General features: G+C 47.7%; 101 protein-coding genes, 1 rRNA gene and 1 riboswitch (1 of these 103 running past the window's edge). Of the genes, 94 read left to right on the forward strand and 8 right to left on the reverse strand.

The window, feature by feature from the left end; genetic code table 11:
- Positions 1-184: 184 nt before the first annotated feature.
- The 86 genes from rrf to argH all read left to right on the forward strand — a co-directional run bounded on the left by rrf (position 185) and on the right by argH (position 93,761).
- Positions 185-301 (forward strand): 5S ribosomal RNA (gene rrf, locus EDM21_RS18495).
- Between the two features lie 219 nt (positions 302-520).
- Positions 521-1,093 (forward strand): manganese efflux pump MntP, encoded by a 573-nt coding sequence (locus tag EDM21_RS18500; RefSeq protein WP_157337938.1) that lies wholly within the window; start codon positions 521-523, stop codon positions 1,091-1,093.
- Between the two features lie 112 nt (positions 1,094-1,205).
- Positions 1,206-1,790, forward strand: coding sequence for a low molecular weight protein arginine phosphatase (locus EDM21_RS18505; protein ID WP_157337940.1), 585 nt, complete (start codon positions 1,206-1,208; stop codon positions 1,788-1,790).
- Positions 1,791-1,962: 172 nt separating this feature from the next.
- Positions 1,963-2,043, forward strand: a riboswitch (ZMP/ZTP riboswitch).
- 152 nt (positions 2,044-2,195) lie between these two features.
- Entirely contained in the window at positions 2,196-2,654 is a 459-nt protein-coding gene (rpiB, locus tag EDM21_RS18510) for a ribose 5-phosphate isomerase B (RefSeq protein WP_157337942.1), read from the forward strand.
- A gap of 18 nt (positions 2,655-2,672) precedes the next feature.
- Positions 2,673-3,323: a TIGR01440 family protein gene (locus EDM21_RS18515; protein ID WP_157337944.1), complete on the forward strand. Its 651-nt coding sequence runs from the start codon at positions 2,673-2,675 to the stop codon at positions 3,321-3,323.
- 84 nt (positions 3,324-3,407) lie between these two features.
- Positions 3,408-4,658, forward strand: coding sequence for a serine hydroxymethyltransferase (locus tag EDM21_RS18520; protein WP_068777395.1), 1,251 nt, complete (start codon positions 3,408-3,410; stop codon positions 4,656-4,658).
- Positions 4,659-4,909: 251 nt separating this feature from the next.
- Entirely contained in the window at positions 4,910-5,539 is a 630-nt protein-coding gene (gene upp / locus EDM21_RS18525) for a uracil phosphoribosyltransferase (protein ID WP_157337946.1), read from the forward strand.
- Positions 5,540-5,561: 22 nt separating this feature from the next.
- Positions 5,562-6,698, forward strand: a complete 1,137-nt coding sequence (gene wecB / locus EDM21_RS18530) for a non-hydrolyzing UDP-N-acetylglucosamine 2-epimerase (protein WP_157337948.1) — start codon at positions 5,562-5,564, stop codon at positions 6,696-6,698.
- 196 nt (positions 6,699-6,894) lie between these two features.
- The gene (locus EDM21_RS18535) at positions 6,895-7,128 is read left to right on the forward strand and encodes an AtpZ/AtpI family protein (RefSeq protein ID WP_068777398.1); all 234 of its coding nucleotides are present in this window, start codon (positions 6,895-6,897) and stop codon (positions 7,126-7,128) included.
- On the forward strand, positions 7,121-7,489 hold the full coding sequence (locus EDM21_RS18540) for an ATP synthase subunit I (RefSeq protein ID WP_157337949.1): 369 nt from the start codon (positions 7,121-7,123) through the stop codon (positions 7,487-7,489). Before EDM21_RS18535 ends, EDM21_RS18540 begins: the two co-directional genes overlap by 8 nt.
- A 26-nt stretch (positions 7,490-7,515) precedes the next feature.
- Entirely contained in the window at positions 7,516-8,292 is a 777-nt protein-coding gene (gene atpB, locus EDM21_RS18545; RefSeq protein ID WP_157337951.1) for a F0F1 ATP synthase subunit A, read from the forward strand.
- Between the two features lie 113 nt (positions 8,293-8,405).
- Positions 8,406-8,618, forward strand: coding sequence for a F0F1 ATP synthase subunit C (atpE, locus tag EDM21_RS18550; RefSeq protein WP_068777401.1), 213 nt, complete (start codon positions 8,406-8,408; stop codon positions 8,616-8,618).
- Between the two features lie 106 nt (positions 8,619-8,724).
- Positions 8,725-9,210, forward strand: coding sequence for a F0F1 ATP synthase subunit B (gene atpF, locus EDM21_RS18555; RefSeq protein ID WP_068777402.1), 486 nt, complete (start codon positions 8,725-8,727; stop codon positions 9,208-9,210).
- Positions 9,207-9,755, forward strand: coding sequence for a F0F1 ATP synthase subunit delta (locus EDM21_RS18560; protein ID WP_157337953.1), 549 nt, complete (start codon positions 9,207-9,209; stop codon positions 9,753-9,755). The genes atpF and EDM21_RS18560 overlap by 4 nt, the downstream gene beginning before the upstream one ends.
- 16 nt (positions 9,756-9,771) lie before the next feature.
- Entirely contained in the window at positions 9,772-11,286 is a 1,515-nt protein-coding gene (atpA, locus tag EDM21_RS18565; RefSeq protein ID WP_157337955.1) for a F0F1 ATP synthase subunit alpha, read from the forward strand.
- A 48-nt stretch (positions 11,287-11,334) separates the two neighbouring features.
- Positions 11,335-12,198 carry an ATP synthase F1 subunit gamma gene (gene atpG, locus EDM21_RS18570; protein WP_068777405.1) on the forward strand — a complete coding sequence of 288 codons (864 nt, stop codon included), beginning with the start codon at positions 11,335-11,337 and terminating at the stop codon, positions 12,196-12,198.
- A gap of 43 nt (positions 12,199-12,241) precedes the next feature.
- On the forward strand, positions 12,242-13,651 hold the full coding sequence (gene atpD / locus EDM21_RS18575) for a F0F1 ATP synthase subunit beta (protein ID WP_068777406.1): 1,410 nt from the start codon (positions 12,242-12,244) through the stop codon (positions 13,649-13,651).
- Between the two features lie 129 nt (positions 13,652-13,780).
- Positions 13,781-14,185, forward strand: a complete 405-nt coding sequence (locus EDM21_RS18580; RefSeq protein WP_166542087.1) for a F0F1 ATP synthase subunit epsilon — start codon at positions 13,781-13,783, stop codon at positions 14,183-14,185.
- Positions 14,186-14,371: 186 nt separating this feature from the next.
- A complete protein-coding gene (locus tag EDM21_RS18585) occupies positions 14,372-14,737 on the forward strand; it encodes an NADH-quinone oxidoreductase subunit A (RefSeq protein ID WP_157337959.1) in 366 nt (121 codons plus the stop codon).
- Positions 14,722-15,240: a NuoB/complex I 20 kDa subunit family protein gene (locus tag EDM21_RS18590; RefSeq protein ID WP_068777409.1), complete on the forward strand. Its 519-nt coding sequence runs from the start codon at positions 14,722-14,724 to the stop codon at positions 15,238-15,240. Before EDM21_RS18585 ends, EDM21_RS18590 begins: the two co-directional genes overlap by 16 nt.
- On the forward strand, positions 15,237-15,962 hold the full coding sequence (locus tag EDM21_RS18595) for an NADH-quinone oxidoreductase subunit C (protein ID WP_157337960.1): 726 nt from the start codon (positions 15,237-15,239) through the stop codon (positions 15,960-15,962). Before EDM21_RS18590 ends, EDM21_RS18595 begins: the two co-directional genes overlap by 4 nt.
- Positions 15,963-15,965: 3 nt before the next feature.
- Positions 15,966-17,063 carry an NADH-quinone oxidoreductase subunit D gene (locus EDM21_RS18600; RefSeq protein WP_157337961.1) on the forward strand — a complete coding sequence of 366 codons (1,098 nt, stop codon included), beginning with the start codon at positions 15,966-15,968 and terminating at the stop codon, positions 17,061-17,063.
- Complete coding sequence (gene nuoH, locus EDM21_RS18605) at positions 17,063-18,070, forward strand: NADH-quinone oxidoreductase subunit NuoH (protein WP_157337962.1); 1,008 nt, start codon at positions 17,063-17,065, stop codon at positions 18,068-18,070. The genes EDM21_RS18600 and nuoH overlap by 1 nt, the downstream gene beginning before the upstream one ends.
- 39 nt (positions 18,071-18,109) lie before the next feature.
- On the forward strand, positions 18,110-18,562 hold the full coding sequence (gene nuoI / locus EDM21_RS18610; protein WP_068777413.1) for an NADH-quinone oxidoreductase subunit NuoI: 453 nt from the start codon (positions 18,110-18,112) through the stop codon (positions 18,560-18,562).
- Positions 18,555-19,079 carry an NADH-quinone oxidoreductase subunit J gene (locus EDM21_RS18615; RefSeq protein ID WP_157337963.1) on the forward strand — a complete coding sequence of 175 codons (525 nt, stop codon included), beginning with the start codon at positions 18,555-18,557 and terminating at the stop codon, positions 19,077-19,079. Before nuoI ends, EDM21_RS18615 begins: the two co-directional genes overlap by 8 nt.
- A 2-nt stretch (positions 19,080-19,081) precedes the next feature.
- A complete protein-coding gene (gene nuoK, locus EDM21_RS18620) occupies positions 19,082-19,393 on the forward strand; it encodes an NADH-quinone oxidoreductase subunit NuoK (RefSeq protein WP_157337964.1) in 312 nt (103 codons plus the stop codon).
- A gap of 79 nt (positions 19,394-19,472) precedes the next feature.
- Positions 19,473-21,356 carry an NADH-quinone oxidoreductase subunit L gene (gene nuoL / locus EDM21_RS18625; RefSeq protein WP_157337965.1) on the forward strand — a complete coding sequence of 628 codons (1,884 nt, stop codon included), beginning with the start codon at positions 19,473-19,475 and terminating at the stop codon, positions 21,354-21,356.
- The gene (locus EDM21_RS18630) at positions 21,346-22,974 is read left to right on the forward strand and encodes a complex I subunit 4 family protein (protein WP_157337966.1); all 1,629 of its coding nucleotides are present in this window, start codon (positions 21,346-21,348) and stop codon (positions 22,972-22,974) included. Before nuoL ends, EDM21_RS18630 begins: the two co-directional genes overlap by 11 nt.
- 3 nt (positions 22,975-22,977) lie before the next feature.
- Positions 22,978-24,492, forward strand: coding sequence for an NADH-quinone oxidoreductase subunit NuoN (locus tag EDM21_RS18635; protein ID WP_166542088.1), 1,515 nt, complete (start codon positions 22,978-22,980; stop codon positions 24,490-24,492).
- Between the two features lie 379 nt (positions 24,493-24,871).
- A complete protein-coding gene (locus tag EDM21_RS18640) occupies positions 24,872-27,424 on the forward strand; it encodes a S8 family peptidase (RefSeq protein ID WP_157337967.1) in 2,553 nt (850 codons plus the stop codon).
- 4 nt (positions 27,425-27,428) lie between these two features.
- Positions 27,429-27,680: a DUF1146 family protein gene (locus tag EDM21_RS18645; protein WP_068777420.1), complete on the forward strand. Its 252-nt coding sequence runs from the start codon at positions 27,429-27,431 to the stop codon at positions 27,678-27,680.
- A gap of 165 nt (positions 27,681-27,845) precedes the next feature.
- Positions 27,846-29,162 (forward strand): UDP-N-acetylglucosamine 1-carboxyvinyltransferase, encoded by a 1,317-nt coding sequence (gene murA, locus EDM21_RS18650; RefSeq protein ID WP_157337968.1) that lies wholly within the window; start codon positions 27,846-27,848, stop codon positions 29,160-29,162.
- Between the two features lie 218 nt (positions 29,163-29,380).
- Positions 29,381-30,424: a stage II sporulation protein D gene (gene spoIID / locus EDM21_RS18655; RefSeq protein WP_157337969.1), complete on the forward strand. Its 1,044-nt coding sequence runs from the start codon at positions 29,381-29,383 to the stop codon at positions 30,422-30,424.
- A gap of 75 nt (positions 30,425-30,499) precedes the next feature.
- On the forward strand, positions 30,500-31,243 hold the full coding sequence (locus EDM21_RS18660) for a M23 family metallopeptidase (protein WP_157337970.1): 744 nt from the start codon (positions 30,500-30,502) through the stop codon (positions 31,241-31,243).
- Positions 31,244-31,457: 214 nt separating this feature from the next.
- Complete coding sequence (gene spoIIID / locus EDM21_RS18665) at positions 31,458-31,748, forward strand: sporulation transcriptional regulator SpoIIID (RefSeq protein ID WP_068777424.1); 291 nt, start codon at positions 31,458-31,460, stop codon at positions 31,746-31,748.
- 168 nt (positions 31,749-31,916) lie between these two features.
- Positions 31,917-32,915: a rod shape-determining protein gene (mreB, locus tag EDM21_RS18670; protein ID WP_157337971.1), complete on the forward strand. Its 999-nt coding sequence runs from the start codon at positions 31,917-31,919 to the stop codon at positions 32,913-32,915.
- Between the two features lie 13 nt (positions 32,916-32,928).
- Positions 32,929-33,744: a flagellar hook-basal body protein gene (locus EDM21_RS18675; RefSeq protein ID WP_157337972.1), complete on the forward strand. Its 816-nt coding sequence runs from the start codon at positions 32,929-32,931 to the stop codon at positions 33,742-33,744.
- A 69-nt stretch (positions 33,745-33,813) separates the two neighbouring features.
- Positions 33,814-34,692 (forward strand): flagellar hook-basal body protein, encoded by an 879-nt coding sequence (locus tag EDM21_RS18680; protein ID WP_157337973.1) that lies wholly within the window; start codon positions 33,814-33,816, stop codon positions 34,690-34,692.
- 21 nt (positions 34,693-34,713) lie between these two features.
- Positions 34,714-34,965 carry a DNA-directed RNA polymerase subunit beta gene (locus EDM21_RS18685; RefSeq protein ID WP_157337974.1) on the forward strand — a complete coding sequence of 84 codons (252 nt, stop codon included), beginning with the start codon at positions 34,714-34,716 and terminating at the stop codon, positions 34,963-34,965.
- Positions 34,966-35,082: 117 nt separating this feature from the next.
- A complete protein-coding gene (locus EDM21_RS18690; protein ID WP_157337975.1) occupies positions 35,083-35,637 on the forward strand; it encodes a CDP-alcohol phosphatidyltransferase family protein in 555 nt (184 codons plus the stop codon).
- A 199-nt stretch (positions 35,638-35,836) separates the two neighbouring features.
- Positions 35,837-36,265 (forward strand): 3-hydroxyacyl-ACP dehydratase FabZ, encoded by a 429-nt coding sequence (gene fabZ, locus EDM21_RS18695; protein WP_157337976.1) that lies wholly within the window; start codon positions 35,837-35,839, stop codon positions 36,263-36,265.
- 49 nt (positions 36,266-36,314) lie between these two features.
- Complete coding sequence (locus EDM21_RS18700; protein ID WP_157337977.1) at positions 36,315-38,009, forward strand: phospho-sugar mutase; 1,695 nt, start codon at positions 36,315-36,317, stop codon at positions 38,007-38,009.
- A 91-nt stretch (positions 38,010-38,100) separates the two neighbouring features.
- Positions 38,101-40,173, forward strand: a complete 2,073-nt coding sequence (locus tag EDM21_RS18705) for a DUF5693 family protein (RefSeq protein ID WP_338044020.1) — start codon at positions 38,101-38,103, stop codon at positions 40,171-40,173.
- Entirely contained in the window at positions 40,137-41,330 is a 1,194-nt protein-coding gene (gene csaB / locus EDM21_RS18710; protein WP_157337978.1) for a polysaccharide pyruvyl transferase CsaB, read from the forward strand. The genes EDM21_RS18705 and csaB overlap by 37 nt, the downstream gene beginning before the upstream one ends.
- 14 nt (positions 41,331-41,344) lie before the next feature.
- Positions 41,345-42,118, forward strand: a complete 774-nt coding sequence (locus EDM21_RS18715) for a WecB/TagA/CpsF family glycosyltransferase (protein WP_157337979.1) — start codon at positions 41,345-41,347, stop codon at positions 42,116-42,118.
- Positions 42,119-42,246: 128 nt separating this feature from the next.
- A complete protein-coding gene (locus tag EDM21_RS18720; RefSeq protein ID WP_157337980.1) occupies positions 42,247-43,362 on the forward strand; it encodes a glycosyltransferase family 4 protein in 1,116 nt (371 codons plus the stop codon).
- 341 nt (positions 43,363-43,703) lie between these two features.
- Positions 43,704-47,567 carry an S-layer homology domain-containing protein gene (locus EDM21_RS18725; RefSeq protein ID WP_235918273.1) on the forward strand — a complete coding sequence of 1,288 codons (3,864 nt, stop codon included), beginning with the start codon at positions 43,704-43,706 and terminating at the stop codon, positions 47,565-47,567.
- A 488-nt stretch (positions 47,568-48,055) separates the two neighbouring features.
- Positions 48,056-50,980: an S-layer homology domain-containing protein gene (locus tag EDM21_RS18730; protein ID WP_235918269.1), complete on the forward strand. Its 2,925-nt coding sequence runs from the start codon at positions 48,056-48,058 to the stop codon at positions 50,978-50,980.
- Between the two features lie 73 nt (positions 50,981-51,053).
- A complete protein-coding gene (locus tag EDM21_RS18735; RefSeq protein ID WP_157337983.1) occupies positions 51,054-51,623 on the forward strand; it encodes a hypothetical protein in 570 nt (189 codons plus the stop codon).
- 164 nt (positions 51,624-51,787) lie between these two features.
- Positions 51,788-52,063: an alpha/beta-type small acid-soluble spore protein gene (locus EDM21_RS18740; RefSeq protein ID WP_157337984.1), complete on the forward strand. Its 276-nt coding sequence runs from the start codon at positions 51,788-51,790 to the stop codon at positions 52,061-52,063.
- A gap of 172 nt (positions 52,064-52,235) precedes the next feature.
- On the forward strand, positions 52,236-53,438 hold the full coding sequence (gene metK / locus EDM21_RS18745) for a methionine adenosyltransferase (RefSeq protein WP_157337985.1): 1,203 nt from the start codon (positions 52,236-52,238) through the stop codon (positions 53,436-53,438).
- A 475-nt stretch (positions 53,439-53,913) separates the two neighbouring features.
- Positions 53,914-56,529 (forward strand): stalk domain-containing protein, encoded by a 2,616-nt coding sequence (locus EDM21_RS18750; RefSeq protein WP_157337986.1) that lies wholly within the window; start codon positions 53,914-53,916, stop codon positions 56,527-56,529.
- A gap of 90 nt (positions 56,530-56,619) precedes the next feature.
- Positions 56,620-57,807, forward strand: coding sequence for a sensor histidine kinase (locus tag EDM21_RS18755; protein WP_068777441.1), 1,188 nt, complete (start codon positions 56,620-56,622; stop codon positions 57,805-57,807).
- A complete protein-coding gene (locus EDM21_RS18760; RefSeq protein WP_068777442.1) occupies positions 57,779-58,504 on the forward strand; it encodes a response regulator in 726 nt (241 codons plus the stop codon). Before EDM21_RS18755 ends, EDM21_RS18760 begins: the two co-directional genes overlap by 29 nt.
- 50 nt (positions 58,505-58,554) lie before the next feature.
- Positions 58,555-58,947: a hypothetical protein gene (locus tag EDM21_RS18765; protein ID WP_157337987.1), complete on the forward strand. Its 393-nt coding sequence runs from the start codon at positions 58,555-58,557 to the stop codon at positions 58,945-58,947.
- Between the two features lie 1,353 nt (positions 58,948-60,300).
- Entirely contained in the window at positions 60,301-61,416 is a 1,116-nt protein-coding gene (locus EDM21_RS18770; RefSeq protein WP_235918270.1) for a helicase-related protein, read from the forward strand.
- A 149-nt stretch (positions 61,417-61,565) separates the two neighbouring features.
- Positions 61,566-61,721, forward strand: a complete 156-nt coding sequence (locus tag EDM21_RS25080; protein ID WP_235918271.1) for a hypothetical protein — start codon at positions 61,566-61,568, stop codon at positions 61,719-61,721.
- A gap of 14 nt (positions 61,722-61,735) precedes the next feature.
- Positions 61,736-62,236 (forward strand): ComF family protein, encoded by a 501-nt coding sequence (locus EDM21_RS25085; RefSeq protein WP_235918272.1) that lies wholly within the window; start codon positions 61,736-61,738, stop codon positions 62,234-62,236.
- Positions 62,237-62,507: 271 nt separating this feature from the next.
- A complete protein-coding gene (locus EDM21_RS18780) occupies positions 62,508-62,924 on the forward strand; it encodes a flagellar protein (protein ID WP_157337989.1) in 417 nt (138 codons plus the stop codon).
- Positions 62,925-63,064: 140 nt separating this feature from the next.
- Complete coding sequence (flgM, locus tag EDM21_RS18785; protein ID WP_157337990.1) at positions 63,065-63,328, forward strand: flagellar biosynthesis anti-sigma factor FlgM; 264 nt, start codon at positions 63,065-63,067, stop codon at positions 63,326-63,328.
- Between the two features lie 24 nt (positions 63,329-63,352).
- Complete coding sequence (locus EDM21_RS18790) at positions 63,353-63,853, forward strand: flagellar protein FlgN (protein ID WP_157337991.1); 501 nt, start codon at positions 63,353-63,355, stop codon at positions 63,851-63,853.
- Positions 63,854-63,906: 53 nt separating this feature from the next.
- Positions 63,907-65,472 carry a flagellar hook-associated protein FlgK gene (flgK, locus tag EDM21_RS18795; protein WP_157337992.1) on the forward strand — a complete coding sequence of 522 codons (1,566 nt, stop codon included), beginning with the start codon at positions 63,907-63,909 and terminating at the stop codon, positions 65,470-65,472.
- A gap of 14 nt (positions 65,473-65,486) precedes the next feature.
- Positions 65,487-66,398 (forward strand): flagellar hook-associated protein FlgL, encoded by a 912-nt coding sequence (gene flgL, locus EDM21_RS18800; RefSeq protein ID WP_157337993.1) that lies wholly within the window; start codon positions 65,487-65,489, stop codon positions 66,396-66,398.
- Between the two features lie 9 nt (positions 66,399-66,407).
- The gene (locus EDM21_RS18805; protein ID WP_157337994.1) at positions 66,408-66,980 is read left to right on the forward strand and encodes a DUF6470 family protein; all 573 of its coding nucleotides are present in this window, start codon (positions 66,408-66,410) and stop codon (positions 66,978-66,980) included.
- 58 nt (positions 66,981-67,038) lie between these two features.
- Entirely contained in the window at positions 67,039-67,470 is a 432-nt protein-coding gene (fliW, locus tag EDM21_RS18810) for a flagellar assembly protein FliW (protein ID WP_157337995.1), read from the forward strand.
- Between the two features lies 1 nt (position 67,471).
- Complete coding sequence (csrA, locus tag EDM21_RS18815; protein WP_157337996.1) at positions 67,472-67,723, forward strand: carbon storage regulator CsrA; 252 nt, start codon at positions 67,472-67,474, stop codon at positions 67,721-67,723.
- Positions 67,724-67,890: 167 nt separating this feature from the next.
- Positions 67,891-68,730 (forward strand): flagellin Hag, encoded by an 840-nt coding sequence (gene hag / locus EDM21_RS18820; RefSeq protein ID WP_157337997.1) that lies wholly within the window; start codon positions 67,891-67,893, stop codon positions 68,728-68,730.
- Positions 68,731-68,796: 66 nt separating this feature from the next.
- Complete coding sequence (locus EDM21_RS18825) at positions 68,797-69,138, forward strand: flagellar protein FlaG (protein WP_157337998.1); 342 nt, start codon at positions 68,797-68,799, stop codon at positions 69,136-69,138.
- A 13-nt stretch (positions 69,139-69,151) separates the two neighbouring features.
- Entirely contained in the window at positions 69,152-70,657 is a 1,506-nt protein-coding gene (gene fliD / locus EDM21_RS18830; protein ID WP_157337999.1) for a flagellar filament capping protein FliD, read from the forward strand.
- A 43-nt stretch (positions 70,658-70,700) separates the two neighbouring features.
- A complete protein-coding gene (fliS, locus tag EDM21_RS18835) occupies positions 70,701-71,093 on the forward strand; it encodes a flagellar export chaperone FliS (protein ID WP_157338000.1) in 393 nt (130 codons plus the stop codon).
- Complete coding sequence (locus EDM21_RS18840; RefSeq protein ID WP_157338001.1) at positions 71,086-71,415, forward strand: hypothetical protein; 330 nt, start codon at positions 71,086-71,088, stop codon at positions 71,413-71,415. The genes fliS and EDM21_RS18840 overlap by 8 nt, the downstream gene beginning before the upstream one ends.
- Positions 71,416-71,433: 18 nt before the next feature.
- Positions 71,434-75,402, forward strand: coding sequence for an IPT/TIG domain-containing protein (locus EDM21_RS18845; RefSeq protein ID WP_157338002.1), 3,969 nt, complete (start codon positions 71,434-71,436; stop codon positions 75,400-75,402).
- Between the two features lie 62 nt (positions 75,403-75,464).
- The gene (locus EDM21_RS18850; RefSeq protein ID WP_157338003.1) at positions 75,465-76,565 is read left to right on the forward strand and encodes a glycosyltransferase; all 1,101 of its coding nucleotides are present in this window, start codon (positions 75,465-75,467) and stop codon (positions 76,563-76,565) included.
- A 10-nt stretch (positions 76,566-76,575) separates the two neighbouring features.
- On the forward strand, positions 76,576-77,814 hold the full coding sequence (gene fliB / locus EDM21_RS18855) for a flagellin lysine-N-methylase (protein WP_157338004.1): 1,239 nt from the start codon (positions 76,576-76,578) through the stop codon (positions 77,812-77,814).
- A 425-nt stretch (positions 77,815-78,239) separates the two neighbouring features.
- Positions 78,240-78,437, forward strand: coding sequence for a cold shock domain-containing protein (locus EDM21_RS18860; protein WP_068777460.1), 198 nt, complete (start codon positions 78,240-78,242; stop codon positions 78,435-78,437).
- A gap of 218 nt (positions 78,438-78,655) precedes the next feature.
- Positions 78,656-79,207, forward strand: coding sequence for a ribosome hibernation-promoting factor, HPF/YfiA family (gene hpf, locus EDM21_RS18865; RefSeq protein ID WP_068777461.1), 552 nt, complete (start codon positions 78,656-78,658; stop codon positions 79,205-79,207).
- A 452-nt stretch (positions 79,208-79,659) separates the two neighbouring features.
- Positions 79,660-82,164, forward strand: coding sequence for a preprotein translocase subunit SecA (gene secA, locus EDM21_RS18870; RefSeq protein WP_157338005.1), 2,505 nt, complete (start codon positions 79,660-79,662; stop codon positions 82,162-82,164).
- 463 nt (positions 82,165-82,627) lie between these two features.
- Positions 82,628-83,741, forward strand: a protein-coding gene (gene prfB, locus EDM21_RS18875) for a peptide chain release factor 2 (RefSeq protein WP_157338006.1) whose coding sequence is annotated in 2 segments (ribosomal slippage) — positions 82,628-82,699 and positions 82,701-83,741 — 1,113 coding nt in all. Because the reading frame shifts where the segments join, the coding sequence is not laid out codon by codon here.
- A 145-nt stretch (positions 83,742-83,886) separates the two neighbouring features.
- The gene (locus tag EDM21_RS18880; RefSeq protein WP_157338007.1) at positions 83,887-84,765 is read left to right on the forward strand and encodes a YitT family protein; all 879 of its coding nucleotides are present in this window, start codon (positions 83,887-83,889) and stop codon (positions 84,763-84,765) included.
- A gap of 326 nt (positions 84,766-85,091) precedes the next feature.
- A complete protein-coding gene (gene argC, locus EDM21_RS18885) occupies positions 85,092-86,141 on the forward strand; it encodes an N-acetyl-gamma-glutamyl-phosphate reductase (protein WP_157338008.1) in 1,050 nt (349 codons plus the stop codon).
- 171 nt (positions 86,142-86,312) lie between these two features.
- On the forward strand, positions 86,313-87,539 hold the full coding sequence (argJ, locus tag EDM21_RS18890; protein WP_157338009.1) for a bifunctional glutamate N-acetyltransferase/amino-acid acetyltransferase ArgJ: 1,227 nt from the start codon (positions 86,313-86,315) through the stop codon (positions 87,537-87,539).
- Positions 87,540-87,582: 43 nt separating this feature from the next.
- Positions 87,583-88,371 (forward strand): acetylglutamate kinase, encoded by a 789-nt coding sequence (argB, locus tag EDM21_RS18895; RefSeq protein ID WP_157338010.1) that lies wholly within the window; start codon positions 87,583-87,585, stop codon positions 88,369-88,371.
- A gap of 107 nt (positions 88,372-88,478) precedes the next feature.
- Positions 88,479-89,669, forward strand: a complete 1,191-nt coding sequence (locus tag EDM21_RS18900; protein WP_157338052.1) for an acetylornithine transaminase — start codon at positions 88,479-88,481, stop codon at positions 89,667-89,669.
- Between the two features lie 198 nt (positions 89,670-89,867).
- Positions 89,868-90,824 carry an ornithine carbamoyltransferase gene (gene argF, locus EDM21_RS18905; protein ID WP_157338011.1) on the forward strand — a complete coding sequence of 319 codons (957 nt, stop codon included), beginning with the start codon at positions 89,868-89,870 and terminating at the stop codon, positions 90,822-90,824.
- Between the two features lie 97 nt (positions 90,825-90,921).
- Entirely contained in the window at positions 90,922-92,157 is a 1,236-nt protein-coding gene (locus EDM21_RS18910; protein ID WP_068777469.1) for an argininosuccinate synthase, read from the forward strand.
- 188 nt (positions 92,158-92,345) lie between these two features.
- Positions 92,346-93,761, forward strand: a complete 1,416-nt coding sequence (gene argH / locus EDM21_RS18915) for an argininosuccinate lyase (protein WP_068777470.1) — start codon at positions 92,346-92,348, stop codon at positions 93,759-93,761.
- Positions 93,762-93,860: 99 nt separating this feature from the next.
- On the opposite strand, the gene EDM21_RS18920 is transcribed toward argH, so the two are convergent.
- On the reverse strand, positions 93,861-95,309 hold the full coding sequence (locus EDM21_RS18920; RefSeq protein WP_157338012.1) for a VanW family protein: 1,449 nt from the start codon (positions 95,307-95,309) through the stop codon (positions 93,861-93,863).
- A 263-nt stretch (positions 95,310-95,572) separates the two neighbouring features.
- On the opposite strand from EDM21_RS18920, the gene ftsE reads away from it, so the two are divergent.
- The 5 genes from ftsE to EDM21_RS18945 all read left to right on the forward strand — a co-directional run bounded on the left by ftsE (position 95,573) and on the right by EDM21_RS18945 (position 101,514).
- Positions 95,573-96,259 (forward strand): cell division ATP-binding protein FtsE, encoded by a 687-nt coding sequence (gene ftsE, locus EDM21_RS18925; protein ID WP_157338013.1) that lies wholly within the window; start codon positions 95,573-95,575, stop codon positions 96,257-96,259.
- A complete protein-coding gene (gene ftsX / locus EDM21_RS18930; protein ID WP_157338014.1) occupies positions 96,249-97,166 on the forward strand; it encodes a permease-like cell division protein FtsX in 918 nt (305 codons plus the stop codon). Before ftsE ends, ftsX begins: the two co-directional genes overlap by 11 nt.
- Before the next feature lie 50 nt (positions 97,167-97,216).
- Positions 97,217-98,491, forward strand: a complete 1,275-nt coding sequence (locus tag EDM21_RS18935) for a murein hydrolase activator EnvC family protein (RefSeq protein WP_157338015.1) — start codon at positions 97,217-97,219, stop codon at positions 98,489-98,491.
- 104 nt (positions 98,492-98,595) lie between these two features.
- Positions 98,596-100,050, forward strand: coding sequence for a S41 family peptidase (locus tag EDM21_RS18940; protein WP_166542090.1), 1,455 nt, complete (start codon positions 98,596-98,598; stop codon positions 100,048-100,050).
- 180 nt (positions 100,051-100,230) lie between these two features.
- On the forward strand, positions 100,231-101,514 hold the full coding sequence (locus EDM21_RS18945; RefSeq protein ID WP_157338016.1) for a PDZ domain-containing protein: 1,284 nt from the start codon (positions 100,231-100,233) through the stop codon (positions 101,512-101,514).
- Between the two features lie 149 nt (positions 101,515-101,663).
- On the opposite strand, the gene EDM21_RS18950 is transcribed toward EDM21_RS18945, so the two are convergent.
- Positions 101,664-102,488 carry a flagellar motor protein MotB gene (locus EDM21_RS18950; protein WP_157338017.1) on the reverse strand — a complete coding sequence of 275 codons (825 nt, stop codon included), beginning with the start codon at positions 102,486-102,488 and terminating at the stop codon, positions 101,664-101,666.
- On the reverse strand, positions 102,472-103,272 hold the full coding sequence (locus tag EDM21_RS18955; protein ID WP_068777478.1) for a flagellar motor protein: 801 nt from the start codon (positions 103,270-103,272) through the stop codon (positions 102,472-102,474). The genes EDM21_RS18950 and EDM21_RS18955 overlap by 17 nt, the downstream gene beginning before the upstream one ends.
- Positions 103,273-103,542: 270 nt before the next feature.
- Between EDM21_RS18955 and uvrB the strand changes: the two genes are divergently transcribed.
- On the forward strand, positions 103,543-105,540 hold the full coding sequence (gene uvrB, locus EDM21_RS18960) for an excinuclease ABC subunit UvrB (RefSeq protein ID WP_157338018.1): 1,998 nt from the start codon (positions 103,543-103,545) through the stop codon (positions 105,538-105,540).
- A 448-nt stretch (positions 105,541-105,988) separates the two neighbouring features.
- Complete coding sequence (gene uvrA, locus EDM21_RS18965) at positions 105,989-108,880, forward strand: excinuclease ABC subunit UvrA (protein WP_166542091.1); 2,892 nt, start codon at positions 105,989-105,991, stop codon at positions 108,878-108,880.
- A gap of 245 nt (positions 108,881-109,125) precedes the next feature.
- Here uvrA and EDM21_RS18970 read toward each other — a convergent pair whose 3' ends face one another.
- On the reverse strand, positions 109,126-110,742 hold the full coding sequence (locus EDM21_RS18970; RefSeq protein ID WP_157338019.1) for a nitrite/sulfite reductase: 1,617 nt from the start codon (positions 110,740-110,742) through the stop codon (positions 109,126-109,128).
- A gap of 302 nt (positions 110,743-111,044) precedes the next feature.
- On the opposite strand from EDM21_RS18970, the gene EDM21_RS18975 reads away from it, so the two are divergent.
- Positions 111,045-111,248, forward strand: a complete 204-nt coding sequence (locus EDM21_RS18975; RefSeq protein ID WP_068777482.1) for a DUF2759 family protein — start codon at positions 111,045-111,047, stop codon at positions 111,246-111,248.
- Positions 111,249-111,424: 176 nt separating this feature from the next.
- Here EDM21_RS18975 and EDM21_RS18980 read toward each other — a convergent pair whose 3' ends face one another.
- From EDM21_RS18980 to EDM21_RS18995, 4 genes are all read right to left on the reverse strand, one after another.
- Positions 111,425-112,393, reverse strand: a complete 969-nt coding sequence (locus EDM21_RS18980; RefSeq protein WP_157338020.1) for a sugar phosphate isomerase/epimerase family protein — start codon at positions 112,391-112,393, stop codon at positions 111,425-111,427.
- A 316-nt stretch (positions 112,394-112,709) separates the two neighbouring features.
- Positions 112,710-113,861, reverse strand: coding sequence for an MBOAT family O-acyltransferase (locus tag EDM21_RS18985; RefSeq protein ID WP_157338021.1), 1,152 nt, complete (start codon positions 113,859-113,861; stop codon positions 112,710-112,712).
- A 203-nt stretch (positions 113,862-114,064) separates the two neighbouring features.
- Complete coding sequence (locus EDM21_RS18990) at positions 114,065-114,970, reverse strand: hypothetical protein (RefSeq protein WP_166542092.1); 906 nt, start codon at positions 114,968-114,970, stop codon at positions 114,065-114,067.
- Between the two features lie 13 nt (positions 114,971-114,983).
- Positions 114,984-115,343, reverse strand: partial view of a class-II aminoacyl-tRNA synthetase family protein gene (locus tag EDM21_RS18995; RefSeq protein ID WP_157338022.1) — the 3' end only. The gene runs 840 nt beyond the window's last position; only the last 360 of its 1,200 coding nucleotides appear in the window; its start codon lies off the right edge, out of view; its stop codon occupies positions 114,984-114,986.

Here is a 115,343-nt window from a genome sequence, read left to right on the forward strand (position 1 = left end):
ATAGGTCTTTACGAGAGTAGAGGCCGTCATCGGAAGCATCGCTTAGGCGGGTGCACCACAAGATCTTTGGATGGATCTTTTACATCTTTCGCTGCTAGTTTTCAGGGTACAACCCTGATCGAAGTGGCATGTCCGCAAGGAGATGCTGCGATTTTCGAAGTCTCTAACACTTCGGAACATCCTGTTTGGTGACGATGGCGGAAGGGAACCACGCGTACCCATCCCGAACACGACCGTTAAGCCTTCCAGCGCCGATGGTACTTGGACCGCAGGGTCCTGGGAGAGTAGGACGTTGCCAAGCAATAAAGTATTTAACAGACTGCTGCATAGTGAACTCACTGTGCAGCAGTCTGTTTCGTTATTTATTGTGTGCTTTTTTATATTTATTTTATGTATAAGCGTAAGGTAAAGGGGTTCTATCAACTTATCCTAAGAATACTCAGGACAGACTGATCTTCAAGCATGATTCAAAGTTTGTCCGCATATCTTGAGAAAGAATATGTGGACAGGGGGAAATTCCATGATGGCGTTGCTGGACGTGTCGCCCATTGCGTGGGGCCAGATGCTGACTATTTTGATTATGGCTGTAGCACTCGGGTTTGATGCGTTTTCTTTAGGAATAGGGATAGGGATGAGAGGCATACGATATCTGCATATTTTAAAAATTAGTATCGTCATCGGGTTGTTCCATATTTTGATGCCTTTGCTGGGAATGTATGCAGGCAGCTATCTGGGCGCTCTTCTTGGACATGTTGCTGTAGCTGCAGGGGGAGGACTACTTATATTACTCGGTTCTCATATGGTATACAGTTCTGTGCGTGGAGAAGATAGTACAGCATTTAACCACAATACCTTTTGGGGAATGATTCTTTTTGCTCTGAGTGTAAGTGTCGATTCCTTCTCGGTTGGAGTATCACTTGGAATTTTTGCGACAGACATAGTCATGACTGTTTTGCTTTTTGGACTTCTGGGTGGAGGTATGTCTATACTAGGGTTAGTACTCGGGCGTCATGTTGGAAGCTGGATCGGGGAATACGGAGAGGCACTGGGCGGTGTGATATTGTTCCTGTTCGGTTTGAAATTTCTTCTCTAAGGCACCCTATTATTTGAAATTTACGTTACAATAATTTGTATGAACCATAAATCTAAGGGGTTACCAATAGATAAGAATCATAACTCATCCATATCAAAGGAGGTTGTTAATCATGAAGCATATTCTGTTTGTATGCACAGGGAATACATGCCGAAGTCCTCTTGCGGAAGGAATGCTAAAACAATTGGCTGGACAGGAAAATCTGGACATTCATATTCGCTCTGCAGGTGTTTACGCCAGCGACGGTACTCCAATATCACAGCAGTCATCCTCGGTTTTACGTGAAAAAGGCTGTGAGGCATCGATAACCAGCAGATTATTGAGAATTCAAGAGGTGCAATGGGCGGATCTCATCCTAACGATGACCAACGATCATAAACGCGGAGTGGTTGGGCGATTTCCAGAGGCAGCAGGTAAGACTTTTTCGCTTAAAGAATATGTAGAGGACGATCCATCGGTATTAGCCGCTGTACAAGAGCATGAGCAGTTAATCGCAGAATTTCAAGTTAAAGTAGCTCTCTCCGAACCTGTTACTCAGGAAGAAAAAAATACACTTCTTCTATTGGAAAAGCAGCTTCCCGATTATGATATTTCAGATCCTTATGGAGGGTCTCTATCTGTGTATCGCAGAACAGCTGCAGAGATTGAAGAAGCGCTGCTCAAACTAATCAGCAGACTGAAGCAGAATACCAGATAGGGAATCGTGTATAGAAAAAGCGAGCCTGCGCTCTTCTCCTTACAGTTATTAATGTAAAATAGCGGACTTTAACCTGGCTTAAATACGAACATTTATGGGCGATTTGTTTAAAATGTTCATGATTTCGGGCTTTACAGCTCTTCGTGGATGCGTTAAGATAAAGGTATCATTTAAGACCCGGTGTAACTGGCGACAAGTGGGTGTAACCACAATGGAGCATCGGGATATACGGCCGGTCGCCTGGGCAAAAGAGCAGTGCATGCGTATTTACGCGTGTCATGCTCTTTTTTTCATACCATTTCCTTGCATCCATTGTCGGATCCTAGCGTATTTTCGCTCCGGCGTGTCGGTTTGGGGTATAATAAAGCCAAACGCATGTTTATTTCCATCTGAGGAGGAATCGTTATGAAAATAGCAATTGGCGCCGATCACGCCGGATACCGGCTTAAAGATGTTATTGTTCCTTATTTAGAAACACTGGGTCATGAAATCACGGATGTGGGCTGTAACTGCGATCAATCTGTGGATTACCCGGATTACGCTGTGCCTGTGTGCGATCTTGTCCTGGCTGGTAAGGCAGACAAGGGCATTTTGATTTGTGGAACGGGAATCGGTATGACGATTGCAGCCAACAAGTTCCCTGGCATCCGCTGCGCGCTTGTACATGATATGTTCTCGGCGAAAGCGACACGCGAACATAATGATACGAATGTGTTAGCGATGGGCGAACGTGTAGTTGGACCGGGGGTTGCTCAGGAAATCGTCAAGATTTGGCTCGAAACTGAGTTTTCAAAAGGCGAACGTCATGAGAACCGTTTAAGTAAGGTAAAGCTTCTTGAAGAAAAATATACGATTCATCCTTAAAGGAAGCGGTGAGATCGTATGAGCACAGAACAACAAAAGATGTTGGATGGGATTGGCCCGGCTGTTGAGACGAATTTCCGCGCATTAATTGAGGCGGGCGGATTGCGTTCGGGTCAGATCGTGGTTATCGGCACTTCGACTAGCGAAGTGCGTGGGGAAAGAATCGGCACTTCCGGTATTCCGGAAGCTGCCGAGCGGATCTACGCGGCAGCAGCCCGCGTGGCCGCCGAGCATGGCCTATGGCTCGCATTCCAATGTTGCGAGCACTTAAACCGCGCTCTCGTTATAGAAGAGGCGCTGCTGGAGAAGCTGCCGTCCCTCGAAGAAGTGAGGGTCGTTCCGGTCCCCAAAGCCGGCGGCTCTATGGCGGCTCATGCCTATCGGCACATGACAAGTCCCTGCGTCGTGGAGGAGATCACTGCGCACGCCGGGATCGATATCGGCGATACGCTTATCGGCATGCATCTTCGCCGGGTCGCTGTACCGCTACGGCCACCTGTGCCCCGGGTTGGCGAAGCCCATGTGACGATGGCTTACACACGCCCTAAGCTGATCGGCGGGCCGCGTGCGGTTTACGAATTATTTTCAGAGGGCAATGACTCGGGAAAAACAGAATCATCCTCTAAGACCTACTCCTATGCTACCAAAGATAGCGATGCCTGTGAGTAATGAAGCTAAGAGTGAATGACCTGATTGAGCAATAAGAAATTGTAATGAATACTGAGATCTTAATCCATGGGAGGTATTTTGGAAATGGTAGAATTCTTACGTAAACAGGACCCTAAAATTGTAGAAGCGATGAACTTGGAGCTTGGACGTCAACGTGACAAAATCGAACTGATTGCATCCGAGAACTTTGTCAGTGAGGCTGTTCTTGAAGCAATGGGAACTGTCTTGACGAACAAATATGCGGAAGGCTATCCAAACAAACGCTACTACGGCGGCTGTGAATACGTAGATATCGTGGAAGATATCGCTCGTGACCGTGCTAAAGAACTTTTTGGTGCTGAGCATGCCAACGTACAGCCTCACTCTGGTGCACAGGCAAACATGGCTGTCTACCTCGCGGCCTTGAAGCCGGGCGATACCGTTCTGGGCATGAACCTTGCGCATGGCGGTCACTTGACTCACGGCAGCCCGGTTAACGCATCTGGTATTCTTTATAATTTCGTTGCTTACGGTGTCAGCGAGAAAGATTCCCGCATTGATTATGAAGACGTACGCAAAGCGGCTTTCAAACATAGACCCCGCATGATCGTTGCGGGTGCAAGTGCATATCCGCGCGTAATCGACTTCGAGAAACTGGCTCAGATCGCTGATGAGGTCGGTGCCTTATTCATGGTCGATATGGCTCATATTGCGGGCCTTGTTGCAGCAGGTCTTCATCCAAATCCGGTGCCTCATGCACATTTCGTTACAACTACAACGCATAAAACACTCCGTGGACCTCGCGGCGGTATGATCTTATGCCGTAAAGCATGGGCAGCTGCGATCGATAAAGCTGTGTTTCCAGGCTCCCAAGGCGGACCTCTGATGCACATTATCGCAGCAAAAGCTGTAGCTCTGGGCGAAGCTCTTCAAGCGGATTTTAAAACATATGGTCAGAACGTAATCGACAACGCGAAGACTCTTGCAGAGGGCTTAGCGGCTGAAGGTATCGACCTCGTTTCCGGCGGAACCGATAACCACCTTATTCTGATCGATCTTCGTAACCTGAATATCACAGGTAAAGATGCTGAGCATCTGCTCGATGAAGTCGGTGTTACAGTGAACAAAAATGCCATTCCTTTTGACCCGACAAGTCCGTTTGTAACAAGTGGTGTCCGCATTGGTACACCTGCAGCGACTTCCCGCGGTATGGGCAGCGATGCAATGAAGAAGATCGCGAAGATTATCGCCCTTACGCTCAAAAATCCGTCCGACACTGCTGTTCATGAGCAGGTTCGCGGTCTGGTTAAAGACGTGACTTCCCAATATCCGCTCTACAAAGGTCTTGAGTATTAATTTCAAATTCATTTGTAACGCAAATAAATACACTCAGTTACTTCTATTTAAATAGAAGCTAATATTAAGTTGCTAAAGGAACCCTATGTGGGTTCCTTTTTTTGGGGAATAAAGCTGCTATGGAGTTTTAAATAGGCAAGGTTATGTAATAGATCGCCGTGCTTTTTGGGGAGGATATCTAAAGAGACATATGATATAATAAACAGGGTTTATGGGAAAGTCAGCGAGATCGAAATTCGGGAGGAAATACTATGAGTAAGGTGTTCATTTGCGATCACCCTTTGATTCAGCACAAACTTACATACATTAGAGACGTAAATACGAAAACCAAAGATTTCCGCGAGCTGGTGGACGAAGTTGCAACTTTAATGGCCTATGAAATTACACGTGACATTCAACTAGAGAATATTGAGGTTAAGACCCCGGTGGCAACTGCTGATTGCCGCATTATTTCCGGCCGCATGCTGGGCATTATTCCGATTCTGCGTGCAGGACTCGGTATGGTGGACGGGATTCTGAACTTGATTCCTGCAGCTAAAGTGGGACACATCGGCCTCTACAGAGATCCCGAAACGCTCCAGCCAGTGGAATACTATGCTAAGCTGCCTACTGATGTACAGGAGCGCGAGTTGATTGTCGTTGATCCGATGCTGGCTACAGGCGGCTCCGCTAATGCGGCGATCACTGCCTTGAAGAACAGAGAGTGCCACCAGATTAAGCTGATGTGTCTGATCGCAGCTCCTGAAGGCATTGAAGCTGTTCAGAAAGCACACCCGGATATCGATATCTATGTTGCTGCAATTGATGATTATTTGGATGACCACGGGTACATTATTCCCGGCCTTGGAGACGCAGGTGACCGGTTATTTGGCACGAAATAAGATGTAGGAGGACTCTAGTCCAATGAAAAAGTTGAAAGTCATTACGATTTTCGGTACAAGGCCGGAAGCCATTAAGATGGCTCCGCTTATTCTCGAACTTCAAAAACATCCCGAATCTATTGAATCACTTGTAGCCGTAACGGCCCAGCACCGTCAAATCCTGGATCAGGTTCTGGAGATTTTTAGAATTCAGCCTGATTTCGACCTTAACGTAATGAAGGATCGCCAGACTCTGAATGAAGTAACGATTCGTGTCCTCCAAGGGTTGGAGCCTGTTTTTAGCGAAGCGAAGCCGGACCTGATCTTAGTGCATGGGGACACGCTGACGACATTCCTTGCAAGTTATGCTGCCTTCTTGCAGCAGATCAAGGTAGGTCATGTAGAGGCAGGGCTCCGTACATGGAATAAGATGTCCCCATATCCGGAGGAAATGAATCGCCAGCTGACCGGGGTTATTGCAGACCTTCACTTTGCTCCAACCGAATGGTCCGCGGGCAATTTACGCAGAGAGAATAAGTCAGAAAGCTCGATTTATGTGACAGGGAATACGGTAACCGATGTATTCCAATATACGATCAAGAAGGACTTCAAACATCCGGTTCTGGATTGGGCGCAAGGTAAACGCCTTATCCTGATGACTGCTCACCGCAGGGAATCGCAAGGTGAGCCTCACCGCCAAATCTTTAACGCGGTCAAGCGGATTGCCGATGAGTTTGAGGATGTGGCTATTGTTTATCCGGTTCATCCAAGCCCGGCTGTGAAGGAGCCTGCATACGAAATTCTTGGAAATCATCCGAGAATCAAACTGATTGAACCGCTGGATGTATTCGAACTGCATAATTTCTATCCGCATACGTATATGATTCTGACTGACTCCGGCGGGCTTCAGGAAGAAGCACCGACTTTTGGCGTTCCGGCCCTGGTACTCCGCGATACGACAGAGCGACCAGAAGGCGTGGAAGCGGGTACTTTGGAGTTAGTTGGTACAGATGGTCAAAAGGTATACGATCGTGCCCGTGCGCTTCTGACGGATGCACAGACCTATGATCGAATGAAGCAAGCTGCCAACCCTTATGGGGACGGACAAGCTTCACGGAGAATTGTGCAGGGAATTCTGCATCATTTTGGATATGAAGCAGACAGACCGGACTCCTTCTGACGTATTTTTTCTAACATTGTGACGATGCTATGACAAAGGTCACAGCGTACAGTTGTACTGTTTGGTTTTATTTGTCTGAAACCCTTGATATACAAGGGTTCTTGCGAATGAGTTCACGAAAATTTTGATTTTGTTCGAATTGACAAACTAGACTTTGCTCCGATACAATATATGAGGATTGATAGGGGTCAAAGCCATGAATAACAAAGGAAATCGCGATAATCCTTGGAAAGCTGCCGGAATGGTAGGAGCCATCGGGATTGATATCGCCTTCTGTATGATTGCCGGTTATGCTATCGCTACTTATCTGGTGAACCGTTTTGGCGGTTCTAAGGCTTGGATCGCGGGCGGTTTGATGATCGGTCTCTTCGTCGGAATCGTATCCGTTGTCATGTTGCTCAAGAAGTTTTTGGAGGAATCCGATGAATGACCTGCTTAGAACCGCATTACGCATAACGCTTTTTGTATTGGCTGCAAGTGTTCTTATCTGGGCTGCATACCCGCCCTTGCGTACAATTACTGCAGGGCTGACTATGGGTGCCGTTGCAAGCGGAATCAATGCGCTGCTGCTTCAACGCAGAGTCGATATGATCGGCAGAACCATTGCAGAGCAAGGTGTTCAGCGTACGAGCCTAGGTTTTATGAGCCGGCTGGCAACTGTGCTACTTGCTGTTATGTTTGCGCTTAAATTTCCACAACACCTCGATATCGTCTCAACCATCATTGGTTGCTTTTTGGTACCATTCTTTATTTTGCTAGTCGGTATTACAAAACGACAACACAAACCGTAATGCATGGAAAGGGGTGAAAATGAAAAATGCATGAGTTTCCCGTGCTACATTTTAACAACGGAATAGATATTGATATTTCCACTTTCTTTGCTATTACCGTTACATGTTTGGTTGTGTTTATTCTCGCCCGCCTGTCCGTACGTAATCTGTCGGTCGATAAACCATCCAGGATGCAGAACTTTATGGAGTGGGTACTTGAGTTTGTCCACAACACGGTTGCCAGCACCATGCCACTGAGCAAAGCTAAGACATACGTTTCGCTCGGAATGACACTGATCATGTTCATCTTCGTTGCCAACCTGCTGGGTCTTCCGTTCGGTATTGTAACGGATCATACAGAAGAGTTCAGTTTGTTTGGCCAAAGCGTTCTATCGGATGCTCGCATTCATGAACTGCATGACCAGGGCAAGCACGCTTCAATCGCTTGGTGGAAATCGCCTACAGCCGATCTTTCCGTAACTTCGGCGCTTGCCATTATGGTGTTTGTAATGACTAATACCCTTGGCTTGACACGTAACACTAAGCACTACCTGAAACACTACATCGAACCGTTCTGGTTCTTCCTGCCGCTGAACATTATTAAAGAGCTTTCCAAGCCGTTGACGCTTGCTCTTCGTTTGTTCGCGAATATTTTCGCCGGCGAGGTTTTGATCTCCACCATCTTAATGCTAGGAGTCGTTGGGGTACCGCTTCTTGCCATCTGGCAGGGCTTCAGTATCTTCGTAGGCGCCATTCAGGCATTCTTGTTCACAATTCTTACCATGGTTTACATTTCCCAAGCCAGTGTTCATGAAGAGCACTAACGATCGGCATACAAGTCTATGCAGGTTGAAGTTCAATTAATTTAGCGCTAGGCGCGGGATCATAATACACACAATAAGGTTAAAAAACCTATTTTCTGAGGAGGAAATTTTTCATGGAATTCCTAGCAGCAGCATTAGCAATTGGTTTGGGCGCACTTGGCGCAGGTATCGGTAACGGTCTGATCGTAAGCAAAACAGTAGAAGGTATCGCTCGTCAACCAGAACTTCGCGGCACGCTTCAAACAACTATGTTTATCGGTGTTGGTATCGTCGAGGTTGTTCCGATTATCGGTGTCGTACTGGGCTTCCTGATTTTCTTCAGCTAATTCATATTGCCTCGGTTGGGCGGGGAAGGCCTGAGCCATCCGCGCCTTCGTTGTGAATTAGGATTGTAGGATCGCCAGCACACAGATACGGAAAGGAGTGACTCGAATGGCTTGGAATTGGGAATCTTTTGTATTCGCGCTTGTCGCCTTCGGGATTTTATATTGGCTGCTAAGCAAGTACGCATTTGGGCCATTAATGGCTACGATGGAAGAGCGCAGAAAGCTGATAGCTGAGCAAATGAACTCGGCTGACGCTAATCGTGCTCAAGCTGAGCAGATGCTCGCAGAGCAGAAGCAGGTTATCCAGGATGCTCGTAAAGAAGCATACCAAATGATCGAGCAAGCTAAACAAACGAGCTCCAAGCAAGCGGAAGAGATCGTTGATAAAGCAAAATCCGAAGCGGATCGTGTGAAAGAAGAAGCAATCCGTGAAATCGATAGTGAGAAGAACAAAGCGGTTGCGGCTCTGCGTGGTCAAGTTAGCGCTATGTCCGTTATGATCGCTTCCAAAATTATTGAAAAGCAAGTAGACGAAAAGTCGCAGGAAGAATTGGTGAACCATTACCTTAATGAGGTAGGGGGACAAAAATGAGTGACATCGTTGTAGCGAAAAGATATGCGAGAGCACTTTTTGAGGCGGCGAAAGAGCAGAATGCGGTCGCTCAAGTCGAAACCGAATTGAACGAAGTTGTTCAGACGGTTCAGAATCATGCGGAGCTCCGCAAAGTACTGGATCATCCGAACATCGACGTACCTGCGAAACGTCAACTCATGTCAAGCATCTTTGCGGGCCGGCTGTCGCCGCTCGTTCAGAATATAATTAATCTCCTGATTGATAGAAGACGTCAATCTTTGCTTCCTATTGTACTTTCCGACTTTGTTCAGATTTCCAACGAGTCGCTTGGCCAAGCTGACGCGACGGTATATACCGCGCTTCCGCTGACGGAAGCACAGGTTAAGGAAATTGCAGAACAGTTTAGCCGGATGACTGGCAAGCAAATTCGTGTACAGACGGTAATCGACCCGAGCCTTCTTGGCGGCATTACCGTTCGGATCGGTGACCGTCTCTACGACGGTAGTTTGGCAGGCAAACTCGAACGTTTGGAAAAATCACTGAAACAAGCTCAAGCAATGTAGATAGGGGTGAGGTTCGTTGAGTATCAGACCTGATGAAATCAGTACGCTGATTAAGCAGCAAATCGAAAATTATACAGCAGATCTGCAGGTCGTGGAAGTGGGTACGGTTATCAGTATTGGTGACGGTATCGCACGCGTTCACGGTTTGGATAACGTCATGGCCGGTGAGCTTCTCGAGTTCGCCAATGGCGTTGTCGGAATGGCGCAGAACCTGGAAGAAAATAATGTAGGTATTATCATCTTGGGACCTTACTCGGATATCCGTGAAGGCGACCAAGTGAAACGTACAGGACGCATCATGCAGGTTCCTGTAGGCGAAGCGCTGCTTGGCCGCGTTGTTAACGCACTAGGCCAACCGGTGGATGGAAGAGGACCGATTGAAGCTGCAAGCTTCCGTCCGATCGAATCCCCGGCACCGGGCGTTATGGCCCGTAAATCCGTACACGAACCAATGCAGACGGGTATCAAGGCAATCGATGCGCTTGTACCAATCGGCCGCGGTCAACGTGAGTTGATCATTGGTGACCGTCAAACAGGTAAAACAGCGATTGCAATGGATACGATTATTAACCAAAAAGGCAACGGAGTAAAATGTATCTATGTTGCAATTGGTCAGAAGCAATCTACTGTTGCTAACGTAGTTGAAACTCTTCGCCGTAACGGCGCACTCGATTACACAATCGTTGTAACGGCAAGTGCTTCCGAACCGGCTCCACTGCTCTTCCTGGCTCCTTATGCAGGCTGCGCAATGGGTGAGTACTTTATGTACAAAGGCGAGCATGTCCTGATCGTTTATGATGATCTGTCCAAGCAAGCCGCTGCTTACCGTGAGTTGTCCCTCTTGCTCCGCCGTCCACCAGGTCGGGAAGCATATCCGGGTGACGTTTTCTACCTTCACTCCCGTTTGCTCGAGCGTGCCGCAAAGCTGAACGACGAACTGGGCGGAGGTTCCATTACGGCGCTTCCATTCATTGAAACTCAAGCGAGTGACGTATCCGCGTACATTCCAACGAACGTTATTTCGATTACCGACGGTCAAATCTTCTTGGAGTCTGACTTGTTCTATTCCGGTCAGCGTCCAGCGATTAACGTAGGTATCTCGGTATCTCGTGTCGGTAGTTCCGCGCAGGTAAAAGCAATGAAGAAAGTTGCCGGTACCCTCAAGACTGACCTTGCACAATATCGTGAATTGGCTGCTTTCTCGCAGTTCGGTTCCGACCTTGATAAAGCAACTGTATCCCGCCTTAACCGCGGTGAGCGTACAATGGAAATCCTTAAGCAGGGTATCAATGAGCCAATGCCGGTTGAAAAACAGGTTATTAGCATTTATGCCGCTACTAAAGGCTTCCTGGATGAACTGCCGGTGAAAGATATCGGCCGCTTCGAGAAAGAGTTCCTTTCCTACCTCGATGCTAACAAGCCTGAAATTCCAGCATCCATCCGTGATTCGAAGGATATTTCCGCCGATACGGAGAAGGCGCTGGTTGCAGCTATCGAGACCTTCCTTAAAGGATTCTCGGTATCCGAATAATTATGAGAATTGTTGATTCCATAATAAAGCTGCAGGGGGTGAAACAGTATGGCTAAAGGTATACGCGAAATTAAACGGCAAATCAAGAGTAAACAAAACACCAGGCAAATCACGAAAGCAATGGAAATGGTTGCCGCTTCCAAGCTTAAGAGAGCGCAGAATAATGCGGAGGCTTCTCGTCCCTATGCGGATAAGATTCGCGAAGTGGCATTCAGTGTAGCCGCAGGTTCAAAGGGGATCCAACACCCGATGCTCCAAGTTCGGGAAGTTAAACGTACGGGTTATTTGGTTCTAACTTCCGATCGAGGACTCGCTGGAGGATTCAACGCGAACGTCTTGCGTAAAGCGCTCACTACTATTCGTGCACGCCATAAATCTACAGATGAGTATGCAGTTTTCGTTGTAGGACGTAAAGGGAAGGATTTCTTCAAGCGTAGAAATATTCCTGTCTTCGATGAAGTGACGGGGTTAAGCGATTCTCCTACCTTTGCCGATATCAAGCAGCTTGCTTCTTCGGCCGTGCAGAATTTCATCGATGGCAGCTATGACGAGCTGTATGTGATCTATAATCAGTTCCATAATGCTCTTACGCAAACACCGATTGAGAAGAAGCTACTGCCTCTTGAGCAGACTGAATCCGGTGGAAATGCCATCTCTTCCTATGAATATGAACCCTCCGCCGAAGGTGTTCTGGAAGTACTGCTTCCGAAATATGCGGAAACGGTCATTTTCAGCGCCGTGCTGGAAAGCAAAGCGAGTGAATTCGGCGCGCGGATGACCGCAATGGGAAGCGCGACGAAGAATGCGTCGAAGATGATTGCAGAGCTTACACTTTCCTACAACCGTGCCCGTCAGGCGGCAATCACCCAAGAAATCTCGGAAATTGTCGCTGGCGCGAACGCATTGAATTAATGCGGAATACGGATCTTAGCATTTGAGTACAGGAGGGAATACAATGAGCAAAGGACGTGTTGTTCAAGTCTTGGGCCCGGTTGTCGACATTGAGTTCGACCGCGGACATCTGCCTGAGATTCTGAACGCCATTAAAATTCAAAAAACTGCTCAAACCGCTGACCAGCAGGACAGCGAAGTGACAGTTGAAGTTGCCGTACACCTTGGTGACAATCAAGTACGTTGTGTAGCTATGGCTTCCACAGACGGACTTGTGCGTGGCATGGAAGCTATTGATACAGGAGCAGCTATTTCCGTACCAGTAGGTCCGGCTACGCTAGGCCGTGTATATAACGTACTTGGTGATCCAATCGACGGTAAAGGCCCAGCAGACCGTACACTGACATCCCCAATTCACAGACAGGCTCCTGAGTATGTCGATCTGACGACTCAAGCTGAAATGCTTGAAACGGGAATTAAAGTAATTGACCTTCTCGCTCCTTACATGAAGGGCGGAAAGATCGGTCTCTTCGGTGGTGCCGGTGTAGGTAAAACCGTAACCATGCAGGAGCTTATTCATAACATCGCACAAGAGCATGGCGGTATTTCCGTTTTTGCTGGTGTAGGTGAAAGAACGCGTGAAGGTAACGACCTTTATCACGAAATGAGTGATTCCGGCGTTATTGCAAAAACAGCGATGGTATTCGGTCAAATGAACGAACCTCCAGGCGCTCGTCTGCGTGTAGCACTGTCCGGCCTGACAATGGCTGAGTACTTCCGTGATGAGGAAGGCCGCGACGTTCTTCTGTTCGTCGATAACATCTTCCGTTTCACACAAGCAGGTTCTGAGGTTTCGGCCCTTCTCGGACGTATGCCGTCCGCAGTAGGTTACCAGCCAACGCTGGCAACTGAAATGGGTCAACTGCAAGAGCGTATTACATCCACGACCAAAGGTTCCGTAACTTCGATTCAAGCAATTTACGTACCGGCGGATGACTATACGGATCCGGCTCCGGCAACTGCTTTTGCTCACTTGGACGCAACGACTAACCTGGAGCGTTCGATTGCGGCAAAAGGTATTTTCCCGGCGGTTGATCCGCTTGCATCTTCTTCCCGTATCCTGACTCCTCAGGTTGTTGGAGAAGAGCACTACGAAGTAGCGCAAGGCGTTAAGCGTCTTCTGCAGCGTTACAAAGAACTTCAGGACATTATCGCGATTCTGGGTATGGATGAGCTTAGTGAGGAAGACAAGATTGCCGTTAACCGTGCAAGACGCGTTGAGCGTTACTTGTCCCAGCCACTGCACGTTGCAGAAGCGTTCAATGGTATGCCTGGACTTTACGTACCTGTTAAAGAAACTGTACGCAGCTTTAAAGAGTTGCTGGAAGGCAAGCATGATGATTTGCCAGAAGGAGCTTTTGTTAACGTGGGCTCGATTGAAGAAGCTGTTGAAAAAGCAAGAACGATGGTATAAGCAATCAGCTTATGCAGACTCTGTCTGCTGATTCTGATTATAAGCCGAGCTCGCAGGGGCTTATCCCCTGCAAGTGAGGTGAAGCTTACGAAGCGAACTTTCTAGCGAAAGTTCTGGGGAGGAATGAGCGTGAGTACTTTCCTTTTGGAAATTGTAACTCCGGAGCGCATCGTATATACCCAGAATGTTCGCATGATCACTGTCGAGGGCGTTGAAGGCCAATTGGGTATTCTTCCGAACCACATTCCGTTTGTGACGCCTTTAAAAATCGCACCTGCCTCAATCAAACTTGAGAACGGCAAGAATGAATCCGTTGCATTAAACGGAGGATTCATGGAAGTGCGTAAGGATAAGGTTGTTATACTTGCGGAGAGTGCGGAACTGCCGAGTGACATTGACATCGAACGTGCTAAAGCAGCGAAGGAACGCGCCGAGAAGCGTTTGAGCGGTAAGAAGGACGAGGCTGATTTCAAGCGCGCCGAGCTTTCACTCAAACGGGCGTTGACCCGGATCGGGGTACACGAGCACAGATAAGAATAAAAGGGCAGAGGACGTTGTATCAACGTTCTCTGTTTTTTTGCATTTAAGAAAACGTTTACATTAAAATCATTTTCATTAGACACAAAATTTTAGCGTATGCTATAATTGGAAGGTGTTGTATTACCATATTTTATGAGATCAATTAGAATATCTTATGAAAATGGAGGCGGTTTCAAGCGGATGTATACGGTGAAATATTTGATCGTTGCCATTTTCGTTGCACTCGGGGTTTTACTCCCCATTGCAGCTTTGACGATCGGCAGATGGCTTAGGCCTAATAAACCTACGGAAGACAAAGCAACCACCTATGAGAGCGGCAACGAGCCAATTGGAGAAGGTCAGATCCGGTTTAATATCCGGTATTACCTTTATGCGTTAATGTTTGTTATTTTTGATGTAGAAACTGTGTTTCTGTATCCGTGGGCAGTAGCATACAATCAACTGGGGCTATTTGCATTGGTTGAAATGTGTATTTTCATTGTGCTTCTTGGTGTCGGACTACTTTACGCTTGGAAGAAGAAGGTGCTGCAATGGACTTCAATTTAGGATCAATTACACCAGAAGAACGCGATGAGCTGAACCGCAATGTATTTATGACAACCCTTGAGCAGGTAAAAGCCTGGGCCCGGAGCAATTCACTGTGGCCGCTTACTTTTGGTCTCGCCTGTTGTGCTATTGAAATGATGGGGACTGGCGCATCTCATTATGACCTCGATCGTTTTGGGGTTATTTTCAGGACTTCCCCCCGTCAGTCTGATGTAATGATTGTGGCTGGTACGGTTACTAAGAAGATGGCTCCTTTATTGAAAAGGTTATACGATCAAATGCCCGAACCGAAATGGGTCATTGCGATGGGTTCCTGTGCGACTGCCGGAGGGCCCTATGTAAAATCGTATGCCGTTGTAAAAGGAGTCGATCAAATTGTACCGGTCGATATATACATACCCGGTTGCCCGCCGAATCCGGCTGCGTTAATCTACGGAATTAATAAACTTCAGGAAAAGATCCGTTACGAAGCTAAGACCGGGAAGCAGGTGACGAATCGTTGAGCGACAAAGATAAGGATAAAGATAACCAAAAACCGCAGATTGTGACAAACTCATCTGAAGTTTTGGAAGTGCATACAATTGAATTAGAGGAAAAAGAAGTAAAATTGTCTGATGCGGCAGAATCCACCGCAGAGGCTGACGCCGACGGCGGCAAAGCGCAGGCAGCCGCTGAAGCGCGAGCCAACCGTGCGAAAGCCCGCAGCGCCAAGGCGGCAGCAGAATCGGCTGCGCCGAAGGAGCCATCTCCTAACCAGCCGCAGCTGGACCGGCTGGTGGAGATCCTTAAGGGAGCGGTGAACGAACAGGCCGTTGAAGAGGCATATATCAACGAGATCGACGGCCATCGCCCCTTTGTGGTGATCCGCAGCGAGGATTGGCTGCAGACTGCTGAGGTCATGCTGCAGCACAAGGAGCTGCAGTGCACTTATTTACGCAATGTAACGGGTCTTGATACGGAGGCGAACCTGGAGGTCGTGTATCACCTTCTTTCAATTCCTCTGCGTAAAGAATACGGCGTTAAAGTTCGGACAGACCGTACGGCTCCAGCTGTCCCCTCTGTAGCGGCAATATGGCCGACGGCAGATTGGAATGAACGCGAAATCTACGATTTGCTGGGCATTGATTTCCCGGGTCATCCGAATATGACCCGCATTATGATGCCGGATGAATGGATCGGACATCCGCTTCGCAAAGATTATGAAGCGTACGACCCGGAGGTGTAGCACTTGTTACGGACTGAAGAACTTCTGTTAAACGTCGGCCCTCAGCATCCGAGTACCCATGGAGTATTTCGGATTATAGTAAAACTCGACGGGGAGATTATCCGGGAAGCTATTCCCGTTATGGGCTACCTGCACCGTGGGACGGAGAAGTTAGCGGAGAACTTAACCTACACACAGATTATTCCTTATACGGATCGAATGGATTATGTGTCCGCCATGACGAACAATTATGTGCTCGTGAACGCTGTTGAGCGAATGATGAACGCACAGATACCAGAGAGAGCGGAGTATTTACGGGTACTTGTCATGGAACTTCAGCGGATTGCCAGCCACCTCGTATGGTGGGGAACTTATTTGCTGGATATTGGAGCGATGAGCCCCTTCTTATATGCGTTCCGTGACAGAGAGATGATCATTGATTTTTTTAATGAACTATGTGGTGCAAGGCTAACCTACAACTATATGCGCGTGGGTGGAGTAAAATGGGACGCGCCGGATGGCTGGCTGGATAAAATCCGCGTATTTATTCCCTATATGAGAAGTAAGCTTGAGGAATATGACCGGCTGGTCAGCGGTAATGAGATTTTCCTGGCCCGTATTAAAGGAGTGGGGAAATACGATGCGGCAACTGCCATTGCATATGGTCTGAGCGGAGCCAATCTCAGGTGTACGGGTGTGAGCTGGGATTTGAGGAAAGACCAGCCTTACAGCATTTACGAACGCTTTGAGTTTGACGTACCGGTGGGCCAGAATGGAGACTGCTACGATCGTTATTTGATCCGGCTGGAGGAGATTGAACAGTCACTCCGGATTATTGAACAAGTCCTGGATCAAATACCCGAGGGCGATACGATGGCGAAAGGATTGCGCGTAATTAGGCCGCCCGAAGGCGATATTTATGCACCGATTGAATCGCCAAGAGGGGAAATCGGGTGCTTTATTATGTCTAAAGGGAAGACCGAGCCTTACCGGTTAAAATTCCGGCGTCCTTCTTTTGTTAATCTGCAAATCCTGCCTAAACTGCTGGTAGGCGAAACCATGACCAACTTGATTACGATTCTGGGAGGAATCGATATCGTTGTCGGGGAGGTGGATTGCTGATGCTGGATTTGGTCGGACAACCGCTGACATGGACTCACACTCTTATATTTGCGGCTTACGGTGTACTGCTCCTTCTAATTATTTTGGGCTTCGTCACCTATGCCATTTATTTTGAACGTAAAGTGATCGGCTGGATGCAGGGCCGCTACGGTCCTAACCGGACGGGTCCTTTCGGACTTCTTCAGACGGTTGCGGACGTGTTCAAGCTCCTGATTAAGGAGGACACAATTCCGCGTAAGGCTGACCGGCCGTTGTTTATTCTGGCTCCCGTAATTACATTTATTCCGTCGTTTGTCGTTGTCGCGACAATTCCGTTCACAGCCAACCTGATTCATGCCGATCTGAATGTGGGTCTCCTGTATTATGTTGCTCTGTCCGGCATATCGACTATCGGAATGATACTCGGAGGCTGGGCCTCGAATAACAAGTATGCACTGCTTGGGGGTATGCGTTCCGCAGCTCAAATGATCAGTTACGAGGTACCGCTGGTCATTTCTGTAATAGGGGTCATTATGATGACGGGCACGCTAAATCTTCACAAGATCGTGGAGGCTCAGGGCGACAATTTCTGGAACTGGAACTTCCTCCCTCAAATCGTCGGATTTATCGTGTTCATGATCGCAGGCGTTTCGGAGCTTAACCGGACCCCTTTCGATCTTCCCGAGGCTGAATCGGAGCTGGTTGCGGGATATCATGTGGAGTACAGCGGTTTCCGTTTTGCTTTCTTCATGCTCGCCGAGTATGTATATGTATTTGCCATTGCATCTTTAACGACCGTCCTTTTTCTGGGAGGATGGCATGCCCCGTTCGCCTTGCTTGCCTTTATACCGGGCATCGTCTGGTTTCTGCTTAAGTTCTCAATCATCGTATTCTTCTTCTTCTGGATCCGGGCGACTATGCCGAGGATCCGCATCGATCAACTGATGGGATTGGGCTGGAAAGTCCTTTTACCGTTAGCACTGCTCAATATTTTTATTACCGCGATCTATATGGGCATTACTGCATAGGGCGTCGGATCATAAAGACACAGAAGGAGGAGAAAGCTCATGAAAGGATTGCTCCAAGGACTAGGCGTGACGCTCAAGACGATGACTCAGAAGAAAGTAACCTATGCGTACCCCGATGTTCCTCTGACCATGCCGGACCGTTTCCGTGGGATCCAGCATTTTGAACCCGATAAATGTATCGTATGCAATATGTGCGTGAAGGTCTGTCCGACCGAATGTATTTCATTGACCGGCAAGGCCAACCCCGATCCCGAGAAGAAGGGGAAAGTGATCGAAACCTACGATATTAACTTTGAAATCTGTATTCTCTGTGATTTATGTACAGAAGTCTGTCCGACGGAAGCCGTCGTAATGACGAATCATTTTGAGCTGAGTACATACAGTCGTGACGATCTGTTTAAGGATATGAAATGGCTGACTGACAACAATACGCTGGTTAGAAAAGAAAATAATTACGCCTTTCCAAGGGGAGGCGCGAAGAAAGATGTTTAGCGGACTGGGCGGTTTCCTGTCAGACGGGCATAACTGGTGGTTCCTGTTATTCGCGATAGGTGCGATTGGCGGAGCGATCTATATGATTAACTTCACGAAAGTGGTTCATATGGTCTTGTCCGTTGCCTTTACTTTTATAAGTCTGGCAGGTTTATACGTACTCCTGGAAGCGGAGTTTGTCGGCTTTGTTCAGATCCTCATTTATGCGGGTGCGATTTCCATTCTTATGATCTTTGGAATCATGATGACGAATCATAGAGGCGAGGAAGCATCGAAGAAAAGACCGGTATATCATGTGCTTTTGACTATAGGGTCTTTGGGATTGTTTTTTATTCTCTTCTATGCGATTCAGAATACATCGTTTCCACCCGGCACTTTCGAAGCCGGGGAAGATAATACGCTTGAGATCGGCAAACTGCTGTACAGCCAGCATGTCATTGCGTTTGAAATTATGTCCGTGCTGCTAACTGTTGCGTTCATCGGGGCCATCGTCATAGCTAAGAGGGAGGAGGATTAACCTTGAATGGTGTTGTTACTCCTTACTTGACGCTGGCGGCAATTCTTTTCTGCATAGGATTATATGGGGCTTTGTCCAAAAAAAGCGGCGTTATCGTGCTTCTCTCCATCGAACTGATGCTCAATGCCGTGAACCTTAATCTTATTGCCTTCGCAAAGCTTGGTGCGCAGCCGGCGCTGACGGGACATATTTTTTCCCTGTTTACCATCACGGTAGCTGCAGCTGAAGCTGCTGTCGGTGTTGCTATCCTGATAGCACTTTATCGTAACCGTGGGACAGGTGACGTTGAGGACATGAATTCGATGAAACATTAGACCGGCTCGGTTTGTGGATCGGTTCAAGTATCCGAATAGTGGTTTAACGTCACTGACTTGAAGGAGGAAGGGAAGAAATATGGTATCCGTCTTTTCACAATATGCCTGGCTCATCCCTCTATTTCCCCTGCTTGCCTTTGTACTACTGGCGGCAGCCGGAAGCAAAGCCCGCAAAGCCGGCCCCTACGCCGGAAATGCTGCTATATTTGCATCCTTTACCATGGCTTTGCTGGTTTGTATCGAAAGGCTTGACAGTGGTGCGCAGAATTATATACGGGATGGTTTCCAATGGCTTCAGGTCGGGGACTTCACACTGAGCATGGGCTTCGAAGTGAGCAACCTGAATGCAGTCATGCTGCTGATTGTTACGTTAGTCAGTCTGCTCGTCCATATATACTCCCTTGGGTATATGAGAACCGATGAACGGATTCATGTATTCTTCAGCTATATCGCGCTCTTCTCGTTCGCTATGCTGGGCCTTGTGCTATCCGTTAATATGGTGCAGTTTTACCTGTTCTGGGAGCTGGTCGGGGTCTGCTCCTTCCTGCTTGTCGGTTTCTGGTACAGCAAACCAGAGGCTAAGGCGGCTGCCAAGAAAGCGTTTCTTGTGACGCGGATCGGGGATTTGGGTCTGTTCATTGGCATTCTGCTGCTGTTCTGGAGCATGCCGGGTCATGCCCTCGATTTCGCCTCGATTCAAGCCGCCTTTGCATCCGGAGGGATTCCGGCGGAGACAACGACCTGGATCGCGGTCTTGCTCTTCATCGGTGCTATCGGCAAATCGGGCCAATTCCCGCTTCATACCTGGCTGCCCGATGCGATGGAAGGGCCTACGCCGATCAGTGCCCTTATCCATGCGGCTACGATGGTGGCAGCCGGCGTGTACCTCGTTGCACGCAACTTTGACATCTTCCTGGCATCGGATACGGCTATGCAGATCGTCGCCTATGTGGGCGGATTTACCGCTATTTTTGCCGCCACTATTGCCATAGCCCAGAGCGACATCAAGCGGATTTTAGCCTATTCCACAATAAGCCAGCTTGGCTATATGATGATGGCGCTTGGAGTCAGCGACACTTACACAGCCGGGATTTTTCACTTGCTGACGCATGCATTCTTTAAGGCATTACTCTTCCTTGGAGCGGGAAGCGTGATTCATGCCATACATACACAGAACATCCATGAGATGGGTGGTCTCGGTAAACGAATGAAGATTACGACATGGACATTCGCTATCGGTGCTTTGGCTCTTGCGGGAATCCCGCCATTCTCGGGGTTCTGGTCCAAAGATGCGATTCTTTCCGCAGCCTACGATAACAATCAGCTGCTATTCTGGATCGGCATTGTTACCGCATTTTTCACGGCCCTGTACATGGCACGTTTGTTCTTTCTGGTCTTCTGGAGAAAGGCGGAGACGGAAGCCGGACAGTCCGCTCACGAATCTCCCTCTACGATGACGGTACCTCTGCTAGTCCTGGCCGTGCCTGCTGCACTCGCGGGTTTCGTGTATACGCCCTGGAACGCAGGGTTCGGAAGCTGGCTGTCCGGAGCCGTTCAGCAGGAGGAAACACACCTGCTTGTGATGCTCCTATCCTCGCTTGCGGGAATTCTGGGTATAGTGGTCGGCTATCTTCTTTATGCGAAGAACGCTAGCGCGAAGGATCCTTTGCAAGCTAAAGTGCCGGTGCTGTATACCCTTCTTGAGCGTAAGTATTATGTCGATGAGCTCTACCATTACCTCATTATCATTCCGTTCTGCGGAATCGGAGCGGTACTGAAGACCATTGATACATACATCGTTGGCGGAGCGGTACGGCTCGTAACGGCTGCCGCTTTCGGATTTGGTCAAACCAGTACGCGGTTGCAGAATGGCCAGGTACAGACCTATGGTCTTATAACGCTGCTCGGCCTTCTGATTCTGATATTTGCGGTGGCTGGAAGGAGGTTCATTGATGTCGGATAATCTGCTTAGTCTGATTGTGTTTTCTCCTCTTATTGGGATTATTGTTCTTCTTTTCCTGCCGCAAGACCGTAAGGCAATCCTGCAAAAAGTCGGAATCGCGGCGACGGTACTCCCGCTTCTTCTAAGCGTCTGGTTATATGCGGCATATGTCACTCTAAATACGGAGATGCAGTTCAAACAGCAATTCGACTGGATTACGATTCCGCTTAATAAGGAAGGTGTAGAGGGTCTCACGAATTTTTACTGGACCATTCAGTATCATCTATCTGTAGATGGCCTGTCGATGCCGCTCGTATTTTTGTCCGCCCTTATATTTACCATGGCTGCGCTTGCGTCTGTCTATATCAAGAAAAGATGGAAGGCATACTTCATCTGGCTTCTTCTGCTTGAGGTAGGTGTGCTCGGGGTTTTTACCTCTCAGGATCTCGTCTTATTCTTCTTATTCTTCGAAATTACCCTCGTTCCGATGTTTTTCCTGATTGGAATCTGGGGCAATATGGACCGCGAAAAAGCGGCGAACCGTTTCCTGATCTACAATGGGTTAGGCTCTGCAATCATGCTGATTGTCTTCGCTATCTTGATTTCCACCGCGGGTATTTCCCAAGAAATTGCTGACAATAGTCTGACGGTTTCATACAGCGGAGATATTCAGAATATAACGCGCAATCTGCTGCAGGATTCGGAATCGCTGGTGAATCAGGCATCGGGGGATCCGCAGAATCAGAACCCCTTTTATCTTAGCGACACGATGAAAACAACACTTTTCCTGCTGCTGCTTGCTGCATTTGGAATCAAACTGCCCATCTTCCCGTTCCATACTTGGATGCTCAAAGTTCATACAGAGGCGCCGCCTTCTGTCGTAATGATTCATTCAGGTATTCTGCTCAAAATGGGTGCCTACGGACTGATCCGTTTCGGTGTGCTGCTGTTTCCGGCAGAAGCTGTACAGTGGGCTTGGACCCTTGCCCTGCTCGGTGTAATCAACATTCTATATGGAGCTATACTGGCTTTTATGCAAAAAGAGTTCAGGCTCGTGCTGGCATACTCCAGCATCAGCCATATGGGTATTGTGCTGCTGGGTCTCGCTGCTTTCAATCCGATCGGCATGCAGGGAGCGGTTTTCCAGATGATCTCGCACGGCTTGATCTCAGCGCTCATGTTCCTGCTCGTCGGCAGTATATACGAGCGGACTTCAACGACGGAACTCGATAAGCTTGGCGGTCTTGCTAAATCCATGCCATTTCTCAGCGCTGTGCTGCTGATTGGGGGTCTGGCTTCACTGGGGCTGCCCGGATTATCAGGGTTTGTCAGCGAATTGCTTGCTTTCCTCGGCCTGTTTGGAACAGCGCGCACACTCGCCGTTATTGGAGCGGTTGGCATCATACTGACAGCCGTCTATGTGCTGAGGGGGATTATGAAAATCACCTATGGACCCATTCGGGATAAGCACCTCGGTTTACCTGACGCCAAATGGATCGAAGCTGTGCCGATGATTACGCTGGTTGCTTTTATCTTGCTGCTGGGTGTATATCCGGCTGTACTCAGCGAACCTCTGCAGCAGACCGTAAACGGGTTCGATCGTATGATTCACAGTATAGCCGGGAAGGTGGGGGGGTAGACCGTGGGACCGATTAGACTGCATTTGCAGGACTTGACGCACTTGCTCCCGGAGATCACGCTTGTGGTCACAGCGGTACTACTTACCGTGATTGACCTGCTGCTGCCGAAGAAGATCGACCGCAGACTGATCGGGTGGCTGTCTCTGGCAGGTATAGCCGTCTCTACCGGATTTGTCATCATGCAGATGAATCCTGCACAAGCTGTAAGCCTGCTGAGTGGCAGTTACCGTATTGATGATTTTGGTAACTTACTTAAGCTTGTATTTCTGGGAGGCACAGCTCTTATAACACTCATGAGCCTGGGCAGTGTAGAAGAGAAAGATATCCCGCATATAGGAGAATATTATTATTTCCTGCTGCCGGCTGTGCTTGGAGCCATGATTATGGCCTCATCCTCTGACTTAATCACTTTGTTCGTCGGTTTGGAGCTGCTTAGCATTACTTCTTACGTCATGGTTGCCATGAAGAAAAAAGATACAAAATCCAATGAAGCCGCATTTAAGTACGTTGTATTAGGCGGCATCTCATCGGCCATCATACTATACGGGATGTCTTTCCTTTACGGGATGTCCGGTTCGACGAACCTCGCAGTCATCCAGCAAGCAATCATATCGGGTTATTCGGATTATAAACCTCTGCTTTATGTGGCGGTGTTCCTGCTGCTGGCGGGCTTCGGCTTTAAAATAGCGGCGGCTCCTTTCCATTCGTGGGCGCCTGATGTTTATCAGGGTGCTCCTACACCGATCACCGCGTTTCTGGCTGTTGTGTCCAAAGGCGCTGCTTTTGCGATCCTGTTCCGCGTGTTTTACGCGCTGTTTGCTCTTGGTCAATTCCCGGAGGACCAGTTGACAGAAGATGTGTTTCTGGCGTTATCGGTCGTAGCTGCCGCCGCCATGGTTGTGGGGAATACCGCCGCTCTGCGCCAGAGGAATGTCAAACGGCTGTTGGCATATTCCGGTGTTGCGAACGCCGGTTATCTGCTCGTACCGCTAGCGGTTCATATCAACTTGGTGCAAGTAGATAATTTCTCTAAATTCCTGTTCTATTTAATCGCTTACCTGCTGATGAATATCGGGTTATTCGCTGTCCTGATAGTAATTGAGAAATCCACGGGGGATAGTGATCTTAAAGGCTTCGCGGGCTTATACTACCGTGCGCCGTTTACGGCGATCGCTACAATTCTGCTCATTCTTTCCCTTTCGGGAATACCGGTATCCGCAGGCTTTTTCGGTAAATTGTATCTTCTCATCGGAACCATGCAGGCGCATATGTACTGGCTTGGCGGTGTGATGATCATAACGGGTGTTCTATCCTTTTACTATTACTTCGGATTAATCCGCCAGATGTTCATGCGTGTTGACACCAATGACAGGCCGATTCGGATCACTACTCCTCTTGGTATTGTGATCTGGTTCTGTGCAGGAATTAGTCTGGCGCTCGGTATATTTCCAGGACTTTTACTCCGTTATATCGATTCTATTTTTAGTTTGACTAGAGACCTCCTAATCCTGTCATAAATTTGATATAATATAAGCTTCTCCGCTTTTTTACGAGCCGGGAGGCTTTTTTCTTGTGTTTCCTGTATAGTAGAGGGTCTAGCTGTCTATACCAAGATTCCCTTGTTCTTCGCAGTGCGAACAGCGGAACAACTATTGAATTCAGCAAAGCTGGATGTGAAGCCAGTTTCTAATGTTTCTACACAATGAATTTGCGACTGCCTTAGCTGCAGCGGAAGTGCCGTCTGTCGTCATCTTTTCCATATTTACAGCATCTGGGAGGTAAAGCTCATTTTTTTGTGCCTTGCTACCAGAAAACCAAGAAAATGGTAGATTTCGTTCTCCTGATTTGGCTGTAAATTTAGAAATTTTTTAAAAATGCCGAAAGAGGACTCTCCAAATGAAACCAAAATTACGATATAAATGGATGTACGGAATAATTGGCATGCTTGTAATCGTCTGGGGGCTGGGTACGTCCTATGCGAAGGCATACTCAGTGTCCAGCGATCCGATGCGTATCAAACAAACTTATTTGGATCAAATTCATATGGATCAAGCTTGGTCAGAAGCGGGGTTGTCTGAAGAGCCGCTAATTGTGGCAGTTGTCGACACCGGTGTGGATCTCGACCACCCCGATTTGGAAGGGCGGCTCGTCCCGGGAGCTAATTTGCTCAATCCGCAAGCCAAGCCTGCGGATGATAACGGTCATGGAACCAATGTAGCGGGCGTCATTGCTGCAAAGATGAATAATGACAAGGGCATAGCGGGGATTGCGCCTAATGCCAGAATCATGCCGATCAAAGCACTCGAAGCGGACGGCACCGGCGGAGAAACGAAGCTGGGTGAAGGTATCCGCTATGCCGTGGACCACGGTGCGAAGATCGTAGTGCTATCTCTGGGCTTGAATAAATATTCAAGCTATATGGCAGGGACGGTCCGCTATGCGGAGGAGCGCGGGGTACTGTTAGTCGCCGCTTCAGGCAATGAGGGAGGCAGCGTGAAGTATCCGGCGGCCTACCCGACGGTACTGGCCGTAGGCGGCATGACCGCCGGCCGGCAGGCGGATGTGCGGTCGAACTACGGGCCCGATCTAGATCTTGTAGCGCCTTGGGGCGTCTACACCACCGCAAGGGGCGGAGGCTATGAGAACAAGGAGGGGACTTCCATGGCGGCTCCCCAGGTGGCCGGGGCAGCAGCCCTTCTGTGGGGCAAATTCCCTTACCTGGAGCCGTGGCAAGTTCGCGAGATGATCAAGCAAACGGCTGAAGATCTGGGTCAGACCGGATGGGATGCTTCGACCGGATATGGTCTTCTCCGCGCAGACCGTTTGCTCAAAGAATCTCTGCTGGGTGATCGGTTTGAGCCGAATGACGAGAGGAACCAAGCCCGCATGCTGCCCGTCCACACGATGGTCCATGCAGATTTCAGCTCGGGAGCGGACGCGGATTGGTATAAGATTGACAGCCCCTATGACGGGTTTGTGAAACTTATTGTAAAGTCAAGTGACGCTAGTCCTGTTTCTATTCGTCACATTCAGGATAATAAAGAGGCAGAAGATGTTTTTATCACGGACCCTAAAAGTCGGACAGTTACTCTTCCTGTTAAGAAGGGAATAAATGAGATTTCTCTAAGTCTGTCGGATCCGAATAAAGTACAGCCGATAACGTATTCTGTGCAGACGGAGTTCCTGATTTATTCAGATGCTTTTGAAGATAATGACAAGCAATACAAGGCATCTGCGCTGCCCGCGAGAAGCCAAGTTGTGAAGGGCACGTTTCATCAGGAGAATGATCAGGATTGGTTTGTGATTTCTTTCGATAAATCGGGGACTCTGCGCTTGAAAACTTCCGTGGATACAGCTAGAATAGACCCGGTAGTATTGATTCAGAAAAAGGGAGAAAAATCGACAACGTTTGATCAATTTGGAGAAGGAACGACCGAAGTGACTTCTCTCCTGAATATAATGCCTGGGGAATATTATATCCGGATCAGCAATGTGAAGGATAATACGCAACCGGTCATGGGGGAGTATACGCTTGAGGTTGATTACACGCCTAAACTGATTGACCCGAATGAACCTAACGATAAGCCGTACCAGGCTGCTACACTGGCCTTGCATGTAGATCATCCCGGCGTCATCGGCTCTGCACGTGACGTGGATTGGTTTCAGTTCACACTTGAGCAGGAAAGCCTCGTACAGTTGAATCTCAGATTTCCCCAATTCGGTAGCGATGCTTCCTTTAAGCTATACGATCATGTTCTGGGGGGAATCGGCAGCGATAGCACGAAGGGTATGGCGGGCAACTTTATACTCGAACGGCGCTTGCCGGCTGGTTTGTATTACATCAAACTGCAAAGTGAGCAGACCGCAACCGAGATTATGTATGAACTGAATGCCAGCACGATGCCGCTTGTCGCCGGATTTTCAGATATTCATGGGCATTGGGCTGAGAATGCGATTGCCGATCTGGCCCGTGATCAGGTTGTTGGCGGAGGCGAGAGCTACCGGTTTGAACCGGATCAGCCAATTACCCGTGCGGAAGCTGCAGTGATGCTGAGCAACGGATTTCGTCTGGAAAGAATTAAACCGGCGGAATACCCGGACGTCAGCAAAAGTCACTGGGCGTATCATGCCATCGCCAAAACGACGCTGGCCGGATACATGGACGGATATGAGGATGGGCACTTTCGTCCGGATCAGCCTCTGACCCGAATGGAGATGACCCGGGTTCTTGCGAATGCGATGGGAATGGCCGGCAAGTACCGCGGCCGCTCTCCCTACCGGGATGTAGCGGATGATTATTGGGGGGTTGGCATTCTCAAGCAGATGGCCTTGGACAACTGGATTCGCGGGTTCCCTGACGGGACCTACCGGCCAGACGTGAAGGCCACCCGAGCGGAATTTGCGGCCTTATTGTCCCGGTTTACGCATTCGGTAGGGAAGAAGAGGTAGATTCATGTCGAATTTCGAACAATTAACGAATGAAGTACCGCAGATGCCACTGATTAACATCTTGGTTTATCTGATTGCTGTCGCCTTGTCTTGGTGGGCGCTTCAGGAATTCCGCTTTGACGTCCTGCTCAAGCGTCCGAGAAGCGCCCCGGCCAAAATGCTGCAGATCTTTATGTCCATTGGACTTGGGTATTTGGTCGCAAGTTTTTTCTTGAAATACCTGGAATGGTCTGTAGGATTAAACGGAATTTTTTAACATTTTGTCGAATAACATCACGTTTACTTGTAAACAATGGTATTACAACGGTGCCAAACTGAGAACCCACTGCGAATAGTATGAAATGTTGTGCGTTCATGACACATAGACGGACTGTCACGTAACAAGGAAAGATCAATAATATAAAGACGCGGAGGGACCGAGATGAGCAAAATTATCGTCCGCGGTGGCCGTAAATTAGCCGGAAGGGTAAAAGTTAACGGCGCCAAGAATGCCGTACTCCCCATCATTGCGGCCTCAATTTTAGCTGCGGAAGGAGAAAGCGTGATACATGACGCTCCTCCGCTTGACGATGTACTGGTAATTAACAAGGTACTGGAGAGCCTGGGTTTACAGCTCAGCTATGATAATCAAAGTGTCCGTGTGAATGCCGAAACGATCCACACCTGTGAGGCATCCTACGAGCTTGTCCGCAAAATGAGGGCTTCTTTCCTTGTGATGGGACCACTTTTGGCCCGTATGGGCAAAGCGCGTATTTCTCTTCCGGGAGGCTGTGCCATCGGGACGCGCCCAATCGATCAGCATCTCAAAGGCTTCGAAGCCATGGGTGCGGAAATTGAGCTGGGACAGGGTTATATCGAAGCACGGGTAAACAATCGTTTAAAAGGCGCCAAAATCTATCTGGACGTAGCCAGTGTGGGTGCAACAGAGAACATTATGATGGCTGCCGCTCTTGCTGAAGGAACGACGGTCATCGAGAATGCGGCTAAAGAGCCGGAGATCGTTGACTTGGCCAATTACCTGAATGCCATGGGCGCCATCGTCCGTGGAGCGGGAACTGGTGTCATCCGCATTGAGGGTGTCGAGAAGATGAAGGGCGCGGTACATACCGTCATTCCGGACCGCATTGAAGCGGGTACTTATATGATTGCCGCCGCTATTACTCAAAGTGAGCTTTATGTAGAAGGAGCGATTGGAGATCACCTTCGTCCGGTCGTCTCCAAGCTTCAGGAAATGGGAGTCAGCGTCGAAGAAGACGAGAACGGGATCATGGTGCGCGCTGATAAACCGCTGCGAGCAGCAGATATCAAGACACTTCCCTATCCCGGCTTCCCGACTGATATGCAGTCTCAGATGATGGCACTGCAGCTCGTTGTTGACGGAACCAGCCTGGTAACGGAGACGGTGTTCGAGAACCGTTTCATGCATGTGGATGAGTTCATGCTGATGAACGCCTCTATTAAAGTGGACGGCCGTACAGCGGTGGTCAGCGGAAGCAACAAGCTTAGAGGCGCCAAAGTGTGCGCAACCGACCTTCGTGCAGGCGCAGCCTTGATTCTGGCCGCACTTGTTGCAGAAGGGGAGACGGAAATAACCGGCCTGCATCATATTGACCGGGGTTACGTGGACATCGCTTCCGCTCTGCGCTCCGTAGGCGCGGATATCTACCGGGTAGCACCGCAGGAAGAACAGCAGACGCAGGAAATCGGAATGTTCGCGGTCCAGCCTACTTGGGCCTAACTTATCCGGATAGCGCAAGACTATAGCCAATCAGGTACAGAACGAAGCCGGCCCTTTAATCAGAGGGGCCGGCTTCGTTCTATTCTATTAATCGGCCTCATAAAATGAAAGTAATCCCGCTCCGGCAGATAGGCAATGAGGATGAAGAAGAAGGGCAACCCTGTTCGTTCTATCATGCCTGACAGTCTGCTTGGAACGGACATTTCGGAGGCGCTTCTATGAAATTCAAAAAACGGTCGAAGCCGATTCACCCTGCTATTTTATGGACGACTCTCGTATGTTCGGGTCTGCTGTTTGTGACGATCCTGATTCCTGCTCTTCTAGTAAGTAAAGAGGATACGTCAACTGAAATGCTGCAAGAACCGGAAGCGGGCGGAGCGGATGTGAAGCCGGTCATGGTACCGATCTACTTGTCCAAACAGCAGCAGGTCCGTACCGTAAGCTTGGAAGAGTATGTACGGGGAGTGGTCGCCGCAGAGATGCCCGCTGATTTTTCTCCGGAGGCGTTAAAAGCTCAGGCAATGGCCGCTCGGACGTATATGGTAAGGAGAATTCTGGAGAAGGATTTCAGTAATGTGCCGGTCAAAGAGGCTTGGGTGACCGATACGATCCAGCATCAGGCCTACGCGACAGAGGAGCAGCTGCATAGACAGTGGACAGGCTCCTCCTACGAAACCAACTTCCGTAAGATTGAGGCAGCCGTGAAGGCAACAGAAGGCAAAATCATTACCTATTCAGGCCGGCCTATACAGGCGACCTTTTTCTCTACTTCGAATGGATACACGGAGAATGCCAAAGAAGTCTGGGGATCGGAAGTGCCATATTTAAAATCTGTCGTCAGTCCCTGGGACGCCGAGCTTTCCCCGAAGTTCAAGCAGAATCTTTCCTTTTCCTATAAGGATGTCTTACACAAGATGGGTCTTCCAAATTCCAATGCAGCAGCGGGAAGCGAGAGCGTCCGTATCTTAGAACGAACCGGATCCAAGCGGGTCAAAAAGGTCTCTATAGGAGGCAAAACATTCAGCGGTAGAGAAGTAAGAGAAAAACTGGGGCTGAATTCTACTGATTTCGAGGTAACAGGCAGCGGTAGCAGTTGGACATTCAAAGTCTCGGGTTACGGACATGGCGTAGGGATGAGTCAGTGGGGAGCCAATGGGATGGCGCTGGACGGCAAAAAAGCGGAAGAGATCATCGCTTATTATTATGCGGGTACACAAATAGCTGTAGCCTCTTCTCTATTGAACCAGCTGGAGTTGCAGTAACCTGCTAGAATTTCTTTTCTGCAAATGTATAAAACTCTCAAACGTGTCAAGAATGGTTACTGAGGTGATAACCATATGAGAGATGGAAAACAAGAGTTTCAAAAGAAGGAAGACGCTCCCCAAACTGCAATGGGAGCCGCAAATGTACCTAACTCCGCATGGAAAAGATTTTTAGCCAAAAAGTGGGTATTCCCGGCAACCTATGTAGCGGCAGCGGCAATTATCTTAACCATAATGTGGGTCTATCAGGATGCGATGGAGAAACCGGTAGCAATAGACACACCGGCCAACGTCCAGTCCGATAAACCTGCAGGCGAAACGGCTGGCAAAGACAATGCCGTTGCGGTAGGCGCCAAAGCCGAGAGTATGCAATGGCCGGTCAAAGACCGCAGCCAAGTCACGGTTACTCTCCCGTCTTACGACAGCAAGGCTTCCAATGAAGCCAAACAAGCCGCGATGGTAGAATACGGCGATACTCTTACGCCGCATGTCGGTATTGACCTGGCACGTAGTGACAAGCAAGCTTTTGAAGTAAGTGCTGCACTGAGCGGTAAAGTAACAGCGGTTGATAAGAATCCTGTTGTAGGCAACCTGGTTGAAATCACGCACGAGAATGGTCTTGTAACCGTGTACCAGAGTCTGGGTGATGTTAAAGTGGCTGCCGGTGCAACTGTGAAGCAGGGCGAGATTATTGCACAAGCCGGCCGTAACGAGCTGGAGAAAGATCAAGGGGTTCATCTTCACTTCGAAGTACGCAAAGGTGAAGCAGGGGCAGTGGAACTTCCGGAACAGCTTCTTCCGGAATTTAAACAGCAATAAAATGAATCTTGGCGGACAGGTAAACCTGTCCGCTTTTTTTTCGTGAATTTGCTGGGATAGCAGATTGGAGGCAATAAGGCCGAATTAGGACAGGCTGATATCTTGTCCGTCAAAATAAATGGACGGAAATGGCTTGTCGGCCAAGGAAACAAAGAATATTAGGCCCTGCCTCTCATATAATGTACCAAACTATCCGAGTAGGGAGGCGAGGGGAGTGCACGATTACATCAAAGAGCGAACCATTAAGATCGGAACTTGCATCGTTGAGACGAGAAACACGGTTCGCACCATAGCGAAGGAGTTTGGAGTTTCCAAAAGCACGGTGCACAAAGATTTGACGGAGAGGCTGCCCGAGATCAACCCGGAGCTGGCCAACCAGGTCAAAACGATCCTCGAGTATCACAAATCCATCCGGCATCTTAGGGGAGGGGAAGCGACCAAAATCAAATATCGCAAGACGAAAAACGTCAAATCCGCCGAACCGCTTGTTACGGTTAAATCCTGATTCCCGAGGCCCGCCCTTCCTTCCGGAAAATTGTCGAAAAGAATCTCAAAAAAGAGGAGTTTCTGTTTTTTTCAACGAAATTAGCTTATAATGAAAAATATGTATACTATTCGAAGCACCGCTTCAGTTTATGGGGATGGACGGTTAGTTTAGGGAGGATTCAGTTTCATGTTTAGTAAGGATATCGGAATCGATTTGGGCACTGCGAACGTCTTGATTCATGTGAAAGGACGCGGCGTAGTGCTTGATGAGCCCTCGGTAGTGGCAATCGAAAGCGATACAAAGCGTGTACTTGCGGTTGGTGAAGAAGCAAGAAGAATGGTCGGGCGTACACCCGGCAGCATTGTGGCGATTCGCCCTCTTCGTGATGGCGTAATCGCCGATTTTGAAATCACGGAAGCCATGCTTAAGTATTTCATCTCCAAAATCGGAGGTAAAAGTTGGTACTCACATCCTAGGATCCTCATCTGCGCCCCGACCAACATAACCTCTGTGGAGCAAAAGGCGATTAGAGAAGCGGCCGAACGCAGCGGAGCCCGGGAAGTTTTCATGGAAGAAGAACCGAAGGCTGCTGCCATCGGCGCCGGAATGGATATTTATCAGCCGAGCGGTAATATGGTAGTGGATATCGGCGGAGGGACGACAGATGTAGCTGTTCTTTCTATGGGAGACGTCGTCACCTCCTCCTCCATCAAGATTGCCGGCGATAAGTTTGATACGGCGATCACGAAGTATATCAAGAACAAATACAAATTGTTAATCGGAGAACGCACATCCGAAGATATTAAGATCAAAATCGGTACGGTACAAGCTGATTCATCCTTGTCTGAAATGGATATTCGCGGCCGGGATATGGTGTCGGGGCTGCCGCTTACCGTTACGATCCGCTCCAGTGAAGTACAGGAAGCGCTATGGGATCCGATTTCTTCCATTGTCACTGCAGCAAAAAGTGTATTAGAACGTACACCTCCAGAACTTTCTGCCGATATAATAGATAGAGGGGTTATTTTGACAGGCGGCGGAGCTATGCTGCATGGCTTGGATCAACTGCTGGCGGACGAGCTTAAGGTTCCTGTCCTTATTGCGGAAGATCCTATGCATTGTGTAGTAAAAGGCACGGGCATCATGCTCGACAACCTGGATAAAGTGACCAAACGAAAATTCTGATAGAGGGTGACTTATGCTTAGGGGATTATATACTGCGGCATCTGGTATGACGACGCAGCAGCGCAAGCACGATACCGTTACCAATAACATTGCCAACATGAATACACCTGGTTTTAAGCAAGAAACGACCTCAGCCCGTTCTTTTCCGGAAATTCTTATTTCCCGGATTAACGGTGGACAAGACTCCGCCGGAACTGTAAGCGTCGGACGTCTGCATACGGGTGTGTTTGCGGAGGAAACGATTCGGAAGATGCAGCAGGGTGATTTGCAGCAGACCGGCAATGTGCTTGATTATGCCTTAGTCTCGGACATTCAGGTAAACGGGCTGAACTTTGACAATGGCGGCAAGGCTATTCGTCCGGATGGAACGGTCGCCTATCAGCCGCAGGCATTGTTTGTCGTTGAGAATCCCCAGAATCCTGGAGATTTGCGATATACGCGTAACGGCAAGTTTACGGTAGATGCAGAGGGATACGTCGCGAATACGGATGGATACCGGGTTCTGGGAGCGGATGGTCAGCCGATGCTCTATAATCCGGCCAATCCTCCTGCTCCGCTTGTCAGGAAAGTAGACAATCCGAATGTTCTTCTTCCGCAGGGTAACGGATTGTTTGCCGTAAGCGAAGAAGATCAGCAGCAGATCGTGGCTCTAGCCGCGAACGATCAGGTTGAGGTCCGCAATGGATTCGTAGAACGCTCCAACGTGGATCCGACTCAGGCTATGGTAGATATGACAACGGCTGCGCGCGCTTATGAAGCCAACCAGAAGATGATCCAGTTCTATGACCGCAGCATGGACAAGCTAGTCAATGAAGTGGGCCGTGTATAATACAATGAGAATGCCAACTCCATTGGAAATGTTCGAGGGCTTTCGGTTGAAAGCCCGGAGGAGACCACAATGAATAATTCGATTATAAACGCATCGATTTCGATGCAGGGGCTGCAGCAGAAGCTGGATATTCTAGCTAATAACATGGCTAATGCGGATACTGTGGGCTACAAGAAGAAGGAAGCGAGCTTTCAGAACGTCCTGACGAATGTTCTGGGAGAGCCGGAAGGCTTTCGTCAGAATGGACGGATGACGCCGCTCGGCCTGCCACAAGGCTGGGGAGCCAGGCTGGTGGGCCTGCAGAGCAATATGAAGCAGGGAAGCCTGAATCAGACGGACAATCCTTACGACCTGGCTATTGAAGGCGACGGTCTGTTTGAAGTAACGGTGCCTGGATCACAGGAACCGGTATGGACACGTGACGGTTCATTCAAATTAAGCGTCTATGAGAAAGTCGATCCTGCAACAGGAGCCCGTACCAAAGCAATGGGATTGACGACCAAAGACGGCTATTTCGTTAAGGATGCCGCGAACAATGAACCTATACAAATCGCGATCAACCCCGCAGATCCGACTCTGCAGAATACCCGGGTAAGAATCGATGAGCTGGGCCGCGTTTATGTGCGCAATCAGTCCGATCCTGCGGATGCGGGTAGAATGGCTGGGCAAATTAAGCTGGTAAAGGTTGTGGCCCCGCAACTGCTGACCGAAGCAGACGGGAACTATTTCCGTATACCGCCTAACATCGCGCAGAATACTGTGTTAACACCTGTAAACACAACAGCGGATGGTGTAGCCGTGAAGCAGGGCTTCATTGAGAAATCCAATGTAAGCCTGCAGGATGAGATGACGGAACTAATTATGGTTCAGCGGGCATTTCAGCTTAATTCCAGAGCGATTTCTTCAGCGGATACGATGATGGGGCTCGCTAATAACCTGCGTGGGTAATACGTAAAGGAGGCGATTCTCATGTCAACGGAAGCAAACAATGAGGAGAAACCTTCCCGGACGGAGCAGAGCAGCAGCAAGCCGAAGAAACGCTCTTCGGGTGTATCGACCGCACTTCGCATCCTCACAATATTGCGCATCCCGCTCATATGTTTGGCCGCTCTATTTATCGGGCTTTGGCTGGGGTATGCGTGGTTTGGTGGACAGCCCGCATCAGATATATTTAAAATCAGCACATGGAAACATCTTTTTAATCTGGTGTTTGCAGACTGAGCCTTCCGCTCCCGCAAGGGAGTTTTCTTTTTGCCTTAAGAAACGGTATAATGGAAAACAATGAAAATCAGGAAAAGTGCCTCGTAACCAGCCGGAGTCATAGAAAGGGAGAGACGATTGAATTTACCAAACCTGCTTACTATAAGCCGATTTTTTCTAATTCCCGTCTATCTGTATATTTTCTATGAAGGCTATACGAAAATGGCTTTTCTTATTGTCGTCCTTGCAGGCATCACTGATATTGTAGACGGATACATTGCCCGTAAGCGGAACCTGGTGACACAACTGGGGATTATGCTCGATCCGCTTGCCGATAAGCTGATGATGATTGCGGTCATCATTTCCCTGTTAAGCTCCGGGATGATCCCATGGCTGGCAGCGGTGGCATTTTTTATCCGGGATATCGGCATGATCGTCGGGTCGGCTTTTTTTCATTTTCGCGGCAAGAATACGCTGCCCGCTAATGCGATGGGCAAGCTGACGACGGTATTGTATTACTTGGCCGTGCTGCTGATCATTTTCCGTATTCCATATGCGACGGAGTACCTCATTGCCGTTATTCTATTTTCTTTCGTTACCTCCATTATTTATGTGGTTCAGTTCGCTGCTGCGAACCCAAGTAAGCAAGAATTGTTGCGCGAGCAGTCGGCTCCGGTAAAAAAAGGGTCATAAAGACCTTGTTCGAACCCTGAAAAATTGTTTATAAAAGATAGGGAAGATAAAAAAGAGCATATTCTACGGTCTAGCGTGACCGCAAAATACGCTCCCCTTATATCAACCTTCACTTCTGCAGTCGTGAAGGAATATGTTTAGTTTGGGTTGATTCAAACCAAAATATACAAACGTAAGAGTATTGGAAGGAGTAACAAGCATGTTGGACAGCAAACAAATCCAGGAAATTATCCCTCACCGCTACCCGTTTTTATTGGTAGACCGTATTTTGGAGGTAGAAGACGGGGTGCGTGCCGTCGGTCTCAAAAACGTAACCGTTAACGAACCCTTTTTTCAAGGGCACTTTCCAGGTTATCCGGTTATGCCGGGAGTCCTTATTACAGAGGCGCTTGCACAAGTTGGCGCGTTTGCTATTCTGAATGTGGAAGCTAACCATGGCAAAATCGGCCTTCTTGCAGGGATTGATAACTTCCGTTTTCGCAGACAAGTCGTGCCGGGAGATACACTAACGCTGAAAGTAAACATTACCCGGCTGAAGGGTACAATCGGTAAGGGCCAGGCTACGGCTAAGGTAGGAGACGAGCTGGTAGCGGAAGGCGAGATTATGTTTGCTATTGTAAACGCTTAGGAATCAAAGCGATGATTCAGTATCATTTTAAATAAGGGGACGATAACGAATGACTCGTGTGCATGAGCTTTATGAAAAATGGGTGCAGGATCCAGCTATTGATGAAGAGACCAAAAAAGAATTGATTTCAATCGCCGAACAAGCCAAAGAAATCGAGGATCGCTTTTATAAAGATTTGGAATTCGGAACCGGTGGATTACGCGGCGTTATTGGCGCAGGCACGAACCGGATGAACATATACACGGTAGGAAAAGCGACCCAAGCATTAGCGGAGTTCGCATTAAATCAAGGGGTGGCGAACCCTTCGGTTGTCATTGCTTATGACTCCCGCCATCGCTCTCCGGAATTCGCGCTGGAAGCTGCTTTAGTACTTGCCGGTAACGGTGTTAAGGCCTATGTGTTTGAATCGCTGCGTCCGACTCCCGAGCTGTCCTTCGCCGTTCGGGAACTGAACGCTTCTGCAGGTGTCGTTGTCACGGCCAGCCACAATCCGCCTGAATACAACGGGTACAAAGTATACGGGGCAGACGGCGGGCAGCTGGTTCCGCAGGATGCGGCGGAAGTGCTTGCCAATATCCAAAAGATTGAAGGCTTTGACGGGGTGAAGAAAATTTCCCGGAGTGAAGCGGAGGAGAAGGGCCTGCTGGAATGGCTGGGCAGCGAGATGGATGAGAAATACTTGGCGGCGGTTACGTCGGTAAGCCAGCATCCTGAAATTGTGAAGCAGACAAGCGGAGATTTCCGCATTGTATTTACTCCTCTGCACGGTACGGGCAATAAGCCGGTACGCGAAGCACTGGGACGGATAGGTTTTGAGCAGGTGCATATTGTCAAGGAGCAGGAACACCCGGACAGCAACTTCTCTACCGTGAAATCGCCCAATCCGGAGGAGCGTGAAGCTTTTACGCTGGCCCTTCAGGTTGCCAGAGAGACTAACGCCGATATTATTGTCGGTACAGATCCGGATGCTGACCGCATGGGAGCTGTCGTCAAAGACGATAAAGGGGATTATTTCGTGCTGACGGGCAACCAATCCGGTGCGATTATCGTCAATTACTTGTTGGGTTCTCTGCAAGAACGCGGTGAACTGCCTGCTAATGGTGTTGTCATCAAAACAATCGTAACCAGTGAAATGGGTGCGGTGATTGCGGAAAGCTACGGAGCGAAGGTTCTTAACACGCTGACCGGATTTAAATATATCGGTGAAAAAATGACCGAATTCGAATCCACAGGCGAGTATCAATTCTTATTCGGTTATGAGGAAAGCTACGGATATCTGGCAGGCACTTATGCCCGTGATAAGGATGCCATCGTTGCAGCTATGCTGATTTGTGAAGCGGCCGCTTATTACAAGAGCCAAGGCAAGACGCTGTATGATGTGCTTCAAGAGTTGTACCGCACGCACGGGTACTTTCTGGAGAAGCTGGAATCCAAGACGCTTAAAGGAAAAGATGGCGTGGAACAAATCGGTCGTATGATGGAAGACTGGAGAGCCAACCCGCCGGAAGTCATTGAAGGAATCGAAGTCGCTGAAGTTGAGGATTACAGCAAAGGTATTCAAGGATTGCCTAAGGAAAATGTTTTGAAATTCATCATGAAGGATGGCTCATGGTTCTGCCTGCGTCCATCCGGAACCGAACCTAAGATTAAATTTTATTTTGCCGTAAAAGGTACGACCGGAGAAGAGTCCGCTGAGAAGCTGGATCAATTGGTCCGCTTCGTACTCAGCAGAGTAGAACAATAATAGCGAAACCTCTCTCGGGCCCTGCATTTTTTGGAATGCCGGATACCGGAGAGGTTTTCAAGTGTAATTGAAGCAGGAATCATGAAACGGAGTGAACAGATTGATGCACGGATATAATGCGGCAAACCGGATGCTGCGCAAGCTATTGTGGTGGTTTGTCATTGTGGGGCTTTTGGCTTCTCTGCCGCTTGCGTTCTTCCGTCAAGAGACGGAAACCTCGTCGAACCAGGTTGAATTTGTATTCGATTATCGCGACTTACTGGAGATGTCGGACGTGCGTCCGAATCCGCAGGGATTCGTTCTGCAGCAGCTACAGGCAATGAAGCAGGCTGGCATTGGGTCACTGGCCGTGTATGAATCCACCCTGTCTGAACTTAGGCTGAGCAGGCGGATCGAAGTGTTCTCCTCACGTGAGGCCACCTCGCTGACACAAAAGCCTATTTCGCCAAATGAAAACTTTACGTACATTTTGTTTACGGATCCTTCTTCCGAAGCGAAAATAAAGCCGATGATCGAGAACACGTTTGCTAAGCTTAACGTGAAGACAAGCCCTTGGGATTTTAAAAACCAACCGGGCCTAATCATCGAAATGAATATGGAAGAAGCTAATCTGAAACCGATGGATCCGGATCCGATTACGCTTGAATTGCTGAAGGATCACGGTTTCCGTATTGTCGTCCGACTCGGCAACAAACGTGAGTTTGTAACGAATGAAATGGATGCTCTGCTTGCTAATTTATACAAAATGGGGGTTCGCCGCTTACTGATTGATGGTGACTACGCCCCGGGATTCTCCGACGATCCCAAACAAGTCCAGCTTCACAAAATGGGTATTTTACTCGCGAAATACGACATGGGCTTAGCCAATATTGAGATGCTGAAGCAGCCTCAGAAAGGCTTTGGCGTTCTTGCCGAAGAAACAGGCTACAATGTAGTGCGCCTCCACTCCTTTACCGAGAAAGATGGGGAGAAATTGACCGAAAGTCTCGTCAAAGAAGATAGGGAAGCGCGAATTCAACAAACGGCGGACCGGATCGTACTGGCCGTCAAGGACCGCAACATCCGTATGATTTTCCTGAACGGCAGAGCTGTTAAGAATCTGGAAAAAGGTGCGATTATAACACCTTTGGACGCTATCTATGAAAGTTTGAATGGGCCAGATGGAGCCATTAAGCGTATAGAAGAAGCAGGTTTTACTGTAGCTCCTGCCCAAAAATTCGACTATAGCTATAACAGCTATCAGAATATCGCAAGATTCTTTATGCTGCTTGGCAGCATCAGCCTCATTGTTTTGCTGCTGGGGTATTTTATACCCGAAGCGTCACTGCTTTTGTTTGTTCTAGGTCTTATTGGCGCATCAGGCTTGTATTTCTTGTCACCAAGTCTGTATGCTCAAGCACTCGCTTTGGGCACATCAATCGCCGCTCCGAGTATCGCAGTCATTGAGGCGATTCGTTCCGTACAAGCAGGGAGGGCAGCCCGGGCCAAATCAGCTGTGCTCTATGCGATCGTTCAATTAGTCAAGACTACCCTGATCTCATTGATCGGTGTCGTGTACGTTGTGGGCCTGCTGAATCATATTTCTTATTTCCTGGTTATGCAGCAGTTCAGAGGAGTAAGTCTACTGCATTTGCTCCCGATCGCAATCGTAGGGCTCTATCTGCTCTTCTTCCGCGAAAAGCTTAACTACCAGCAGCGCGGGGAGCAGGTTAAGAAGCTCCTTAAAGCCAATATCAGCGTTTTATGGGTAGTTGTAGCTGCAGCAGGTGCCGCTGTTATTTTCTACTACCTCTCACGAACAGGTAATGAAGGACAAGCTTCGCCGTTTGAACGTTATTTCCGTTCATTCCTGGAGAATACTCTGGGTGTTCGTCCGCGGACGAAAGAATTCCTGTTGTCGCACCCGCTCTTCTTGTTCGGTGCGTATCTCACGGTAAAATACCGGAATGCGGTGTACCTGCTTCTGATCGGTGTAATCGGGCAGCTGTCCATTGTGGATACATTCGCACATCTGCACACCCCGCTTCACATTTCAGGCATTCGTGTCGTGTATGGAATTGTGTTCGGACTCATCATCGGCTTGCTGCTGATTGCAGCCTGGGAAATCGTCACAAGGAGTTGGAAAGCATGGGCAGCCAAACGCCGCGCAGCGGTAAAAGGGTAGTTCTCTCCGGTTATTACGGCTTCGATAACAGCGGAGATGAGGCTGTGCTGCAGTCTATCCTGCTTGCGCTGCAAGAACAGGGTGAAGCGGCTGGTGTACGCATTCAGCCGGTCGTTCTGTCAGCTAATCCTCAGAGGACTACCGAAATGTACGGAGTCGAGGCGGTACACCGTATGAAGATCCCGGATTTATTCGGGGCGATCCGTTCTTCGGACGGGCTCATCAGCGGAGGCGGGAGCCTGCTGCAGGATGCGACGAGCTCGCGCACGATCCCGTACTACCTGCTGGTTCTTAAATTGGCCCAGTGGCTCCGCAAACCGACGTTTATTTATTCGCAAGGTGTCGGTCCCGTGAACAATCGCCGCTTCTATTCCTGGATCCGCTCTACATTTAAGAAATGTGCCATAATTTCGGTGCGAGACCAGGAATCCGCAGAGCTGCTCGGCACCATGGGCGTGCCGGCCTCGTCCGTCCGGGTTGTACCGGACCCGGTGATGGGGCTTCCGCTGCGCTCGGCGGAGGCGGGTGGGGCGGAGAGCGACAGCTCCTCCGTCCATCAGTCGCCACTAACTGCCGGCAGGGCGGCACCAACATCCGATGACGGCGCAAGATCAGCGGTTCCCGTCATCGGCGTATCGGTCCGTTACTGGAACACGGACCGCTCCGAGCTGGACGCGCTGGCAGAAGCGCTGCGCGTCCTGATGAGCAGGCGCCAAGTCCAGGTGCGCCTGCTGCCGTTTCACCTCCCTTCGGACGAGGAAGCATCCGCTTACGTGGCGGATCGGATCGGCCCGCAGGGCGAAGGGCAAGACGTCCGCATTGTCAGCGGCGTCACGCATCCGCAGGACATGCTCGCCGAGGTGAGCGCCTGCGATGTGCTCGTCGGCATGAGATTGCATTCGCTGATCTATGCCGCCTCGCAGTTTGTTCCGATGGTCGGCGTGTCCTACGACCCTAAGATCGATCAATTCCTCGCGAGGCTCGGAATGGTTGCGGCCGCGTCGACGAAGCAATTCGACCCGGCGGCTGTAGCCGCCGAGATCGAGAGGCTGCTCGACGGGCGCGGGGCTTGGGCGGCCGAGAAGAAGGCCGCCATTGACCGGCTGAAGCAGGAAGCTCAGCAGCCGGCGCAACAAATCGTGCAATATTACCGTTAAGAGGGATGAGACCAATGACTGCTAACGATAACGCAATGGTGCCGATTGTTCGGGTATACGGCGTTCCCGTTTCCAAGATGAACATGCAAGACACGGTAACCTACTTAACTAAAGCAATAGAATCTCGCCGGCCGCACCATGTCATTACGGCGAATCCGATCATGATCATGGCTGCTCTTCAAGATCCGGGTTACATGCGGATGATGCATGCTGCGGATCTGATTGTTCCAGACGGGAACGGGCTTGTTTGGGCTACCAAATATGTAGGCCAGCCGGTATCGGAACGAGTTCCGGGCATCGATCTTATTCATGAACTGATGAGAACCGGCGAAGCCCGGAGATGGAAAGTTTATATGCTCGGAACGACCCGGGAGACGATAGCGGCTGCGGCGGGCAAGCTTGCGCGGCAGTATCCACTGATTGATATTGTCGGGTTTCGTGACGGATTTTTCGGAGAAGAGGAAGACGAAGCGGTCGTTGCTCAGATCAGGGCCCTTGAGCCTGATATTCTACTCGTCGGGCGTTCGGCTTCGACTCAGGAACCATGGATTTCGAAACATAAGCAGGGGTTGGCCGTTCCTGTTATAATGGGTGTAGGCGGGAGTTTTGATGTTTTTGCAGGGAAGCTTAAAAGAGCCCCTAAATTGTTCCAGAAGCTTAAATTAGAATGGTTTTACCGGCTGCTGCAAGAGCCTTCGAGGCTTGGAAGAATGATGGTTCTTCCGCAATTTGTAATGAAAGTGGTTCGAGACAAAGAAAATGTGTTAAAAACCGTTGAAAAGCGATGAAAATTGGCTGCTGGACGCTAAATTGAGATGAAATTGAGATTAGCGTTCTCACTCGAGTAGAAGTATAATTTGATCGGCAGAACAATCAGTACAAGTTACTCGCAATAAGAGGGGTTGAAAAACCGATTATGAATGTATTATATGTGCTGGGCTTTGTTGTATCCTGCCTTTTCGCACTGTTGTTAACACCGCTGGTCAAACGGTTTGCTTTCTGGGTCGGTGCCACGGATAAACCTAACCACCGGAAAGTACATACCAAGATTATGGCGCGGATGGGCGGAGTAGCTATATTCCTGGCATTTGTAGGGGCTTTCTTTGTAATATCTCCGGCACTTTCAGGAGTGAATGCCAATGCGGCGCTTGCACTCGTGATTGGCGGATTGGTCATTGTAATTACAGGAGCTCTGGATGACCGCTTTGAGCTTTCGCCTAAGTGGAAGCTGCTTGGACAGATTATTGCGGCCTGTATCGTAGTTGCTTTTGGTTTGAAAATTAATGAATTCAATATCCCGTTCGGCGGACATGTGTCTTTACCCGATTACATCAGCATGCCTTTGACTGTCCTATGGATTGTAGGCGTTTCGAATGCCGTCAATCTGATCGATGGACTTGACGGTCTCTCGGCTGGTGTTTCTGGAATCGGAACAGGGACGATTCTTATTCTCGCGCTGCTGACGCCATTCAGCGATGCGGTTACGGTCGTGCTGTTATGTACCATTTTACTTGGAAGTATTACGGGTTTTCTGTTCTACAACTTCCATCCTGCCAAGATTTTTATGGGTGATTCGGGAGCGCTGTTCTTGGGTTTCGCACTGGCCACACTTTCTATCCTCGGATTTAAAGTATCGGTCGTACTCTCCTTGCTGACACCGATTATGATCTTGGGTGTGCCGCTTTCGGATACTTTCTTTGCTATCATGCGCCGCTTCCTGAACAAGAAGCCGATTTCTGAAGCAGATAAGAACCACTTGCACCACTGCCTGCTGCAGCTTGGATTTAGCCACCGGACGACCGTGTTGATTATTTACGGCATCGCTGCTATGTTTGGCGGAGTAGCAATTGTCTTGAACAATTACAATGATTCCGCGTGGTTAACGGTTCTGATTGTAGCCATTCTGCTGTTTGTTCTAGTGGTAGGTGCAGAGGCTATCGGAATTATCAGCAGCAGCAAAAAGCCGGTTATCCGGTTCTTGCAGAAGCTGGGTGTTAAATCAACAAGTTTCAACAGCCGCTTGCCGAAGTGATAGGGACCTTATAAAGATGACCTGCAAGTAAATTTTTAGATAGTCTATATCTGTTGGTAAGGCTAAGCAACCGCTCTAATATTTCTTTCCTAAAATAAGTACATGATTTCTTATATGAGAAGGCCACTCCGTTGCGGGGTGGCTTTTTTGATGGGTTTAAATTTCCAAATACTGATAAACACCTAAACTTTTCAGAAAGGCATACCGATATTTAAAGTACGACTACTTTATTTAAAGACGGCTTATTTGCTTTGAATTGGAAGGAGGCCCCTTAAAAGCAGTGCCTTTTCATACTAACCGTCGATTAGAACCTATTTATATAAGGAGGAGTTATTTTGAAAATGAAATCCCGCAAATGGCTTAGCGTCGTGATGATGTTCGCCATGTTGATCAGTCTGCTTCCGCCCCTTACGGCGTATGCGGCTTCGACCATTTCCATAACGAATATGTACAATAAGACCGTTAACTTCGGCACGGAAAAGGAAGCTCCTGAGGATTACAACAATGTAACCCGTGTAACTCGCAATCCTTTTACTTTAAAAGCAAGTATTTCTAACATCAGTGAATCACAAATCCCTACAATTTATTACGAAATCACGAATGTAAATACAAAGCAAGTTACGATAGAAAAGTCTCACAAACCTTCACTGACAAGCGCTAATGAAATTACCTTTACGAACATTACACTATCAGAGGGTCTTAACCGCATTGTTATCAAAATGGGCGATACCAACCAGCTTTCTTCGGCACCCGGCTGGATCTACTATACGCCTACAACGAACCTGACCGATTTTACAATCAACAACGAAAACCTTGTGGACGGTAAAATCTATCCGGTAGACCGCAATAACATCAGAATGGGAGTCACCGCGGTAGATATTAAAGCGAAGGCTTCCAATGCCAATCAAGTTAAAGCTTACGAGTCGGGCAGCGCCAATGCGAAGCTTGGTATCCTGAACCGCAGCGAAGGTATGGTGTATTTCCGTGGCGGCGACGCAGCAGGCAGCTGTGGGTCCACTGGCGAGATCTGTCTGAAAGCCGGGGATAACCGGATCGTTTTTGATTCGAGCAATGATTCGAATTCCTACCAGACGGAGAAGCGTTTCGTCTACGACAATGGCCAGCCGTTTGCTTTTGGTGTGGAAATGGGGAAAACCAGCGCAGGACAAACGGAATCTCTGTTAAACAAACCAAACTTCGATGTTAAAGAGTTAACACTCAAAACAAACCTTAAAGTAGACTACAACAGAGATGGAACGAATGCACCTACATCTCTTCGTTATAACTTGGTGGATATCATGGTGAATGGTAACCAGGTTGCAGCTAACCTGGATCTTAACACACCATCTTCCTCAGTCGGGGGCGCTGTTAAGCAGTTCGGTAAAGGAACAGGCCTGAAGAACGAGTACGATGTATTCAACCTTACTCTTGATCTGAATGTAGCCGGGGTGTCTGAATGGACAGCAATCCGCAACCCTCAGCAAGTTCAGTTTATTTTTAAAGATTCACTGGGAGTAGCCGGAACGGCGTCTTCTGCTTACACTTTCAGCTACACTAATCCGAGCGAAGCCGGTGTAACGGATGTTGCTATGGTAACGGGTAAAGATGCGGCAACGAATCAGAATATTTATACGTCCTTGTCTGAGCTCGCGACGACGGAAATAAATGAGCTGCCAGTAGAAATGAAAATTTTAACGAATGCTCATACAGCTAAAATTAGAGTCCTGCTCGATAACAAACAAGTTTCTGAAATCTCTAACCCAGGGAACAACGAGTTTATTTACAAACTAGAGAACATAACAGACGGGCAAAAACAGTTGAAATTCCTGCCGGTAGATGCAGCGGGGATTCCAGTTGAGAACGGCAGCCGGGAGTATAGCATCCAAATCAACAATGCACCTTACATTATTGCCAATCAAATTTCCAGTCCCGGCAACACAGGGATTACGATCCGTGGTGTGGATCAGCTCACTTGTGGAACAACAGTAGGATGTCTTTCCGGTAAAGCGGTCAACTACCTTCCAACTGGAGCAGGCAATAAAGTTGAGCTTTACGTAAATGACAAAATGATCGAGCTTCAGGCAGCAGATTTTGATGCTAATCGTCAATTCAAATTTGAATTGACCAAATTAGCGGCAAAATACGGAATTACAGCAGCTCAATTGTTTAGCGAGGGAGCTAACCAGATCAAGTTCTATATGTATGTTAACAATTCATTAATCAGCCGGGCTGTCTATAATGTTAACTTGATAACGGCTGAAGCTCCTGAAGTTGTTCTATTCCTGCCCAAGGAAGATACAGCCGGCAAAACTAAGTTTCCAAAAGCTCAGAAGCCGGATATGTATGCAACTACAGAGCGCACTGTTCAATTAAATGGTAAATATTTTAATACGAATGCAGGCAATGTGACCGTTTCCCTGAACGTGTACTCCAAAGATAAAGACGGCAATCCCAAAAACGATTACCATACTTGGAGCTCAACGACTGGATCTAGCACATCAGTGTCGGGTGGATTCTTCACAAGCTTGCCATCTTCGGGGGTAGACTTCACGACCAATGCTATCGCCCTTCCGGAAAGAGGCGAGATGACATTCCAGTTCACGGTTACCAACCAAGCGAATATGAGCGTGTCCAAGACCGTTACCATCGCTAGAGAGCCACTGGCCTATGTCATTAAAGAGCCGGTATTGATCGAGAATGAAAAGCATGAATACCAAGCCAATATTAATAGTAACTTTACCAAAATTGTGATTGACGCTGAGAAAGCGGATAGTGTTGTTTTCGGTAAAGAAAAAGCGGATAAAGAGACTTTGTATGAAAACGGTTTGGAAGTCGATCGCTTTACTTATGAAGTGAGAGATCTTAAGGCTGGCAAGAACACAGTCAAATTTACTGTTAACCGGGGCAGCACCAAAACAAGCGGAAGTATCGTACTCTTTAATACGAATACGCCAGTTGCAGGCGCACAATATCTGGATGACATGGGTTCCAGCTTCAAAGTGTTTGACGGCGGACTCCAGCTGAAATTTGATAAAGACACGAAACTTAAACGTTATAAGCCTACATTTGATAACAAAGAGTATATTACTGCGGACCGCAAATTGTATTTCGGTATTGCGGATAGCATTGACGGACGAGTGGACAAGTTCTCCATTCACAATCAATTCCCTAACGATTATGCGAAATCTCGCTTGGCTGTCAAAGGCAAGTCTGATAACTTTAGCACGGCGAGCAAGTTGTATTATGTGGATGCGGGTGTGATTAATGAGAAATCAAGCGCACAAACTCCAGAAGACTATTTAAGCTATGCTCTGCAAGGTAGAGGTATTGAGCCATACGATCCAAAGACTAATTTCTTTACACGCTCAGTCGATCAAACAGTAGTTCCTACTAAACGCGGTACTTTAACGCTTAAGTTTGATCCTTCTATCCGTGATGATGCCGGCAAATATATTTCGGTCTTCTTCTTTGATACGTATGAGCAGTACAACACTTTGACTGGCCGCGGATGGGTTAATCTCGGTGGTACAGTGAATACGGGCAGCAACACCATTACTGTGCCTTTCGAGAAATTCGGCTACTATCAAGTTATGTATATGGACAAAGGATTCGATGATCTAACGGGTCACCCGTGGGCAAGAAATGAACTGGAGATGTTATTCTCCAAAGGAATTATGAACAGCAAGACAAATTACTCGTTTAGTCCGAATGAGCCGATTTCCCGCGGTGAGTTCGCGACGATGCTCGTCCGTATCTTTGATCTACCGCTGAACTACGGAGGGACACCAACGTTTATTGACGTGTTCAAAGTCGAGAATCTCTACGGACTGTATGATTATAAGTACATTGAGACAGCAGCTCGCGCCGGTATCATTCGTGGTACTGCCGGCAACCGTTTCAGTCCGGATAGCTCTATTACCCGTCAAGATATGGCGGTCATGATTGCACGCGCCGCTGATTTGAAGCTTGCAACGGACGCGAATAAGACTTTGAGCAGCCTGCAGAAGACCTTTACGGATGGCAGCGCCATTGACTATTATGCACGTCCGGCCGTAGAAGCGGTATTCAAGAAGAAGTATATTGAAGGCAAACCTAACGTTCTTATTGAAGGCCAGAAAAAAGAAACCGTGCGTTTCGATCCGCTGGAAACCTTCACAAGAGCAGAGGCAGCTATTGTGGCATCACGAGTTATGGGTACGAAGTAAGGATTATTATGGAAGATACGGCCGTGCACAGTGTGCGGTCGTATCTCTATATATAGTAGAAAACCCGCTTAATGCAGTGAAATTGGACATGCCTAATAATTCCAAGCTATAATACATAAGAAGTTACAAAATAATTTCAAAAAAAATCGCAACAACCGCAACTTTTTCCGAAACCGTTCGTTTAATACATTGGAAGAGCAAGAAGGCCCCTAAACATTGCGGTTTTCTGGAATCATTTCTCAAAATTCTTCTTTACGTAGCAATAACGCCAATGTATAATGTTTAAAGTGGTGTTAGATGTCTACATATCTATTATTTTCTCGTTACTAGATTCTATGCGGACATGAGATCTGCAGATGAATTAGTTATACTATTTCAGGCTCTACAACTCTGGAAAGGGGGTGAATCAAACAATGAGGAATATGAGCTCTAGATTTCCCAATCACTCTCAAAACCCGAAAGATATTCAAGGAGGAGACAAAAAGGTTATGAAAAAAAGTTTATCCGTTATTCTTTCCACAGCTATGGCATTATCCGTATTTTCTTCCGTAGCATTCGGTGCTAAAGCAGATGATTTCTCCGATCTTAAAGATCTGGACGCGGCTACAAAAGCCAAGTTTGATTCGATGATTCAAGCAGGTATCTTCGACGGTGTTGAAGAAGGCCGCTTCGGTCTGAAAGACAAAATGAACCGCGCTCAATTCGCTAAAGTTGCAGCTCTGGTTTTCGAACTGAAATCCAATGCTACTACTTCCAGCTTCACTGACGTTAAACCTACTAGTGTTGATCCAGCTAACGGTTACGCGCTTCCTTACATCGAAGCTCTTAGAGTTGCTGGTCTTACTGATGGTAAAGAAGAAGGCAAGTATGTACCAGCTGGCGACGTAACTAAAGAAGAGCTTGCTACTTTCTTGGTTCGTGGTCTTGGTAAAGAAAGCGAAGCACTAGCTAAGCCAGGCGTTTCTGACCAAACCGTATCCGGTTGGGCTAAAGGCTATGTTCAAATGGCTCAAGAACTGAAATTGTTCGATACTCCAGCTGGCCAGCCATTCAACGGTTCCACACCTGCTACTCGTGACCTGCTTGTAACAGCTTCGTACCAAGCTCAACAAGTCGTTAACGCTAGCAAGAAGCTTTCCGTAACGGAAGCTAAAGCAACAGGCATTAAGAAAGTATCGGTTAAATTTAACCGTGAAGTAGATACAACTAAAGCTACACTGGCTCTGAAAAGAGGAAGTGCAGCAGTAGCTACAGACGTAGTATGGGCAGAAGACAAGAAGTCTGCTGAACTTACTCTGAAAGACGTTAAAATCATCGATGGTACTTACAGTGTAACTTTGTCCGGTGTAGATTCCTCTACAGTTGACAAATCCACTGCTGAGTTCCAAGCTACTGATGAGAAAGTAACTAGCATTGATTTCTTGAATACTTCCGATTCTATCGCTTACGGTAAAAAAGTCGGTATCAAAATCAAAGCAAGTAACCAATACGGCGAGAATGCTTCTTTCTCCGCTAGCAACTACACTGTTTTCACTTCCAATGTTGAGAACAGCCTGAAGAAGAACGAAGATGGAACTTTGGTTCTGACCCTTAAAGTAGATGATCGTGATTCTTCCGGAAGATCTCTTAATGGACTTACTCAAGGTATGGGTGTAATTCCAGTTAACATCTTTAACAATGATTCCCGTGTCGCTAAAGACAAGACTTTCAAAGTGAACGTTGCTCCTTATGCGACTAAACTTGAACTTAGTGATGTAGTATACAGCAACAATAGCAAAACCCTTGCTAACGTTGGAGAAACAGCAACAGTAAATCTTTACCAATACGATCAATTCGGAAACATTATCTCTGATGTTGACGCTGGCAACATTTCCAGCACACCGAACGTGATCGTTACACCTTACGAAAAAGGTCTGACAGTATCTGAGAAAACATTTGAGAAAGTTGTATTCTCTCTGACTGAAAAAGCTAGCTCCAGTGCTGAGTACACAGCTACTATTTATGCTGGTGCATCCTCGGCGACTACGAAGCTTAGCGTGAAATCAAACAAATTCGCTAAGAAAGTTGAATTCGGTGATTTCAGCGGAAGTCTATCAGCTGGCGATGGCGAGAAATTCCTCCCAATCAATGTTTTTGATGAAAGTGGCAATGCTCTTACAGCGCAAGAAATCGTAGACAATGCTGATATCATCAAAGTTAACAGCAGCGTTGAAGGTGTATCTCTGCAACTTACTGGTGAGAACAAAGGTAAAATCAGAATTGCTGGTATTCCTGCAACTCTTGAGAATGGATACATGAACATCAGTGTTTCCATTATTGCTCCAGGAGTTAACAGCTATGTGAACAAAAACTTCAAGATTGACAAAGCTCGTATCGCTGATTCACTTTCTGTAGCGACTGAGTCCAAGCAAAAAGCAATCGCTGGTGCTGAAACAGATCTGATTCTGAAAGTTAAAGATCAAAATGGCGAAGTTGTTAACTCTGTAACAAACGGCGACTACAGCATCCAAGTAACAACTGAAGGAACAAATTCTGGCATTAAATTAGTTAATAAAGATGCTAGTGCTTTGACTCCAACTTATAACAACACTAAGTTCGAAGACTTTAATAAAGGCTTTACAATTCAAACAGAACCAGGTGCTACTGGCACGATTAAAGTTGTTACTAAACTCTTGAAAAATGGTGCCGAAATTGACTCCGTTACTAGAGAAGTAACTATCGCTAAAGCTGACGAGAAATTGACTTACAACGTTGCTGCTGTGAGTGACCTGTTTGCAATCCTCGACAATGCTAGCGCACCTGCTGCTGATAAAGCAAATGCTTATGACAGCAAAATGGGTCGCAGTGTAACTATCGAAGCTAAAGATGCAGCAGGTAAGACTGTAGCTGTACCTTCTAACTTCATTACAGGGGTATCGTCTTCCGATAATACTGTAGTTAAAGCAGTTTATGCTGACAATGCAGGAAAAGCTAAACTTGTTGGTAACAAAGCAGGTACTGCAAACGTAGTTGTTACTTTCAAAACAGCATCTGGTGAGTCTAGTGACCAAACATTGGCTGTTAAAGTTAAGAATGATGCTGTAGCAGTAGCTTCTCTGACTTCTAAGTCGGCTAAGAAATATGTTAATGATGTGTACACTACTATGGAACTGAAAGCAAAAGACAACTATGGCATTGAGTATGCTTACGATGCAAACATCGCAGCAATTGATACCAATGTTATCGAAAAATATGACGCTTTCCTTGGTATTCGTTTCTCCATCAGCGGTATTGTAACAAAAGCTAATGGTACGGATAATGGTGTTTCCTTGGGATCTAATGGTACCCTGAACATTGGTAATGATGTAATTGAGTTCACACTCAAAGCAACTGCTCCTAACGGTACTTCCACAACTACACTTGTAACTAAGTAATTTGTAAAAAAATAAGAGGGCCTAGTGCCCTCTTATTTTTTTTTAGAAAAAATCAAATATGGAGGTGGTTTACATGAAGAAGTATTTCTTAATGACAACCACATTGTTGGTTTTCGTATCTGCGATATCTATTACTAATGCCGCTGCCCCAACTCCAGGCTCTGTAGACGATCCAGTGGTTACAAAGAGCTACCTAGAGCAGTATGTCCAGAATTTTGGAGGATCTACAGGTGGCGGGAACAATTCAGGTTTAACGGAGAGCAAGGTTAGAGAAATTATTGCTCAAGAAGTGGCCAAGCTGCCCAACAATGGCGGTGGAGGAACTACTTCTCCAGGCTCATCTGCTGATTTGAAAGTTGTCGTTCTGAAATCAGGCCAGACTCTCTATGCAGATGCAGGTGCTGAACTGATTGTCCGCACGGGCAGGACGATTGCTGTAAGCAGTGATGATAATGGGATTCCAGACGTGACAGCGGGTAAGGATTTGGCCGTAGGCACTGTTATAACAAATAATCACCTGCTTATTTTCCCTAGAGATGGACGCGGTGTTAAACCGGATCTCAAGGAAACAGCAGAGGTATATGTAATGGTACGCGGCGGCTATGTGGTTCAGAATGCCGATGGAACACGTGTGGCGCAATGATGGGTATATCACACAACAAGTTAGTTCATTTCGAACTGCTTGTTGTGTTTTTTTCATATGTTTTTCTCTCCATAAATTAACCCTGCTGACAAGAACTTATCCGCGTTTTTTATGAGGAGAAGGTGATACTACCTGTACCAATATGTAGAGGAGTGAAAAAAGCAATGGCAAGTAATAAAAAAGTAGTACCCGAGTCCCATAAAGCACTTGATTTACTCAAGTATGAAATTGCTGCGGAAATGGGCCTTCCTGTAGGAAAACAAGCTTTGAGCAGCTTAGATTTCAATGCTGAATTTGCATCGGAACTCGGTTCCATTCCAGCCGCTTCCATCAAGGAAGATTACTGGGGACATATATCCTCACGTGACTCGGGAGCAGTAGGCGGAGCTATTACAAGCCGCTTAATACGTAAGGCGGAAGAGGTTCTTTTTTCGCTATAATTCATGATTGTTTCCAGACTATGCCGGTTTGACTTTCCCTTATAAATACAGTAATATATTTTGAAGAAGGTCATGTTAAGTAAGCAACCTTTTCCATCACGGAAAAGGTTCATTTTTTGTGTAAGTTCGCACTTGATTTTACATACTATAATGGAGTAGGAGGTCGGTGACATTGACACTAGAACGCGGCAGACGTTTATTTACATCCGAGTCCGTGACAGAAGGTCATCCCGATAAAATTTGCGATCAAATTTCCGATGCGGTGTTAGACGCATTTTTGGAGAACGATCCGAACGCACGCGTAGCTTGTGAGGTATCTGTAGCTACCGGTTTGGTACTCGTCATCGGCGAAATTACTTCTCGTTCCGAGTACGTGGATATTCAAGCAATCGCACGTAAAACGATTAAAGAAATCGGTTATACGCGCGCTAAGTTTGGTTTTGACTACCAGACATGTGCCGTACTGACTTCCCTTAACGAACAATCCCCTGACATCGCACAAGGGGTTGACCAAGCTCTCGAGGCTCGTGAGGGCCAAATGAGCGACGCTGAAATCGAAGCAATCGGTGCAGGCGACCAAGGTCTTATGTTTGGTTACGCAACTAACGAAACTCCAGAATTGATGCCGCTGCCTATTTCGATGGCTCATCAACTCTCCCGCAGACTGACGGAAGTTCGTAAGAACGGCACGTTAGACTACTTGCGCCCTGACGGTAAGACTCAAGTAACCATTGAGTATGACGGGGACAAGCCTGTTCGTGTAGATGCGATTGTCGTGTCGACTCAACATGCGGAAGAAGTAACACTGGAACAGATCCAGAAGGACATCAAAGAGCATGTTATTAAACCAATCGTTCCAGAGAAATTCCTGGATGAGAATACGAACTATTTCATTAACCCGACAGGCCGCTTTGTAATCGGCGGACCTCAAGGGGATGCCGGCTTGACTGGCCGCAAAATTATCGTCGATACTTACGGTGGTTATGCACGTCACGGCGGTGGAGCATTCTCCGGTAAGGATCCTACAAAAGTCGACCGTTCCGGCGCTTACGCAGCTCGCTACGTAGCTAAGAATATCGTCGCTGCGGGCCTTGCAGAGAAATGTGAAGTTCAGCTTGCTTATGCTATTGGCGTTGCCAAGCCGGTTTCCATTAGCGTGGATACATTTGGTACAGGCGTAGTAGCCGAGGACAAGCTTGTTGATTTGATCCGTAAGCATTTTGACCTGCGCCCGGCGGGAATTATTAAACAGCTCGATCTGCGCCGTCCGATCTACAAGCAAACGGCTGCTTACGGACATTTCGGCCGCAATGATCTGGATGTTCCTTGGGAGCGTACAGACAAAGCGGACCTGCTGAAATCAGACGCTCTGTAAACCATAAGATATCGTGAAGAACACGGTCTGCCCATTGGGGGAGGCCGTGTTTTTTTAGGTATTGGGAAAAGAGTTTAACTTGAGCTAGTCTGGAATTTTAGATTTGATTATTGGTGAATTTATTAGAAAATATTGATAGATTGCTAGAGTAACATCCATGCATCGGAATTGAATGGGTTGCCCTTTTCTTCAACACTGATGTAACTTCAAATCCGAAAGTCCCCCAAAAAGCATCCTCCCTACGAATCCTATAGCTAGTAACAGATGCTTCTTTTCATCTACTGCACTATTAAAACGCACTTTTTAAAGTCAAACGTCTCTATTATTCGCTACTTTAACACTCAAATAGTCCCTTTTCCTCTTATTCGGTGAAAAATCGAACGAAATACGTAACTTTTTGGCTAGAATGAGAGTCTATACTATTGTGCGTTCTAGTTGATATTACCTATTTAGGAGAGAGGAAAGTGAAACAAGCATGAGATTTACCAGCAAGTTGTGGAGAACGACACTGGCTTTTGTCGTCGCATTTCAAGTCGTCGCTTCCACACCTTTACCGACCTTTGCCGCAGAGCCGTCCGTCACTCTCAAATCGGAGAACATACTAACATCGGGTGCCGTGATGAAAAGATATGTTTGGAAGTTTACCAGAAACAACAAACAGGTTACGGCGAATGCCAATGTTATTGAAGTGGATTTGACAAATCCCTATGTCAAACTGGATGTAATGTCGGGGAAGACTACGACGCTAACGGATAAGCAGACCGTGATGACTATGGCCAAAGAATCCGGAGCCGTAGCTGGCGTAAACGGAGACTTTTTTAATACCCAAGCAGAAGGTGTGCCGTTAGGTCCGCAAATTACCAATGGGCAGATTATTACTTCGCCGGTTAATAACATGAAAGGCTTGTACGCCTTTGGAGTAACGAAAGACAACAAACCGGTAATTGATCTGTTCGCGTTCCAGGGTACGATTAAAGCAAGCAATGGTGCAGCTTTTGATCTAGGTGGTATCAACAAAACCTACTACTGGTTCGACGATGGTACTCACAGCCATAAAGACGGGTTGTTCATGTATACAGAAGCATGGGGACAAGTGGAACGTTCGAATGACGGTCAATCGACTCCTACTGAGGTGTTAGTGCAAGATGGAGTGATCAAGCAAATTGCCGTTAACTCTGTCATTAAACAGGTACCGCCGGCCAACGGCTATATCCTGCGCGCTGCTGGCAAGTCAGCTGAGTTCGTTAAAACGAATTTGAAGGTAGGCGAGAAGCTGACTTCGAATTATGCTTTTACAAATCAAAGAACGGGTGCAGTTTATCCCAACGATACTTTCAAAATGATGATCGGAGGCCACTCCATTCTAGTAGACGGGGGCAAGGCTACAACCTTCTCCAGAGATGTTTCTTCTCTAGGCGGCTACCGTTCCCGTACAGGAGTAGGGTACTCGAAGGATATGAAAACGGCTTATGTAGTTACAGCCGATAAGAATGACAACAGTGCGGGCATGAGCCTGCAAGAATTCCAGAAGTTCCTGATCGCCATAGGTGCCAATAAAGCTATGAATCTGGATGGCGGCGGGTCGACCCAAATGGTGGAGCGTCCGCTGGGCACGACAAATATACAGCTGGCTAATCAGACGGAATACGGTTCTCAGCGAATTGTCGTTAATGGACTGGGTGTTTTTTCAACAGCTCCAAAGGGTCAAGTTAAGAGCTTAGTCGTTAAAGGCGATACGGAGCTGTTCTTGAATGAGAAATCTTCTTATACATTCAGCGCTTATGATACTTATTACAATCCAATGGCCTCGAACGGAATTCAGCCTCAGTGGCAGGTAACGAATGGACTGGGCAAATTCGAAGGAAACTCGTTTATACCGACGAAATTCGGCAGCGGAAAGCTAACGGCATCGTCCGGGGAAGGTTCATCGAGCCTTGATGTTAAAGTCATCCGACGTGCGGATCTCAGCTCGATGAAGGTTACTAAATCCGGCGGGCCCGGCCTAGCTGCGGGTGGAAGCTATAACCTGACGGTGTCAGCTACGACTAAAAGCGGCAAAACCAAACAGCTCTCTCCGGCATCGCTCCAATGGGAAGTGCTAGGCATCAAGGGAGAAGTGAAAGATGGCGTGCTTCATGTAGAAAGTCTGGAAGGCGCTAAAAATGCACAGGTGATTGCCCGCTATGACGGTTTTAGCAGTATGGTCAGTATTCCGATTGGCAATGAGTCCATGTGGTACAACCTGGACGATAAGTCTGTCCTGACCAATACGGATAAATATCCGGCAGAAGTAGAGGCGAAGGCAAGCATTGTAAAGAATGAGGCGGGCAACAACAGTTTGCAACTGGCCTACGATTTTACAAAAGGTAAAGGTAATAAAGCGGCTTACGCGGTGTTTAACACAAACGGAGCACAGCTCTACGGATATCCCCAAGCCATTAATTTGCGCGTGAAAGGGGACGAAAGCGAGAACTGGCTGCGTGCGGAGATCATTGATGCGAATGGCAAAAAAGAGCTGGTCGAACTGGCCAAAAATATTAACTGGCAGGGATGGAAATCCGTATCCGCCAATTTATCCGGTTTAAATCTGAAATATCCGCTGACCATACGCAGTATTTATGTCGTGAATCCTGAACAGGGTCAGGACGAGCGTGCCCTTCAAGGTAAAATCGAGCTGGATGATATTTCATTCAGTTATCCGGATTACGGCACGGCTGGATCTATGTCTAAAGTGAAGCTGCAAATCGGAAGTAAAACGGCGACCGTCGACGGGAAAACGTATGCACTGGAGCAAGCTCCTATTAACGATGCAGGCAACACACTGGTCCCTATCCGTTTCGTGTCCGAAGCGCTCGGAGCTAAAGTGTTGTGGAATCAGGAAGAACTGCGCGCGACCGTAGTTAAGAATAGTAACATCGTAGATATGTGGAACAATCAGCTGGATTTAATTGCTGACGGCAAGCGTGTTACAGCGGAAGTCCCACCACGGATTGTGAACAATTTGACGATGGTTCCCCTGCGGATTATCACTGAAAATCTGGGCTGGAAAGTCACTTGGAACCAGCAAGAACAGTCCGTTACACTGCAATAAATAGTTCTATTAGTTTACTCTCAAATGATCCAAAGTATGGTACTATAGAAGGCAGACCAATTTGTTTTTGATAAAGGAGTTTGGAGCGAGTTGCAGGTAGATGCATTGGATCGTGTCATCAAGAATGCTATCGAAGTCATGGAAAGCAGCAAGTATCAGGTCTTCGAAATTTGTGAAAGTGCGAGGAGCGAACGCGAATCCCTTCTCAAAGAATTGCAGCAAATTATCGAGGAAGTTTCCCAGACAATTGAATCGGTAGATACCCTGGAACGCGATTATAAGCGTGCACGCGTACGTCTGACGGATGTGAGCCGCGACTTTGCCAAATACCGGGAAACCCATATTAAAGTTGCATATGAGGCAGCTATCTCGCTACAGCTTCAGCTTACCGTTTCAAGAGAGAAAGAGAATCACCTGAAAGCAAGACGCAATGATATTCAGAAGCGTATTAAGAATGTAGATAGACAGCTCGAGCGGGCGGAAATGATTGTCTCTCAAATGAATGTGGTGCTTGAGTACTTATCAGGAGATTTGAATCAGGTAACCCGTATTCTGGAGTCGGCTAAAAATCGTCAGCTGCTCGGGCTGAAAATTATTTTGGGGCAGGAAGAAGAACGTAAACGAATTGCCCGTGAAATTCACGATGGTATGGCCCAGACCATGGCGAACCTTGTACTTCGTACAGAGATTGCGGAAAGAATGGTCACTAAGCAAGAGTACCAGGCTGCCAAAGAAGAACTTATGGATCTTAAGTCCCAGTTACGCAGCGGGCTAGAAGAAGTACGCAAAACGATCTATAATCTTAGGCCAATGGCTCTAGATGACCTTGGGTTAATTCCAACCTTGCGGAAATTTTTGCAGGATTTCGAGGATAAGACCCAAGTACATACAAAATTCGAGCTTTCTGGAAAAGAAACAAGACTTCCATCCGGGATGGAAGTTGCTATATTCCGTTTGGTTCAAGAAGCATTTTCAAATATTCTCAAACATGCTCAGGCAACATTTGTCACACTCGAATTATCTCTTCGTGAAGATCTGGTCAACATATCGATTAACGATAACGGAATCGGATTTAATGTGGAATTGACCGAGCACAAGATCGCCAAAGGTAATAATTTCGGAATACTGGGGATGCGAGAACGGTTGAAGCTACTCGAAGGGGACATGGCCATCTACTCAGAAAAGGACGTGGGAACGAAAATTACGATGTTGATTCCCATTCGCGCAGAGAACAAGGAGGAAATTGGTAATGGACAACCAGGGGAGTCCCAAGCGTAATGTAAAACTCATTCTTGCGGACGATCATCAGCTGTTTCGGGAAGGCCTCAAACGAATTATCAACATGGAAGATGATATGGAAGTTATCGGAGAATGCGGAGACGGCATTCAGGTAATCGAGCTTTGCAATGACCTGCAGCCGGATGTGGTTTTGATGGACATAAACATGCCGCTGGAGAATGGTGTAGTCGCTACAGAGCGTTTGAAGCTTATTTTTCCGGACATCAAAGTCATTATTCTATCTATCCATGATGATGAAAGCTATGTATTCGAGACACTTCGTAAAGGGGCATCCGGATACCTGCTTAAAGATATGGAAGCAGAGGCACTGATTAATGCGATCCGTTCCGTAGTTGCGGGACATGCTTATATCCACCCGAAAGTTACAGGCAAACTGATCAATCAGTTGCGTCGTATGACCTACCTGGACGATAACGGAGTTATGGGTTCAGGCAATGGCGTGCAAGAATCAGGCTTGAAGTATATTCACGTGCCAACAAGCCCGCTTACTAAGCGTGAGGCGGAAGTACTGCGTCTAATGGCTGAGGGCAAAAGCAACAAGCTGATCGGAGAGTTCCTCTACATCAGTGAGAAAACCGTTAAGAACCACGTGAGCAGCATTCTTCAGAAAATGGAAGTCGACGACCGTACGCAGGCCGTTATTATAGCCATCAAGAACGGCTGGGTTACCTTATAGGAACCAACCCTCCCGCCAAGGCATATAGTATGCTAAGGGAGGGAGCCGTCATGTGGATTGGATTATTGTGTGTGGTAGGGAGCTACATTCTGAGTGTATGTATGCTCCACGTGTTTAATCGTTCCAGGAAGGCCGATCGCACGTATCACCTAGTGCTTGTTACCAAAGATAATCAACTGCATATTGAATGGTACATTCGCTCTTTATTTTTTATAACCCGTCTCAGTGGAAAGTCCATATCTGTCACCTTAATTGACGAAGGATCAACGGATGATACGCTTGGAATCGCAGAGCGGTTATCGAAGTTGTATGAACTGGAGATTATGGCAAACAGACCGGATCATTCCTGGGAACAATGGGCGGAGTCCTCACAGCGCGATGAAATCGTTATTATGCATGTAAGCAATCAAAAACAGTTGGTCAAACTACCTTTGTTTGAATAAGCGATTGCTGACCAATTCCGAGTAACCGGGACTGATTTTACGTAATCGTTTACATGAAACAATCCATAAAGCGGGTGAGCTATGAAAGTTCATGTCTACGCCGCTGCCAACGATACAAACTGGCAATGGCATATCTCCTTATCGATTTCTGTGGATTGCGAGTATTGGTTCGAGAGGTTCGGGCCTACAGTACGGATTGTGCTGCTGGAGCCCCCTGTCTCTATGGGACAAGCTCTTAGCATGATTGAATACTTGGTTTCAAAAGATGCAAATCCACTTCAAATATCCAACTCTCCTGCCGCGTATACCATAAACTCAAATAAATTTAATAGAATTCCCCCAGATCCCCCGAATTATATGGAAACCTGTCAAGGCGCAGATAACACGTTAGAAGCAGCTGAATTAGTCCCGGCTCTTTGCCCCAAGGAACGACACCCTTCCCCTGATGTAAAGTACTCCTCTTGTGTATCAACCAGTATGTTCCCTCGTTCTAAAGACCTAGCATCGCAACAACCTTCTCTCGATCCATATCAGAATAATCCCCAATCCAGTTCAGCCCATATAGCTCCATCCCAATCGAATTCATTCCCGCTTATTCCCAGTATTCCTCCTGACCCCTCTGAACAATTCCATCTAGGTATAGAGACTCACCCCGCAGCAGAGCTTAGGAATTCTATCCATGCAAACCCGGCCCATATCTCTTTACACAAAAAAAGCGGGGATTTTAATCAATCTCTAAGGGCAGATCATAATGAGGCTGATGATTTTTGTAACAATCCTCTTATAAAAGGAATTTCCAACTTTCTTCCAAAAAAGTTTCTCAATGTATCTCCGGATTTACGTTTTCACATAATTTCTTATGATAGTTGGATATCCGGTGACACACTGAAGAATCCAATTGATGATGCACTTTATATAAATATCGTACGGGCGCTTGAGGGCAGGAATTTGCTAAAAGATGAGCTGCTTAGACTACTGGATTCTATGGGGCAGCAGCATTTGATTACAGAAAAAGGCGAGTGGAAGTCCTATCTGCAGCTAGCCTATCTAAACGGGGATATACAGGTAACGAATGGCTTGGATTGGCACCGACGAAGTATCTTTCCTGCATGGTGGCGTAAAAAGCTGTATTATTCGTGCAAGCGTTGCGGAAGTTCAAGATTCCACGTAACGCCTTGCTATCACTGCGGAACGGACTGCCCATATTGTGAGGAGTGTCTGACTATGGGGCGCATGAGATATTGTACTTTGTTAATCCAGGGGAGCCGAAATCGGGATGATACAGCCCTAGCTAATGATTTAAAGCGAAGGAATCTACCTGAGAGGGTAAGCGCTGAAGGATTTGAACGCTTTTTGGCACCGTGGGGTCTAAGCCCGGCACAGATGGCTGCATCTCGCGAAGCGCTGTCTTTTCTCTGCACCACAGGTCCCGGCGCGGCGGCGAATCAACAGCCGCGCCCAGAGCCGGCGCCCAGCTTTCTTATCTGGGCCGTAACAGGAGCGGGAAAAACCGAAATGATTTTCCCGCTCCTCCAGTACGAGCTTGCGCACGGACGCAAGCTTGCCATCGCCACGCCGCGCAGGGACGTCGTGCTCGAGTTGCAGCCGCGTCTTGCGCGCGCATTCGAAGGCTGCAGCATCGTCACGCTCTACGGCGGCGGCAGTCAGACCTGGGAAAGCGGCGATATTACGATCGCTACTACGCATCAGCTTATGCGCTTCGCGCATGCGTTTGATTGCGTAATTATCGATGAGATCGACGCTTTCCCGTACCTGAACAGCGCGGCACTCGAATTCGCCGCGCGCAAGGCTTTGGCGCCGGGAGGACGCTATGTCCTCCTCTCGGCGACGCCTCCACGGGCATTGCAGCGCGAGGCAGCGGCGGGCCGCCTGCCTCACGTCACCGTGCCCGTGCGCTATCACCGCCAGCCGCTGCCCGTTCCGCAGCGTCTGGCGGTACCCCCGCTGCGGAAGATGCTCGACAGCGGGGTCTTGCCTCAGGCACTGCACACGCGCCTGAAGAGCTCTCTCGAACGCGGCGCGCAGCTGTTCGTGTTCGTGCCGCAAATCAAGCTGGTGGACCCGCTTGTGCAGCTGCTTGTGCAGCTGCTTGCGACCCTTTGGCCGGACAAGCGGATCGCCGGGACTTCGTCCAAAGATAGCGAAAGATCGGGTAAGGTAACCGATTTTCGGGGGAAGTATACCGATATTCTTGTGACGACGACGATATTGGAGAGGGGAGTTACCGTTCCCAAGACGGATGTTTTTATTCTCGACGCAGATTCCTCGCTGTTCAACGAAGCGGCTCTTGTCCAGATGGCTGGCCGCGCGGGCCGTTCTAAAGACGATCCCAAAGGGCGCGTTTATTTGGCGGCACCCGAGAAAACAGCTTCACAAGCACGTGCCGTAAAACAAATACAAAGAATGAACTCCATAGCCCGTAGAAGAGGGTATCTGCTTAAAGATTGATATTTGGGGGCGGAAGATGATAGGCCTGTCTGAACCGGAAAAACGCAGAAGATGGTGGAATAGAATAAAGCAGATGTTTCAACTTACAGGGGATGCCGGCAGTCACGAATCTGGCCGATCATCTTGTTTTAGCTGCGGAGGACGAAGAAATGGACAGGAGAACCCGCTGCATCTATGCAGGGATTGTTTTGATAGGATTCCATGGATTACTGAAATCCGCTGCCCCGTATGTGGTCGTCCCGAGGATTGCCCAGACTGCAGACGGCGTCCGGTTACTTATTTTTGCTATAGCAGAAGCGCTGTAAAATACGATGCCCTGATGAAGGAATGGCTGGCCGCTTACAAGTACAGGGGGAACGAGCGGATGGTCTCCGTCTTGACCGGCATGCTAATACACGCTTATCATCAGCTGCATAAAGATATTTTGGCCCAGGGTGGAAATTTTGATTGTGTGAGCTATGTTCCGATGAACCCAAGCCGGTTGGAAGAAAGAGGATTTAACCAGGCGGAAGCACTGGCATCTGAACTGGGTGTCTTGCTCCAGTTTCCGGTTGTCCCTCTTTTGGAAAGGACTCGTCATACGGCCAAGCAGAGCTTCAAAAGCAGATCAGATCGTCTTAGGGATCTCGAAGGTGCTTTTCAAATAAGAGAGGAAGGCAGAGAATGGATGCGGGAATATTCTCAGACATTCAGCCGCACCACCTTGCGTGTGCTCATTCTCGATGATGTCTACACGACGGGGAGTACCCTTAATCAATGTGCGAAGACACTGACAAAGGAATTTCCCTTAGAGGTATACGGGTTGATGTGGGCCCGATAATTTTTTGCTTAAAGCCGGCCGCAGTTGATTACCGGTAAGGATTTTGGTGTAATTTATTCTTTAGGCAGCTTTTTAGCATAAGGATTCTGATTGGTTAATTAAATAAGGTGGAACTCCATATGTTTCTTTTATTATATGGGTGGACCGGCTGTACGCTTTATCCTATAAAAGGTGAATAGTAGAAAAATTCCACATACTTCCGGGCAGCACTTCTCAAGGTCAGATGGATACGTTACACTAGGTACATACCCTATTGACAAAGGTGATTACAATGAGTATGAACGTACAGAACTGTCCGAGATGCGGTAAGTTATTTGTAAAGAGCTTCGCAGAGTCCTGCCCGGCGTGTGTAAAAGAAACAGAGGCACAATACACGGCGTGTGTAGAATATCTCCGCAACAATCGCAAATCGGACCTTCAGGAACTCCATGAGGGAACCGAAGTCCCAATGCGGCAAATCATCCGGTTTATCCGGGAAGGCAGAATTTCCATTGCGGATTCCCCTAATGTCACATATCCATGTGAAGTTTGCGGTTCGCCGATTCGGGAACACACGATGTGCGACTCCTGCCGTCAGAGATTAGTCAAGGACGTTAACCAGGTTTTGGAAGAAGGCAAAAGCAGCGCTGCTGCTGAAAAGGAGTCTCTTCATTACCGGATTACAGACCGTTTGAAAGAGCGTCATTAACAGAAACCCGTTTTTTAACTAAAAAGATCATACTCTCCTGCCGATAATAGTAATAACGATTATCGGTTTTTTTGTAAGAACCGGCCGTTTTCCGGTCATTGCTACATAGAATCCTCCAAATGATATGAAGAGGTGATGAGATGAAAATCAACGAGAGCCACCGGATTGGGAACGTCAATCCGTATGCCAAACATAAAGATCAAATGCAGGTATCAGCAGCCGATAAAAGAAACCGCCCGAAGGACGAGGTTCAAATTTCAACGGAAGCCAAGCAACTTCTCGGAGCCGCAGGAGATGAAGTCCGGGCCCGCAAAGTAGAAGAACTGAAACAGCAGGTAAGATCAGGTACGTATCATGTTGAAGCCGGTAAAATCGCAGAGAAGCTCCTCCCTTATCTTAAATAAGACTGACAGAAATAGGTGACTATCATGCCTGTAACGGCAATTGCGTCTGTACTGGACCGGATGATCGAATGCCACCAGCAGCTCCAAGTAATCGGTGTTCGCAAGAGAGAAGCAATTCTACAGAATTCTATTCAAGAGCTCTCAGCTCTTGTTCACAAGGAATCAAAGTGTATTCGTGAAATACAGGAACTCGACCAGCAGCGGATTCTCAAGATTAACGAATACCTCGTTTCAAGATGTTATAAAATGAATCCCAACATTACCGTAAGTGAGCTCGTTAAGCTTGTTTTTAAAGCGGAGGAGAAGCAGCTTCTTATGGATCGCCAAGAGAAGCTGCTGCACGAGCTGCTGCAGCTCAAAGAGCTTAACGAAACGAACCGCCAGCTGGTTGAACAGTCCCTTGGATATATAGATCTTTCCCTTGATCTATTGACGGCTACGCCTGAGCAGGACGCTGTGTACGCACATCCGGCTCAGCAAGGACAATCCAAGCGCAAGAACGCCTATTTTGATACAAGAGCGTAACCCTATCAACATACTTGCCGTTAGCAGCGGCGAACAGCGAAGGAAGTGAGTACATGCGTTCAACATTCCACGGTCTGGAGCTTGGCAAACGCGGCGTTATTGCTCAGCAAGTTGCCCTCAATACTACCGGACATAACATATCCAATGTAAATACACCGGGTTATTCCCGTCAGGTGGCACATATGGTTGCATCGCGTCCCTTGGAATATCCTTCTGTCACCAACACAACTGCAGCGGGCCAATTGGGTATGGGTGTAGAGGTCAATGCGATACAGCGTATTCGTGACATTTATTTTGATATCGAGTTCCGGAACCAGAATTCGGCTATGAACGAATCTAAAGTGATCAATGAATCTCTGAGCAATATTGAGGGAATCGTTAATGAGCCTTCTGACAATGGACTGGCCAAGAACGTAACGGAGTTCTGGAAAGCTTGGCAGGTGCTGAGCAAGAATCCTAGCAGCGAGGATCTCGCTGCCCGTTCTGCAGTTGTTCAGCAGGCTCTGGCCATGACGGATTCTTTTAACCATATGGCATCACAGCTCGACACGATGAGCAATAATATTACGGCGAGAATCGATGTCAAGGTATCGGAAGCGAACAGCTATGTAACGGAAATTTCTGAATTAACGAAGCAGATCAAGCATATTGAATCCGGTGGTGATGATGCGAATGATCTCCGTGATAAGCGGGATTACCTGGTCGATCAATTATCACAGCTAGGTAATGTAAAGGTGACAGAGACCTCCCAAACTTACCAGGTTACCTTTGGGACTACCTTGGTTATCGACAACATGACCTCGAATCCGGTTACTCAAGCTGCCGTAGCAGGCGTGACAAGCGGACAAATTTTCGGTTACGTGCAGTCCCGCGATACTTTTGTTGCTGAATATACCAAACAATTGGATTTGATGGCTAATACACTTGCGACGGGTAAAATCGAAGTTACTTTGCCGGCAGGTACCATACTGCCTAAAGGAATGACGGTTCCTGCCGGAGCGCAGATAGATCCTACAAACCCCCGTAAACTGGCGGCTGAAGCTAAAATAACCGTTGATGGATTAAACGGCTTGCATAAGCTGGGTTATACATTGGAGGAACCGGCAGCGAATGGAAGGGACTTCTTCGTTACTTCAGACGGCTCCAGTCCTTTCACGGCGGCTAATATCCGTGTGAACCCGGCTATCGCCCAAGATTTGAAGCTGTTAGCGGCTTCTCTAAGAGTACAGACCGTGAACAATCCTCCTGCGCCATCCATGGATAAAGTTATTCAGAGTAATGGCGACATGGCTCTTATTATTGGAGGCTTGTCTGAGAAAGCATTCAATTTTGGCGCGGATGCCTTAACCGCTTCGGCAAGTTATGGCGGGTACTATGAAGCGGTTATGAGCCAGCTTGGGATTCAAACCGATCATTCCAAGAAAATGACAGAGAATGGTGAACTGCTTACCAATCATGCGGATAGCCTGCGTCAATCTATAAGTGGTGTCTCACCGGATGAAGAGACGGCTAATTTAATTAAATTTCAGCATGCTTATACGGCCTCAGCCCGTGTAATCACGGTCATGGATGAACTATTAGAAAAACTCATTAACGGCACCGGCGTAGTCGGTAGATAGGGGGTAAGTAAAAGATGAGAATCACCCAGGGCATGATGAGCTCTTCGATGATGAGAGGCCTTCAGGCGAACTATAGCCGGATGAACAAGTATCAGGAACAGGCCCTTACAGAGCGGAGAATTAATAGACCTTCTGACGATGCCGTTGGTATAGCAAGTGCACTGCGTTATCGGGGTGAGCTAGGTATGACGGAACAGTTTGAGCAGAATGTCGAAGATGCTGATTCCTGGATGAAATTTAGTGATACGATGATGAGTGAGGCAGTAAAAATTCTCCATACGGTCTCTGAGAAAGCTGTACAGGGTACAACCGAGTCTATTAATCCAGAGGCCAGGAAGATTTTGGGCAAGGAAATTGATGAGTTATACAAACAATTAGTGGCAATTGGTAACTCCCAGTTTAAAGGAAAGTACATTTTTAACGGACAAATGACCGATCAGAAACCATTTTCCGATGATCCGGCCAATACTCCTTTTACGCTAGATGATGGTAAGATGCGGTACCAAATTGGAGCGGGCATTTATGCCGATGTAAATTCACTCGGTAAAGATGTTTTTGGTACTTATCAGGATCCTGCAGACCCAACAAAGACCACTAATGTTTTCAAAGCGCTGGATAATCTTAAAAATGCACTAAACAGTGATACCACTGCAGGTATTGAAAAAGGTATCACCGAAATACAAACGAACATGGATCGCATAATCTATGCCCAAGCGGATGTAGGAGCAAGGCAGAATCGTTTATCATTTACGGCCAGCCGATTAGAGGATCTAAATCTGAATTATGTTGATTTGCAATCCAAGGTTGAGGATATTAATGTTCCAACAACCATCACAGAACTCAAAACAGCTGAAGGTATCTACCAGCTTTCTCTGGATACAATGGCAAGAATCATTCGTCCAAGCCTCATGGATTTTCTTAGATAGGGGGGCGCTATGGAGCTTCCTCGCATTCAAATTAACCAGCAATATACCAAAATTGGATTATCTAAGAGTCGTAGCGAATTATCTATCGAGCAGCCTAGGGCAGAGTTAAACCTCCATCAGGAAAACCCTCAAGTAAATATAAGTACGGGAAAATCTAGCCTTGAGATTGACTCCACTAAGGCTTGGTCTGCTTTGGGCAGCTCTAAGTTGATTGAAATGAGAGACCGTATAGCTCAGAGCTCGGTTGACGTATCCATGAACTATATCGCAGAGATTGCCCAAAATGGCGATCGCATGATGGACATTACCAATAAGTCCAGTGCATTTGTTGATATTGCCCGTCAGAACGCTTTTAAAGACCGACACATAGAGCTTACGGGAGAACCCTCTTATGACAATGTAGATGTGCTGTACACACCTGGTACTATTAGCACGGAGGTTAGTAAAGGATTAGTAACATTCGATCCGGAATACCATAAGCCTGTTGTTCAATATGATGCAGGTAAATTAGAAGCTTATATTATTCAAAAGAACGCCATTACTTTCTCTGTAGTTGGCGGGAAATTTAATGCATCCATTTAGTCCTTATGAGACAATAGCTATAATTTATAGCTATTCTTTTTTTATTGGAGGTTAATATATGATTATACGGTCAACAAGATTTGGCGATATTACTTTGTCGGAAGATCAACTTATCACGTTTGAGTCGGGCATATTCGGTTTTGAAAATCACCATAAGTATGTACTGCTGCAACTTGATGAGAAAGATTCTACTTTTCAGGCACTTCAATCCGTTGATGACGAAGATTTGGCATTTGTAATCACAGAACCCTTTTTATTTAAGCAGGACTATGAATTTGAACTGCCTACAGCTATAAAAAATCAACTTGGTATTGAACGGGAAGAAGACGCCCAGATATTTTCCATTATAACTATACGATCGCAAAATGATATTACCATTAACTTAAAAGCCCCTATTATTCTTAATAAAGCTCTGAACAAAGCAGTACAGATTGTTCTAGAAAGTGTGGTTTATTCTATCCGTCATCCTCTTACCAAAGGAGGCGCTTAACATGCTGATTCTGTCCCGACTCAAAGGCGAAAAGATTATGATCGGGCAAGATATAGTCCTGACTATATTGGATGTGGCAGGCGATCAAGTGAGAATTGGTATAGATGCACCCAAAGATATCTCGATCTATCGCGAGGAAATATATAAAGCCATTCAAGCTGAAAACAAAGCAGCTGTTCGTTTGGATGGAGATGCTAAGTCACTGTTACAAAAGATTCTATCTAGCCAAGACGATCTAGGTCCAAACAACTAATAATAATTTTTCGAAACTTTCAAAAACCTCTAAACTTATCTCAAGATAATCCGATATATATATCATGGGAGAAAAGAGGGCATCTGGCGGCCGACAGAGCTTTCTCGATCCACTAATAGGTGAACGCAAGGATGCGATCACGACCTAATTCAGGGAGGAATTTTATTATGCGTATTAATCACAATATCTCTTCTTACAATGCACAACGTCAACTGTCGACTAACAACAATGCACAAAGCAAATCTCTGGAGAAACTATCTTCCGGCTATCGCATCAACCGTGCTGCTGATGATGCTGCAGGTCTTGCAATCTCTGAGAAAATGCGTAATCAAATCCGTGGTCTGGAGCAAGCGTCAAAGAACTCTCTTGATGGTATTTCCTTGATCCAAACAGCAGAGGGTGCATTGAACGAAACTCATGCTATGCTGCAACGTATGGGCGAACTGTTCACACAAGCTGCGAACGAAGTATTAACTACATCCGACACTGCAAAGATTAAAACAGAAGTAACTGCTCTTAGCGATCAAATTGATGCTATTGCAAACCAAACACAATTCAACACTAAAAAATTGCTTAATGGAGATACTACATCTCTGAAGTTCCAAGTCGGAGCTAACGAGAACGAAACTATCAGTCTGAGCTTGGTAAGCATGAAGGCTGCAGCCCTCGGCGTAGACGCTGGTACTTTGGTTGACCTTGGAGACTCTACTGCTGCTACTATGAATAAAGATGCATCTGACAATATGAAATTAGTACAGACAGCTATTGACACTGTATCCACAACTCGTTCGAACCTGGGTGCTGTTCAAAACCGTCTGGAACACACAATCAACAACCTGGGCACAACTGCTGAAAACCTGCAAGCTGCTGAGTCCCGTATCCGTGATGTAGACATGGCGAAAGAAATGAGCGAATTCACGAAGAATGGAATTCTGCAACAAGCGGCAACTGCTATGCTTGCTCAAGCTAACCAACAGCCACAAGGTGTTCTTCAACTGCTTCGTTAAGATCAGCATAGAGCCGGCCGGGTTTCCGGTCGGTTTTTTTTAATACTTAGGTTAGGAGAGTATTAAATGAAAGTAAATCAAGGACCTGCGCCTGCTTCCCTGACACCGCTGTTAAACATTATTTCTTCTTCATCTATCCCGGGCACAATAGAAACCGATTTATCTATAATTACTAGTAAAGAAGAGCCCTATACTCTACCTCAACTTGTTGAAAAGTTGAATACAGCCCTTTTTGAATCGGACACACATATTCAAGTGAAGATTCATGATAAAACAAACACGATTATGGTAGTCGTTGTTAATGATGATACCGAAGAAGTTATTCGGGAAATTCCTTCAGAGAAAATCTTGGATTTAATGTACAACATGTGTGTAAATGTGGGTGTTTTCTTAGATAGAAAAATCTAAAAGGAGGGATACAATGGCAGGCATAAGTGGGCCAACGAGGTTGACAGGATTTAGTGGACAGTTGGATACGGATAGTTTAGTCAAGAAGTTAATGGATACCGAAAGGGTCCCATTAAATACCTTGCAAAAGAAGAAACAACTAACATTATGGCAGAGGGAAGATTATCGTTCAATGAACACATCTCTACTGACTCTACGTAAAGCAATGAATGAGCTCAGATTTGAGAATAAGTTTGAAACTGTTAAATCGACATCATCAAATACAGCTGTACTGGACGTTGTATCCAGCGGTGCAAATCCTGGTGTAAGTAGTGTAAAAATAACCCAATTAGCTAACTCTGCTTCTGTAATAAGCGAGAAAGTAAATAAGTTACCAACAGAAAAATTAAACATCAATGGATCATTTACTATTGAAGGTGCTGATCCGGCTAAGTCTGTGGAAATAACAATTACTGCAGATTCCACTATTGATTCTGTTCTTAAGGATATTAATGGTGCATCAGCCAAAACGGGAGTAAAGGCTAATTTCGACAGGGCTAGTGGTGTTTTATATCTAAATTCCATAACAACGGGCGCTGGATCAAAAGTTAAAGTTACAGATGCAAATGGTACATTTGCAAATATATTTGGGGCAAATACGACACTGACTTCAGAAGGTAAAGATGCAGCATACAGTGTCAACGGCACGAATATTACTGCAACCTCAAACAGTGTAAATATTAATGGGGTTCAAGTAACACTTCGTAGTCTAGGAGAAGCCTCTATCGGAGCGGTAGTGGATCGTTCAGCTGCAGTTGACAAAATTAAGGATTTTGTGAAACAGTACAACGAATTGGTTGATAAATTTTCCGAAGCAACTACCGCTAAAAAAAATCGTGGATATCAACCGTTAACTACCGAGGAAAAAGAAAATATGACGGAATCTCAGATAACGTTGTGGGAGAAGAAGGCTAGGCAAGGAGATCTTTATAACGATAGTTTACTTAAAGATACATTGTTTACTATGCGGTCTGCTCTAAACATGCCATTAGAGGGAATAACCAACCCCCCGGATCCAAAAAGCCAATTAAGAATGCTTTCGCAAATTGGGGTTAATGTAATGAATGATTTCCGTGAGAATGGTAAGCTTGAGATTGATGAAAAGAAGCTCGAAGAGGCTATTAATACTAGATTCGATGAAGTCAAACTGTTATTCACTAAGTCCTCAGATACACCTAGTGATACTCCTGAAAATATGAAAAAACGAAAAAGTGAATTGGGCTTTGCAGATCGTTTGTATGAAACGATTAGCGCACAGTTGACTAAATTCACTAAAAAGATTGGCTCAGGATCAATAGAAGCTTTAGATGAAAGTGTGCTTGGGAAGCAACTGAAGGATTATAATACAAGAGAAACAGATCTGGAGCGTAAACTAGTAGACATCGAAAATCGTTATTATAAGAAATTCACAGCCATGGAGAAAGCACTTCAGAAATTAAACAGTCAGGGATCTTGGATTTCATCGCAGCTAGGCGGTTAATAATTGTTTATACAAACTACAACTGATGAGAGAGGTTTAACAAATGCAAAACGCTAAACAGCAGCAATATTTGAAGGTTCGTGTAGAGACGGCAAGCCCTGGAGAATTGACATTGCTGTTATATCAGGAAATGGTCAAATTATTGCTTCAAGCGAAGCAGTTGTATTCTCAGAGTCAGTATGAAGACATGAACCAGCCGCTTTATAAAGTGAAAAGTATACTTGGTGAATTGATTGTAACACTTGACATGAAATATGATATATCTAAAGATTTAAGTAATTTATACATGTTTTACAACAATTATATTGCTGAATTTATCATCCGAAAAGATGAAAGTATGCTTAATGAGGTTCTTGATTTCGCTAGAGGAATGGTTGATACATGGAAGCAGGCTATGCTTTCGCTGAAAATCAACGGGGGCCAAATTAATGCTTAGTACTCGACAGATACTTGATGAAATCTCAGTAAACTATACATGCATACTTAGATCCCCTTGTTTTGAAGTTTATGAAGAATATTCTGAAGTAATTAATAAATTATATTCTTCGCTAGAACAAAGGAGCATGACGGACGAAGATAAGTTGAAATTGAAAGAAATTAAAAATATGCATGATGAAATTATGCAAGCTTTAGAATTAGAAAAGAAAACTCTCGAGAAACAAATTGTGGCGATAGAAAAAAAGAAAAACGCTTCAAATGTCTACAACAAACAAGCATCTTACCTCAATGATGCTTTTTTTGTGGATATTAAAAACTAAATCCGAGGGGGTTACCCTATGAAAAAAATGATGGTAAGAACCATCAATTTATTTTTGTCTTTACTCTTAGTGTTTACTATTTTGCCTGGTTATAGTTCAATGGCAAGTACTGATGAGATTGTTAGAGTAACGAAAACACTTAACCCGACTCAAATTTTAGAAGGGGGAGAATCGAATGTTACCCTTAATATACAAGGATCAGACAGTGTAAACGTTGTTAAGCCCAATGATATCATATTGATTATTGATAGATCCGGTAGTATGGATCCTAAGAATAATAATGGCGAAGATAAAATGACAAACGCCAAAAATTCTGCTACTGGATTTATAGACTTACTGGATTTAACTAAACATCGCGTGGGTGTTGTGGACTTTGCGAGTGATGTGAAATTTAAAGATCTATCCTCTAACGCGGCAGATGTTAAAAACTATATTAATGGGATAAAGGCATCTGGCGGTACTAATACAAAACTGGCAATTGAGAAGGCTCGTGAATTATTAAGTGGCCATAGAGCCGAGGCGCAACCAGTCATTTTATTACTTACAGACGGGGAAGCAACTGAACCAGCCCCAGTTGATAATGCACGGAGAGCAGCTCTAGAACAAGCAAATGGGGCCAAAAGTGAAGGAATTGTTTTTTATACGATTGCTTTATTAAAACAGAATGAGAATCCCAATACCAGTGCACCGAATTTGCTAATGAAAGACATGGCGACTACGGCTCAACATCATCACTTCGTACTCGGCTCAGTAGGATTAGCTGAGATTTATCGGGCTATCGTGGAAGAAATAGGGATGGCGAGCGCCTACGATGTTACCGTTAAGGATACAGTGGCCTCTGAATTCGAGATTGTTCCCGGATCCTATAAAGACAATATTCCACAACCAACTGTGGTTGGAAATACATTAACATGGTCTTTTAATGAATTAAAAAAGGAAACGCTTACTTTTAATTATAAGATCAGACATAAGACCGGAGAGAGAGTGGGACATCTATCTGTCGGAAACGAAGACATACATGTCACTTTCAAGGATTATTTAGGTGCTCCACATCAATCAAAGGTGATTAATCCCTCTATAGATGTAGCATATCCAGCACCACAGATCACATCTCTTGTAGAGGATAAAGGTTTGGTTCAAGGGGGAGAAACAATAACTATACATGGATCAAACTTTAGGGCCAACCCAAAGGTGAGCTTCGGGAATACTGAAGTAAGTCCAGTGCAATTTATCGATTCCACTAAGATAATTGTGGTTGCCCCCCCAGGTACCCAAGGAACAGCAGATGTTAAAGTGACCAATGAGGATGGACAGTATGCAACTTCTCCTTATCTTTATTTTGCTAATCCGGAGTTTCTATCTGTTACCCCAAGTCAAGGCGGCTTAACAGGTGGGAATGAGGTTGTAATTGCAGGGAAGTATTTCTTACCTAATCCTCAAGTTAAGTTTGGACAAAATGATGCAATCATCAAAAGCTCTACAACTACACAAATAGTTGTGACAGTACCTCCAGGCGATGCAGCAGGATTTATAGATATTGAGATCACAAATCCTGATAACACTAATGTTAAGGCAAATAGTGCATATGAATATGTAGAAGGTCCGCACATAGAATCAGTAACACCAAATCAAGGATCTACTAAAGGTGGTGAACTCGTTGCTATTAAAGGGACTTATTTTACAACGGGCACTATTGTTAAATTTAATAATACCGTCTTAACAACCCAATTTATAAATGAAACGGAGCTTAATGTAACAACACCGGCTTGGTCCAAAGCGGAAACAATTAAAGTCACCGTTGTTAACCCGGACAAACAAGAGGGTTCCTTAGAGAACGCATACAGTTATCTGAACCCTGCTCCTACAATAGAATCTATTACTCCGAATACGGGCTTAGTCTCTGGAGGAGATCTGGTTTCCATTACGGGTAATGATTTTATGCCAGGTGCAAAGGTTTTGTTTAAGAATAAAGAAATGATAAGCAGCTTTATTGATTCTAGGCATTTAAGAGTTAGATCTCCACAGTGGAATCAAGAAGAAATAGTGGACATTGTAGTTAAGAATGAGGATGGTCAATCTGCTTTGGCTACAAATGCCTTCTCCTTTAAGCTACCGCAGGCGGCTGTATTAATCTCGCTTTCTCCCAATAGTGGCCCTTTAGCAGGTGGCAATCAAGTAAGTGTTAAAGGAGCAAACATAAGCAGCAACTCATCTTTATACGTAGCTGGCGTGAAAGTTTCTTTTGTTTATGTCTCAAGCGAGCTCGTAACATTTAAAGCACCAGTAACGACTGTTCCAGGAAAAGTTGATGTCAAACTAGTTGACACCTATAGCCGTGAAAGTATTTTGCAAGAAAGTTACGAGTATATAGCGCCACTGCCACTCCCTGTTCCTGTGATCTCGAATATAACACCTTCTGAGACTATGAGAACGGGTGGAGAGTTTATTTATGTAAATGGCGATAGTTTTCAGGAAGGAGCAACTGTTTGGTTAAATGATATTAAAATAACGGCGGTATCATTTATAAATTCAAAACAATTACGTTTCAGAGCTCCTGTATGGGACAAAGAAGAATTGGTTGCTGTTAAAGTAATAAACCCAGACAACCAATATATTGTTCTAATAGATGGTTTAAACTTTAAGGACCCAGCCCCTGATCCAGCTCCAGAAATTATCTCTTTAACACCGGATTCAGGTGAAATAACAGGTGATTATTTCGTTACAATAAATGGGAAATTCTTCAAAAGTGGTGCGAAAGTATATTTTGGATCAAAGGAATTGTCTGCTTCATATCTAAACGATACTCAACTACGTGTACGAGTTCCACAATGGGATTTGGCTGGTCCGGTAGTTGTGAAAGTAAAGAATCCAGATGGACTTGAGGCAAGTAGCAATTTTACCTATACACCTCCTGTTCTTGGACCAGCCCCTACAATTGCTAGTTTTAGTCCTGCTCAAGCACCAGTAGCGGGGGGGGTTCTAGTCCTAATAAATGGAGAAAACTTCACTGCTCAATCTAGTGTGAAATTTGGTGACAAGGTACTTATCGCTTCATTTTTATCCGATAAGCAACTGCGTGTAAGAGTACCAGCATGGCCTAAGGCTGAAAAAATTAATGTTACTGTGTTGAATGCGGATGGACAAGCGGCAGTATCCAATGCCGGCTTCGAATACATTCCTGCTCCAGCAGCCGTTATAACGAATTTAACTCCAAACCATATGCAGGTGGACCTTGGCGATTTTGTAATTATTAATGGCGAGAATTTCGAGGCCGGTACCAAGATATATTTTGGGGATAAAGCAGTTACAGTTTCGTTTCTTAGCGATAAACAACTTCGGGTCAGGGCGCCTATCTGGGGTACGGCTGAAGTAATTTCTATTAAAGCCGTAAATCCGGACGGCCAAGTCACTACTTTGGCAAACGGCTTTACATTCGATCCGATACCTATGAAACCGGCGCCAGTCATCACTACACTCTCTCCTAATCATGCGCTCCAGTCAGGTGGAGATCTGATTTATATCAATGGTTCTAATTTTATTGATGGAGCGAAAGTATCGATTGATGGGGGGAATCCTATTGCTGCCTCATTTTTTGGCACCTCACAACTTCGGTTCAGATTGCCGGCCTCTTCAAAAGTAGGCCCAGTAGATGTCAGAGTAATTAACCCTGACGGGCAATTTGCAATATTGGCAAATGGGTTTACATTTGACGCGATACCTATGAAGCCCGCACCAACTATTTCTACCATTTCTCCAAATAATGCAGTAAATACAGGTGGAGATTTGATTTATGTAAACGGTTCTAATTTTGTTGAAGGAGCAAAGGTTTCAATAGATGGTGGTGGGCTAATTTCGGCTTCATTTATAAGCAGTTCACAACTCCGTTTCAGATTGCCTGTATCTTCAAAAACTGGACCTGTTGATATTAAAGTTATCAATCCAGATGGACAAACGATTACACTTGTTGGTGGGTTCACTTACCGGTAAGTATTAAAGCGGGTGCCTGTTACAGGCACCTTTTTCATAATTTTTTGACAAGGAGTAATCTCATGAAACAACCTGTATCTGCTTGTATTATGACTAAAAATGAACAGGATAGTATCGGGATATGCATTGATTCTATAAATCCGTACGTAGAAGAAATTGTGGTTCTCGACACGGGTTCAGAGGATAGTACTGTCGATATTGCTCTAGCTAAAGGGGCAGTTGTTAACAAAACAGTTTGGCGTAATGATTTTTCAATGATTAGAAATGAATTAATAAAATTAGCTAAACAGCCGATAATTATAATGATTGATGCGGATGAGGTAGTTATTCCAAATCAAGGTTGGGCCTTCGAAAACACCTGCAAACGACTACTGAAAGATAATAGTTTAGTTGGGAAAATAGGTATACTAAATGAAACCGATGATAATGGGGTTATAAGCGCTAGTATTTCCAGAATTTTCAGTAAAAATAGTGGGGTTTTTTATAAAGGTATAATTCATGAGCAAATAGATTGTTCCGATAAAAAATTGAATTTCATCCAAACTGATATTGTCATGAGCCATAGTGGCTATTTGAAAAATAAAATATTGGCTAATAAAAAATATGATCGAAATTTGACTTTGTTGTTTAAAGAATTGGACAAAAACAATAAAGATTCTTATATACATTTTCAAATAGGCAGAACTTATTCAGCAGCGGGAATAGATGATAAGGCCCTGTTTCATTTAAGCAAAGCATATAAATTTTCAAATAGGGAACAGGCTTATCACAGCACACTTATTCAGACATATGGCTGGGCTCTTTTAAAAAACAAGAAAATCACGGAATTGTTTGAACTTTTACAGGTAGGAATCGAACAATATCATGATTATACAGACTTATATTTTCTTTATGGCTGTACTCTTGTGGAACTAAGGTCGGCAGAATTCGCTCATTTGATTCCTGATATATTTCTTACTTGCATTGAGCTGGGGGAACCGGATCCTCGAAAGTATGAGTCTGTACTAGGCGTAGGTAGCTACAAAGCAAGATATAATTTGGGATTGTACTATGAATTAACGGGCCAGATCGACAAAGCATTGATTGAGTATAGAATTAGCGCGGAAGCCGGTTTCACCCCGGCTATTGAGCGGCTAAATAAAATATCTGTTGGTAGGAAATGAGGAACCCCAAATGAAACAGAATACTTTAATGCCGGAGTATATGAAAAACTTCAAGTGTATAGGAGGAGAGTGCGAAGATACCTGCTGTGCTGGTTGGACTGTATCTATCGATAAAAAAACATATAAGAACTATCAGAAGGTAAAAGATCCGGCATTGCGTGATAAGCTAAGCAGCGGACTTAAAAGGAACAAAAATAACGCTAGCCGTAGTGATCGCTATTATGCAAGCTTTATTTTAAATGAAAACAATTGTTGTTCTATGCTGACAGAAGATAAATGGTGCACTATTCAGATGGAATTAGGGGAGAAGGCACTGTCTAATACATGCAATACGTATCCAAGAAATCTGAATAAATATGACCAAAATTACGAATTGTCGGGCAAGGTATCTTGTCCAGAGATTGCCCGTTTAGTATTGCTCCAACCGCAAGGGATTGAATTTGAAGAAGCGGAGTGTGAACTTGAATCCAATTGGCCCGTAGTAAAAACCGGTGGGATTCAAGTGCAAAACAATTACACGCAATATTTTTGGCCAATAAGAATGCTAGCCATTGAAATCATTCAGAGGCGTACCATGTTGCTGGGAGATCGAATGGTATTGCTCGGTTTATTTATTGATGCCTTACAGAATGACATAGAACGAAATTATGGATTATCCATTTCTGATATTATCGATTCTTTTCGATCTAAATTGCATAGTCCTGAGTATACTGATTCGATTGCCGAATTAAGAGTAAACCTTGATTTGAAGCTACAGGCGCTATTTGAACTTATAAAATCAAGATTAGATTATGGAATATCTATGGATAGGTACCAGGTTACTTATAAGGAAATGATGGAAGGTTTGAATCAAGACAGTGAGGTATTTAATCTAGATAAGTTCAGACTTAATTATGAGGAAAACTTTAAAGTTTATTATTCATCTTATATGGATGAAAAAGAGTACATTTTAGAAAACTACTTAGTTAACAATTTATTTGGTTCATTATTTCCCAACTTGTCAGAAAAAGAAATTTCATTGTTCGATGAATATGCGCTCTTATCAGTTATTTATGGGATGCTTAAGATACATCTTGTTGGAGTATCAGGTAAACATAAGGGGTTAAGTGATGAAATTGTTATTAGAACAATTCAAGCGTATGCCAAAACAATTGAACATAATAATTCGTATATTAACTCCATTCTAGTAGAATTAAAACGAAATAATTATGATACTCTTGCTCATATTTCATTACTAGTTAAAGATTAAGGTGATATGTTAGTGGCTTTAAGAGTTTGAAAGTTGCAAAGCAGATTTTGATCTTAAATGGCTTACTCGGAGCGAACCTTCGTCTACTTGATAAAAGAGGGTGACGTGATAGAAACGACTCTTAAAGTGCTGTGAGATTTCGAATTTTATCCATTTGTACTTTTAGAATTCTAATAATATACACATATCCAACCTGTGGATAATGTGCATAACTCTGTTGATAACTCTGTGAATAAGTAGACAAACCCCGCTTCAGACTTGGCTTTTAGGACTTAATGCCTATGCTGTCGAAACTGTGAATACCTAAATTTTCAAAATATTTGGGATTATTCCGCCATGAGATTGACACATTTATTTGACGGGTGATATATTCAAAAGGTAAGTAAAGGCTTACATTTATTTGAAGATAGAAGGGAATGTGTTCGATGCAAGGTAAAGTGAAATGGTTTAATGCAGAAAAAGGATATGGTTTCATTGAGCGTGAAGACGGCGGAGACGTATTCGTACATTTCTCTGCGATTCAGACAGATGGCTTCAAGACGTTGGATGAAGGTCAAGAGGTCGAGTTTGACATTGTAGAAGGCGCTCGCGGACCACAGGCTGCTAACGTGAACAAACTCTAATCACGCAAGGAAATTTGGAATCATTCGGCCGGTTGGCCGGTTCATAGTACAAGGCAATGACGTGTGAACCAACACCCTGGAGACCTCCAGGGTGTTTTTTTGCATGATGATTCAGAGTTCACAAATCTGCTTAAGTATCGTCAAGGATTTGTAAACAACATATTTTGAATATTCAAATTAATTGAGGTATAATGGAGACATGAAGGGAGGAGTTTTATATGAAATTCACCGTTCGAGGAGATCATCTCGAGATAACAGCTGCCCTCAGAGAGTATGTGGAGAAGAAGCTGAGCAGGCTGGAGAAGTACTTTGAAGCCCCCCTCAACTCGGAAGGTGCCGTAACATTAAGTGTTACTAAAGGCATCCATACGGTAGAAGTGACGATCCCGCTCCAAGGCGTCCTGCTGCGTGCCGAGAATAAAGATGAAGATATGTATGCAGCCATTGATTTGGTGGTCGACAAATTGGAACGCCAAATCCGCAAACACAAAACCAAAATGAACCGTAAAATCCGCCTGGAAGGCAACAAGCGAGACCTGTCTAAGCAACTCGAAAGCCAAGTAATGACGTTGGACGAGGAAGAGGAGGATTACGAACTGGTCCGGACGAAGCGTTTTACGCTGAAGCCGATGGACATTGAAGAGGCAATCCTGCAGATGAACATGGTCGGTCATAATTTCTTTGTTTTTTCCAATATGGATACCGAGAAAGTGAATGTAGTGTATAAAAGGGATGACGGAAAATACGGTTTAATCGAACCGGCTATCTGATGGAGCTCTGTGAGCCCTCAAGCAGAGTAACGCAGTAATTTCGGCATCACTATATAGGGCAATACTAATTTTATACTTACGTAGAAAAAAGCGAGCTTGATCCTTAGGGGTCAAGCTCTTTCATGTTCTGGCGGGACAAGCTGATACATAGAAGCCCGGGATGGTTCCTGGTACGGTTAACGCGTCTGTAATAATCGTTCTGGAGACCAAATATAATTTTTTTGTCCCCTTTCGGTAAAATTTCACCAGCTTTGGAAATGAAGCTCTTCCTTATTGTTCGGTTTAAGTGCAACATCCCGGCGAGTTTTGCGTATGTAGAAGAGTGGGTTTGCTCCAGATATGTCTATCTGATACACTGAAATGTTCCCGTTAAGAATGCCCAGTTTTGTTGCGGCATGACGTGCAAACTGATACAATTTAAGGATACTGAGTGTAGGGAAAGGGGTTCACCGATGCTAGGACTGGTCAAAAAAATGTTTGGTGATTCCAATGAACGTGAAATTAAGCGATATCAGAAAACAGTTCAGGTGATAAATGGACTCGAGCCGGAGATTTCGGCGCTGTCGGATGAACAATTGAAAGGTAAGACCGTCGAATTCCGGGAGCGGTTGGATAAGGGCGAGGATCTTGACGATCTTCTGCCGGAAGCTTTTGCCGTTGTGCGCGAAGCGTCCAAGCGTGTCCTAGGCAAACGTCATTACGATGTCCAGCTGATCGGGGGCATGGTGCTTCACGAAGGCAAGATTGCCGAGATGAGAACAGGTGAAGGTAAGACGCTCGTCGGCACGCTGCCTGTATATTTGAACGCACTGGCGGGTAAAGGCGTTCATGTCGTTACCGTCAATGATTATCTGGCACAGCGCGATAGCGCGGAGATGGGTCAGATTTATTCTTTCATGGGTATGACAGTCGGTGTTAACTTGAATGAGCTGTCCCACGAGGAGAAGCAGCAGGCATACGCATGCGACGTTACGTACGGAACGAACAATGAGTATGGCTTCGACTATTTGCGTGACAATATGGTGTTGTACAAAGAGCAGATGGTACAGCGTCCGCTTTCTTTTGCTGTCATTGATGAGGTGGACTCTATCCTCGTCGATGAGGCGAGAACGCCGCTTATTATTTCGGGACAAGCCGCTAAATCGACGGACATGTATTATGCGGCTGACCGTTTTGTGAGCAAGCTTAAAGAAGAGGAAGACTACTCGATCGACATCAAGGTGCGTTCCGTTGCACTGACGGAGCAAGGTGTAGAGAAGGCGGAGAAAGCATTCGGTGTCGAGAACCTGTTCGATCACCAGAATGTAACGCTTAATCACCATGTGACACAAGCACTCAAGGCCAAAGCTATCATGCGCCGCGATGTGGATTATGTGGTGCAGGATGATGAAGTCGTCATCGTCGATGAATTTACGGGCCGTCTGATGACGGGCCGCCGCTACAGCGATGGTCTTCACCAGGCTATCGAAGCGAAAGAACAGCTTCAGGTTCAGAATGAAAGCATGACGCTCGCGACCATTACCTTCCAGAACTACTTCCGGATGTACCGTAAGCTGTCTGGTATGACCGGTACGGCTAAGACGGAGGAAGAAGAGTTCAAGAAAATCTACGGCCTCGATGTTGTCGTCGTGCCGACGAACCGTCCGATGATCCGTCAAGATATGGCAGATGTCGTCTACAAGACGGAGATGGGCAAATTCAAGGCCGTCGTGGAAGAGATTGTGCAACGTTATAAAAACAAGCAGCCGGTTCTCGTCGGTACGATTTCGATTGAGAATTCGGAGCTGCTGTCGGATATGCTGAAGAAAAAAGGCGTCCAGCACAAAGTGCTTAACGCGAAATATCATGCCGAAGAAGCGGAGATCGTATCCCGTGCCGGACAAGCCGGTGCGGTTACGATCGCGACGAACATGGCCGGCCGTGGTACGGATATCGTGCTGGGCGGCGAAGTTCATGACCTCGGAGGCTTGCATATTATCGGTACGGAGCGTCACGAGAGCCGCCGGATCGATAACCAGCTGCGTGGTCGTGCAGGACGTCAAGGTGACCCGGGCTCCTCGCAATTCTATTTGTCGCTTGGCGACGAATTGATGAAGCGCTTCGGTGCAGAGAACATCATGTCGATGATGGACCGTCTAGGCATGGAAGAAGACCAGCCGATCGAGAGCAAGCTCATTACGCGTGCAATCGAATCCGCTCAGAAGCGGGTAGAGGGCAACAACTTCGATATGCGTAAAGTTGTCCTCCAATATGATGACGTTATGAATCAGCAGCGTGAGATTATCTACAAGCAGCGCCGCGAAGTTCTGGAATCGGAGAACATTCGTGAGATTGTGGAAACGATGCTCCGCTCCAGCATTGAGCGTATTGTCAATGCACATTGCTCCGAGTCTCAAATTCCGGAGGAATGGGATCTTCAAGCGGTTGCCGATTATGTAAATAACAACTTCCTGCAAGAAGACGCTATTACCGATAAAGACTTGTGGGGCAAAGAAATCGACGAAATCATTGAATTTATCGATGCTAAAGTAAAAGAAAAGTACGATCAGCGTGAAGAAGAAATCGGATCCGAATTTATTCGTGAATTCGAGAAGGTTGTAGTTCTGCGTGCGGTTGACTCCAAATGGATGGATCACATCGATGCGATGGACCAGCTTCGCCAAGGTATCCACCTTCGTGCGTACGGCGGTACCGATCCGCTTCGTGAGTATCAGTTCGAAGGCTTCGAAATGTTCCACGAGATGGTTGACAGCATCCAGGAAGAAGTGGCGACCTACATCATGAAGGCTCATGTAGAGAGCAACCTGGAGCGTCAAGCCGTAGCGGAAGGCCAGGCAGTCGATCCTAAAGTGGAAGCAGCCGGGAAGAAGCCGATCGTGAAGGAAGATCAGATCGGCCGTAACGATCCTTGCCCATGCGGCAGCGGCAAGAAGTTCAAGCAGTGCCACGGCTCGTAGAAGCCTCTTGCTGCGCATACCGCAAGAATAAGGTTTATTCATAAATAGAGACCTGATGGTTGAGGTAAAACAAATAATCCTGCTTGGCAGTGAAAGTGAATAGTTGTGCATAGTTATTCATTGGTATGCATAATTTATTCACTCTTGCCACGCAGGGTTATTTTACCACTCAGGGTTCGAAAGGGATTCGAATAGGGATTAGATGGAATACTCTATAATAGAAGAGTGTGCAGGTTAGCTTGAATGAGAATGTCTGGCGGGAGTTAGGCGCCAGATCTGCTCGTAAGCTTCCTATATAGGAAAGTGTAGCCTTCTATCATCCCGGCGCTCTTATCATGAATCGCAGGACTACGGCCGATTAGGGTCAGGATGCCCCTGCAATCATTTACTTTAGAATACGCTGCTTCTCATTGGAGCGGTCGAGTACAAGGCTTTTACATTACAATATCCGAGGTGTATCGATATGCTGGAACCTGAAGTTAAGCAAGACATGCGGGAAATAGCTAAGAGATTAACGGAATTAAGGGGGTCTCTTTGACTTAGATCATAAGCTCGAAGAGATTGCGGATTATGAAGTCAAGATGGCGGCGCCGGACTTCTGGGATGATAACGAAAAGGCTCAGAAGGTCATCGGGGAGATGAACGTCATTAAAAGTGTGGCCGACCAATTCCATGCTCTGGCGAGTGAGTACGAAGACATGGAAGTCATGGCGCAGCTGGCCGACGAGGAAGACGACCAGGAGATGGCCGCCGAGCTCGCAGACGGCCTCAAGGGGATTCTCCGGCAGCTGGAGAACTTCCAGCTGCAGCTTCTGCTCAGCCAGCCGTACGATAAGCTGAACGCGATTCTGGAGCTGCATCCGGGAGCGGGCGGCACCGAGTCCCAGGACTGGGCCGAGATGCTGCTTCGCATGTACCGGAGATGGGCGGAGAAACGGGACTTCAAAGTCGAGGTGCTCGACTATCTGCCCGGCGACGAAGCCGGCGTGAAGAGCGTTACGCTGCTCATCAAGGGCCACAACGCGTACGGGTACCTCAAAGCGGAAAAAGGCGTGCACCGTCTCGTCCGCATATCGCCTTTTGACGCGTCCGGACGCAGGCACACCTCTTTCGTCTCCTGCGATGTAGTGCCGGAGATCGAGGACGACGTGGAAGTGGATATCCGCACGGAGGACCTCAAGATCGACACGTACCGCGCCAGCGGAGCGGGCGGCCAGCACATCAACACGACTGATTCGGCCGTGCGGATTACGCACTTGCCGACGGGAGTCGTGGTGACGTGCCAGACCGAGCGATCGCAGATCAAGAACCGCGAGCGCGCGATGAAGCATTTGAGATCGAAACTCTACGAGAAGAAGATCGAAGAGCAGGAGAAGCATCTGGCGGAGATCCGCGGCGTACAATCGGATATTGCCTGGGGAAGCCAGATCCGTTCTTACGTGTTCCATCCGTACAGCATGGTCAAGGACCATCGTACAACCGAGGAAACGGGGAACGTAGGCGCTGTAATGGATGGCGATCTAGATCCGTTTATTGATGCCTATTTGCGTCTGCAGATTCAGAAGAAGGAAGAATAAAGACGTGCGGAGAAACGGTGTAGTCAAAACCGGGACTCCGCACGGTTTTTTTTGATTAGACAGAAGTGAAGTAGGGGTACATTCCCGGGCTTAGCAATATAGATCACATAGACCGACGAAGTCGGATGAGGATGGAGGCACACCTATGGCCAGAGGGAAGCGGAGAAAACAGAGGCTTGTACTGAACAGTCCGCAGCAGAAAATATACGAGTATGGAATGCTTATTCTGGGGTCTTTTATTATTTCGAGCAGTTTCAATATGTTCTTGAACCCCAATCAGGTAGCATCGGGCGGAGTGTCCGGATTGTCGACCATTATTGAGCAGACGCTAGGATGGCAGCCCGCTCTAACCCAGTGGGGCTTGAACATTCCTTTATTCCTGCTGGGGCTGCGGCTCCTCGAAAGATCGTACAGCATGAAAGCCGTTGTCGGCTCCATTGTCCTGCCCCTTTTCGTAATGCTGACAAGCGGGTTTCCGGTTCTGACCACTAACATCTTGCTCGCGACGATTTACGGAGGAATGGGCCTGGGCCTTGGGATCGGGATTGTTTTCCGCGGACGCGGGTCCACAGGGGGATTCAGCATTGCCTCACAAATTCTACATAAGTATTCAGGTCTGAGCCTGGGGGTATCGGTAGCTGTATTCGACGGTATGGTCATCCTGCTGGCGGGGCTGGTATTCGGCGCAGAGAAGGCCCTGTACGCATTAATCGGGCTCTATGTGACCACCAAAACGATCGACATTGTACAGGTAGGTCTGAATACATCTAAAGTAGCGTATATCATATCCAACGATTCGGAGAAATTGCGTGAGGCGATTCTGAATGACCTGGACCGCGGTCTCACTCAATTAACAGGCGCAGGCGGATATACGGGCGACCCGCGCTTGGTGCTTATGGTTGTCGTCAGTCAAGGAGAGGTCAGCAAGCTGAAGGCGCTCGTGCAGTCGATCGACCCGCAGGCCTTTATCATTTTCAGTAATGCGAACGAGGTTCTGGGAGAAGGATTTAAGAGGCCGATGTAAACTAAAGCTGGGAGCGGATGAGGAAGCGTACGTTCTTTTTATGCACAAATATCTTTAATAACATGGTGGTATGCGGCAGCTGCGCAGGCTGCCTTTTTGTCTATCCAAATAACGCGTTCGCATTGGGAGCATGAAGTGATTAATCCAAGGTTTCCTTCGGATAAAGCCCAATAAGGTTTAAATTCGCAGCGTTTGGCAGGAATCCGGTTATTAGGGGGATCTCAGGTCCCGGGACACTGGAAAACAGGCTAAAAAACTCGTTGAATTAATATACCCCTGAATGTATAATAATACATATCTTTTTGGAACGTTTGGAGGGAAAAGCGATGACTACACAGGTGCGTGCGGCGATTGTAGGTTCAACGGGGTATGGGGGAGTCGAATTAATCCGGTTTCTGTTAAATCATCCCCAGGTCATAATTACATCGGTTATCTCCTCTTCGAGTGCAGGGGCGCCGATTTCGGAAGGATTTCCTCACCTGAATGCTATTATGCAGGAATCACTTGATGCGGTAGACATTCCGTTGATTGCGGCCAAGGCTGACGTTGTCTTCCTGGCCACCCCGGCAGGTGTAGCGGCTAAGCTGGCTCCGGATATGCTTGAAGCAGGTTTGAAGGTCATCGACTTGTCCGGTGATTTCCGCTTGAAAACTCCGGAGTTATACACTCAGTGGTATAAGCGTGAGGGAGCTCCGCAGGAGGATCTGGACAAGGCGGTTTTCGGCTTATGCGAAGTGTATGGAGATCAGGTGCAGGGCGTAGATTTCATCTCGAATCCGGGATGCTACCCGACTGCTACTCTTCTGGGATTGGTGCCTGCTGTTAAGGCGGGATGGATCGACCCCTCGACGATAATCGTCGATGCCAAATCAGGTGTGTCCGGTGGAGGCCGTGGCCTCAGCCTGGGAGCACACTATGCGGAAGCTAACGAGAATTTGTCTGCTTATAAGCTGAACCGCCATCAGCATATTCCGGAAATTGAGCAGGTGCTTAGTGATGCCGCTGGCAAGCCTGTCACGATGACGTTCTCGACACATCTGGTGCCGATGACACGCGGAATTATGGCGACATGCTATGCGCAGCTCAGCGGGGCGCATGATACGCAAGCTTTTATTGACTTGTACCGCCAGTACTACGAAGGTCGCAAATTCGTGCGTATCCGCGAGCAGGGCAAACTGCCGGCAACCAAAGAAGTCTGGGGCTCGAACTACTGCGATATCGGATTTGCTGTGGATGAGCGTACGAACCGGGTAACGGTGATTTCCGTTATCGACAACGTGGTTAAAGGTGCGGCAGGCCAGGCGATCCAGAATCTGAATTTGATGATGGGCTGGGATGAGACTGCGGGTCTGAATTTCACGCCTGTATACCCATAGGAGTTATTCATAACAACACCTGCTCTCAAATGAAAATGAGAGGGATGGTTTAACAAGGACCGGCCTTGAACGAAGACGAAATTATATAGGCAGGATCTTTAATTTTTAAGAGTAAGAACGGATTATTCATATTATCGATTCCTTATGGAACAAAAGGACAGGTGAGCATCAATGACGCTGCTAGGCCGTTTTACCGTCGTGCCCGATGGCACGGTGACCACGCCCCAAGGATTCCGCGCAGGCGGGCTTCACTGCGGATTGAAAAAAACCGAACGCTACGATCTCGGAGCGATCGTATGCGACGTTCCCGCAGCGGTTGCGGCTGTATACACGCTGAATGCGTTCCAGGCCGCACCGCTCCTCGTGACGCAGGAGAGCGTCGCTGCCGGAGGCAAGCTTCAGGCGATGCTCGTCAACAGCGGCAACGCCAACGCATGCACCGGCGAGCAGGGACTCGCGGATGCGCGTGAGATGCGTGCCGCCTTGGCGCGTCAGCTTGGCCTCGCCGAGAACCTCGTGGGCGTCACTTCGACGGGCGTCATCGGCGAACTGCTGCCAATGCCGAAGGTTCTCTCCGGCATCGAAGCGCTGCCGGAGAAGGTGCACGCCGAGGGCGGCGACGATTTCTGCCAGGCGATCCTGACGACCGACCTGGTGAAGAAAGTCGCCTGCGTGCGCGTGAATGTCGGCGGCCGTGAGGTTCACGTTGCCGGAGCGGCCAAAGGTTCGGGAATGATTCACCCGAACATGGCGACGATGCTCGGTTTCGTCACAACCGACGCCAACATCAGCAGCGAGCATCTGCAGCAGCTGCTGAGTGCGGCAACCGACTCCACCTTCAATATGATCACGGTGGATGGTGACACCAGCACGAACGATATGGTCGTCGTGATGGCGAGCGGTCTTGCCGGAGGAGATGCGCTGACTCCGGATCATCCGGATTGGGAAGCCTTCGCAGTTGCCTTCGGCTACGTATCGGAGCATCTGGCGAAGATGATCGCCCGTGACGGCGAAGGAGCCACGAAGCTGATCGAGGTGAACGTGCTCGGCGCAGCTTCGCGTGATGCTGCCCGGGCGATCGCAAAGACCGTCATCGGTTCTTCACTCGTGAAGACGGCCTGCTTCGGAGCGGATGCGAACTGGGGCCGCATTATCGCGGCTGTCGGGCGCGCCGGCCAGCCGGTTCAGACAGAGACGGTGGATGTTCAGCTAGGCGACATTATGGTGCTCAGCCAGTCGAGGCCTGTGAAGTTTGACGAGGATCGGGCAGAGGAGTACTTGAAAGGCGATTTTGTACAAATTAATGTGAACCTGCATATGGGAAATTCCAGCGCGACCGCTTGGGGTTGCGACTTGACATACGATTATGTCCGCATCAACGCAGCTTACCGTACGTAATGGGAGCGGGCATGCCAGTGATGGAATCGGGGGCAGAAGTTAGATGAACAGTTTTGTAATGAAGTGCGGGGGCAGTACGCTTGCCGCATTGCCGGACTCTTTCTTTGAGGATTTGAAGAAACTGCAGGATCAGGGCATTGTACCTGTTATCGTACACGGCGGTGGGCCGGCCATTTCGGAGACGCTAAGCCAGCTTCAGATTGAGACCGAGTTCGTAGGTGGGCTCCGCAAAACGAGCGAGCAGGTACTTGATGTGGTCGAAATGGTATTAGCCGGACGCATTAACAAGGAAATTGTGCGGCGAATACAGCTTTCAGGTGCCAAAGCACTCGGTTTATCCGGTGTGGACGGCCGTCTTATCACGGCGGAGCCCGTAGCTAACGCCGCCGAAGTAGGGCTCGTAGGGGACGTGAGCGATGTGAATGCGGAGCTTGTGCATGGAATCGTCGGCATGGGCTTCATGCCGGTCATTGCACCGATCGGTCTCGGCAGCGACGGAGGTCAGCGCTACAACATTAATGCGGATACGGCAGCAGGAGCTGTGGCCTCCCGGATCGGGACGGAGCGACTGATTGTCGTGACGGATGTGCCCGGCATTATGAAGACCGAAAGCGGAGAGAAGCGGGTGCTTCCGACCGTGACGGTCGAGGAGATCGAAGCCATGATCGCAAGCGGTGATATCTACGGAGGCATGATCCCGAAGGTAAGGGCCGCCATCCAGTGTATCCAGGGCGCCGTACGCGAAGTGGTGATCGTAGACGGGTCCGTTCCGGGTATCCTTAGCCAGGTACTGGCTGGAGGCAATGTCGGAACGCGAATCGTAAGTTTGTAGCATCCGTTCTGCAGCAGGAAGATTGCAGCAGAGATTCACATAGCAGCAGAAATTAGAGCAAGTCTGGAAGTACAAGAAGAGACAATATAAAGATGGGAGTGAAGAACATGGTTCAGCAGGCAAGCCGTTTATTTCCGACCTATGCCCGTTTTCCAATTACTTTGGTTAGAGGGGAAGGCAGCCGATTGTGGGATGACCAGGGCAAGGAATACATCGATCTGATGTCCGGTCTCGCCGTTGCCAATTTGGGGCACGTACCCGCACCTGTAAAAGAGAAACTGGTTGCGCAGCTTGACCAGCTTTGGCACGTATCGAATTTGTTCCACATTCCGAATCAGGAGAAGCTTGCGAAGCTTCTGACTGACAACAGCTGCGCCGATGCCGTGTTCTTTTGCTCCACCGGAGCGGAAGCCAACGAAGCGGCAATCAAGCTGGCGCGCCGTTATGCACAGAAAGTGCTGGGCGAAGACCGCCATGAAATCATTACGTTCCATCAGTCCTTCCACGGCCGTACACTGGCGACATTAACGGCGACTGGCCAGGAGAAGGTGCAGGAAGGGTTCCATCCGCTGCCGGCAGGCTTCTCGTATGCGACCTTCAATGACATTGAATCGGTTAAGAACCTGATCAACGACCGGACTTGCGCAGTCATGATCGAAATGGTGCAGGCCGAAGGCGGCGTTATTACAGCCGATCCTGCTTTCATCCAACAACTGGCGGAGCTGTGCAAAGAGAAGAATCTGCTGCTGATTGTCGATGAGATTCAAACAGGCATGGGCCGTACGGGCAAGCTGTTCGCCTATGAGCATTACGGGATTGAACCGGATATCTTCACCATGGCCAAAGGTCTGGGCAGCGGATTCCCGATCGGCGCTATGCTGGGCAAGGCGAAGCTTGCCCCGGCCTTCTCGGCAGGCTCCCACGGCAGCACGTTCGGCGGAACTCCGATTGCGATGGCAGCGGCTATTGCGACAGTCGAGTATATGCTGAGCGACAAGATCGCGGACCGTGCCTCTGAGCTCGGCGAGTGGACTTTGAACCTACTGAATGAGAAGCTGGGGACTAATCCGCTGGTCGAGCAGATTCGCTCCAAAGGCCTGCTGATCGGAATCGTATGCAAGCAGCCGGTGGCAGAAATCATTTCGGAAATCCACGCTGCCGGTGTTCTGGTTGTCTCGGCGGGTCCGCAAGTTATCCGTCTGCTCCCGAGTCTGACCATCTCTAAAGAAGACTTGCAGCAAGGCCTTGATGTAGTATGCGATATACTGGCTAGCAAGGCCGCTGCTTTAGTACAATAAGGGGGGCCTCCTTATAGAGACTCCGGTTCTGAACGGGACCGCCCAATTTTTTTGAAAAGTAAACCAATCGGTCTATCCGTATATGACGGCTCTTCCTATCTTTTAGAGTGGAAGAGCCTCACTAATCGGGATAGGGCAGATAAGGGACGTCCGCATGCGGATTCTCCGACATTATGAGAGAAGAAAGGACTGACTCCTATGTCCGACACATTACAAGAAGACATGCAGACGCAGCTTAAAGGAAAAGACTTCCTGGGGCTTGTCGATTACACACCGGCAGAATTGAACTATTTGATCGACCTTGCCCGGGATTTGAAGGCTAAACAAAAGGCTGGAGAAGCCCATCAGCTTCTCAAAGGCAAAACGCTTGGCATGATTTTTGAGAAATCATCCACTCGGACGCGGGTATCTTTTGAAGTGGGCATGTTTCAGCTTGGCGGACATGCGCTTTTTCTAAGTAAGAATGACATCCAGCTGGGCCGGGGGGAAACGGTTTCGGACACGGCACAGACGATGTCCCGTTACTTGGACGGTATTATGATCCGCACGTTCGCTCACCGCAATGTGGTTGATCTGGCCCGTGCCGCTACAATTCCGGTCATCAACGGGCTGACGGATTTCTCGCATCCTTGTCAGGCTCTGACCGATTATATGACCATTCAGGAGCACAAAGGACGTCTGGAAGGCCTCAAAATCGCCTATATCGGCGATGGCAACAATATGGTTCACTCTCTGATGGTAGGGGCCGCCAAGTTCGGCATGCATATTGCAGTCGCATCGCCGGAAGGCTATACGCCGCAGGAAGAGCTCGTCCGTACGAGCAAGGAATTTGCGTCTCAAACAGGCGGTTCCGTACTCGTAACGAATGATCCGAAGGAAGCGGCGGCAGACGCGGACGTGATCTACACGGATGTATGGGCAAGCATGGGCTTTGAAGCCGAGCAGCAGGAGCGGGAACGCGCATTTAGCGGTTACCAGGTCAACGAAGAGCTGATGAGCTATGCGAAGAAGGATTACCTCTTCCTGCACTGCCTGCCTGCACACCGCGGGGAAGAAGTCAGCGAAGGCGTCATCGACGGGCCGAATTCGTTCGTATTCGATCAGGCGGAGAATCGCCTGCATGCACAGAAAGCTATTATGGCTTCGATTATGTAGAAACCCCGGGTCGCGCGGTTGGATAAATATATTTTTTCGTCTATACTCGATTATATAAAAGTTTATTTAAATTATTGCAGCAAAGGTGATGGGAAACATGGCAAAGGAAAAAATCGTACTGGCCTATTCGGGTGGTCTGGATACATCCGTTATTCTCGCATGGCTCAAAGAAACTTACGACGCTGAAATCATCGCGTTTACAGCCGATATCGGCCAGAAAGACGAGCTGGACGGTCTGGAAGAAAAAGCGCTTGCTACTGGCGCAAGCAAGGTCTATATTGACGATCTACGTGAAGAGTTCGCAAAGGACTTCATCTACCCGATGTTCCAGTCCGGCGCGTTGTACGAAGGCCAATACCTGCTCGGTACGAGCATTGCGCGTCCGCTGATTGCTAAGCGCATGGTTGAGATTGCACGCGCTGAAGGCGCAACGGCGATCGCGCACGGCGCAACCGGCAAGGGCAACGACCAGATCCGTTTCGAGTTGACGGCTGCTGCGTTGGCACCGGAGCTGGGCGTTATTGCCCCTTGGCGTCTGGAATCTTTCCGGGAGCAGTTCCCGGGACGCGCGGAAATGATCGCTTATGCGGAGAAGCAGGGGATTTCTGTACAGGCTTCCGCGGCTAAGCCGTATTCAACGGACCGCAACCTGCTACATATCTCATTTGAGAGCGGCATGCTCGAAGATCCTTGGTTCGACGCAAGTGCGGAATCCAACCGCGATATGTACGTGCTGAGCGTATCCCCGGAAGATGCGCCGGATCAGCCGGAATATATCGAGCTTGAGTTCGAGAAGGGCGATTGCGTAGCGCTCAACGGCGAGAAGCTGAACCCTCTGCAAATGATGGAGAAGCTCAATGAGCTGGGCGGCAAGCACGGAATCGGACGTATCGATATGGTCGAGAACCGTTTTGTCGGCATGAAAAGCCGTGGTGTATACGAGACGCCGGGTGGAACAATCCTGTTCGCAGCTCACCGCCGCATGGAATCTTTGACGATGGACCGCGAAGTCATGCATCTGCGTGACTCCCTGATCGCGAAGTACAGCGAGCTGGTATACAACGGTTTCTGGTTTGCTCCGGAACGTCTCGCGCTTCAAGCACTCGTTACGGAGAGCCAGAAGAATGTATCGGGTACAGTTCGTGCTAAGCTCTACAAAGGCAACGTCATTGCTGCCGGCGTGAAGAGTCCGGTTAGCTTGTACAACCCGGATATCGCAACGATGGAGGCAGATCCGACCCAAGCTTACGATCAAGGCGATGCAGCCGGATTTATCCGCCTGAATGCACTGCGCCTCAAAGTTAGCTCTGGCGTGGAACAGTCCGGGAAATAATTTTCTGATCCGGATGTGCCGTTGAAGAGCAGGAATGCGGCATTTCGTTGTTACGGGAAGGGTTATTCCATATCAGCAGAATACTTCGTTAGAATGAATAGAAGTTCAACATACATGATCGATTAAAAAGTAACGGAACGGGCCGGAAGCGGCCCGTTGTTCCGTTCCAATCCAAGGAGGCAGAAGTCGTGTCCAAACTGTGGGGCGGCCGGTTCACCAAACAAACCGACCAATTAGTAGAGGAATACACCGCTTCCATCACGTTCGATAAGGAACTGGCGGAAGAAGATATTCAGGGAAGTCTCGCTCATGTTACCATGCTGGGCAAATGCGGAATTCTTCCGCAGGAAGATGTTGAGACCATTAAGGACGGACTGAATCGCGTTCTTGGCATGATCCGCCGCGGTGAGCTGGAGTATACGGTTGCGAACGAAGATATTCATATGAATATCGAGAAGACACTGATTGATGAAGTGGGACCTGTGGGAGGCAAGCTGCATACGGGCCGCAGTCGTAACGACCAGGTGGCCACGGACATGCACTTGTACCTGCGCAGCCGTGTAGTTGAATTTGTCGGCCTGCTGCAGAAGCTGCAGGAGGCACTGCTGACGCAGGCCAAAGCCAACCTCGACACCATTGTGCCGGGTTACACGCATCTGCAGCGCGCGCAGCCGATTCTGTTCGCCCATCACCTGATGGCGTACGTGTCTATGTTCCAGCGCGATATCGAGCGGCTGCAGGACAGCTACAAGCGGATCAATGTGCTTCCGCTTGGGGCGGGTGCGCTTGCGGGAACGACGTTCCCGATCGACCGTCACTTCGTAGCCGAGCAGCTTGGATTTGATGCGGTCTACGAGAACAGTCTGGATGCGGTCAGCGACCGCGATTTCATCTTGGAGTTCTTGGCGAATGCGTCCTTCATTATGATGCACTTGTCCCGTTTTTGTGAAGAGCTGGTCCTGTGGTCGAGTACCGAGTTCGCCTTCGTGGAACTGGATGACGCCTTCTGTACGGGCAGCTCCATTATGCCGCAGAAGAAGAATCCGGACGTAGCCGAGCTGGTGCGCGGCAAAACAGGCCGTGTGTACGGCAACCTCTTCGGTCTGATGACCGTTCTCAAGGCGCTTCCGCTTGCCTATAACAAAGACATGCAGGAAGACAAGGAAGGGATGCTGGATACCGTCCGTACGCTTCAAGGGGCACTGCAGCTGTTCGCTCCCATGGTCGCGACGATGAAAGTCAACAAAGACCGGATGCGTCAAGCCGTTAACCAGGATTTCTCCAATGCAACTGACATTGCGGATTATCTGGTTAACAAAGGGCTGCCATTCCGTCAGGCGCATGAAGTCATCGGCAAAACGGTCCTTTACTGCATCCAGCAGGGCAAATTCCTACTGGATCTGTCGATGGAGGAGTTCACACAATTCTCAACTTTATTCGGTGAAGATATTTACCAGGTTCTCCAGCCGGAGCAAGTCGTTAATGCCCGCAACGTCTACGGCGGTACAGCCGGACCGCAAGTTGAGGGAGCCATCTCTCGGGCAGAGTCCCGTATGGGAGAAACTGTTAGTTGGGTTGACAGCATGGTTTCAAAAAGTAAATAATGAATAAATAACCGAAAGGCTCATGAAATTCTTGCGGCTGGCGTTGCCTCCGCTTGATGTTCAGAGCCTTTCCTGTTTCATTCTTATCGTTGCAGCCAGTCACGAAGATGTCTGTGACCAGGACCCGGTTACTCCGTCCTCGATGACGTTGTTTGGCGGCGGGGGCTGCTTTGCAGGTGCCTTAAGCTTACCGGTATTGGCTGCCACAACTTTATTCTGCGGGGAGTAACGGTCTCTGGAAATTCTTTCCCGGGAAACGACCTTTCCGTTCTGTTTTTTGATCCGGAAGGTGTCTACGACAAACCCTTGTTTACCGGGGCTTAAGACGATCTGCTGCCCTGCTTGAAGAGTCGGATTATGAACGTATTTAACAGGTGGTGAGAGGGTCTCGACTGTCGTCGACTCAATCTCATACGTCGTATCCCGTGGAATGCTTCCGAACAGTTTAACTGTTAAGGCCGTTTCCGTCATTTCCGTGCGAATGAGGAGATGGGCATTTGTGTCGTTCCGGAAGCGAAAATTGATGTATCCTGTCGAAAAAGTTGCATCTTGCCCCATAGGTGCATAACTAATCGGCAGAGAGTGGTTTTTCCGTTCGACAATTTCCAGACCGGCCCTTAAGACGGCATTGTACAGAGTCGTGGAAACTTGGCAGATTCCGCCGCCTACTCCGGGGGCCAGCTTTCCGTTCAGAATAACGGGAGCTTCCCGGAAGCCGAACTTTTTGCCGGTCTGTTCAATAATAGGGGCGTAATCGAAGATTTCGCCTGGCTGCAGAATGACATCATGGAGCGTCGAAGCCGTAGAACGGACGTTATGTTTGCGGCCAGCCGAGGAGCTGGCTATAGCGGTTGTGAACTGAGTCAGGAGCCGGTCGATACGCTGATCGCGTAACAAGCGCAGGGTTACATCCGGTGCCTTTTGATAAAAAGGAAGCTCGATCCCGGCAGGCCCCGTTTGTGCCAGAACATCGGGCTGCTGCAGCATCTGTTCGATAGAAGCCTTCAAACGGCTTTCATGGATCGACAAGACGGTTTGTTCAGGCTCGTAGCGAATCTCGTCCCAAGGGGTGATGATGCGCTTGGCCGGAACAGGTTGATTGGCATACAGAGTATGCCAGACAGTCCGGACCTTTGCTTCCAGCAGGCGAAGATCGATAGATAGATGAACGGCGGCCTTATGGCTGCGCAGCTGCCAGCGGTTGCGGGCGCGTGTGAGCACGCCGCCTTCGGTCAGATCGTGGAAGAGCTGACGAACCGCGCTGTCATCTATACGTAAACCCAGCTGCTCGAGCGTGAGTGATTGGGAAGGGATCTCTGGTTTATTAGAGATGAATTCGATCTTCTTTTGCCTGAGCCGATCAAGCTGCTTGTTCCAATTAGTCTCAAATTCAACGTAACCGGTACCGCCGGCAGCCCAGCCCGATATGGAGAAAGCTTCCGGAAAGGCGGGGCGCGTGCCGTAATAAAGCATAGAGCCGAGCCATAATGCAGCCGCAAGAGGCACAGCGATCAAGGTTACTACCATCATGCGTTTGACTGGCCTCATAAGAAGCTCCTTTGGTTTTCTTTGTAAGGTGTTGACTATCGGATTTAAAGAAACAGCTAATTTAGGGCGGATGTCTGTTCTATATGTGTATCGAGATAATCGGACAAATATGCCTTTGGGCGAAAACAGGCGAAAACGCAACATTTTCCGCGGTAAGTGTGAAAACATGTTGAATATTCCCCTTTTTTTAAAGGATTTTTGAGATGGTTGTCGAACTTCATAAGGAGCTAGGATCAATCCGCCGTTAACAGGAAGTGATGATTTTGATCGAGATGCAGGATGTTTGGAAGACCTATCCGAACGGGACTCACGCACTGCGTGGAATCGATGTTAAAGTCGACCGCAACGAATTTGTTTATATTGTCGGCCCCTCAGGCGCTGGTAAATCGACCTTTATGAAGCTGGTTTATCGGGAAGAGCGGCCCACAAAAGGACAAATTTTTGTTAATGGGTTTAATATTGAGAAGGTGAAGCAGCGCAAAATTCCGTATGTCCGCCGTAATATCGGCGTTATTTTTCAAGACTATCGGTTGCTGCCGAAACTGACTGTTTTTGAGAATATTGCGTTTGCAATGGAGGTCATTGAGGCTCCGAAGAAGCTCATCAAGAAGCGGACGATGGAAGTCCTCGATCTGGTGCACCTCAAAGACAAGGCGAACAACCTGCCAGGACAGCTGTCCGGCGGTGAACAGCAGCGTATAGCTATTGCTCGGGCAATAGTAAATAACCCGGCGGTTATCGTTGCAGACGAACCGACAGGGAATCTAGACCCGGATACTTCGTGGGGGATTATGAAGCTCTTGGAAGAAATTAATTTCCGGGGTACAACGATTATGATGGCCACACACAACAAAGAAATTGTAAACACAATGCGCAAACGCGTAATTGCTATCGAGAACGGACTCATTGCCCGTGACGAGCTGCGAGGTGAGTACGGCTATGAAGAGTAGGACACTGACCCGTCATTTACGGGAAGGTTTTCGCAATATTATCCGTAACGGGTGGATGACGTTCGCGTCGATCTCCTCGATTACCATATCGCTCTTTATCCTTGGCGTGTTCCTGCTGCTGTCATTGAACGTGAATTACGTAGCAGATCAAATAGAAAAGCAAGTCGAAATACGGGTTTACATGGATGTAAATATCCCGGATGATCAGACCAATCAGCTTAAGCAAGAGCTTATGGCTATGTCTGAGGTAAAGAATGTCACCTTCGTTTCTAAGGAACAAGGTCTGATTGATTTGCGTGAAAGGCTGGGCGAGGAGGGCAAAGGCTTCCTGGACGGATTCGATGGAGACGAGAACCCTCTGCCGCCTGCTTTTAAAGTAGAGGTTAAAGATCCCCGTCAGGTGGGAGCAGTTGCGGGCAAGATCAACCAGATGAACGAAGGCAAAGAAACCAAGCCGATCGACAGTGTCAAGTACGGTCAGGGAACCGTAGAGAACATGTTCAAAATCACGGAAATTGTCCGGAATGTCGGACTCGTGCTGGTTGCTCTGCTTGCCTTCACCTCGATATTCTTGATTGCTAACACGATTAAGTTGACTATTGTTGCCCGTCGTAGAGAGATTTCCATCATGAAGCTGGTCGGTGCTACCAATTCATTTATCCGCTGGCCTTTCTTTATCGAAGGTGCCCTGCTTGGTATAGGTGGATCTGCTGTCCCAGTAATAGTCCTGTTATATGGATATTCCAAATTGGTAGATGTAAGTAAGAGTGATTTAAGTATGGTATTTATTCAATTAAAGCCTTTTGGTGAAATCAGTTTTGTCATTGCCGGTTTGCTGCTCAGTCTCGGTTTTCTGATTGGAATCTGGGGCAGTATCATTTCCGTGCGAAAGTTTCTCAAAGTGTAAACGTGAGCAGGACCAAACGCGTGCACAATGTGTAAGAGGAGGATCAACACTTGAAGAAAAGAATTATGCCTTTAGTGATTGCACTCGGAATCTCGACAACATTGCTCCCGTACTCGGTAGCCATCGGGGCTTCCAACACGGCCAAGATCGATCAAGAAATTTCGAATATGAAGAAAATGAAGTCCGCCGCCGAACAGAAAGCGAAGGATGTACAAAATCAGCTTACACAGGTAGAGAAAGAAAAGCAGGAAACTGCTAAAGATATTAAGACGCTAATGGATCAATTGGATGCTACGACCGCTAAACTGGCCGGATTGAACGAACAAATCGAGAACACTACCACTGATTTGGAAGAAAATGCAGTCCAGCTGGATGCGGCTGAGCAGCGTGTGGAAAAAAGGGACAAACAGTTGAAATCCCGCGTACGGACCATGTATGAGAACGGTTCGGTCTCCTACTTGGAAGTTCTGCTTAATTCGACTAATTTCTCTGATTTCATTGACCGGATGTCTGCCCTGAAATCGATTGTAGATCAGGATAAGGAAATTCTGGAAGAGAACAAAAAAGACCAGGCTCTAGTTATAGAGAAGAAACAGCAAATTGAGAAGCAGCTTGCTTATGTCAAAACGTTGTTTGCGCAGACCGAAGATATTAAGCAGGATCTGCTCATTAAGGAAAAAGCCAAAGAGGTGAAGGTTGCTTCTCTGAGCGAAGAGCAGAAGAATCTCGAAGAAATTAATAGCGAGCAGGAACAAGCAATCATCGCTTATGCCCAGAAGGAGTCTCAGCTTCAGGCAAGGAAGAAATCCGAAGCAGCAGCAGCCGCAGCTGCGGCCGCTGCTGCAGCGGCCAAGAAGGCAGCAAGCCAGTCCTCTAATTCTTCAATAACTTCCAGCGGCGGCGGCAGTAAAGGCCCGGCTTCAAGCGCGGGCAAGATGGGGTATCCGCTGCCGTACAAAGTAAACATATCTTCCGGCTATGGCGGACGTAATGACCCGATTAACGGATCTAGCGCCAATCACAGCGGCATTGATTTCCCGGCTCCGCTGGGTACCGATATTTATGCGGCTGAGTCAGGAACCGTGCTGGTTGCTTCGGAATGGAGCGGTTATGGCAACTGTGTAATTGTCGATCACGGCGGCGGTGTATGGACGCTCTACGGACATATCCGCAACGGCGGCATTAAAGTACAAAAAGGCCAATCGGTGCAAAAAGGCCAGAAGATCGCTGAAGTAGGATCGACCGGCCGCTCAACAGGCAACCATTTGCACTTTGAAGTCCGTATTAATTCCAAACCGGTTAATCCGTCCGGATATCTTTTCTAGAAGCTTCAACGTTTTAGGGACTGGCACTCATAAATTGGTAGAGCTTGTCATATACTAGTAAGAGCAGCTCACAAGGGTGCAAGTACAAGGGTGGTGAAACGGCAGTGCGATTTAAAGGACGTTCAGTTATAGCATTCGTCTTGCTAGGTATGTTTGTAAGCAGCATTATGACACTGACGGTAGTCAGATCGAATCTGTTTCCAGGAGTGAGCAAATCCGTAGGAGTTGCCGCTCCTGGCGCTTCGTCCAGCCTCAGCAGTCAGGATGTCAGTAAAATTGCAAAGACTTATGAGCTTATCGAGAACAAGTATTTGAGTGATGTGGATCACGATAAAATCATGAACGGCGCCATCAACGGGATGCTTGAAGCGCTGGAAGATCCTTATACGGTCTATATGGACAAGGAAGAAGCCAAACAATTTACCGAGAATATTAATTCGTCGTTCCAGGGAATCGGAGCCGAGGTGACGGCAGAGGACGGCAGAATCAAGGTTGTATCGCCCATCAAAGGATCTCCGGCTGAGAAAGCAGGCATTATGGCTAATGATATTGTCGTGTCTGTGAACGGAGAAAAGCTGGACGGGCTGACAGTTAACCAGGCTGTTCTCAAAATCCGCGGTGAAAAAGGAACGCAGGCGAAACTGGAAATTTTGCGGCCGGGCTCTTCAGACCCGACTCAAGTTACCATCGTCCGTGCGGAAATCGACATTGAAACCGTGTTTGCCGAAATGCTGGAAGACGGAATAGGTAAAATCGAAGTCCGCCAGTTCTCCGCCAATACGGGAGATCATTTCAAGAAGGAACTGGAGAAGCTTGAATCCCAGGGCATGAAAGGTCTCATTATTGATGTCCGCAATGATCCCGGCGGTCTGCTAAATGTCGTGATTGATATGGTGGAGCCGTTCGTGCCTAAAGGCAAACCGATTGTGCAGATCGAGAACCGCGACGGCAAGAAGGAAGCGACCACCTCCAAGGGCGGTACGAAGAACTATCCGGTTGTCGTCTTGACGAATAAAGGAAGCGCAAGTGCTTCCGAGATTTTGGCAGGTGCTTTTAAAGAAGCGGTCGGCAGCAAAACGATCGGAGAGACCACCTTCGGTAAAGGTACCGTCCAGGAAACGTATGTCAAAGAAATGGGAGACGGCAGCAACATCAAAATGACCGTCTACAAGTGGCTCACACCGGATGGCAACTGGATTCACAAAAAAGGAATCGAGCCGGATATTAAGGTGGAGCAGCCCGCATTCTTCAAAGCTTCCATTCTATCCAAGAAGGACACTTTGAAGCCGGACAGCAACAATGATGATGTCAAGAACCTTCAGCTGATGCTGACTGGGATTGGGCATGCGCCTGATCGGACGGACGGCTACTACAGCGCCAAAACTGCTCAGGCGGTTAAAGCCTTCCAGACGAGCAAGGGCCTTACGGCAACAGGGGAAGTGGACATTGCGACAGCCAAGAAGCTGGAGACTGCGGTACTTGAAGCCATCAAGCTGCCTAAGAATGATAACCAGTTGAAAGCGGCTGTGAAAGAGCTGCAAACCCAGCTTTCCAAGTAAACAAAAAGACGGTAAGGGGAATCGCGCACAGATAAGCGCAGCCCTTACCGTCTTCTTCTTTTTGACAAATGGAGAGGTGCGGAAGGAAAAAGAACAGGCGGGTCGAATAGTATAGGGAGTGTCAAAATGAATTTTTATACCATATAGACATGTAAGATTCGAGCCTGCAAGGAGAGTGTTATGGACATTATTGCGGATGTTGCTGGTCGATTCTTGATGGCGTTCGGCCGCCTATGGCTGAACCCTTTTACTTATATCGGACTTCTGCTTGTTATTCTTCAATACCGGAAACAAATTCAATTTGAGCGTAAATTGTTCGCTACGAGTCTTCATTCACTGGTAGGTGAAACGTGGCGGACGTATTTGTGGGGCTGGGCGGCCGGACTGGCTGTCTCTGTCGCGATGCTGTTTATCGGCGTCAGTATTCAGCTGGAAACGGTGCTCCTGCTGTGGGTCCTGTCGATTCTGATGATTCTCATCCGGATCCGGTTCCTCTGTCTGGCTTACTCCGTCGGCCTGGTGGGGATTCTGCAGCCCTTGCTGAGCCTGGTGCCGCAGCAAGGAGAGGGAGGCTTCTGGAACGGCGTGCTGGCCGCGGTACGCGGTGCCGATGTTCCATCGCTGCTTGCGCTGGTAGCCATCCTGCATGCCGCAGAAGCGGTCCTGATCCGGGCGCAGGGATCACGGATGGCCAGCCCGATGTTCTACGAGGGCAAGCGCGGCAAGATTGTGGGCGGTTACCAGCTGCAGGGCTTCTGGCTCGCGCCGCTGTTCCTGGCGGTGCCGGTACAAGCAGGGGCGGCAGCCCTGCCCTGGACGCCGCTGTTTGCCGGAGACAGCCTCATGGCCGGCTGGACGTTCCTCGCCTTTCCGGCGATGATCGGCTTCAGCGAGCTGACGATGACGCGGCTGCCCCGCGAGAAGGTGAACCGCAGCTCCGGGCTGCTGCTCATCTACGCGCTCGTGCTCTTCCTGGCAGCGCTCCTTGCGCAGCTGTGGAGTCCGTTCACGATCGTGGCGGCCGTGCTGGGCATCGGGCTGCACGAAGCGGTCATGTGGTACGGACGCTGGGAAGAAGCCCAGCGCAGCCCGTACTACATTAACCAGCCCCGCGGGCTGAAGATTCTGGCCGTTGTGCCGGGCAGTCCGGCAGAAGAGCTGGGACTGAAGCCAGGCGAGCTGGTCCACAAGGTGAACGGCCTGCGGGTTCACAGCAAGTCCGAGCTTCATCAGGCGATACAGCTTAGCTCCGCTTACTGCAAGCTGGAGATTGCCGATCACGCAGGGGAGCTGCGGTTTCACAAACGTGCCGTGTTCGCCGGAGATCACTATCAGCTGGGCATCATTATATGTCCGGATCAGGATGCGGTCTTCTATGTAGAGACGAGGCAGCTGCCTTTGTTGACGTATTTGACACGCAAGCTGACCGGGCTGCTCAAAAAGGATTCAGAGGAAACCTTCTAACCGGTTTCTCACCCTATACAGACGAAAACCTCGGCTTCACCGACTGGTGAGGACCGAGGTTTCTTTTTGCTTCCGCAGAGGGAAGACATTTGAAATGCCGGATAAATCGCGCTTGCTGAAATCGGAAATCGTCTGTTAAGCAGTTGAATTTACTGCGCCGCTTGCACGGGCTGTGTTTGTTCGGTTTGTTGGGTCTTCGGGGTTGTGGACGGATCGGTTTGCAGCTCACGAAGAACAACAATTTCAACCCGCCGGTTCTTGGCCCGGTTTTCTTCGCTTGTATTGGGCAGTCTCGGCATCGTATCCGCATAAGCGGTAGCCATTAAATTACTGTCGCCTAATTTAGCAGTATTGGTGAAGTACCGAAGGACGGAAAGAGATCTCGCGGTAGATAATCCCCAGTTGTCTTTGTAGAAAGAACCTGCGGACATCGGGAGGTTATCCGTATGACCCTCAATGCTGACTTTATTGCTTATGGTTGGAACGAGTGAGGCAAGCTTCTCCAGAACAGGATAGGCAGCCGGCTTAAGCTCGGCTTTACCCAGGTCGAACAGGAACAAGTCGTTAAGTGTGATAGCGATACCTCTAGGTGTATCTGCTGCAGATACTTTGGCTTCGAGGTTGTTCTCGACAATGTACGCTTGAATGGCTTTGAGCATATCCTTGAGCTGCTGTTCTTTCTTCTCGGCCTCTTCAGCGGATGCATTCTTCTTAGGCTTGGTTCCATCGGTGCCTGTTGGCATGTTCGTTCCCGATATACCGCTGCCGTGAGGCAGGATCGATTCGGACTTCATAAACTCTGAATTAAGGGCTCTTGCCATTGCATCATACTTGCTTGTATCAACTTTGCTCATCGCGTACATGATGATAAAAAAAGCAAGCAGCAGTGTAATAAGGTCGGAATAAGTAATCAGCCAACGTTCACCAGCTCCATGCCCTTCCTCGTGGCCGCCTCTTCTACCCCTCTTCCGCAAGAACAGCACCCACCTCTCCGCTGTTTTTACTGTCGGCTTTCTTCTCGTGAATGAAAGAAGCGAGCTTTTTACGGATCAATTGAGGATTTTCACCTGCCTGCAGAGCAAGAATGCCTTCCAGCATGAGCTCCATTTCGGAAATTTGCTCTTTGCCGCGCAGTTTGATTTTATTGGCGATCGGGAGGTAAACAACGTTGGCAAGCATAACCCCGTACAGCGTCGCGGCGAAAGCTACTGCAATGGCCGGTGCCAGAGCTTCCGGATCGGTCAGGTTGCCGAGTACGTGAATCAGGCCGAGAACGGTACCGATAATCCCCATGGTGGGGGAATAGCCGCCCGCGGATTCGAACATTTTGGACATGCTGTCGTTCTTGTGCTCGATGGAATCCATCTCCAGCTCAAGAATTTGCCGGGTCAGCTCCGGATCCGTTCCGTCAACAACCATCATCAGGCCGTCTCTCAGAAAAGGATTGGGATGTTCGAGTGCTCTCTGCTCAAGTGCCAGAACACCTTCACGGCGTGCGATAGAAGCCATGTCGACAATCTCGTCGATCGTTGCAGAGGAGTCACGCTCTGTTTGTTTAAAAGCGACAGCAAGTGCTTTGGGGGCTTTCTTCAGTGTACTGGTAGGGAAACTGACGACTACCGCGCCGATTGTCCCGCCGACAACGATTAGTATGGCACTAGGTATGAATAGGGCTAGTAAGTGCCCGCCGTCCCACATGTACCCACCGATAAGTGAACCCAAGCCGATGATGAGTCCTAACAGTGTTGCTAAATCCACGATTGACCACCTCTAAATTTAAATAAGTTCATGATGCTGCCCGATGCGTCCGGAGACTGCCGAAAACGTCTAAATATTTGCAACCGGGATCTAAAAAGGGTATACTGGAAAGGGAACACATATTCTTATTTCCGGTTGCTTGCGTTTATCCGATGTGGCGTTTTGTATAAGTTCTATATCGGATTTACCGGGATAAAAGTTTATAGTGATTAAATTGGACGGATTTCCATAGATCGAACAATAAGACTACCTGACGGTGGGTGATGAATTTTGGATCAAATAGTCAAAAGTCAAAATAAATTCGAGCTTGTCTCGGATTTTTCTCCGCAAGGAGATCAGCCTCGCGCGATACAAGAGCTTGTGAAAGGGATACAGGCAGGGAGCAGACACCAGACGCTGCTGGGAGCGACCGGTACGGGTAAAACCTTCACGGCTGCCCAAGTTATTGCGCAGCTGAACCGCCCCACGCTTATCATCGCGCATAATAAGACACTTGCTGCACAGCTCTGCAGCGAGTTCCAGGAATTTTTTCCGAACAATGCGGTGTCTTACTTCGTCAGCTACTATGATTACTATCAGCCAGAGGCGTATATTGCGTCTTCGGACACCTATATAGAGAAAGACTCCAGCATCAATGAAGAGATCGATAAGCTGCGGCACTCCGCGACGAGCTCGCTGTTCGAACGCAGAGATGTCATTATCGTAGCAAGCGTCTCCTGTATTTATGGCTTGGGATCGCCGTCCGAATACGGCTCTTTGCTGCTTTCCTTGAGGACAGGGATGGAGAGATCGCGGAGCGAAATCCTCCACCGCCTTGTTGACATTCAGTATCAGCGGAACGATATGAATTTCGTCCGGGGTACGTTCCGGGTCCGCGGCGACGTGATCGAGATCTTCCCGGCTTCCCGCAGTGAACAGGCGGTCCGCGTCGAGCTTTTTGGCGATGAGATCGAGCGGATCACCGAGATCGACGTTTTGACGGGCGAGATCCTCGGAGAACGCGACCATATCGCAATTTTCCCGGCTTCTCACTTCGTAACCCATGAAGATACGATGAAGCGCGCGCTGGTAAACATTGAGCGAGAGCTTGAAGAACGTCTTGAGGTGCTCAAGGGTCAAGGGAAGCTGCTGGAAGCGCAGCGCCTGGAGCAGAGAACCCGCTACGACATCGAGATGATGGCGGAGATGGGTTTCTGTTCGGGCATTGAGAACTATTCAGGCCCGCTGACCTTCCGTGAGCCGGGAGCGACGCCGTACACGCTGATGGACTACTTCCCGGACGACATGCTGGTCATGGTGGATGAGTCTCACGTGACGCTGCCGCAGATTCGCGCCATGTACAACGGAGACCGCGCACGGAAGGAAGTTCTGGTCGATCACGGTTTCCGCCTTCCGTCCGCACTTGATAACCGTCCGCTTAAATTCGAAGAATTCGAGCAGAAGGTGAATCAGATTGTCTACATTTCGGCGACGCCGGGTCCTTATGAGCTTGAGCATTGTCCGGAGATGGTCCAGCAGATCATCCGTCCTACAGGTTTGCTTGATCCTCTAATTGAAGTTAGACCGACCAAAGGTCAAATTGATGATCTTATCGGAGAAATTCAGGAGCGTATAGCTCGGGATGAACGGGTACTCGTTACGACATTGACGAAGAAGATGTCAGAGGACTTAACCGACTATTTCAAAGAAATCGGGATCAAGGTCCGTTATTTGCATTCCGATATTAAGACGCTGGAACGGATGCAGATTCTTAGAGATCTCCGCCTGGGGACGTTCCATGTATTAGTCGGAATCAATCTCCTCCGGGAAGGATTAGATTTGCCGGAAGTGTCGCTGGTAGCTATTCTGGATGCGGATAAAGAAGGTTTCCTTAGATCCGAACGTTCTCTGATCCAGACTATGGGCCGTGCCGCCCGGAACTCGGACGGCCGTGTTATCATGTATGGTGATAAAGTAACGGATTCAATGGCCAAAGCAATCCAGGAGACAGAGCGTCGCCGTTCCATTCAAGAGGCTTATAATGTGAAGCATGGCATTACTCCGCAGACCATTGCGAAGAAGATTCGCGAAGTTATCGAGGCTACTAAAGTGGCTGAAGAGAAGACGGAGTATCTGGCTGGCGTTAAGACCGGCAAAATGTCCAAGAAAGACCGCACTTCCCTGATTCAGCGTCTTGAAGCCGAGATGAAGGATGCCGCGAAGAATCTGCAGTTTGAAAGAGCAGCTGAACTACGTGATGCACTTCTGGAGCTGAAAGCGGAAGGCTGAAGACAGGTGATTAGACTGAGGAAAGCAAACGATAGGCAGTTTGAGACTGGGTTTGCTTTTTTCGGTCTATCCTCAGTTAGAGCGGCAGACAGGCAGGAAACGGAATATAGTTTTCCTGCCTGTCTGCATGCTTAGAATGACTCGGGTAAGGACATAACTGGTAGAAGCAGGGTTTGAAAGAATGGCCGTATTTTGATAGACTTAGTAGTTGCAGCGAGTATATACTTTCATATATATTTAATTGTGCTATCCGAGTATGGATGTCTGGTGACTTTAATATAAATATAGGCTGTTCTATGGGCTTCATATAGAATAAGAGTATGGAATATAAACAATAAATTCAAGACATATAAGCTAGGACAATGATCGGCATGCAAAAGATAGTATCGGATTTGTCCGATGTCTTTTGGGACAAGCCGGTCCATGATAGAGAGGGTGGTACAATACTGTGGCCAGAGAAAATATCATCATTAAAGGGGCACGTGCCCACAATCTGAAAAATATTGATGTGACTATCCCGCGGGATAAATTCGTCGTTCTAACGGGATTAAGCGGATCAGGCAAGTCATCCCTGGCCTTTGATACGATTTATGCGGAGGGTCAGCGCCGCTATGTCGAGTCACTTTCCGCGTATGCCCGGCAGTTTCTGGGGCAGATGGATAAACCCGACCTGGATTCGATTGAAGGATTATCTCCGGCAATCTCTATCGATCAGAAGACCACAAGCCGCAATCCGCGCTCGACAGTGGGGACAGTCACGGAGATCTACGATTATTTGCGGCTCCTATTTGCGCGTATCGGCAAGCCGCACTGCCCGGTTCACGGCATTGAGATCACCTCGCAGACCGTAGAGCAAATGGTAGACCGTGTAATGGAATACCCCGAGCGCACGAAGCTGCAAATCCTTGCCCCTCTGGTTTCCGGGAGAAAAGGGGAACACACCAAGCTTCTCGCAGATATTCAGAAGCAGGGTTTCGTTCGGGTGCGTGTAAACGGCGAAACGATGGATCTCTCCGATAAGATTACACTGGAGAAGAACAAAAAGCACAGCATTGAGGTCGTAGTCGACCGCATTGTAATTAAAGAAGACGTTCAAACTCGACTGGCCGATTCGCTTGAGACTGCACTTAAGCTGTCTGAAGGGCGCATCATCGTAGATATTATCGGGCAGGAAGAGCTGCTGTTCAGCCAGAACCTGGCTTGTCCGGAATGCGGCTTCAGTATCGATGAATTGTCTCCGCGTATGTTCTCATTCAACAGCCCCTTCGGTGCCTGCAGCGAATGCGACGGGTTGGGGAGTCAGATGATTGTCGATCCCGACCTTCTTGTGAGCAATCCGGACAAAACGATCGAGCAAGGGGCTTTTGAAGCTTGGGCGGGAAGCACATCCACTTACTACCCGCAGTTTCTGGCGGCCGTATGCGCTCACTTTAAAATCCCGAGAGATGTTCCTGTATCTGAGCTTAGTGCAGAACAAATGAAGGTTATTCTGTACGGCACGGAGAATCAGCGTGTGCGTTTCCACTACAAGAATGAGTTCGGAACCGTCAAGGATGCGTACGTCCCATTTGAAGGAATTGTACGCAACTTGGAACGTCGCTATCGCGATACCTTCTCGGATGGAATTCGTGAGCATATCGAGGGATATATGAGCTCTAAGCCGTGCCCGAAATGCAAAGGACACCGCCTGAAGCCCGAGACACTGGCTGTCACTGTCGGCGGCAATAACATCGCTTACGCTACGGAGCTGTCGATCGGCGACGCTCAGAGCTGGTTTGAAGAGCTGGAGCCGGGACTCAGCGATAAGGAACGTACGATTGCACATTTGATTCTCAAGGAGATCAAAGCGCGCCTCGGTTTCCTGGTTAACGTAGGCTTGGATTATCTCACTCTGCACCGTGCAGCGGGAACGCTCTCGGGCGGCGAGGCTCAGCGGATTCGTTTGGCGACTCAGATCGGTTCTTCCCTTATGGGCGTTCTATATATCTTGGATGAGCCTAGTATCGGTCTGCACCAGCGCGACAATACACGTCTTATCCAGACTCTGGAGCATATGCGGAATCTGGGGAATACGCTGATTGTCGTTGAGCATGACGAAGATACAATGATGGCTTCCGATTATATCATCGATATAGGTCCGGGTGCCGGTATTCACGGCGGTCAAATTATCGCCCAGGGAACGCCTGAAGAGGTGATGAAGAACGAGAAGTCGCTGACAGGCCAGTATCTGAGCGGGAAGAAATTTATCCCCGTACCTGCCGAGCGCCGTAAACCCAATGGCAAATGGCTCGAAATTAAAGGAGCCAAAGAAAATAATCTCCGTAATGTTAACGTGAAGGTGCCGCTCGGCGTATTTACTTGCGTAACCGGAGTTTCCGGCTCGGGCAAGAGCACCTTAATCAATGAGATTTTATATAAAACGTTGGCTCGTGATCTTAACAAGGCGAAAGTCCGCCCAGGTAATTTTCGGGAAATAAAGGGCTTGGAGCATGTCGATAAAGTCATCGATATTGATCAGTCTCCAATCGGACGTACGCCGCGTTCCAACCCGGCTACGTATACGGGTGTTTTTGATGATATTCGGGACTTGTTTGCGTCTACGAACGAAGCTAAAGTTCGGGGATATAAGAAGGGCCGGTTCAGCTTTAATGTGAAAGGCGGCCGCTGTGAAGCTTGCAGAGGAGACGGCATTATCAAAATCGAGATGCATTTCCTTCCGGATGTCTATGTGCCTTGTGAGATATGCAAAGGCAAGCGGTATAACCGTGAAACGCTTGAGGTTCGTTATAAGAACAAAACGATATCGGATATTCTGGATATGACAATTGAAGACTCCTGTGAGTTTTTTGAGAATATTCCGCGTATTCATCGGAAGCTCTATACCTTGCTTGATGTCGGTTTAGGCTACATGAAGCTTGGGCAATCCGGTACTACTTTATCAGGCGGCGAAGCCCAGCGCGTCAAGCTGGCAGCCGAACTGTACCGCCGGAGTACGGGCAAGACTATCTATATTCTGGATGAGCCTACTACGGGTCTGCACATCCATGATATAGACCGCCTGCTGAAGGTGCTCCACCGTCTTGTAGAGAACGGAGATTCCGTTCTTGTAATTGAGCATAATCTGGACGTTATTAAGACGGCCGATCACCTGATAGATTTAGGCCCTGAGGGCGGAAGCAGGGGCGGCGAGATTGTGGCCAGCGGTACGCCAGAGGCTGTCGTCAAGGTTGAAGGTTCCTACACGGGACAGTACTTGAAGCCTGTTCTCGAACGCGACCGTAAACGTTCGGATAATCATTCTGAACGTGCCAAAGAAAGACTGCAAGATGCCGCTGGCTAACGGCGGAAAGATGACCGGTATAGAAAAGGGCATGTGCGTCGTTGACGCGCATGCCCTTTTCTTCTATGCAGCGTGATCATAGAATCATAATTCCTAATGGCGGCAATAACAGTACCCAAGTTGCCAAACGTTCTGACGAGATTACAAAAGATTGCTCCTGAGCTTACACATCCGCTGTTCTAATAACCCGTAACGAACAATAGCAGACAGAAGAATAAATCTTCTGCCTGCTATTGGTGATTTTATTAAGAAGCTACCGTAAGAAGCTGGGTAAGCTTTTCCTGGAAAGGGGCCGTGCCCACCCGTAGGTAAAATTGATGGAAGCTTTCACCGGCATTGCGGGTATCCTTATAGAAACGGATCAGCTCGGCAAGAACGGGGCCTACGTCATCGCTCTTCACGCGGCCTTTAAGTGCTTGGTTGAACTGTGCGCCGGGGCCGAGAATACCGCCGACCGCGATATCATATGCGCTGGTCATTCCTTCAGGCGTTCTGACAAGGGTGCCCTGAAGACCGATATCGGCAATCTGCTTCTGTCCGCAAGCATTAGGGCATCCAATGAAGTGAATGCGTACTTCCTCTTCCAATTCGACATGCTCATCCAAATACTCGGCTACACGGCGTGCAAATTCCTTGGTTTCCACCAGAGCCAGGTTGCAGAATTCATTGCCTGTGCAAGAGACAGTACGGCTCATGAAACGTTTGGGGAACGGTGTCAGACGTTGCAGAACGGACTCTTGGAGGACGTTCTCTACTTGATCATTAGGAATATCCGACAGAATGATATTCTGGGACATCGTGGTACGGATAGTACCCTTGCCGTATTGGTCTGCAATCCGGGCAAGTTCACGCAGTTCCTCCGAGTTAAGACGACCGACCGGAACGTTCAGGCCGACGTAGCTGTAGCCATCCTGTTTCTGGGGATGTACGCCATCGAAGTAAGCCGCAGTCCATCCCACTACCTTGTCATCACCGCCGGTAGGCATGGGTCCGATCAGCTCGATAAGTTTGTCGAGGAACTTCTCGGGACCCCAGTCTGCTACGAGAAATTTCAGACGCGCATGGGTACGTTTCTGGCGGTATCCGTAGTCACGGAAAATCACCGTAACACCTGTAGCGACTTTCAATACTTCCTCGGGGCGGACGAATAGATCCAACTGCTGAGCAAGATGAGGCTTAGCCGATAGGCCGCCGCCTACCCAAGCATGGAAGCCGAGCACTTCTTCGCCGTCAATGATCTTAGTAGCTGGTGTGAATCCCAGGCAGTTAATTTCCGCGTGTGCGGAATTATAAATATTGGTCGAAATCGACATTTTGTACTTCCGTGGAAGATTGGAGAAGTCTCTGTTCATCAGGAAGAAATCATTGACCTGATTGACCAGTTCGGTCGTGTCAAATAGTTCATCCGGGTCGATACCGGCTAACGGATTGCCCACAATTGTACGAGGGCAGTCGCCGCAAGCTTCGTAGGAATAGAGCCCGACTTGTTCTAGGCGCTGGAAGATGTCAGGCAAATTCTCCACACGAAGCCAGTGGAACTGGATAGCCTGACGAGTCGTAACATCCACGAGGTTCTTCCCGTAGTCTTCCGCAATACCGGCCATAGCCCGGGCCTGGTCCGTTGTCAGAACGCCGGAATTGATACGGACCCGCATCATAAAATGTCCGTCTTTAGGTTTCTGTTGATAGACGCCCGCCCATTTGAATAAATTCATATCATCTTCAGGAATGGAATCATAGCCTTCTAGAGCATACTTTTCTATAATGGTGCGAATGACATCAAGTCCGTCTTTTTGAAGCTTAACCAGTTCCATTTTGTTCAACTTCGATGTATCTTGTGCCCAAATAGGTGACGAAGTCATGCGTGAACCCCCTTATATTATAATTCCGAGCTGATTAGTGTGAATATCATAGTCTGATCCTACCATATTTCGTAAAGGGCGTAAATCGAAAGGTGGCAAAAGCGTATATAAACAATTATTATAGAAAGGACATAGATTACTTATAAACTAAAAAGAAAGGCGCTATTTGGCTAAAAAGGTGACAAACTTGTTAACATCATAGCTAAGGCCTTGCATCTTGCGGTTGATACGGATAACATAGAAAGTAAAAGGCTAAATCGTTTGGTTTAATTTGGTTGGAGATAAATGAAGGAGGTCTCTCAATGTTGTATATTGCAGAAGAGGCAGAACAGGCATCTACATTTTCCGGTTTTGATCCGTTTGTGATCATCTTTACCATTCTGATTGCAATCGGTCTGTTCCGCTTGTTTAAAGCACCCCAGAAGAATGTATTCGCGATCGGCTTTGCCATTGTAAGCCTAGCCGTATTCTTGTTCATAGATGTCATTATGATCAAGGGCTGGTAAGCAAGCAGCCGACTACAAATATGCGTAATTAAGAAGCCCCTTGTCCTTAGTAAATGGACGAGGGGCTTTTGGGTTTTGGTGAAACGGCATGCGGCAAGGAGAGTGGAGGACTATGGAAAGATGCTAGAGCAACTCGCATCGTCTCTATTCATCAGCATGCCCGGATAGTATGGCGACTAGACCCACCACATGTCGCCAAGAGGTTCTTTTATAAGAATCTGCTGGAGATTCTGAACAGCTTTGGTAAAGCCCTCGTCAATGGACATGAGGCCGTCCTCGTGCTCGATGCTCACGACATAGTCGTAACCGACCAGACGCAGTGCGCTGATAATGTCCGCCCATGTCTTCATGTCGTGACCGTAGCCGACTGTACGGAACTGCCAAGCGCGGTCCAGCATAAGGGTGTAGGACTGCATATCGGTGACGCCGTGTTTGTTCACATTGATCGGATCAATCGATGTATCTTTGGCATGGAAGTGATGGATTGCATTAGCACGGCCCAGGATTTGAACCGCCTGCACCGGATCGATGCCCTGCCACCACATGTGGCTGGGATCCAGGTTGGCGCCAATGACATCGCCAGCCGCTTCGCGCAGACGCAGCAACGTAGCCGGTGTGTGGACGGAGAATCCGCCATGCAGCTCCAGCGCGATCTTAATGCCGCGGTCCGATGCGAATTTACCGGTTTCCGTCCAATAGGGAATCACTTTCTCCGACCACTGCCAGTCTAGAATCTCTTGAAAATCGTTCGGCCATGGTGCTACAGGCCAGTTCGGATATTTGGCATCTTCATGGTCTCCCGGGCAGCCCGAGAATCCGACAACGACTGGAACCTCAAGCTTCTCAGCCAATTCCACCGTCCGGTAGAATTCATCGTGATATTGCTTGGCAATGGCTTTCTGAGGGTGAAGCGGATTGCCGTGGCAGCTCAGCGCCGAGATGGTAAGCCCGCGGGAATCAAATGCTTGTTTGAATGCTTTCAGCTTGCTTTCGTCAGCGAGTAATTCTTCAGGCTTGCAGTGGGCATTACCTGGATAACCGCCGGTACCGATTTCAACGGCTTCAACGCCTTTTTCTGCGATATAATCGAGTGTTTCTTCTAGAGGCTTTTGTCCAAACAGGACAGCAAATACGCCTAACTTCATATGGTTACACCTCCACGAATTTTAAAAAGAACGCGCGTACACTTGTTATTATAGCACCGCTTTCCAAGGAAATGAAGCGTCAGTTCCTGCTGAATATCAAATGAGGCTTAAGGATACAATTATTAATTGAACAAGGATCAATAACAAATGGAAGATAAACCAAGTATTTCACAGCGGTGGGCAAACCATTCCTAAGGAACTGGCATCTGCTGTCCAGATTGGAATGAAATATCGCCCGGCTCATGTGCAGCGGCAGATATGAACTTTAAATGCAGCCCCTAATAATTAATAAAAAAGCTTTTCCGCTTGACCGTTCTTAGAACGGCAAATGGAAAAGCCCTTTGTAAATACGCATCACTCTATCGTAATCGTTCATGTTGATAATAATCGCGGCCACAACCAGCACCTGGGTAAGCAGGCAGCGGAAGTAGAAATAAGGCTTGGATACTTTCCTGCGGATCACTGTCGTTTTGCCAAGCAGGTTCTCAATCGCAATAATTACACCATGGTACACCCCGTAGATCAGGAAGAGCCACGAGAATCCGTGCCACAGTCCCATCAGCGTCATAATCAGGATCGAAAGTCCGGCGGTCATCAGCTTGGATGGCGTTTTGCGCGAAAAGAAGATGAAAATATGATCCCGGAACCAGTCTCCGAGGGTTGCATGCCAATTACGCCAGAACTGGGTGAGAGTAGGGGACGTGAACGGCTTCTTGAAATTCTCCGGAATCGTAAAGCCCATGAGCCGACCGAAGCCGACCGCAATGTCCGAGTAGCCTGAGAAATCCACGTAGATGAGCAGGTAGAACCAAATCATTAAGAATATACTCTGGTGGGTATGTAGTTCCTGCTTCATTACGATGTTGAAAATATCGGTCATCCAGACGACAACCACGACTTTCTTGAACAAACCCAGAATGATCCGTTTGACTCCAAATTGAAATTCGGCGGAATCGACACGGTAAGGTTTTTTCAGATCAGCCATAAAGTCGCGGAATTTCAGGATCGGACCCGAGGTGAATGTCGGTACGAATAAGATGTAATTCACATAATCAAGCAGTTTGACCTGCCCTTCTTTTCCGAAAAAATAAGCGAAATACAGCGCATCGATAACCTTCAGCACATTAAAGAGCAGTCCAAGCGTCATTAAGCCGTCCGCCAGAAAGGAACCCTCGGTGTTTTTGCCGAGCATGTGAAACAAGACGACCGCGCCTATATTCGCAAGAATGAATAAGGCGAACGAGAACTTTCGCCAGACGGGTGTCCGGCATAGGTAGACGAACATTACATAATTGACAACGGTATAGATGAGGTAAAAGGTGAACAGCTTGCCGCTCCATAGAAACAGGAAGCCGACATTGAACAGCAGCATCAGAATGCGCTTGTTCTGCGGCCATTTTCTTGTCGCCATCAGCACGAACACCATGCCGCACATGGCTAGCAGCGCGTTCATGTTCAAATAAAACATAGCAGGACTCCTTAATAAACGGAGAATCGGTAGGCAGGGTCTACAGACAGGCAGGCCAACAGACAAGCGTGTAAGCAGACCCGGAACTTAGCTTGCAGCGTCCAAAACTTGGGGCTGGTCACGGCCTTCTTAGAAGCCTTCATAAATAAACAATCCCTGTCCGGTGAAATAAATCAGTACCAGGTAGAGCATGAGGAGATAGATTAAGATTTCTGCGGTTTTCTTAAAGAAAGAAGCCATGCGTCAACCTCCTTCGTAAACACCGGAGCGCCTTCTTCCCGGTTAAGATGGACCAGGTCATGGAACAGTCGGGGTTCGTACCGGTCCATAAGGTCGAGTACAGGCACGTCTGATGCTTGCAGACGGCTGTTCACTTCCTGCTTCATAGCCTCGGTATAAGGGGGCTTCTCGTGTCCTTGAATGAAAGGCATCCAGACCACGCGCAGGGGCAGGTTCCGCTGTTTGCTGTAATTAATGACCCACTGGAGGGCTTCTACATTGTCTTTCATATCCGCAAGCGTCATCCAATTGTACTTCTCGTTATAGCGAGCCCAGTCCTTCACAAGCTGATCGGAGCTTTCCCGGCCGTAGTAAAGCTCTTTGTCGATCCAGCGCGGTTGATAATCGAGGCTCCCCTTCAAAGCAAGATTACGTACGAATTCCGTACCCGTATCTAGGAAATCTGCCCGGTACGCATATACATAAGGCTTGTACCAAGGTTTGTGCCACGGAAACCGGTAGTCGGTATCCATCTTATCCAGCATCGTATGCACATCGATCCCTATGACAAGCTCGCCCTGCACATTATAAAGTTCGCGCTGAAGAATTTCCTTCAGATCGGTTAATTTCCCCAGGGACATGCCCATTTCGACGAGCTTAACAGAAGATTTGTCTTCCATGTAAGCCCCCGTTACAGCGGAGTTCCCGTAGAAAACAGCCCCTGTACGCGACCAGTCGTGGTGGTACAGCGTTTTGGTAAAATCATCTTTGGCAAAACGTCGGCTCGTCTCCATCGGATTCCAGAACATCAGTCCGATCTCGGCGAGTACAAAAATAAGAAGCAGCCCCAGGACGAAGCTGTTCTTCTTAAGAAAAGCGGGTATGTTCACGCGCTATCACTCTTTATATGGATTTTTCTTGCCAAGCTGTATATTGCTCACGGAACGATGTCGGCCAGTTGGCCTGATCCATTCCGTACTGGGCCAGGAATGCAAATGCCCAGCGTTCAATGCCGAAGCCTACACAACCAGTAACGGCCGCACGCTTGCCGACTTTAATGTCGAAGGCGTTGCCGAATGTGTTGCTGTGGAAGTTAACGGAGCTGCACGCAATGGACTTATCCAGATAAGGAATCGTCAGGCGCAGTTCGTACTTCATCTCCTGGTTGCGCTGGAACGAAGCTTTAACTTGGAAGTCATTCGTGAAGAAGGGATCGTTAGCGATCTCAAGCAGGCTGTCGACTTCCCATTCAACGGCAAGTTC

The sequence above is a fragment of the Paenibacillus lutrae genome, from assembly GCF_009757775.1.
GTDB classification, from domain to species: Bacteria; Bacillota; Bacilli; order Paenibacillales; family NBRC-103111; genus Paenibacillus_F; species Paenibacillus_F lutrae.

Bases quoted from the DNA above. Each gene is read 5' to 3' on its own strand.
- atpE (WP_068777401.1), top strand. From the start codon at position 8,406: ATGGAATTCCTAGCAGCAGCATTAGCAATTGGTTTGGGCGCACTTGGC.
- murA (WP_157337968.1), top strand. From the start codon at position 27,846: ATGAGCAAAATTATCGTCCGCGGTGGCCGTAAATTAGCCGGAAGGGTA.
- EDM21_RS18735 (WP_157337983.1), top strand. From the start codon at position 51,054: ATGAAGAAGTATTTCTTAATGACAACCACATTGTTGGTTTTCGTATCT.
- rpiB (WP_157337942.1), top strand. From the start codon at position 2,196: ATGAAAATAGCAATTGGCGCCGATCACGCCGGATACCGGCTTAAAGAT.
- EDM21_RS18515 (WP_157337944.1), top strand. From the start codon at position 2,673: ATGAGCACAGAACAACAAAAGATGTTGGATGGGATTGGCCCGGCTGTT.
- EDM21_RS18985 (WP_157338021.1), bottom strand. From the start codon at position 113,861: ATGTTTTATTTGAACATGAACGCGCTGCTAGCCATGTGCGGCATGGTG.
- EDM21_RS18825 (WP_157337998.1), top strand. From the start codon at position 68,797: ATGAAAGTAAATCAAGGACCTGCGCCTGCTTCCCTGACACCGCTGTTA.
- EDM21_RS18760 (WP_068777442.1), top strand. From the start codon at position 57,779: ATGGACAACCAGGGGAGTCCCAAGCGTAATGTAAAACTCATTCTTGCG.
- argB (WP_157338010.1), top strand. From the start codon at position 87,583: ATGAACAGTTTTGTAATGAAGTGCGGGGGCAGTACGCTTGCCGCATTG.
- EDM21_RS25085 (WP_235918272.1), top strand. From the start codon at position 61,736: ATGAAGGAATGGCTGGCCGCTTACAAGTACAGGGGGAACGAGCGGATG.
- EDM21_RS18740 (WP_157337984.1), top strand. From the start codon at position 51,788: ATGGCAAGTAATAAAAAAGTAGTACCCGAGTCCCATAAAGCACTTGAT.
- fabZ (WP_157337976.1), top strand. From the start codon at position 35,837: ATGTTGGACAGCAAACAAATCCAGGAAATTATCCCTCACCGCTACCCG.
- hpf (WP_068777461.1), top strand. From the start codon at position 78,656: ATGAAATTCACCGTTCGAGGAGATCATCTCGAGATAACAGCTGCCCTC.
- EDM21_RS18660 (WP_157337970.1), top strand. From the start codon at position 30,500: ATGAGAGATGGAAAACAAGAGTTTCAAAAGAAGGAAGACGCTCCCCAA.
- EDM21_RS18505 (WP_157337940.1), top strand. From the start codon at position 1,206: ATGAAGCATATTCTGTTTGTATGCACAGGGAATACATGCCGAAGTCCT.
- EDM21_RS18540 (WP_157337949.1), top strand. From the start codon at position 7,121: ATGAATGACCTGCTTAGAACCGCATTACGCATAACGCTTTTTGTATTG.
- EDM21_RS18590 (WP_068777409.1), top strand. From the start codon at position 14,722: ATGGACTTCAATTTAGGATCAATTACACCAGAAGAACGCGATGAGCTG.
- EDM21_RS18675 (WP_157337972.1), top strand. From the start codon at position 32,929: ATGCTTAGGGGATTATATACTGCGGCATCTGGTATGACGACGCAGCAG.
- flgL (WP_157337993.1), top strand. From the start codon at position 65,487: ATGAGAATCACCCAGGGCATGATGAGCTCTTCGATGATGAGAGGCCTT.
- spoIID (WP_157337969.1), top strand. From the start codon at position 29,381: ATGAAATTCAAAAAACGGTCGAAGCCGATTCACCCTGCTATTTTATGG.
- atpF (WP_068777402.1), top strand. From the start codon at position 8,725: ATGGCTTGGAATTGGGAATCTTTTGTATTCGCGCTTGTCGCCTTCGGG.
- EDM21_RS18535 (WP_068777398.1), top strand. From the start codon at position 6,895: ATGAATAACAAAGGAAATCGCGATAATCCTTGGAAAGCTGCCGGAATG.
- EDM21_RS18975 (WP_068777482.1), top strand. From the start codon at position 111,045: ATGTTGTATATTGCAGAAGAGGCAGAACAGGCATCTACATTTTCCGGT.
- EDM21_RS18850 (WP_157338003.1), top strand. From the start codon at position 75,465: ATGAAACAACCTGTATCTGCTTGTATTATGACTAAAAATGAACAGGAT.
- flgK (WP_157337992.1), top strand. From the start codon at position 63,907: ATGCGTTCAACATTCCACGGTCTGGAGCTTGGCAAACGCGGCGTTATT.
- EDM21_RS18920 (WP_157338012.1), bottom strand. From the start codon at position 95,309: ATGAGGCCAGTCAAACGCATGATGGTAGTAACCTTGATCGCTGTGCCT.
- EDM21_RS18720 (WP_157337980.1), top strand. From the start codon at position 42,247: ATGAATGTATTATATGTGCTGGGCTTTGTTGTATCCTGCCTTTTCGCA.
- argC (WP_157338008.1), top strand. From the start codon at position 85,092: ATGACTACACAGGTGCGTGCGGCGATTGTAGGTTCAACGGGGTATGGG.
- EDM21_RS18730 (WP_235918269.1), top strand. From the start codon at position 48,056: ATGAAAAAAAGTTTATCCGTTATTCTTTCCACAGCTATGGCATTATCC.
- EDM21_RS18685 (WP_157337974.1), top strand. From the start codon at position 34,714: ATGTCAACGGAAGCAAACAATGAGGAGAAACCTTCCCGGACGGAGCAG.
- nuoI (WP_068777413.1), top strand. From the start codon at position 18,110: ATGAAAGGATTGCTCCAAGGACTAGGCGTGACGCTCAAGACGATGACT.
- EDM21_RS18585 (WP_157337959.1), top strand. From the start codon at position 14,372: ATGTATACGGTGAAATATTTGATCGTTGCCATTTTCGTTGCACTCGGG.
- atpG (WP_068777405.1), top strand. From the start codon at position 11,335: ATGGCTAAAGGTATACGCGAAATTAAACGGCAAATCAAGAGTAAACAA.
- EDM21_RS25080 (WP_235918271.1), top strand. From the start codon at position 61,566: ATGGACAGGAGAACCCGCTGCATCTATGCAGGGATTGTTTTGATAGGA.
- atpB (WP_157337951.1), top strand. From the start codon at position 7,516: ATGCATGAGTTTCCCGTGCTACATTTTAACAACGGAATAGATATTGAT.
- EDM21_RS18680 (WP_157337973.1), top strand. From the start codon at position 33,814: ATGAATAATTCGATTATAAACGCATCGATTTCGATGCAGGGGCTGCAG.
- argJ (WP_157338009.1), top strand. From the start codon at position 86,313: ATGACGCTGCTAGGCCGTTTTACCGTCGTGCCCGATGGCACGGTGACC.
- EDM21_RS18560 (WP_157337953.1), top strand. From the start codon at position 9,207: ATGAGTGACATCGTTGTAGCGAAAAGATATGCGAGAGCACTTTTTGAG.
- EDM21_RS18500 (WP_157337938.1), top strand. From the start codon at position 521: ATGATGGCGTTGCTGGACGTGTCGCCCATTGCGTGGGGCCAGATGCTG.
- EDM21_RS18970 (WP_157338019.1), bottom strand. From the start codon at position 110,742: ATGACTTCGTCACCTATTTGGGCACAAGATACATCGAAGTTGAACAAA.
- EDM21_RS18700 (WP_157337977.1), top strand. From the start codon at position 36,315: ATGACTCGTGTGCATGAGCTTTATGAAAAATGGGTGCAGGATCCAGCT.
- EDM21_RS18880 (WP_157338007.1), top strand. From the start codon at position 83,887: ATGGCCAGAGGGAAGCGGAGAAAACAGAGGCTTGTACTGAACAGTCCG.
- EDM21_RS18715 (WP_157337979.1), top strand. From the start codon at position 41,345: ATGACTGCTAACGATAACGCAATGGTGCCGATTGTTCGGGTATACGGC.
- EDM21_RS18615 (WP_157337963.1), top strand. From the start codon at position 18,555: ATGTTTAGCGGACTGGGCGGTTTCCTGTCAGACGGGCATAACTGGTGG.
- fliS (WP_157338000.1), top strand. From the start codon at position 70,701: ATGCAAAACGCTAAACAGCAGCAATATTTGAAGGTTCGTGTAGAGACG.
- upp (WP_157337946.1), top strand. From the start codon at position 4,910: ATGAGTAAGGTGTTCATTTGCGATCACCCTTTGATTCAGCACAAACTT.
- argF (WP_157338011.1), top strand. From the start codon at position 89,868: ATGTCCGACACATTACAAGAAGACATGCAGACGCAGCTTAAAGGAAAA.
- EDM21_RS18640 (WP_157337967.1), top strand. From the start codon at position 24,872: ATGAAACCAAAATTACGATATAAATGGATGTACGGAATAATTGGCATG.
- EDM21_RS18750 (WP_157337986.1), top strand. From the start codon at position 53,914: ATGAGATTTACCAGCAAGTTGTGGAGAACGACACTGGCTTTTGTCGTC.
- EDM21_RS18765 (WP_157337987.1), top strand. From the start codon at position 58,555: ATGTGGATTGGATTATTGTGTGTGGTAGGGAGCTACATTCTGAGTGTA.
- EDM21_RS18630 (WP_157337966.1), top strand. From the start codon at position 21,346: ATGTCGGATAATCTGCTTAGTCTGATTGTGTTTTCTCCTCTTATTGGG.
- EDM21_RS18945 (WP_157338016.1), top strand. From the start codon at position 100,231: ATGGACATTATTGCGGATGTTGCTGGTCGATTCTTGATGGCGTTCGGC.
- ftsX (WP_157338014.1), top strand. From the start codon at position 96,249: ATGAAGAGTAGGACACTGACCCGTCATTTACGGGAAGGTTTTCGCAAT.
- EDM21_RS18845 (WP_157338002.1), top strand. From the start codon at position 71,434: ATGAAAAAAATGATGGTAAGAACCATCAATTTATTTTTGTCTTTACTC.
- fliW (WP_157337995.1), top strand. From the start codon at position 67,039: ATGATTATACGGTCAACAAGATTTGGCGATATTACTTTGTCGGAAGAT.
- EDM21_RS18840 (WP_157338001.1), top strand. From the start codon at position 71,086: ATGCTTAGTACTCGACAGATACTTGATGAAATCTCAGTAAACTATACA.
- EDM21_RS18980 (WP_157338020.1), bottom strand. From the start codon at position 112,393: ATGAAGTTAGGCGTATTTGCTGTCCTGTTTGGACAAAAGCCTCTAGAA.
- nuoL (WP_157337965.1), top strand. From the start codon at position 19,473: ATGGTATCCGTCTTTTCACAATATGCCTGGCTCATCCCTCTATTTCCC.
- fliB (WP_157338004.1), top strand. From the start codon at position 76,576: ATGAAACAGAATACTTTAATGCCGGAGTATATGAAAAACTTCAAGTGT.
- EDM21_RS18725 (WP_235918273.1), top strand. From the start codon at position 43,704: ATGAAATCCCGCAAATGGCTTAGCGTCGTGATGATGTTCGCCATGTTG.
- EDM21_RS18645 (WP_068777420.1), top strand. From the start codon at position 27,429: ATGTCGAATTTCGAACAATTAACGAATGAAGTACCGCAGATGCCACTG.
- mreB (WP_157337971.1), top strand. From the start codon at position 31,917: ATGTTTAGTAAGGATATCGGAATCGATTTGGGCACTGCGAACGTCTTG.
- EDM21_RS18910 (WP_068777469.1), top strand. From the start codon at position 90,922: ATGGCAAAGGAAAAAATCGTACTGGCCTATTCGGGTGGTCTGGATACA.
- EDM21_RS18790 (WP_157337991.1), top strand. From the start codon at position 63,353: ATGCCTGTAACGGCAATTGCGTCTGTACTGGACCGGATGATCGAATGC.
- flgM (WP_157337990.1), top strand. From the start codon at position 63,065: ATGAAAATCAACGAGAGCCACCGGATTGGGAACGTCAATCCGTATGCC.
- fliD (WP_157337999.1), top strand. From the start codon at position 69,152: ATGGCAGGCATAAGTGGGCCAACGAGGTTGACAGGATTTAGTGGACAG.
- csrA (WP_157337996.1), top strand. From the start codon at position 67,472: ATGCTGATTCTGTCCCGACTCAAAGGCGAAAAGATTATGATCGGGCAA.
- csaB (WP_157337978.1), top strand. From the start codon at position 40,137: ATGGGCAGCCAAACGCCGCGCAGCGGTAAAAGGGTAGTTCTCTCCGGT.
- EDM21_RS18520 (WP_068777395.1), top strand. From the start codon at position 3,408: ATGGTAGAATTCTTACGTAAACAGGACCCTAAAATTGTAGAAGCGATG.
- EDM21_RS18805 (WP_157337994.1), top strand. From the start codon at position 66,408: ATGGAGCTTCCTCGCATTCAAATTAACCAGCAATATACCAAAATTGGA.
- EDM21_RS18860 (WP_068777460.1), top strand. From the start codon at position 78,240: ATGCAAGGTAAAGTGAAATGGTTTAATGCAGAAAAAGGATATGGTTTC.
- EDM21_RS18900 (WP_157338052.1), top strand. From the start codon at position 88,479: ATGGTTCAGCAGGCAAGCCGTTTATTTCCGACCTATGCCCGTTTTCCA.
- atpD (WP_068777406.1), top strand. From the start codon at position 12,242: ATGAGCAAAGGACGTGTTGTTCAAGTCTTGGGCCCGGTTGTCGACATT.
- wecB (WP_157337948.1), top strand. From the start codon at position 5,562: ATGAAAAAGTTGAAAGTCATTACGATTTTCGGTACAAGGCCGGAAGCC.
- EDM21_RS18780 (WP_157337989.1), top strand. From the start codon at position 62,508: ATGAGTATGAACGTACAGAACTGTCCGAGATGCGGTAAGTTATTTGTA.
- nuoH (WP_157337962.1), top strand. From the start codon at position 17,063: ATGCTGGATTTGGTCGGACAACCGCTGACATGGACTCACACTCTTATA.
- hag (WP_157337997.1), top strand. From the start codon at position 67,891: ATGCGTATTAATCACAATATCTCTTCTTACAATGCACAACGTCAACTG.
- secA (WP_157338005.1), top strand. From the start codon at position 79,660: ATGCTAGGACTGGTCAAAAAAATGTTTGGTGATTCCAATGAACGTGAA.